At 59.8% G+C, this 112,311-nt stretch carries 109 protein-coding genes and 1 tRNA gene (2 of these 110 only partly in view); 47 read left to right on the top strand and 63 right to left on the bottom strand.

Going from position 1 to position 112,311, the window contains the following annotated elements; translation table 11 throughout:
* Window positions 1-2,813, top strand: the 3' portion of a protein-coding gene (locus tag ACQZ5F_RS08335; protein WP_448730557.1) for a bifunctional [glutamine synthetase] adenylyltransferase/[glutamine synthetase]-adenylyl-L-tyrosine phosphorylase. The gene continues 157 nt to the left of window position 1, outside the view; only the last 2,813 of its 2,970 coding nucleotides appear in the window; its start codon lies beyond the left edge, outside the window; its stop codon occupies window positions 2,811-2,813.
* 192 nt (window positions 2,814-3,005) lie between these two features.
* Here ACQZ5F_RS08335 and ACQZ5F_RS08330 read toward each other — a convergent pair whose 3' ends face one another.
* The 3 genes from ACQZ5F_RS08330 to pepN all read right to left on the bottom strand — a co-directional run bounded on the left by ACQZ5F_RS08330 (window position 3,006) and on the right by pepN (window position 8,685).
* Window positions 3,006-5,342, bottom strand: coding sequence for a PAS domain-containing sensor histidine kinase (locus ACQZ5F_RS08330; protein ID WP_052817646.1), 2,337 nt, complete (start codon window positions 5,340-5,342; stop codon window positions 3,006-3,008).
* Window positions 5,343-5,580: 238 nt separating this feature from the next.
* Entirely contained in the window at window positions 5,581-5,901 is a 321-nt protein-coding gene (locus tag ACQZ5F_RS08325; protein ID WP_225340063.1) for a carboxymuconolactone decarboxylase family protein, read from the bottom strand.
* Between the two features lie 135 nt (window positions 5,902-6,036).
* Entirely contained in the window at window positions 6,037-8,685 is a 2,649-nt protein-coding gene (gene pepN, locus ACQZ5F_RS08320; RefSeq protein ID WP_448730558.1) for an aminopeptidase N, read from the bottom strand.
* 549 nt (window positions 8,686-9,234) lie between these two features.
* Between pepN and ACQZ5F_RS08315 the strand changes: the two genes are divergently transcribed.
* A complete protein-coding gene (locus tag ACQZ5F_RS08315; RefSeq protein ID WP_046798686.1) occupies window positions 9,235-10,173 on the top strand; it encodes a DMT family transporter in 939 nt (312 codons plus the stop codon).
* 415 nt (window positions 10,174-10,588) lie between these two features.
* Here ACQZ5F_RS08315 and ACQZ5F_RS08310 read toward each other — a convergent pair whose 3' ends face one another.
* From ACQZ5F_RS08310 to ACQZ5F_RS08300, 3 genes are all read right to left on the bottom strand, one after another.
* Window positions 10,589-10,780: a hypothetical protein gene (locus ACQZ5F_RS08310; RefSeq protein ID WP_003509784.1), complete on the bottom strand. Its 192-nt coding sequence runs from the start codon at window positions 10,778-10,780 to the stop codon at window positions 10,589-10,591.
* A 151-nt stretch (window positions 10,781-10,931) separates the two neighbouring features.
* A complete protein-coding gene (locus tag ACQZ5F_RS08305; RefSeq protein WP_448730559.1) occupies window positions 10,932-11,846 on the bottom strand; it encodes a uracil-DNA glycosylase in 915 nt (304 codons plus the stop codon).
* Window positions 11,847-11,889: 43 nt separating this feature from the next.
* The gene (locus ACQZ5F_RS08300) at window positions 11,890-13,188 is read right to left on the bottom strand and encodes an Hsp70 family protein (protein WP_046798952.1); all 1,299 of its coding nucleotides are present in this window, start codon (window positions 13,186-13,188) and stop codon (window positions 11,890-11,892) included.
* A 301-nt stretch (window positions 13,189-13,489) separates the two neighbouring features.
* Here ACQZ5F_RS08300 and ACQZ5F_RS08295 point away from each other — a divergent pair, with 301 nt between their 5' ends.
* Complete coding sequence (locus ACQZ5F_RS08295; RefSeq protein ID WP_225340066.1) at window positions 13,490-14,467, top strand: GGDEF domain-containing protein; 978 nt, start codon at window positions 13,490-13,492, stop codon at window positions 14,465-14,467.
* 20 nt (window positions 14,468-14,487) lie between these two features.
* Here the strand turns inward: ACQZ5F_RS08295 and ACQZ5F_RS08290 are convergent, their stop codons facing one another.
* Window positions 14,488-15,276, bottom strand: a complete 789-nt coding sequence (locus ACQZ5F_RS08290; RefSeq protein WP_052817655.1) for an SDR family oxidoreductase — start codon at window positions 15,274-15,276, stop codon at window positions 14,488-14,490.
* An 80-nt stretch (window positions 15,277-15,356) separates the two neighbouring features.
* Here ACQZ5F_RS08290 and ACQZ5F_RS08285 point away from each other — a divergent pair, with 80 nt between their 5' ends.
* From ACQZ5F_RS08285 to ACQZ5F_RS08275, 3 genes are all read left to right on the top strand, one after another.
* On the top strand, window positions 15,357-16,277 hold the full coding sequence (locus ACQZ5F_RS08285; RefSeq protein ID WP_225245184.1) for a cation diffusion facilitator family transporter: 921 nt from the start codon (window positions 15,357-15,359) through the stop codon (window positions 16,275-16,277).
* Between the two features lie 180 nt (window positions 16,278-16,457).
* Window positions 16,458-17,222, top strand: coding sequence for an isocitrate lyase/PEP mutase family protein (locus ACQZ5F_RS08280; protein ID WP_225245185.1), 765 nt, complete (start codon window positions 16,458-16,460; stop codon window positions 17,220-17,222).
* A 269-nt stretch (window positions 17,223-17,491) separates the two neighbouring features.
* Window positions 17,492-18,067, top strand: coding sequence for a GNAT family N-acetyltransferase (locus ACQZ5F_RS08275; RefSeq protein WP_225245186.1), 576 nt, complete (start codon window positions 17,492-17,494; stop codon window positions 18,065-18,067).
* 36 nt (window positions 18,068-18,103) lie between these two features.
* Here the strand turns inward: ACQZ5F_RS08275 and ACQZ5F_RS08270 are convergent, their stop codons facing one another.
* Window positions 18,104-18,715 carry a 3'-5' exonuclease gene (locus tag ACQZ5F_RS08270; protein ID WP_046798693.1) on the bottom strand — a complete coding sequence of 204 codons (612 nt, stop codon included), beginning with the start codon at window positions 18,713-18,715 and terminating at the stop codon, window positions 18,104-18,106.
* 388 nt (window positions 18,716-19,103) lie between these two features.
* On the opposite strand from ACQZ5F_RS08270, the gene ACQZ5F_RS08265 reads away from it, so the two are divergent.
* Both ACQZ5F_RS08265 and ACQZ5F_RS08260 read left to right on the top strand, forming a co-directional pair.
* Window positions 19,104-20,768 (top strand): electron transfer flavoprotein-ubiquinone oxidoreductase, encoded by a 1,665-nt coding sequence (locus ACQZ5F_RS08265; protein WP_225340067.1) that lies wholly within the window; start codon window positions 19,104-19,106, stop codon window positions 20,766-20,768.
* Window positions 20,769-21,116: 348 nt separating this feature from the next.
* Window positions 21,117-21,857 (top strand): pentapeptide repeat-containing protein, encoded by a 741-nt coding sequence (locus ACQZ5F_RS08260; protein ID WP_046798695.1) that lies wholly within the window; start codon window positions 21,117-21,119, stop codon window positions 21,855-21,857.
* Between the two features lie 90 nt (window positions 21,858-21,947).
* On the opposite strand, the gene ACQZ5F_RS08255 is transcribed toward ACQZ5F_RS08260, so the two are convergent.
* A complete protein-coding gene (locus ACQZ5F_RS08255; RefSeq protein WP_225340068.1) occupies window positions 21,948-22,964 on the bottom strand; it encodes a zinc-binding alcohol dehydrogenase family protein in 1,017 nt (338 codons plus the stop codon).
* Window positions 22,965-23,067: 103 nt separating this feature from the next.
* Between ACQZ5F_RS08255 and ACQZ5F_RS08250 the strand changes: the two genes are divergently transcribed.
* Window positions 23,068-23,457 carry a winged helix-turn-helix transcriptional regulator gene (locus ACQZ5F_RS08250; protein WP_046798697.1) on the top strand — a complete coding sequence of 130 codons (390 nt, stop codon included), beginning with the start codon at window positions 23,068-23,070 and terminating at the stop codon, window positions 23,455-23,457.
* Window positions 23,458-23,577: 120 nt separating this feature from the next.
* Window positions 23,578-24,417: an undecaprenyl-diphosphate phosphatase gene (locus ACQZ5F_RS08245; protein ID WP_046798698.1), complete on the top strand. Its 840-nt coding sequence runs from the start codon at window positions 23,578-23,580 to the stop codon at window positions 24,415-24,417.
* Window positions 24,418-24,486: 69 nt separating this feature from the next.
* Here the strand turns inward: ACQZ5F_RS08245 and mgtE are convergent, their stop codons facing one another.
* Window positions 24,487-25,860: a magnesium transporter gene (mgtE, locus tag ACQZ5F_RS08240; protein ID WP_137083880.1), complete on the bottom strand. Its 1,374-nt coding sequence runs from the start codon at window positions 25,858-25,860 to the stop codon at window positions 24,487-24,489.
* Between the two features lie 248 nt (window positions 25,861-26,108).
* Window positions 26,109-27,353, bottom strand: coding sequence for an MFS transporter (locus ACQZ5F_RS08235; RefSeq protein WP_225340069.1), 1,245 nt, complete (start codon window positions 27,351-27,353; stop codon window positions 26,109-26,111).
* A 234-nt stretch (window positions 27,354-27,587) separates the two neighbouring features.
* Here ACQZ5F_RS08235 and ACQZ5F_RS08230 point away from each other — a divergent pair, with 234 nt between their 5' ends.
* From ACQZ5F_RS08230 to ACQZ5F_RS08220, 3 genes are all read left to right on the top strand, one after another.
* Complete coding sequence (locus ACQZ5F_RS08230; RefSeq protein WP_225340070.1) at window positions 27,588-28,496, top strand: diacylglycerol/lipid kinase family protein; 909 nt, start codon at window positions 27,588-27,590, stop codon at window positions 28,494-28,496.
* A gap of 300 nt (window positions 28,497-28,796) precedes the next feature.
* Window positions 28,797-30,170, top strand: a complete 1,374-nt coding sequence (locus ACQZ5F_RS08225) for an aspartate aminotransferase family protein (RefSeq protein ID WP_225340071.1) — start codon at window positions 28,797-28,799, stop codon at window positions 30,168-30,170.
* A gap of 62 nt (window positions 30,171-30,232) precedes the next feature.
* On the top strand, window positions 30,233-30,703 hold the full coding sequence (locus tag ACQZ5F_RS08220) for an OsmC family protein (protein WP_225340072.1): 471 nt from the start codon (window positions 30,233-30,235) through the stop codon (window positions 30,701-30,703).
* 569 nt (window positions 30,704-31,272) lie between these two features.
* Here the strand turns inward: ACQZ5F_RS08220 and ACQZ5F_RS08215 are convergent.
* The 6 genes from ACQZ5F_RS08215 to ACQZ5F_RS08190 form a co-directional block, all read right to left on the bottom strand.
* On the bottom strand, window positions 31,273-31,482 hold the full coding sequence (locus ACQZ5F_RS08215) for a type II toxin-antitoxin system VapB family antitoxin (RefSeq protein ID WP_225340073.1): 210 nt from the start codon (window positions 31,480-31,482) through the stop codon (window positions 31,273-31,275).
* A 59-nt stretch (window positions 31,483-31,541) separates the two neighbouring features.
* A complete protein-coding gene (amn, locus tag ACQZ5F_RS08210) occupies window positions 31,542-33,047 on the bottom strand; it encodes an AMP nucleosidase (RefSeq protein ID WP_225340074.1) in 1,506 nt (501 codons plus the stop codon).
* A gap of 103 nt (window positions 33,048-33,150) precedes the next feature.
* The gene (locus tag ACQZ5F_RS08205) at window positions 33,151-33,324 is read right to left on the bottom strand and encodes a hypothetical protein (RefSeq protein ID WP_197283293.1); all 174 of its coding nucleotides are present in this window, start codon (window positions 33,322-33,324) and stop codon (window positions 33,151-33,153) included.
* Between the two features lie 10 nt (window positions 33,325-33,334).
* On the bottom strand, window positions 33,335-33,517 hold the full coding sequence (locus ACQZ5F_RS08200; RefSeq protein WP_046798704.1) for a hypothetical protein: 183 nt from the start codon (window positions 33,515-33,517) through the stop codon (window positions 33,335-33,337).
* 159 nt (window positions 33,518-33,676) lie between these two features.
* Window positions 33,677-34,273 carry an AAA family ATPase gene (locus ACQZ5F_RS08195; protein ID WP_225340075.1) on the bottom strand — a complete coding sequence of 199 codons (597 nt, stop codon included), beginning with the start codon at window positions 34,271-34,273 and terminating at the stop codon, window positions 33,677-33,679.
* 153 nt (window positions 34,274-34,426) lie between these two features.
* Complete coding sequence (locus ACQZ5F_RS08190) at window positions 34,427-34,765, bottom strand: DUF2147 domain-containing protein (protein WP_052817917.1); 339 nt, start codon at window positions 34,763-34,765, stop codon at window positions 34,427-34,429.
* A 587-nt stretch (window positions 34,766-35,352) separates the two neighbouring features.
* Here ACQZ5F_RS08190 and ACQZ5F_RS08185 point away from each other — a divergent pair.
* Complete coding sequence (locus ACQZ5F_RS08185) at window positions 35,353-35,619, top strand: SEL1-like repeat protein (protein WP_046798706.1); 267 nt, start codon at window positions 35,353-35,355, stop codon at window positions 35,617-35,619.
* 392 nt (window positions 35,620-36,011) lie between these two features.
* On the opposite strand, the gene ACQZ5F_RS08180 is transcribed toward ACQZ5F_RS08185, so the two are convergent.
* Both ACQZ5F_RS08180 and ACQZ5F_RS08175 read right to left on the bottom strand, forming a co-directional pair.
* Window positions 36,012-37,124 carry a pyridoxal phosphate-dependent aminotransferase gene (locus ACQZ5F_RS08180; RefSeq protein WP_225340076.1) on the bottom strand — a complete coding sequence of 371 codons (1,113 nt, stop codon included), beginning with the start codon at window positions 37,122-37,124 and terminating at the stop codon, window positions 36,012-36,014.
* Window positions 37,125-37,250: 126 nt separating this feature from the next.
* Window positions 37,251-37,598, bottom strand: coding sequence for a hypothetical protein (locus ACQZ5F_RS08175; RefSeq protein ID WP_046798708.1), 348 nt, complete (start codon window positions 37,596-37,598; stop codon window positions 37,251-37,253).
* Between the two features lie 328 nt (window positions 37,599-37,926).
* Here ACQZ5F_RS08175 and ACQZ5F_RS08170 point away from each other — a divergent pair, with 328 nt between their 5' ends.
* Together ACQZ5F_RS08170 and ACQZ5F_RS08165 are read left to right on the top strand one after the other, a co-directional pair.
* A complete protein-coding gene (locus ACQZ5F_RS08170) occupies window positions 37,927-39,144 on the top strand; it encodes an NAD(P)/FAD-dependent oxidoreductase (RefSeq protein WP_225245315.1) in 1,218 nt (405 codons plus the stop codon).
* A 7-nt stretch (window positions 39,145-39,151) separates the two neighbouring features.
* Window positions 39,152-39,952, top strand: coding sequence for an aldolase/citrate lyase family protein (locus ACQZ5F_RS08165; protein ID WP_225340078.1), 801 nt, complete (start codon window positions 39,152-39,154; stop codon window positions 39,950-39,952).
* A gap of 3 nt (window positions 39,953-39,955) precedes the next feature.
* Here the strand turns inward: ACQZ5F_RS08165 and ACQZ5F_RS08160 are convergent, their stop codons facing one another.
* Window positions 39,956-40,132: a hypothetical protein gene (locus ACQZ5F_RS08160; protein WP_167666306.1), complete on the bottom strand. Its 177-nt coding sequence runs from the start codon at window positions 40,130-40,132 to the stop codon at window positions 39,956-39,958.
* A gap of 95 nt (window positions 40,133-40,227) precedes the next feature.
* Window positions 40,228-40,569: a hypothetical protein gene (locus ACQZ5F_RS08155; protein WP_046798710.1), complete on the bottom strand. Its 342-nt coding sequence runs from the start codon at window positions 40,567-40,569 to the stop codon at window positions 40,228-40,230.
* A gap of 163 nt (window positions 40,570-40,732) precedes the next feature.
* Here ACQZ5F_RS08155 and ACQZ5F_RS08150 point away from each other — a divergent pair.
* The 4 genes from ACQZ5F_RS08150 (at window position 40,733) to ACQZ5F_RS08135 (ending at window position 44,726) form a co-directional block, all read left to right on the top strand.
* Window positions 40,733-40,823 (top strand) — tRNA-Ser (locus tag ACQZ5F_RS08150).
* Between the two features lie 290 nt (window positions 40,824-41,113).
* Complete coding sequence (locus ACQZ5F_RS08145) at window positions 41,114-41,422, top strand: hypothetical protein (protein WP_225340079.1); 309 nt, start codon at window positions 41,114-41,116, stop codon at window positions 41,420-41,422.
* 692 nt (window positions 41,423-42,114) lie between these two features.
* The gene (locus ACQZ5F_RS08140; RefSeq protein WP_046798746.1) at window positions 42,115-43,131 is read left to right on the top strand and encodes a porin; all 1,017 of its coding nucleotides are present in this window, start codon (window positions 42,115-42,117) and stop codon (window positions 43,129-43,131) included.
* Between the two features lie 572 nt (window positions 43,132-43,703).
* The gene (locus tag ACQZ5F_RS08135) at window positions 43,704-44,726 is read left to right on the top strand and encodes a porin (protein ID WP_448739316.1); all 1,023 of its coding nucleotides are present in this window, start codon (window positions 43,704-43,706) and stop codon (window positions 44,724-44,726) included.
* A 164-nt stretch (window positions 44,727-44,890) separates the two neighbouring features.
* On the opposite strand, the gene ACQZ5F_RS08130 is transcribed toward ACQZ5F_RS08135, so the two are convergent.
* Window positions 44,891-46,963, bottom strand: coding sequence for a lytic transglycosylase domain-containing protein (locus ACQZ5F_RS08130; protein WP_448730560.1), 2,073 nt, complete (start codon window positions 46,961-46,963; stop codon window positions 44,891-44,893).
* Window positions 46,964-47,364: 401 nt separating this feature from the next.
* Between ACQZ5F_RS08130 and dapA the strand changes: the two genes are divergently transcribed.
* The gene (dapA, locus tag ACQZ5F_RS08125; protein WP_046798749.1) at window positions 47,365-48,249 is read left to right on the top strand and encodes a 4-hydroxy-tetrahydrodipicolinate synthase; all 885 of its coding nucleotides are present in this window, start codon (window positions 47,365-47,367) and stop codon (window positions 48,247-48,249) included.
* Between the two features lie 219 nt (window positions 48,250-48,468).
* Complete coding sequence (gene smpB / locus ACQZ5F_RS08120; RefSeq protein ID WP_046798750.1) at window positions 48,469-48,951, top strand: SsrA-binding protein SmpB; 483 nt, start codon at window positions 48,469-48,471, stop codon at window positions 48,949-48,951.
* A 194-nt stretch (window positions 48,952-49,145) separates the two neighbouring features.
* Here smpB and ACQZ5F_RS08115 read toward each other — a convergent pair whose 3' ends face one another.
* Together ACQZ5F_RS08115 and ACQZ5F_RS08110 are read right to left on the bottom strand one after the other, a co-directional pair.
* Window positions 49,146-50,645 (bottom strand): methyl-accepting chemotaxis protein, encoded by a 1,500-nt coding sequence (locus ACQZ5F_RS08115; protein ID WP_046798751.1) that lies wholly within the window; start codon window positions 50,643-50,645, stop codon window positions 49,146-49,148.
* Window positions 50,646-50,865: 220 nt separating this feature from the next.
* Window positions 50,866-51,435, bottom strand: a complete 570-nt coding sequence (locus ACQZ5F_RS08110) for a LabA-like NYN domain-containing protein (RefSeq protein ID WP_035218078.1) — start codon at window positions 51,433-51,435, stop codon at window positions 50,866-50,868.
* Between the two features lie 393 nt (window positions 51,436-51,828).
* Here ACQZ5F_RS08110 and rpoZ point away from each other — a divergent pair, with 393 nt between their 5' ends.
* Together rpoZ and ACQZ5F_RS08100 are read left to right on the top strand one after the other, a co-directional pair.
* The gene (rpoZ, locus tag ACQZ5F_RS08105) at window positions 51,829-52,221 is read left to right on the top strand and encodes a DNA-directed RNA polymerase subunit omega (protein WP_046798752.1); all 393 of its coding nucleotides are present in this window, start codon (window positions 51,829-51,831) and stop codon (window positions 52,219-52,221) included.
* A gap of 132 nt (window positions 52,222-52,353) precedes the next feature.
* Window positions 52,354-54,588, top strand: a complete 2,235-nt coding sequence (locus ACQZ5F_RS08100) for a RelA/SpoT family protein (RefSeq protein WP_046798960.1) — start codon at window positions 52,354-52,356, stop codon at window positions 54,586-54,588.
* Between the two features lie 7 nt (window positions 54,589-54,595).
* On the opposite strand, the gene ACQZ5F_RS08095 is transcribed toward ACQZ5F_RS08100, so the two are convergent.
* Entirely contained in the window at window positions 54,596-54,787 is a 192-nt protein-coding gene (locus ACQZ5F_RS08095) for a hypothetical protein (RefSeq protein ID WP_225339993.1), read from the bottom strand.
* Here ACQZ5F_RS08095 and ACQZ5F_RS08090 point away from each other — a divergent pair.
* The 9 genes from ACQZ5F_RS08090 to recO all read left to right on the top strand — a co-directional run bounded on the left by ACQZ5F_RS08090 (window position 54,786) and on the right by recO (window position 61,312).
* The gene (locus ACQZ5F_RS08090; RefSeq protein ID WP_003496944.1) at window positions 54,786-54,932 is read left to right on the top strand and encodes a hypothetical protein; all 147 of its coding nucleotides are present in this window, start codon (window positions 54,786-54,788) and stop codon (window positions 54,930-54,932) included. The genes ACQZ5F_RS08095 and ACQZ5F_RS08090 overlap by 2 nt on opposite strands.
* Before the next feature lie 445 nt (window positions 54,933-55,377).
* A complete protein-coding gene (locus ACQZ5F_RS08085) occupies window positions 55,378-55,956 on the top strand; it encodes a DUF2062 domain-containing protein (protein ID WP_052820316.1) in 579 nt (192 codons plus the stop codon).
* On the top strand, window positions 55,953-56,357 hold the full coding sequence (gene acpS, locus ACQZ5F_RS08080; RefSeq protein WP_225339992.1) for a holo-ACP synthase: 405 nt from the start codon (window positions 55,953-55,955) through the stop codon (window positions 56,355-56,357). The genes ACQZ5F_RS08085 and acpS overlap by 4 nt, the downstream gene beginning before the upstream one ends.
* 210 nt (window positions 56,358-56,567) lie before the next feature.
* On the top strand, window positions 56,568-57,314 hold the full coding sequence (gene lepB / locus ACQZ5F_RS08075; protein ID WP_046798756.1) for a signal peptidase I: 747 nt from the start codon (window positions 56,568-56,570) through the stop codon (window positions 57,312-57,314).
* Window positions 57,311-58,030, top strand: coding sequence for a ribonuclease III (gene rnc, locus ACQZ5F_RS08070; RefSeq protein WP_046798757.1), 720 nt, complete (start codon window positions 57,311-57,313; stop codon window positions 58,028-58,030). The genes lepB and rnc overlap by 4 nt, the downstream gene beginning before the upstream one ends.
* A 74-nt stretch (window positions 58,031-58,104) precedes the next feature.
* A complete protein-coding gene (era, locus tag ACQZ5F_RS08065) occupies window positions 58,105-59,055 on the top strand; it encodes a GTPase Era (protein ID WP_046798758.1) in 951 nt (316 codons plus the stop codon).
* Window positions 59,056-59,225: 170 nt separating this feature from the next.
* Window positions 59,226-59,978, top strand: coding sequence for a Crp/Fnr family transcriptional regulator (locus ACQZ5F_RS08060; protein WP_046798760.1), 753 nt, complete (start codon window positions 59,226-59,228; stop codon window positions 59,976-59,978).
* 135 nt (window positions 59,979-60,113) lie between these two features.
* Window positions 60,114-60,491, top strand: a complete 378-nt coding sequence (locus ACQZ5F_RS08055) for a response regulator (protein WP_046798761.1) — start codon at window positions 60,114-60,116, stop codon at window positions 60,489-60,491.
* 56 nt (window positions 60,492-60,547) lie between these two features.
* Window positions 60,548-61,312 (top strand): DNA repair protein RecO, encoded by a 765-nt coding sequence (gene recO / locus ACQZ5F_RS08050; protein ID WP_149897990.1) that lies wholly within the window; start codon window positions 60,548-60,550, stop codon window positions 61,310-61,312.
* Between the two features lie 2 nt (window positions 61,313-61,314).
* On the opposite strand, the gene ACQZ5F_RS08045 is transcribed toward recO, so the two are convergent.
* Complete coding sequence (locus ACQZ5F_RS08045) at window positions 61,315-62,529, bottom strand: MFS transporter (protein WP_448730561.1); 1,215 nt, start codon at window positions 62,527-62,529, stop codon at window positions 61,315-61,317.
* Window positions 62,530-62,709: 180 nt separating this feature from the next.
* On the opposite strand from ACQZ5F_RS08045, the gene ACQZ5F_RS08040 reads away from it, so the two are divergent.
* On the top strand, window positions 62,710-63,444 hold the full coding sequence (locus ACQZ5F_RS08040) for a class I SAM-dependent methyltransferase (RefSeq protein ID WP_225339989.1): 735 nt from the start codon (window positions 62,710-62,712) through the stop codon (window positions 63,442-63,444).
* Between the two features lie 30 nt (window positions 63,445-63,474).
* Here ACQZ5F_RS08040 and ACQZ5F_RS08035 read toward each other — a convergent pair whose 3' ends face one another.
* From ACQZ5F_RS08035 to ACQZ5F_RS08020, 4 genes are all read right to left on the bottom strand, one after another.
* Window positions 63,475-64,317, bottom strand: a complete 843-nt coding sequence (locus ACQZ5F_RS08035; RefSeq protein ID WP_052820319.1) for an MOSC domain-containing protein — start codon at window positions 64,315-64,317, stop codon at window positions 63,475-63,477.
* 11 nt (window positions 64,318-64,328) lie between these two features.
* Window positions 64,329-64,973 (bottom strand): HD domain-containing protein, encoded by a 645-nt coding sequence (locus ACQZ5F_RS08030; protein WP_046798764.1) that lies wholly within the window; start codon window positions 64,971-64,973, stop codon window positions 64,329-64,331.
* On the bottom strand, window positions 64,970-67,741 hold the full coding sequence (locus tag ACQZ5F_RS08025) for a DUF2339 domain-containing protein (RefSeq protein ID WP_225339988.1): 2,772 nt from the start codon (window positions 67,739-67,741) through the stop codon (window positions 64,970-64,972). The genes ACQZ5F_RS08030 and ACQZ5F_RS08025 overlap by 4 nt, the downstream gene beginning before the upstream one ends.
* A 270-nt stretch (window positions 67,742-68,011) precedes the next feature.
* Window positions 68,012-69,571: a VOC family protein gene (locus tag ACQZ5F_RS08020; protein WP_225339987.1), complete on the bottom strand. Its 1,560-nt coding sequence runs from the start codon at window positions 69,569-69,571 to the stop codon at window positions 68,012-68,014.
* 290 nt (window positions 69,572-69,861) lie between these two features.
* Here ACQZ5F_RS08020 and ACQZ5F_RS08015 point away from each other — a divergent pair, with 290 nt between their 5' ends.
* From ACQZ5F_RS08015 to ACQZ5F_RS08005, 3 genes are all read left to right on the top strand, one after another.
* A complete protein-coding gene (locus tag ACQZ5F_RS08015) occupies window positions 69,862-70,905 on the top strand; it encodes an ABC transporter substrate-binding protein (RefSeq protein ID WP_052820322.1) in 1,044 nt (347 codons plus the stop codon).
* Window positions 70,906-71,114: 209 nt separating this feature from the next.
* Window positions 71,115-71,903 carry an ABC transporter ATP-binding protein gene (locus tag ACQZ5F_RS08010; protein ID WP_175414448.1) on the top strand — a complete coding sequence of 263 codons (789 nt, stop codon included), beginning with the start codon at window positions 71,115-71,117 and terminating at the stop codon, window positions 71,901-71,903.
* Window positions 71,900-72,718, top strand: coding sequence for an ABC transporter permease (locus tag ACQZ5F_RS08005; protein WP_046798769.1), 819 nt, complete (start codon window positions 71,900-71,902; stop codon window positions 72,716-72,718). The genes ACQZ5F_RS08010 and ACQZ5F_RS08005 overlap by 4 nt, the downstream gene beginning before the upstream one ends.
* A 184-nt stretch (window positions 72,719-72,902) precedes the next feature.
* On the opposite strand, the gene ACQZ5F_RS08000 is transcribed toward ACQZ5F_RS08005, so the two are convergent.
* The 9 genes from ACQZ5F_RS08000 to ACQZ5F_RS07960 all read right to left on the bottom strand — a co-directional run bounded on the left by ACQZ5F_RS08000 (window position 72,903) and on the right by ACQZ5F_RS07960 (window position 78,897).
* Window positions 72,903-73,589, bottom strand: a complete 687-nt coding sequence (locus ACQZ5F_RS08000) for a metal-binding protein ZinT (protein ID WP_225339986.1) — start codon at window positions 73,587-73,589, stop codon at window positions 72,903-72,905.
* A 183-nt stretch (window positions 73,590-73,772) separates the two neighbouring features.
* Entirely contained in the window at window positions 73,773-74,594 is an 822-nt protein-coding gene (locus ACQZ5F_RS07995; protein WP_137083918.1) for a mechanosensitive ion channel family protein, read from the bottom strand.
* A gap of 78 nt (window positions 74,595-74,672) precedes the next feature.
* Window positions 74,673-75,191: a tyrosine phosphatase family protein gene (locus ACQZ5F_RS07990; RefSeq protein ID WP_046798772.1), complete on the bottom strand. Its 519-nt coding sequence runs from the start codon at window positions 75,189-75,191 to the stop codon at window positions 74,673-74,675.
* A complete protein-coding gene (locus ACQZ5F_RS07985; protein ID WP_046798773.1) occupies window positions 75,188-75,811 on the bottom strand; it encodes an HD domain-containing protein in 624 nt (207 codons plus the stop codon). The genes ACQZ5F_RS07990 and ACQZ5F_RS07985 overlap by 4 nt, the downstream gene beginning before the upstream one ends.
* A gap of 2 nt (window positions 75,812-75,813) precedes the next feature.
* Window positions 75,814-76,662, bottom strand: a complete 849-nt coding sequence (ygfZ, locus tag ACQZ5F_RS07980; RefSeq protein WP_225339985.1) for a CAF17-like 4Fe-4S cluster assembly/insertion protein YgfZ — start codon at window positions 76,660-76,662, stop codon at window positions 75,814-75,816.
* 122 nt (window positions 76,663-76,784) lie between these two features.
* On the bottom strand, window positions 76,785-77,552 hold the full coding sequence (locus tag ACQZ5F_RS07975) for a hypothetical protein (RefSeq protein ID WP_052820326.1): 768 nt from the start codon (window positions 77,550-77,552) through the stop codon (window positions 76,785-76,787).
* A gap of 14 nt (window positions 77,553-77,566) precedes the next feature.
* Window positions 77,567-77,824, bottom strand: a complete 258-nt coding sequence (locus ACQZ5F_RS07970; RefSeq protein WP_003496894.1) for a hypothetical protein — start codon at window positions 77,822-77,824, stop codon at window positions 77,567-77,569.
* A 105-nt stretch (window positions 77,825-77,929) separates the two neighbouring features.
* Complete coding sequence (locus tag ACQZ5F_RS07965; protein ID WP_225339984.1) at window positions 77,930-78,367, bottom strand: TIGR02301 family protein; 438 nt, start codon at window positions 78,365-78,367, stop codon at window positions 77,930-77,932.
* A gap of 113 nt (window positions 78,368-78,480) precedes the next feature.
* Window positions 78,481-78,897: an NUDIX hydrolase gene (locus ACQZ5F_RS07960; RefSeq protein WP_052820328.1), complete on the bottom strand. Its 417-nt coding sequence runs from the start codon at window positions 78,895-78,897 to the stop codon at window positions 78,481-78,483.
* 142 nt (window positions 78,898-79,039) lie between these two features.
* On the opposite strand from ACQZ5F_RS07960, the gene ACQZ5F_RS07955 reads away from it, so the two are divergent.
* Window positions 79,040-79,363: a YnfA family protein gene (locus ACQZ5F_RS07955; protein ID WP_448730562.1), complete on the top strand. Its 324-nt coding sequence runs from the start codon at window positions 79,040-79,042 to the stop codon at window positions 79,361-79,363.
* A 10-nt stretch (window positions 79,364-79,373) separates the two neighbouring features.
* Window positions 79,374-80,135 (top strand): SOS response-associated peptidase, encoded by a 762-nt coding sequence (locus tag ACQZ5F_RS07950; RefSeq protein WP_225339983.1) that lies wholly within the window; start codon window positions 79,374-79,376, stop codon window positions 80,133-80,135.
* A 221-nt stretch (window positions 80,136-80,356) separates the two neighbouring features.
* On the opposite strand, the gene ACQZ5F_RS07945 is transcribed toward ACQZ5F_RS07950, so the two are convergent.
* The 6 genes from ACQZ5F_RS07945 to ACQZ5F_RS07920 all read right to left on the bottom strand — a co-directional run bounded on the left by ACQZ5F_RS07945 (window position 80,357) and on the right by ACQZ5F_RS07920 (window position 88,125).
* Window positions 80,357-81,649: a GGDEF domain-containing response regulator gene (locus ACQZ5F_RS07945; RefSeq protein ID WP_225339982.1), complete on the bottom strand. Its 1,293-nt coding sequence runs from the start codon at window positions 81,647-81,649 to the stop codon at window positions 80,357-80,359.
* A 389-nt stretch (window positions 81,650-82,038) separates the two neighbouring features.
* Window positions 82,039-82,170, bottom strand: a complete 132-nt coding sequence (locus tag ACQZ5F_RS07940) for a hypothetical protein (protein ID WP_263135246.1) — start codon at window positions 82,168-82,170, stop codon at window positions 82,039-82,041.
* Window positions 82,171-82,341: 171 nt separating this feature from the next.
* Window positions 82,342-83,211, bottom strand: coding sequence for a CDP-diacylglycerol--serine O-phosphatidyltransferase (pssA, locus tag ACQZ5F_RS07935; RefSeq protein ID WP_137083930.1), 870 nt, complete (start codon window positions 83,209-83,211; stop codon window positions 82,342-82,344).
* A gap of 24 nt (window positions 83,212-83,235) precedes the next feature.
* A complete protein-coding gene (locus ACQZ5F_RS07930) occupies window positions 83,236-83,970 on the bottom strand; it encodes a phosphatidylserine decarboxylase (protein WP_080842677.1) in 735 nt (244 codons plus the stop codon).
* Between the two features lie 128 nt (window positions 83,971-84,098).
* Window positions 84,099-85,985, bottom strand: a complete 1,887-nt coding sequence (locus ACQZ5F_RS07925; protein WP_046798783.1) for an ABCB family ABC transporter ATP-binding protein/permease — start codon at window positions 85,983-85,985, stop codon at window positions 84,099-84,101.
* A gap of 106 nt (window positions 85,986-86,091) precedes the next feature.
* Entirely contained in the window at window positions 86,092-88,125 is a 2,034-nt protein-coding gene (locus ACQZ5F_RS07920) for a LysM peptidoglycan-binding domain-containing protein (RefSeq protein WP_225339981.1), read from the bottom strand.
* Window positions 88,126-88,281: 156 nt separating this feature from the next.
* On the opposite strand from ACQZ5F_RS07920, the gene ACQZ5F_RS07915 reads away from it, so the two are divergent.
* Both ACQZ5F_RS07915 and ACQZ5F_RS07910 read left to right on the top strand, forming a co-directional pair.
* Window positions 88,282-88,902 (top strand): LOG family protein, encoded by a 621-nt coding sequence (locus tag ACQZ5F_RS07915; RefSeq protein WP_080842185.1) that lies wholly within the window; start codon window positions 88,282-88,284, stop codon window positions 88,900-88,902.
* A 242-nt stretch (window positions 88,903-89,144) separates the two neighbouring features.
* Window positions 89,145-90,905, top strand: a complete 1,761-nt coding sequence (locus ACQZ5F_RS07910; protein ID WP_225339980.1) for a peptidoglycan D,D-transpeptidase FtsI family protein — start codon at window positions 89,145-89,147, stop codon at window positions 90,903-90,905.
* A gap of 53 nt (window positions 90,906-90,958) precedes the next feature.
* Here the strand turns inward: ACQZ5F_RS07910 and rarD are convergent, their stop codons facing one another.
* The 14 genes from rarD to alr all read right to left on the bottom strand — a co-directional run bounded on the left by rarD (window position 90,959) and on the right by alr (window position 103,042).
* Complete coding sequence (gene rarD / locus ACQZ5F_RS07905) at window positions 90,959-91,867, bottom strand: EamA family transporter RarD (protein ID WP_052820336.1); 909 nt, start codon at window positions 91,865-91,867, stop codon at window positions 90,959-90,961.
* 217 nt (window positions 91,868-92,084) lie between these two features.
* Entirely contained in the window at window positions 92,085-93,041 is a 957-nt protein-coding gene (gene pip / locus ACQZ5F_RS07900; RefSeq protein ID WP_225339979.1) for a prolyl aminopeptidase, read from the bottom strand.
* On the bottom strand, window positions 93,038-93,523 hold the full coding sequence (locus tag ACQZ5F_RS07895; RefSeq protein WP_225339978.1) for a GFA family protein: 486 nt from the start codon (window positions 93,521-93,523) through the stop codon (window positions 93,038-93,040). The genes pip and ACQZ5F_RS07895 overlap by 4 nt, the downstream gene beginning before the upstream one ends.
* The gene (locus ACQZ5F_RS07890) at window positions 93,523-93,984 is read right to left on the bottom strand and encodes a GFA family protein (RefSeq protein ID WP_046798790.1); all 462 of its coding nucleotides are present in this window, start codon (window positions 93,982-93,984) and stop codon (window positions 93,523-93,525) included. Before ACQZ5F_RS07890 ends, ACQZ5F_RS07895 begins: the two co-directional genes overlap by 1 nt.
* Window positions 93,981-94,457, bottom strand: coding sequence for a GFA family protein (locus ACQZ5F_RS07885; RefSeq protein WP_225339977.1), 477 nt, complete (start codon window positions 94,455-94,457; stop codon window positions 93,981-93,983). Before ACQZ5F_RS07885 ends, ACQZ5F_RS07890 begins: the two co-directional genes overlap by 4 nt.
* Complete coding sequence (locus ACQZ5F_RS07880; RefSeq protein ID WP_263647298.1) at window positions 94,454-94,762, bottom strand: endonuclease domain-containing protein; 309 nt, start codon at window positions 94,760-94,762, stop codon at window positions 94,454-94,456. Before ACQZ5F_RS07880 ends, ACQZ5F_RS07885 begins: the two co-directional genes overlap by 4 nt.
* Before the next feature lie 238 nt (window positions 94,763-95,000).
* Window positions 95,001-96,386, bottom strand: coding sequence for a cysteine--tRNA ligase (cysS, locus tag ACQZ5F_RS07875; RefSeq protein ID WP_052820339.1), 1,386 nt, complete (start codon window positions 96,384-96,386; stop codon window positions 95,001-95,003).
* 216 nt (window positions 96,387-96,602) lie between these two features.
* The gene (locus ACQZ5F_RS07870; protein ID WP_046798793.1) at window positions 96,603-97,343 is read right to left on the bottom strand and encodes an SDR family NAD(P)-dependent oxidoreductase; all 741 of its coding nucleotides are present in this window, start codon (window positions 97,341-97,343) and stop codon (window positions 96,603-96,605) included.
* A 145-nt stretch (window positions 97,344-97,488) separates the two neighbouring features.
* Window positions 97,489-98,997, bottom strand: a complete 1,509-nt coding sequence (purF, locus tag ACQZ5F_RS07865) for an amidophosphoribosyltransferase (RefSeq protein ID WP_046798794.1) — start codon at window positions 98,995-98,997, stop codon at window positions 97,489-97,491.
* Between the two features lie 138 nt (window positions 98,998-99,135).
* Entirely contained in the window at window positions 99,136-99,723 is a 588-nt protein-coding gene (locus ACQZ5F_RS07860) for a CvpA family protein (protein WP_046798795.1), read from the bottom strand.
* A gap of 89 nt (window positions 99,724-99,812) precedes the next feature.
* Complete coding sequence (gene radA / locus ACQZ5F_RS07855; RefSeq protein WP_046798796.1) at window positions 99,813-101,219, bottom strand: DNA repair protein RadA; 1,407 nt, start codon at window positions 101,217-101,219, stop codon at window positions 99,813-99,815.
* Between the two features lie 6 nt (window positions 101,220-101,225).
* Window positions 101,226-101,471 (bottom strand): type II toxin-antitoxin system RelE/ParE family toxin, encoded by a 246-nt coding sequence (locus ACQZ5F_RS07850; protein WP_448730578.1) that lies wholly within the window; start codon window positions 101,469-101,471, stop codon window positions 101,226-101,228.
* A 60-nt stretch (window positions 101,472-101,531) separates the two neighbouring features.
* Window positions 101,532-101,801, bottom strand: coding sequence for a type II toxin-antitoxin system ParD family antitoxin (locus ACQZ5F_RS07845; RefSeq protein ID WP_046798798.1), 270 nt, complete (start codon window positions 101,799-101,801; stop codon window positions 101,532-101,534).
* Between the two features lie 65 nt (window positions 101,802-101,866).
* Window positions 101,867-103,042, bottom strand: a complete 1,176-nt coding sequence (gene alr / locus ACQZ5F_RS07840) for an alanine racemase (RefSeq protein ID WP_448730563.1) — start codon at window positions 103,040-103,042, stop codon at window positions 101,867-101,869.
* Between the two features lie 86 nt (window positions 103,043-103,128).
* Between alr and ACQZ5F_RS07835 the strand changes: the two genes are divergently transcribed.
* From ACQZ5F_RS07835 to ACQZ5F_RS07825, 3 genes are all read left to right on the top strand, one after another.
* Window positions 103,129-103,986: an AraC family transcriptional regulator gene (locus ACQZ5F_RS07835; RefSeq protein WP_448730564.1), complete on the top strand. Its 858-nt coding sequence runs from the start codon at window positions 103,129-103,131 to the stop codon at window positions 103,984-103,986.
* 94 nt (window positions 103,987-104,080) lie between these two features.
* On the top strand, window positions 104,081-104,785 hold the full coding sequence (locus ACQZ5F_RS07830) for an AzlC family ABC transporter permease (protein WP_052820344.1): 705 nt from the start codon (window positions 104,081-104,083) through the stop codon (window positions 104,783-104,785).
* Entirely contained in the window at window positions 104,782-105,084 is a 303-nt protein-coding gene (locus ACQZ5F_RS07825; RefSeq protein WP_046798802.1) for an AzlD family protein, read from the top strand. The genes ACQZ5F_RS07830 and ACQZ5F_RS07825 overlap by 4 nt, the downstream gene beginning before the upstream one ends.
* A 98-nt stretch (window positions 105,085-105,182) precedes the next feature.
* On the opposite strand, the gene ACQZ5F_RS07820 is transcribed toward ACQZ5F_RS07825, so the two are convergent.
* Window positions 105,183-106,670: a replicative DNA helicase gene (locus ACQZ5F_RS07820; RefSeq protein WP_046798803.1), complete on the bottom strand. Its 1,488-nt coding sequence runs from the start codon at window positions 106,668-106,670 to the stop codon at window positions 105,183-105,185.
* A gap of 310 nt (window positions 106,671-106,980) precedes the next feature.
* On the opposite strand from ACQZ5F_RS07820, the gene ACQZ5F_RS07815 reads away from it, so the two are divergent.
* From ACQZ5F_RS07815 to ACQZ5F_RS07805, 3 genes are read left to right on the top strand one after another with little or no spacing between them, the layout of a single operon-like run.
* Complete coding sequence (locus ACQZ5F_RS07815) at window positions 106,981-107,436, top strand: MarR family winged helix-turn-helix transcriptional regulator (RefSeq protein WP_046798804.1); 456 nt, start codon at window positions 106,981-106,983, stop codon at window positions 107,434-107,436.
* Window positions 107,433-109,178 carry an MFS transporter gene (locus ACQZ5F_RS07810; RefSeq protein WP_448730565.1) on the top strand — a complete coding sequence of 582 codons (1,746 nt, stop codon included), beginning with the start codon at window positions 107,433-107,435 and terminating at the stop codon, window positions 109,176-109,178. The genes ACQZ5F_RS07815 and ACQZ5F_RS07810 overlap by 4 nt, the downstream gene beginning before the upstream one ends.
* 19 nt (window positions 109,179-109,197) lie before the next feature.
* Window positions 109,198-110,265 carry an HlyD family secretion protein gene (locus ACQZ5F_RS07805; RefSeq protein WP_080842674.1) on the top strand — a complete coding sequence of 356 codons (1,068 nt, stop codon included), beginning with the start codon at window positions 109,198-109,200 and terminating at the stop codon, window positions 110,263-110,265.
* 261 nt (window positions 110,266-110,526) lie between these two features.
* Here ACQZ5F_RS07805 and rplI read toward each other — a convergent pair whose 3' ends face one another.
* The 3 genes from rplI to rpsR all read right to left on the bottom strand — a co-directional run.
* Window positions 110,527-111,102 (bottom strand): 50S ribosomal protein L9, encoded by a 576-nt coding sequence (gene rplI, locus ACQZ5F_RS07800; RefSeq protein WP_046798806.1) that lies wholly within the window; start codon window positions 111,100-111,102, stop codon window positions 110,527-110,529.
* 14 nt (window positions 111,103-111,116) lie between these two features.
* Complete coding sequence (locus tag ACQZ5F_RS07795) at window positions 111,117-112,091, bottom strand: hypothetical protein (RefSeq protein WP_052820347.1); 975 nt, start codon at window positions 112,089-112,091, stop codon at window positions 111,117-111,119.
* A 183-nt stretch (window positions 112,092-112,274) separates the two neighbouring features.
* On the bottom strand, window positions 112,275-112,311 hold the 3' portion of the coding sequence (rpsR, locus tag ACQZ5F_RS07790) for a 30S ribosomal protein S18 (protein WP_003496832.1). Its footprint extends 212 nt past the window's final position; 37 of the gene's 249 nt are visible here — the last part of the coding sequence; the start codon falls outside the window, past its right edge — the gene reads right to left on this strand; the stop codon is at window positions 112,275-112,277.

Here is a 112,311-nt window from a genome sequence, read left to right as displayed (position 1 = left end):
CGCTGAAGGATTTTATCGCTGCGGCTTTCACCCTGTCGCCTTATTTGCGCGACATGGCGGCGGCGGATGAGGGACTGCTGACACTGGCGATTTCGAAGCCGCTGGCGCCGTTGCTCACCGATCTCGTCCGTGACGCGCGCGATTGCTGGAAGCCCGGGCAAGAGGGCGGCGTACCCGTCGAAAATGAGGTGATGTCGCGGCTGAGGGTTGCCAAGCGGCGGCTTTCCTTCGTTGCGGCGCTTGCCGATCTTGCGCGCATCTTCACCGCCCGCGATACGACGCGCTGGCTGAGCGAGATGGCGGATGCATCGCTTTCCGCCGCCATCGATCACCTGCTGCTTTCCGCCCATGAGAGCGGCAAGCTGAAGCTGAAGACCATTGCCGCACCGAGCGAAGGTTCCGGCCTCATCGTGCTCGGCATGGGCAAGCTCGGTGCGCGCGAACTCAACTATTCCTCGGATATCGACGCCGTGGTGTTCTTCGAACCCTCGGCGGGCATCATGGACGACCCTTACGATGCAACGGAGAATTTCGGCCGCATGATGCGCCGTCTCGTGCGCATCATGCAGGAGCGCACGGCCGATGGATATGTTTTCCGCACCGATCTCAGGCTGCGTCCCGACCCTGGCTCGACGCCGCTCGCCATCCCGGTGGAAGCCGCGCTGCTTTATTACGAGGGCAGGGGCCAGAACTGGGAGCGCGCGGCCTACATCAAGGCGCGACCGGTGGCCGGAGACATCAAGGCGGGTGAGAACTTCCTGCGTGAACTGACCCCTTTCATTTTCCGCAAGTACCTCGATTATGCGGCGATTGCCGATATCCATTCCATCAAGCGGCAGATCCACGCGCATAAGGGCCATGGCGCCATTGCGGTGAAGGGCCATAACGTCAAGCTCGGGCGCGGCGGCATCCGCGAGATCGAGTTCTTCGCGCAGACGCAGCAGCTCATCGCCGGCGGCCGTATGCCACCGCTGCGGGTGCGGGCGACGGAGGAGGCGCTTGCAGCGCTGACGGAGGCGAAATGGATCGATGCCGAAACACGTGACAGCCTGACGGAGGCCTACTGGTTCCTGCGTGAGGTCGAGCATCGCATCCAGATGGTGCGCGACGAGCAGACCCATGTGCTGCCGGATACTGAAACGGAATTGAAGCGCATCGCCTTCATGCTGGGTTTTGCCGATACCAAGGCTTTTTCGGAAAAGCTGGAAGAGGTGCTGCGGCTGGTGGAGCGCCGTTATTCGGCGCTGTTCGAGCAGGAGGTGAAACTGTCGGGCGAGGCCGGCAATCTGGTCTTTACCGGCCAGAAGGATGATCCCGATACGTTAAAGACGCTCTCTACGCTGGGCTTCATGCGGCCGGAGGATATTTCCCGCGTCATCCGCACCTGGCACAATGGCCGCTACCGGGCGACGCAATCGGTGGAGGCGCGCGAACGGCTGACGGAGCTGACGCCGGACCTGCTGCGCGCCTTCGGTGAAAGCAAGCGAGCGGACGAGGCGCTGCTGCGCTTCGACAATTTCCTCTCCGGCCTGCCGGCCGGCATCCAGCTGTTTTCACTGCTCGGCAACAACCCGGCGCTTCTGTCGCTCCTGGTAACGATCATGTCTTCGGCCCCGCGTCTGGCTGAAATCATCGCCGCCCGCCCGCATGTCTTTGACGGCATGCTGGACCCGGCGCTGATGAGCGACGTGCCGACGCGCGAATATCTTGCCCACCGCATGGGCAATTTCCTATCCAATGCCCGCCATTACGAGGATATTCTCGACCGGCTGCGCATCTTCGCCGCCGAACAGCGGTTCCTGATCGGCGTTCGGCTTCTGACCGGCGCGATCCTTGGTGAGGTCGCCGCCCGCGCTTTCACCCATCTCGCCGATCTGGTGATAGAGGCAGCGCTGAATGCCGTGCTGGCGGAAATGGAAGCGGCGCATGGGCCTTATCCCGGCGGGCGTGTCGCCGTCATGGGCATGGGCAAACTCGGCTCCTTCGAACTCACCGCCGGTTCGGATGTCGATCTCATCCTGCTTTATGATTATGACGATACCGCCCTTGAATCCACCGGCGCAAAACCGCTCGATGTGGTGCGGTATTTCACCCGCGTCACCCAGAGGCTGATCGCGGCGCTTTCCGCGCCAACGGCGGAAGGCGTGCTTTACGAGGTGGATATGCGGCTGCGTCCCTCCGGCAACAAGGGGCCGGTGGCGACGCGCATTTCCGCTTTCGAGAAATATCAGCGCGAGGAAGCCTGGACCTGGGAGCATATGGCGCTTTCCCGCGCCCGGCTGATCTGCGGCGAAGCCTCGCTGATGGAAGATGCGCGCCGTATAATCGCCTCCATCCTTTCGCAGAAGCGCGACGTGGCCAAGGTTTCCGCCGATGTGCTGGAGATGCGAAACCTCATCGAGCAGGAGAAGCCACCGGAGAACATCTGGGACTTCAAGCTTATCAATGGCGGTTTGGTCGATCTGGAATTCATCACCCAATATCTGGCGCTGGTCGGCCCCGTAAAGGGCCTTGCCCCGCATGAACCGGGCCGCAACACGGCCGAGGCGCTGCAGGTGCTGGCCGCGCCCGTCATGGAGCCTCAGGCATTCGATGACTGCATGGCGGCGATCGGGCTCTATACCGAAATCTCGCAGATTGTGCGGCTATGCATCGACGGCGCCTTCAATCCGAAGGAAGCGCCGGCCGGATTGATCGATCTTGTGTGCCGGGCGGGGGATTGCCCGGATATTGCAACGCTTGAGGGCGAGGTGAAGCGGCTGGCGAAAGCGGTGAGGAAGGTTTTTGTGGGGACGGTGAAGAATGGGGGTTAGGGTTGGCGGGTGTGGCTTTACCCCCCTCTGCCCTGCCGGGCGTCTCCCCCTCAAGGAGGGAGATCGGCTGGGAGACAGCGCTCGCTCATTCGCAACGTTAGAGTTGGGTTGAAGAGTGCCGCATATCGATCTCCCCCCTTGAGGGGGAGATGCCCGGCAGGGCAGAGGGGGGTAAGCCCGGACTGCCAATACTCAATGCACCGTCCCGCAATGCCCCGCCGTATGCGGAATAATGATCGTCACCACCGTGCCGCGGCCCTCACAGGACCGTATCTTCATCGTCCCGCCATGCAGCTTCACGAGCGAGCGGGAGATGGCGAGCCCGAGGCCTGAGCCGCCCTGGCTCTTGGCATATTGGCTCTGCACCTGTTCAAAGGGCTGACCGATCTTTTCCAAGGCCTGGGTGGGAATGCCAATGCCGGTATCGGCGATGGTGAGGATCATGGCGGCCTCATGCACATGGGTGCGCAGCGCGATGCGGCCGCCATCGCCGGTGAATTTCACGGCGTTTGACAGCAGGTTGAGCATGATCTGCTTCATGGCGCGGCGGTCGCCCTGCATGGTGAGGCCCGCACAGACCTTCTGTTGCACGGTGATGTTCTTCTGTTCGGCCTGAATGGCGGTCAGACGCAGCGTTTCCTCGATCAGCGGTGCGAGATCGATGGTCTCGCGGTTGATGCGCATATGGCCTGCCTCGATCTTCGACATGTCGAGAATATCGTTGATGACGTTGAGCAGGTGCTTGCCGCTATCATGGATATCGCGGGCGTATTCGGAATATTTCGGCGAACCGACCGGCCCGAACATCTCGTTTTGCAGGATTTCGGAAAAGCCGAGAATGGCGTTGAGCGGCGTGCGCAGCTCATGGCTCATATTGGCGAGGAATTCGGATTTCGCCCGGTTAGCAGCCTGGGCACGCTCTTTTTCGGCGAGGTAATTGGCATTGGCGTCGGAAAGTTCCGTCTTCTGCCGCTCCAGCTTGTGCTGTGAAGCGGAGAGGTCGCCGATGGTCGCCATCAGCCGGCGCTCGGAATCGCGCAGCCGTTCCTGATGGCGCTTGAGCAGCGTGATATCGGTGCCGACGGAGACGAGGCCGCCATCATGGGTGCGGCGCTCGTTGATCTGCAGCCAGCGCTCGTCGGCCAGTTGCACTTCCGTGGTGCGCGACAGACCGGACTGGTCGGCATCGGCAACGCGACGCTCCACCACGGGGCGGGCCGCGGCCGCATGCACGGTGCTTTTTTCGGTGCCGGCCACCAGCACGCTGTCAGGCAGGCCATAGGCTTTCTGATAGTGGGTGTTGCACATCACCAGACGGTCATTTTTGTCCCACAGGACGAAGGCCTCGGAGGTCGATTCGATGGCGTCGGCAAGGCGCTGGTCGGCCTCGGCGTAACGTTGGGCGAGACGGTGCTGTTCGGTGACGTCCATGGCGATGCCGATGACGCGCGGGCCGTTATTGGTGCGGATGACCTGGGCGCGGGCGCGCAGCCAGACATAATGGCCCTTGGCGTGGCGCATGCGGAAAATCTGGTCGATCTGGCGCAGATTGCCGCAACCGACGGCGCGGGCCAATTCATAGAGGTTGCCGTCTTCGGAATGCATCATCCGGGCCGCGTCGGAGAAGGAAAGCGGTGCGGCCTTTGGCGGAAGCCCAAGAATTTCATAAAGCGAACCGGACCAGAACATGCGGCGCGAGGAAAGATCGAAATCCCACAATCCGCAGCGGCCGCGCGACAGCGCCGTTTCCACCCGCAGATTGGATTCAGCGAAGATGTCGTCAGCATCGCGGGCGCGCTTCACCTGCATGTAATAGGCGTAGAGCACGACGAGCAGGATCGAGGAAATGCCGGCAAACAGCGTGACGTTCATGGCGATTTCGCTGCGCCAGAAGGAGCGTATCGGTTGCAGCGAACGCGCCGCGATGACCATCGCGCCGTCGTCGCCGAAGGGGATCATCGTCGCATAATGCTGCTGGCCGTCTATATTGGTCTCGATGGTGCCGGGTGCGCCGGGAAAACGCTGCACAATGGCGATTTCGGGAAGCAAAGCGGGAAGCGACGTACCGATATAGAGCATCGCCTCCTTGCCGGCGCCGGCAAAAATCCGGCCATTGCTGCCTGACAGAAGCACCATGGTGCCATCGGCAAGGCTGCCCGATGGCAGCGCCGAAACGAGGCTTGCTTCCGCGCGGGCCCGGTCCTGTGCGGGAAAGACGGTGCCGTTGTTGATAAGTGCTGCCTTGGCGGTCAGCGCCGTCAGCGCCGTGGAATGGCGGGCGGCCTCTTCCATGCGGCTATATTCCGCGACGATGCCGAGCATGCGCGAGGCTGCAACGACGACCAGAAAGGCAAGGATGAGAATGGGGATGAGCCGCTTCAGCAGGGTTTCGACCTGCGGCGCCGGGCGGTCGGAGCCATTCATCAAACCCATCAGGTCGCTGGAGAGCTTCTCGCCCCAGGCCGCAAGATCAGAAAATTTGGCATACGGCCGCTCATCGCCCGCAGTCGCCCGCCGCACGTTCGTCATTGTCCCGCCTTTGTGATGTCCCCATGATTCGAAGCGTCGCCGCTCGAATATGGCTAGTGAATCAAATGCGATTCGCCCTGTCCAGAGGCAAAAGTTAAAAGAATTTTAACCCCTTGAACCGACTCCGTATTTTTTCGGGACGGTTTGTTTCCGCTCTGCCAAACCCGGGAATAATGAGCGAAATCAGTGAGCCGGCAGTGTAGTGCCGGCTGTCGGTGAGCGCGGGTGGAAGCGTGTTTCAGACGCCGTCGAAGGCGTCGAGAGCAGGGTGGAGCGCGCTGACGACGCCGTTTCCTGCAGCAGGCAGACCAGCCAGCACCGCGCTGATGATATCCTCACGGCTTGCGCCACGCGCCTTCGCTTCCATGACATGAAAGGCGATGCCGCTTTCAAGGCGCAGGGCGGCCAGAATGCCGATATAGATCAGGCTCTGGGTCTTCACATCAAGCGTGGATGCCACACCAAGTTTCTGCACGGCCTGAAGCCATGCCGCACTGTGGGCGGGAGCATCAGTCATGAAGCGCTGAAACGAAGCGCTGGCCTTGGACATGTCGGTCATCTGCAATTCCTTTCTGCTGCCGGGCCGGTTTGGCCCCTTGTGACCATCATGTTGCGCAATGCGATACGCCGCCTTGATGGATATCAAGACGGCGTATCGGCATGTTCGAAATGGTGGCAAAGCGGAAGCTTGAGGTTAGCCCTTTAGGATACGCCCGACAATGTCGCTCACATCCGTGGACAGGCCCTTGGCGTCGGCAATCGTCGACAGTGCCGCCCGGGCATGTTCGGCGCGGCTTGCCTCCAGAGACCGCCAAGAACGCATGGAGGTGAGAATGCGCGCGGCAAGCTGCGGGTTGCGCTTGTCGATGGCGATGATCTGTTCCGCCAGGAACCGATAGGCTGCGCCGTCTGCGCGGTGGAAGCCGGTGGGGTTGGCAAAGGCGAGCGTGCCGACCAGCGAACGCACCCGGTTCGGATTGGTGGCGATGAAATGTTTCGATTTCATCAGTGCCTTGATGCGCTCGAGCGCCCCATCACCGGGAATGGCGGCCTGCAGCGAAAACCACTTGTCGAGAACAAGCGCATTGTCGGCGAAACGCGTTTCGAAGGCGGCCAGCGCTTCTTTCGTCTCGGCGCTGTCAGGGAAACGTTGCGTCAGCACGCTGAGTGCATGGGCAAGATCGGTCATATTGGTGGCGTCGGCATAGGCTTTCGCGGCGCGTTCCGGGGTTCCCTCGGCAAAAGCGAGAAAGGTCAACGCGCCATTGCGCAGCGAGCGGCGTCCGGCGCTGTCGGCATCCGGGCTGTAGGCTTCGCTGCCGCCCGCACCGTCGGCAAGCTGCCGCAGCGTTTCAAGTCCGGCCGTTGCTATCGCCTTTATGGTGGCGTTGCGCGCCTTGTGAATGGCGTCCGGATCGGTATTGCCACCCAGTTCGCGGGCGATATCCGTTTCGCTGGGCAGCGCCAGTGCCTGTGCGCGGAAAGCGGGCTCGAGCGAGGAATCGCCGACGATTTCAATGAGCGTTGCGATGAGTTCGGCGTCCGTGCGCACCTCGCCGCCATTCTGCACGGCTTTGGTGGCGGCAATCAGCGCCGGCAGGGCAAGATCGGTCAGCGCCTGAAAACGGGCAAACATATCCGTCTCGTGCCGGGCGATCTGCACCAGATCGGCGGCATTCTGCTCGAAATGCAGATTGACCGGCGCCGAGAAGCTGCGATTGATCGACAGCACCGGCCGCGACGAAATGCCGGAGAAGGAGAAGGTCTGGTTGCGCTCGGTCAGGTGCAGCACGCCATCCCGATATTCGCCGCCGGCGACTGCCTGTGGCTCGGCGATCTGACCGTTGTCGAGGATCAGCGCCAGCGACAGCGGAATGTGCCTTGGCTGTTTTACCGGCTGGCCGGGTGTCGGCGCCACGGTCTGTTCCAGCGTCAAACTGAAAGTGGCCTTGCCGGCATCATAAGCGGAGGAGACGGAGACCAGCGGCGTGCCCGCCTCGGTATACCACAGCGAAAACTGCGAAAGATCGCGGCCGCTGGCATCGGCAAAGCTCTTGACGAAATCCTCAACCGTCGCCGCTTCGCCGTCATGGCGTTCGAAATAAAGGTCCATGCCCTTCTTGAAATCATCAGCACCAAGGATCGTGGCGATCATGCGGGTGACTTCGGCGCCCTTTTCATAAACGGTCGTCGTGTAGAAATTGTTGATTTCACGATAGGTATCGGGGCGCGGCGGATGTGCCAGCGGACCGGAATCCTCCGGAAACTGCTCCGATTTCAGATGACGCACATCGGCAATGCGCTTGACCGGGCGCGAGCGCATGTCGGCGGAAAATTCCTGATCGCGATAGACCGTCAGGCCTTCCTTCAGGCACAGCTGGAACCAGTCGCGGCAGGTGATGCGGTTGCCGGTCCAGTTGTGGAAATATTCATGCGCTATGATGCGCTCGATATTGGCGTAATCAGCGTCGGAAGCGGTTTCCGGGTCGGCCAGCACGAATTTGTCGTTGAAGACGTTGAGACCCTTGTTCTCCATCGCCCCCATGTTGAAATCGGATACGGCGACGATCATGAAGATATCGAGGTCGTATTCGCGGCCGAAACGCTCTTCGTCCCATTTCATTGAACGCTTCAGCGCGTCCATGGCGTAGGCCGCACGCGGCTCCTTGCCGTGCTCGACATAGATTTTCAGCGCCACTTCACGACCGGAGACGGTGGTAAACGTGTCTTCCACCACGCCGAGATCGCCGGCGACAAGCGCGAAGAGATAGCTGGGTTTCGGGTGCGGATCGAACCAGGCGGCAAAGTGCCGGCCTTCATCGTAATTGCCGCCGCCGAGGAAATTGCCGTTCGACAGCAGCAGCGGATTGCCTTCCTTCGCCGCGATGATCGTCACCGTATAGGGCGCCAGAACATCCGGGCGGTCGGGGAAATAGGTGATGCGGCGGAAACCTTCCGCCTCGCATTGGGTGCAATAAACGCCATTGGTGCGATAAAGCCCCATCAGCTGCGTATTGACCTGCGGATTGATGTAATTGGTGACGCAAATCTCGAAGGGCGTCTCGGCCGGCAGATCACGGATGGTCAGGCTGTCGGGCGTAGCGTCATATTGACTGGCGGGGATCTCGACCTGATCGAGCAGCAGGCCCGAAAGCGTCAGCTCGTCACCATCGAGAACCAGCGGTGCCTGTGGATCGACGCCTTCGCGTCGGTGAAAGATCAGACGGGCTTCGACCTTGGTATTCTTGGGGTCGAGTTCGAAGGTGAGATCCACCCGCTCCAGAACGAAATCGGTGGGGCGGTAATCTGCCAGGTGAACGATCTGGCCCGTGTCTGTTCGCATGACTGTTCCTGAATAACTTAGCGTGGTCTTCCCGCCATCATGTCGTCATAAGGCCGGGATGTAAAATAGGTGGAGTATTCGTCACGTTCATGTGCGCATCGGAGGACATTCTGTCCCGCCATAAAGGCTTTACCGGCCATGCAGACGATCCTCCCCCGCTGCCGGACCCATCGACCATCGCAGCAAATGTTGAACGATTGCTGAAATTATATTTTATTTTCTTCAAATTTTAGCGCATGTCGCTTTTGGTCTGATTCCCGCCACTGTCATTCCGGCTCAAGGCCGGAATGACGGAAGAGGTGCATTTTTCGCTCCGGATTGCTGTCTCGGTTTAAACCGGACAGCCGTGGCTCAGGGCCGGCATGCGGAAGCGAAAGCCCTTAGCAATCCAGAACGAGATCAACCGAATTCATGGGTGAATAACATTTTTTGATGTAAAGGCCGGAAGGAATGTTCTAGCCTTGCGCAAATCCAATTCCCCTGCGTCGTCCTCCCCGCATGAAAAATCCCCAGATGGCGTGTTTGCGCAGCCGATATGAGTAACTGCCAATGAACGCCGAACCGACCAATCCCTTCCGCGGGATCAGCATGAAGCTGGTTTCGGTTGGCTTTTTTCTTGTCATGCAGACCTGTATCAAGGCCGCCGGTCCGGATGTGCCGGCCGGTCAGATCACCTTCTTCCGCTCCGCTTTCGCCATCATCCCGATTGTCGTTTATCTCGCCTGGCTGCATGCGCTGACAAGCGCGCTGCACACCAATAATCTTCTTGGTCATTTCAAGCGCGGTTTTCTCGGCATTCTGTCCATGGCATGCGGTTTTTACGGGCTGACCATGCTGCCGCTGCCGGAATTCATCGCCATCGGTTATGCGTCGCCGCTTCTGGCCGTCGTCTTTGCCGCCTTCATCCTGCATGAGAAGGTGCGCGTTTATCGCTGGAGCGCGGTTTTTGTCGGCATGATGGGCGTGCTGGTGATTTTATGGCCCAAGATGACGCTTCTGCGGGAAGGCGGCTTTGCCGCCGGTGAAGGGCTGGGGGCGATTGCCGTGCTGTTCGGCGCGGCGCTGGGCGGCCTTGCGATGATCCAGGTGCGGCAATTGGTCGATACCGAAAAAACGCCGACCATCGTGCTCTATTTTTCACTCACCGCCACCCTGCTGTCGCTGGTCAGCGTGCCCTTTGGCTGGAGCGCGCTGAGCATGACGCAGGCCATGCTGTTGATCACCAGCGGCATCTGCGGCGGCGTTGCGCAGATCTTCCTGACGGAGAGCTACCGCCATGCCGAAGTCTCGGTCATCGCACCCTTCGAATATAGCTCCATCGTCTTCGGGATCGCGGTTTCCTACGTCCTGTTCGGAGATATCCCCACGCTCACCATGCTGATCGGCACGGCGATCGTTATCCTCGCCGGCATCTTCATCATTTTCCGCGAACATCAATTGGGGCTGGCGAGACGGGCGGCGCGCAAGGCTTCGACGCCGCAGGGGTGAGGGAACATCACCTTCACAAATGGTCTCTTTTTCATAGTGTATCGAGCGGCAGTTTCGTCCGCCGGACTCAAAAAAATGCTTCCACTTCCGTCATTCCGGCCTTGAGCCGGAATCCAGTCAGCCCAAGTCCTTGGGCTGGAAGGGCTCTTTTCGCCGCGCAGACGCACGTCGGCTGGATTCCGGCTCAAGGCCGGAATGACGAGGTGGAAGCTCGGAGTGCCTGCGGGGGGTGAGAGGGCAGCTGAATGTGGAAGCGGCTGAAGGGACGGGTAATGCCTGTCACCATGCCGCGAAAACCCTCTGGAACTTGTCCGACTCTTTTGAAAAACGCGCAAAAGCAAAAGGCGCCTTCCCGAAGAAAGACGCCAGCGCGCAATCATATATGTGGACCAGCTTTATACTGGCCTGAATGCTCTCAGCGCTCGCGGAAATCCGCAAAGACAGCCGAAGGACGCGTCACGCGGACCTGCTGCATGGCAGCGCGTGCGGTCATCTGTTCGTTAGCGGCAGCGCCGAAACGATGGTAGCCCTGACTGGAGCGTGGGCCGAGGCCCGCCAGACGGAGCGTTTCAAAGCCGGAATGTACCGGACGGAAGCGAGTGGTCATTGCCTTGGTTCCTTAAACCGAATTCCTCCCAAGACACTGTGGTATATCGCAGCGCAGCATGGATTCGGCAAGCTGGCCAAATGCGTCGCTGTTATGCGAATTGCGCATGGCTTTTTTCATAATTCGTTTACACTGAGCAATAATAAGGCAATCAGCCCTGAGTAACCTTGGCCTGAAACGCCAATAAATCCTGCCATGCCAATGACTTGGAGGCCGGAGCGTTCAAAAGTTCCTGCGGATGCAGGCTGGCCAGCGCCGGCAAAACAAGATGTCCGGCTGCGACATCACGCCACTGCCCGCGCAGCGTATGGATCGTTCCGGTGCCGCCGAAGAAGAAACGTGCGGTGAAGTTGCCAAGAAGCAACAGGTGTTTCGGCTCCGCCAGCGCTATCTGACGCTCGATGAAGGGGCGGCATATATCCATTTCCGCCTGGGTCGGCGGGCGGTTGCCGGGTGGCCGCCAGGGCACGACATTGCCGAGCATGATGGTGCCGCGTTCAAGGCCGATTGCCGAAAGCATACGGTCAAGCAAAAGCCCGGTCTTGCCGGCGAAGGGCAGGCCTTCGCGGTCGTCATCGGCATCCGGCATGGGGCCGATGACCATGATGGCGGATGAGGGGTCGCCTTCGGTGAAGATTGTGCTGCGCGCGCTGTTCTTGAGATTACAGCCGCTGAACCCTTCAAGCGCGGTTTTCAGCTCGGTGAGCGACCTTGCGCTTTCAGCCGCAAAACGCGCTGCCGCCACGGCCTGTTCGTCCGGCATGGCAACATTCTGCTGAACCGCGGGGGCTGCTGGCGTGGCACGCGCCGGCGTCTGGCGTTTCGGCTGTTGCTGCGGGGGCTGTTGATGGGGGGCGTCGCCGGCGCGTTCCATCGGCTGCTGGCCGGACTGGCGCGCGGCTGCGCCGGTCTCCTGTCCCTGCATCGGCCGGGCAGGACGGGCGGCGGCAAATTCGGCGAAACGGTCGAGCGGCTGGTCTTCCAGCAGCCAGTCGACACCCGCATCCGCATGGAAATGCAGGAGGGCGGCAAGTTCGGCCGGGGAAAGGTCGTGGGCGGCGATCATGGTTGGAAATTATCCCATGTTCCCCGCCCGGGGAACCCGTAAATCACGCTGTCCAGCGCTGAATGTCACCGCTTTCGCCGATCATGGCCAGACCATGGGCAATCGATAGCAGTTCGCCGCCGCTTTCGATCCGGTCGGCATCGAAACGGCGGGTGAAAAGCTCCCGCACCGCCGGCACGAAGGAGGTGCCGCCGGTCAGGAACACCTTGTCGATGGCATCAGGCGCCACTTGCGTTTTTTCCAGCACCTCGTCCAGTGCGCCTTCGATCTTGGCGAGGTCGTCGGCGATCCAGCCGTTGAAGTCGCTGCGTTTCACCATCTTGCGCCCGGCCTTGCCGAGCGGCGTGAAGTTGAATTCCGCTTCTTCCGCCGAAGAAAGCGCCATCTTGGTGGCGGAGATCGCCTGATAGAGCGGGTAACCCTCATCATGGTCGACGAGATCGATGAAGAGTTCGAGCTTTTCCGGTTCCAGCGCCGAACGCACCAGCGATTTGAGCGCGGTGAATTCCTTCGAGGTCTTGAAGATCGACAGCTGGTTCCAGCGGCCGAAATTCACGTAATAACCCGAGGGCACATCCAGCACCTTGTCGAAGCTCTTGAACTTGCTGCCTTTGCCGATCTCAGGCGAGACCAGATTGTCGATCATCCGGAAGTCGAAATGGTCACCCGCCACGCCGACGCCCGAATGGCCGATTGGGGTGGCGGAAAGCTTGCCGGCATGGGTCTCGAAACGGATCAGTGAATAGTCGGTGGTGCCGCCGCCGAAATCCGCCACCAGCACGTTGGCGTCCTTTTTCAGGCTCTGGGCGAAATAATAAGCCGCAGCCACCGGCTCATAGACATAGTGGATTTCCGGAAAACCGGCGCGCGTCAGCGCCTCGTTGTAACGGGCAAGCGCCAGTGCCTCGTCCGGATTGCTGCCGGCGAAACGCACCGGCCGGCCGGCGATGACGGTTGAGACGTCGCCCGGCCATTCATCACCCGCATAGGTTTTCAGCTTGCGCAGGAACACCTCCATCAGATCCTCGAAGCTCTGGCGCTTGGCGAAGATCAGCGTGCCCTGAAACAGCGGCGACGCCGCAAAGGTCTTGATCGACTGCAGGAATCGGCAATCGCCCGCATTGTCGATGAATTGCCGGATGGCGGCATGGCCCGCTTCCACATGCAGCGCCGCAGCACCGAGGCCGGCATCCTTCATGAAGGAGAGCGCCGTGCGCATGCTGTCATCCGTGCCGGCGTTGCTGGTGAAACGCATGGAACGGCTGTCGCCATCGCCGTTGGAAAGAGCCATGACCGTGTTGGTCGTGCCGAAATCGAGGCCAAGTGCCCGCTTTTGCGTCATCGCCATATCCTTGTCGCCGAAAGAAATATTCGCCCGGCCCTTGGGTGGCCCGGCGTGAAAATAAGGGATGCCTTTGGCGTCCCGATGTCAGAGGAGGGCGGTTGATTGCATAAGCTCGACGGAATGGCAAGCGTCGCTCCCACGTTTATTGTGACATTTGTATGAAGCAACCGTCGCATTCAGGGCTGGACTTTCCTGCCCTTATTAAATATTTTTTTGCGTACAGAGAGTATAAGATAGAAATATAGTGCTGAAGTGTAGATTTATTTTTTATCTGTTGCGTTTTTAAACGGAAGCCTCGATGTCCCGAAAGCTGGCCCTTTCCGCCCGTCAAGAAGCACCGTCAGAGCGGCCGCCCCTTGTTCGCGGTGATGCGGAAAGCTTCAATCGCCATCTCATGGAACTTATGGAAGCGTCGCAGCAGGGCTATGCCCTTTTCGACGGTGGTGACGAGCTGCGTTTTGCCAACACCGTGTTCCGCGAGGCGCTGGGCATGGGGCCGGATGACTTCCCGAGTTGGGTGGAGTTGATGCGCAGCGGTTACAGCAGTTCCACCGGCACCGCCATCGAAACCTCCGATTTTGAACTGTGGCTGCGCTCCACCAGGACGAGGCGCGGCAAGCTGCCCTTTCGCACCATCGAGACCAGCCTGAATGACGGGCGCTGGATGCTGACGACTGAAACGACGTTGCCGGGCGGCTGGATGTTGTGTGTCGTCACCGATGTTTCCGAACTCGGCATCGAGTTGCGCGATCTGCGGCAGCAGCGCGACAGGGCGCTGAAGTCGGCGCTGAGCGACGAACTAACCGGTCTCGGCAACCGCCGTTACGCCATGGATAGCCTCAATCACATGCTCGGTCCCAGCAAGGCGCAGGCGCTTGCCGTCATCATCATGGATATCGATCACTTCAAGTCGGTGAATGATCGTTTCGGACATGCCTGTGGCGATCTGGTTCTTAAGGATTTCGCCGCGCGGCTTTCCGCGAGCGTCGGGCGCGACGATCTCGTCGGCCGGATCGGCGGAGAAGAGTTCCTTCTCGTCCTCAGCGGTTCGCGGATGCATATCGCCGAGGCCGTCATGCAGCGGCTGCTGTCGACGCTGGCTGATGCGTCACCGCTCGGGGATATGCCGGATTTCCGTTATAGCTGTTCGGCTGGCATCGCCTTTGCCAATCCCGGCGAGAGCGCCAGCGACGTACTGCGCCGCGCCGACACGGCTCTTTATGAAGCCAAGAATACCGGCCGAAACCGCTTCGTGATCTACGAAGCGGTCTCCTGACGGTTTGTGCGTGGCAGCTGTCAGTTCGACTTCGCCGCGCCGCCATCCACCCGCAACATCGTGCCGGTGATATAGCTTGCCGGCACCGAGCAGAGGAAAGCGCCGGCGGCGGCAAATTCTTCCACCGTGCCGAGGCGACCGGCCGGAATGCTCTTGACCGAAGCTTCGCGGATTTCCTCGACGCTTTTGCCCAGGCGCTTGGCGTTGGCGCCATCCAGCTCGTCGATGCGGTCGGTGTGGATGCGGCCGGGCAGAAGCAGGTTGGAGGTGATGCCGAAACCGGCCACTTCACTGGACAGCGTCTTGCTCCAGCCCACCAGTGCGCCGCGCAGGGTGTTGGAGAGCGCCAGATTGGCAATGGGTTCGAACACGCCTGATGAGGCGACGGTCAGGATGCGGCCAAAACCCTGTTCCTTCATCTGCGGCAACAGCGCATTGGTAAGCGTGATGACGCGCAGCACCATCGACTGGAAGAAGGTGTCGAGCTTCTCGGTCGTCATTTCCTGTGCGAGACCAGGCGTCGGTCCCCCGGTATTGTTGACGAGAATATCGATGCCGCCGAGCTTGTCCTTGACGGCTTCAACCATGGCGTCGACGAAATTGTCATCGGCAAGATCACCCCACACCCAGTCGGCCTTGCCTTTGCCGAGCGCGTTGATGGTCTTGCAATTCGCGTCCAGTTTTTCGCCGCTTCTGCCGACGAGAAGAACGTTTGCGCCTTCCTTGGCGAGCGCCGTGGCAATGCCCAGCCCAAGGCCGCGAGAAGAGGCGAGAACGAGGGCGCGTTTGCCGGAAATGCCGAAATCCATGGGGTTTGTCCTGTCTTGTGAGTAGTGTCTGTGCTGTTTATAGGAAGGTGGCGTCCGCTTTTGAAGGTCAAATACACGTCATGACAGAACAATCTCTGCTTAAATTCTCCATCGCCGTCACGGTCCTTTTGGCACTGTTCGGCGTCAGCGCGGGTTTGTTCTCCGGCTCCTTCGCCGTGGTTTTTGATGGCGTTTATGCGCTTACCGATGCTTTCATGACGGTGCTGGCGTTGCTCGTGGCGCGACTTATCGCGGCCTCCGCAGCACCAAGGCCGGGTGGCCGGCTGGTGGAGCGTTTCACCATGGGTTTCTGGCATCTGGAACCGATGGTGCTCGGCCTTAACGGCACGCTTCTGATGGGCGCGGCGATCTATGCGCTGATCAATGCCATCGACAGCCTGATGGATGGCGGGCGCTCGATCGAGTTCGATTATGCCATCATCGTCACCTTCTTCAGCTTCGCCGTCTCTCTCGCCATGGCATGGTTCGTCAAAAGGCAGAACCGCAGGCTGAAATCCGCCTTCGTGGCGCTGGATGCCAAAAGCTGGCTGATGAGCGCGCTTTTGAGCATGGCGCTGTTCGTCGCCTTTGCCATCGGTTACGGGCTGACCGGAACATCGCAGGCATGGCTCTCTCCCTATATCGATCCGGCCGTGCTGGCGCTGGTCTGCCTCGTCATCATTCCCATGCCGCTCGGCAATGTGAAACAGGCGCTCGCCGATATCCTTCTGGTCACGCCGCTGGAATTCAAGCAACATGTGGATCGGGTGGCGACGGAGACCGTCGAAAAATTCGGCTTCGCCTCGCATTATTCCTATGTCGCCCGCGTCGGCCGTGGCCGACAGATCGAGCTTTTCTTCATCGTGCCGAAGAACTGGCCGGCCCGACGGCTTGAGCAATGGGATGCGATCCGCGACGAGATCGGCGATGCGCTTGGCGGTGAGGGGGCGGATCGTTGGTTGACGATTGTTTTCACGACGGATGAGGAATGGGCGATCTGAGCGAGACGCCTGAGACTGTCACGCGATGTTTGCAAATAAGGAAATCGACGCCCGAAAATCGGCGGTCGCAACGCGCGGCCGGTGTTAGCAGTTTCCGAATTGTTGCGGCGGCTTCGGGCGCCCGTAACGACTGATTGGATGAGCGAAAGCTCAGCAATATCGATCAAAGGAGAGACCGCGATGAACAGTCAAATCGAACGTGCGGAAATATTTCGGAGCTTGCACATTCCGGGCGATCCCATCGTCCTCTACAACATCTGGGATGCGGGAAGTGCGGTGGCCGTTGCGCGTGGCGGGGCGAAGGCGATAGCGACCGGAAGCTGGTCTGTCGCCGCGGCACAGGGTTATTCGGATGGCGAGGAAATGCCGCTGGATGACGCGTTGTCGGTCGTCGCGCGCATAACGAAATGTGTGGATCTGCCTCTCACCGTGGATTTTGAAGGCGGTTACGCAGATGATCCCGCCACTGTCAGGCAAAATGTAGGCCGCCTGTTTGCCCTCGGCGTCATCGGATTGAACTTCGAGGATCAGGTGGTGCACGGCAAGGGTCTGCATGACATCGGCCACCAGTCGGATCGGCTTCGGGCGGTCCGCAGCGCGGCAATCGATGCCGGTATTCCGGTTTTCATCAATGCGCGAACGGATGTTTTTCTCAAGGCAGCGGAAGGGGTGGATCATGCGTCCCTGCTGGACGAAGTATTCGCCCGCGAGGCCGCCTATGCCGCAGCAGGCGCGGATGGCTTCTTCGTGCCGGGGCTGAAGGATAAAAAGCTCATCGAAAAAATATGCCGGCAGACGACGCTGCCGATCAACGTCATGACATCGGGGGACATGGAAGAGGTTCGTGCGCTGGCAGAGATCGGCGTCGCCCGGATCAGTTTCGGACCCGCACCCTACGCAAGGGTCAGTGGCGACCTGGAAAGCAGCGCGCGTATTTTTGCCTGAAAAGAGGCGCGCGCTTCACTCAAAAATCCGGTTGTCAATCGGTATCGAACATCCGGGCGACCTTGTCGCCGACCTTGCCCTTTCGCTGGACAAGTGCTGACGGCTTCGGAGAGGAACAGTCCGGCAAGGTGAAAATGGCCACGGGAACAACCATCCTGTGGCCGGCCGGACCACATTTGCGCGATCCCGGCAGGGCGTAACTCGCCTGAGCCGGCTTGCATCTGTCCACTCGAAACCTACATAGGCGGGGTTATCGGCAATAGGTATTCATGGACAAGTCAAGTTTTTCGTCGCTACAGACGGCACGTCTGATCCTCCGCACGTTCCGGGATGAGGATTTCCCGTCTTATGCCGACTATCACAGTCGCAGCGACGTCTACAGATTTCTATACGCCTCACCGCCCGGGAAGACGGCGCTCGCGGCCCAGTTCGCCGAGATAGTGGCGGGTTCGTTCACAGAGGATGGCGATACGCTGCGGCTTGCGGTGATCCGGCGCGATGATGACGCGCTGATTGGCGAGGTACTTCTGAAAATCGCCAGCCGGGAAGCGCTGCAGGCTGAAGTCGGTTATATCTTTAATCCGTCCTTCTCTGGAAAGGGTTACGCCACCGAGGCCGTGCGGGCGATGATTGGGCTGGGTTTCGACGTATTTGGATTTCACCGGATTTTTGCCCGGCTGGACACCCTGAACCGCGGCTCGATCGGGATCGTCGAACGTCTCAAAATGCGCCGGGAAGCACATCTCATTCAGAATGACCGCTTCAATGGCACGTGGGGTGACGAGTTCATCTATGCCGTTTTGAATGACGAGTGGAAAACCCTGTCGCAGGCCTCGCCAGAATAACGCCCCGGAGTGAGGGGTGGTATCAGCTATCGGGCCCTAACGGTCAAACGCCGAGGGCAGAAGTTTCCCGGACCGCAGAAGATACTGAAGCGTGTAGGTAACCGACAGGGCATCATCCAGCGCATCATGTCCTTTGAGAACGGGGTGATCGACACCATAATAGTCCGCAAGTCTGTTGCTCGGTGTTCGGGCAAGGTCCTCCACGGGCATTCCGGCGGCAAGCAGCAGCTTGACGGCGTTATCGAACCGGGATGCGGGAATTGGCGGGCTTATACCGGCAATATAGCAACTGATCGCCATCATATTCAGCTCGTCTTTCCCCCAGGACCACAATTTCGCTCCTTGTGAGAACGTCTCCACATCCGCCAGTGCCTTGTGAAGGCTTGTGCCCTTCTCGTCGATCTGTTCTTCGGTAATTCCGGTGAGGTTTGTAAAATATGGATCGAGCGCATATCTGTCGCCATGCCGGTCAACAGGCGTGACATAGGATTTGAAGGTCTCCAGAACAGGGAAATCGGCTTCAAGGCCGATCCTCACCGCGCCGATCTGGGCGATAACGGGATCAGGATCGATTGCCGCACACCAGAACCGGCTTTGCGACCCCTGAATGCAGAGAAATTCACAGTCGAAGACGATAGCTGTTTTCATGTGCCGTGCCCCCCCACTCGGATCGCTCGTCTTGCTACGGTAGTCCCGATCACCAGAATGGCAATGGCGGCCGCCAGCGCCTTGCCCGGGAGTAATCGGCGCTGGCCAAACGGTAACGGCTCTTGACGCCTAAACATGTCACCCCTATTCTTCATATTACGTGAACGTAAAAGTAATAAAATAGTCGTCAGGTTGTCTGACAATTGAGTGGCGTGCGACATGTTTTGCCGCTATAGAAGCTCGACAAAGGCGTCTTGCTTTGCGAAGACAGGGGGAGGCGAACTCCTTGTTGCGCACGGGCTTTTTGCCTTACACCGGCAATGCCCTGCCGATGGTGGAAAGCGGATATAATAACAGCCGGATGGGACCGGCGATCTGAGAGGATGAGATGACGGAAGCGATGGAACTGCCTGAACGCGAAGCGATGGAATTCGACGTTGTGATCGTTGGCGCGGGTCCTGCGGGTCTCAGCGCGGCGATCCGGCTGAAGCAGGTGGAGCCGGAGCTTTCGGTTGTCGTTCTGGAAAAGGGTGCCGAAGTCGGCGCGCATATTCTTTCCGGCGCGGTGGTCGATCCGATCGGTATCGACCGTCTTCTGCCCGGCTGGCGCGAGGAGGAGGGGCATCCCTTCAAGACCGAGGTCAAGGACGACCAGTTCATGTTCTTAGGGCCGGCCGGCTCCATCCGCCTGCCGAATTTCATGATGCCGCCGCTGATGAACAATCACGGCAATTACATCGTCTCGCTCGGGCTGGTCTGTCGCTGGCTGGCGGAAAAGGCGGAAGCGCTCGGCGTCGAGATCTATCCGGGCTTTGCCGCCACCGAAGTGCTTTATAATGACGAAGGCGCGGTCATCGGTGTCGCCACCGGCGACATGGGCGTTGAAAAGAACGGCGAACCCGGCCCCGCTTTTACCCGCGGCATGGAATTGCACGGCAAATATGTGCTTGTTGGAGAGGGTGTGCGTGGTTCGCTCGCCAAGCAGTTGATCGCGAAATATGACCTGTCGAAGGATCGCGAGCCGCAGAAATTCGGCATCGGCATCAAGGAACTGTGGCAGGTCAAGCCGGAACACCATAAACAGGGCCTCGTACAGCATTCCTTCGGCTGGCCGCTTGGCTTCAAGACCGGCGGCGGTTCGTTCCTTTATCACCTCGAGGATAATCTCGTCGCCGTCGGCTTCGTGGTGCATCTCAATTACAAGAACCCCTATCTTTATCCTTTTGAGGAATTCCAGCGCTTCAAGACGCATCCGGCCATCCGCGATACATTCGAAGGTGGCAAGCGCATCTCCTATGGCGCGCGCGCCATCACCGAAGGCGGTTACCAGTCGGTGCCGAAGCTCACTTTCCCGGGCGGCGCGCTGATCGGCTGTTCCGCCGGTTTCGTCAACGTGCCGCGCATCAAGGGCAGCCATAATGCGGTGCTGTCGGGCATGCTGGCAGCGGACAAGATCGCCGCGGCGATTGCGGCCGGCCGCGCCCATGACGAGGTGGCGGAGATCGAGGCCGAATGGCGCGACGGCGATATCGGCAAGGACCTGAAGCGGGTCAGGAACGTCAAGCCGCTCTGGTCGAAATTCGGCACGCTTGTTGGCGTCGGCCTTGGCGGTCTCGACATGTGGACGAACCAGCTGTTCGGCTTCTCGGTCTTCGGCACGCTGAAGCATGGCAAGACGGATGCGCAAAGCCTCGAACCGGCTTCGAAGCACAAGCCGATCGCCTATCCGAAACCCGATGGCGTGCTGACCTTCGACCGCCTGTCCTCGGTGTTCCTGTCCTCCACCAACCATGAAGAAGACCAGCCGGTGCATCTTCAGGTGAAGGACATGGAGTTGCAGAAGCGCTCCGAGCACGACGTCTATGCGGGGCCTTCGACACGTTATTGTCCGGCCGGTGTCTACGAATGGGTGGAGAAGGACGGCGAAGAGGTCTACGTCATCAACGCCCAGAACTGCGTGCACTGCAAGACCTGCGACATCAAGGATCCTAACCAGAACATCAACTGGGTGCCGCCGCAGGGCGGCGAGGGGCCGGTTTACGCCAATATGTGATGGTGGCTAAAAGGGGTGAATTCCCCTCCGTCGTTGTATTCGGGCCTATCCCGTTTCCGTCATTCCGGCCTTGAGCCGGAATCCAGCCGACGCGCGTCTGCGCGGCGAGAAGGCCTTTTCACTGCGCAGACGCGCCGTGGCTGGATGCCGGCTCAAGGCCGGCATGACGAAGGCGAAAGCGTTCTTTGCCCCCTGCCTATTTGTGGATTGCTCTTGGATTTCTTACATATAGGATGTTGGGGTGTTGCATGGTCGCGTGGCCCGTGGATTGTGGTTCAGCGATGCGGTAACGCCTTGAACGTGCATATGGTCCTAGGTGTCGTCGCCCGACGACAGGGAGTTAAGAGAATGTCCGGCTTTCAAAGGCTGAATATCGTGCGGAAGACAAGGTTTGGCGCCGCTTTGGCGGCGGGCGTGGTTGTGGCCGTTTCGCTCAGTGGCGGCCCGCTGGTGGCTGCCAGCTGCCGCACGGATGCCATGGCCGGCATAGACTGGCGCGAATGCAACAAGCGACTTCTGATGCTGGGCGGCAGCAATCTCGATTCGGCGATGCTTTACGGCACGGACTTCACCTATACCGACCTGCGCGGCTCTTCGATGAAGGGCGCCAATCTCGAGAAGGCGAAGCTCATCCGCACGGCGCTGGGGGAGGCGAACCTGCAGGGCGCCAATCTGACCAAGGTGGAAGCCTATCGCAGCGACTTTAGCGCTGCCGACGCCACCAACGCGAAATTCATCAACGCAGAAATGCAGCGCACCAAGTTCGAAAAAACCAAGCTCGACGGCACGGATTTCACCAAGGCCGAACTCGGCCGCGCCGATTTCGAGGGTGCGACGCTGAACGGCTCGAAATTCTCCCTGACCAACCTGTCGCGCGCCCGCTTTGGCGGTGCAAAGCTCGCCGGGCCGGTGGATTTCACCAGCGCCTTCCTGCTCCTGACGCGCATCGAGGGGCTCGATCTTTCCACGGCGACGGGGCTGGAGCAAAGGCAGGTCGATATTGCCTGCGGCGATGCCAAAACAAAATTGCCGAGCGGCCTGACCACGCCTGCATCATGGCCGTGCCCGGAAGATCCGGACGAGGATTGACAAGAAAAAGCCACGCGAGATTTTTCGCGCGTGGCAGAGGCATGGGGCGGAATTGGCGCGCCCGCACATGCGGACGCGCCGTCGCGTCGGTCAGAAGCCTGAAAGCACGATCTTGCCCTTGGCCTTGTTGCTTTCGATCAGCGCATGCGCCTTGATGAGATTGGCGGCATTGATGGTGCCGAAGACTTCCGTCAGCGTCGTCTTGATCTTGCCGGCATCGACCAGTTTCGCAACATGGTTCAGCAACTTGTGCTGCTCGATCATGTCAGGCGTCTCAAAGACGGCGCGGGCGAACATCATTTCCCAATGGATCGAGATGCATTTGCGCTTGAAGGCCATGACGTCGAAACCGCCGGCCGGATCGTCGATCAGCGCGAAACGGCCCTGCGGGGCGATGGTTGCGACACTGTCGGCGGCGTGAATGTCGCTATGGGTGGTCGAGAAGACGAAGCCCGGCGCGCCAAGACCAAGCGCCTCCACCTGCGGCGCGATCGGCTTGCTGTGATCGACAACGTGATGCGCACCCAGTTCCGTCGCCCAGGCCATCGTTTCCGGCCGCGAGGCGGTGGCGATGACGGTAAGGTCCGTCAGCGCCCTCAGAAGCTGGATGGCGATGGAGCCGACGCCACCGGCGCCACCGATGACCAGAACGGCGTTGGCCGCGCCCGGAACCGGGTCCTTCACCCGCAGCCGGTCGAACAGTGTCTCGTAAGCGGTGATCGCCGTCAGCGGCAGGGCTGCGGCTTCCTCGAAATTCAGCGATTTCGGCTTTGCACCAACAATGCGTTCATCGACCAGGTGGAATTCGCTGTTGGAACCCGGACGGTTGATAACGCCGGCGTAAAACACCTCGTCGCCGGGCTTGAACAGCGAAACCTTGTCACCAACGGCCTTCACCACGCCCGAAGCGTCGAAGCCGAGGACGCGGGTAGCACCATTTTCCGGCGACTGGTTGCGGCGCACCTTGGTGTCAACGGGGTTGACCGAAACGGCCTTCACCTCCACCAGAATGTCGTGCCCCTTCGCCTCCGGCTGCGGCAGGTCAATATCGACAAGCGCATCCTTGGCGGTGATGGGCTGGCTTGTCCTGTAACCGATGGCGCGCATGAACAGTCTCCTTTGCTTGTTTGCGTGCCTCTTACTTGATACATATGAACACCAATCGCAAGAATGCACATTTTGTGATGATACATACAAAAAGGATACTGTGATGTCGCGACCGCGCGCCAAGCTCACCGGCAATTTTCCCGGCTGCCCGGTGGAATCGGCCTTAAGTTTCCTCGATGGAAAATGGAAGGGTGTGATCCTTTATCACCTCATCAACGAGGGCACGTTGCGCTTCAACGAGCTGCGTCGCCACATCCCAAGCGTCACCCAGCGCATGCTGACCAAGCAGCTGCGCGAACTGGAAGAGGCGGGCCTGATTTCGCGCACCGTCTTCCCGGTGGTGCCACCACGCGTGGACTACGCGCTGACACCGCTTGGCGACACCATGAAGCCGGTGATTTCGGCGCTGAAAGTCTGGGGCGATGCCCATGTCGTCTGCAAGAACGGCGCGAAATACACCCAGCTGCCGCAGGCCGCGGAGAAGGCGGCCTGAAAAATCACGGGTAAAACCACGCGACGCTCTCAATGCTCGGGATGGTGCAATGCAACATGCATTTGCCCCGATTAATGCATAATGCTGCCATCGTGATTCGCAGCAGGGACATCAAAGCACATGAGCATGGGTTGGATGGAGGCCGGATTTCTCGGTCTTTTGCAAGGACTTACGGAATTTCTTCCGATTTCTTCAAGCGCACATCTGAGGATAGCCGGGGAGTTCCTGCCATCAGGCGCGGATCCCGGGGCTGCCTTCACCGCGATTACGCAGATCGGCACGGAAATGGCGGTGCTGGTCTATTTCTGGTCCGACATCATGCGGATCGCCACGGCGTGGCTGCGGCAGAACCTTCGCCTCGGCGGCCCCTATGACAAGGCCGACGCCCGGCTCGGCTGGCTGATCATCGTCGGTTCGGTGCCGATCGTGTTTCTCGGCCTGTTCTTCAAGGACGCCATCGAGCATTCGCTGCGCAACCTCTATATCACCGCCGTCATGCTCATCGTCTTCGGCATCGTTCTCGGCATCGCCGACAGGATCGGTGAGAAGCGTTACAAGCTGAACCAGCTGATCTGGCGCGACGGTATCCTCTTCGGTTTCGCGCAGGCCATGGCGCTCATCCCCGGCGTCTCGCGCTCCGGCGGCACCATCAGCGCCGGCCTGCTGCTCGGCTATACCCGCGAGGCGGCGGCGCGTTATTCCTTCCTGCTCGCCGTTCCCGCCGTTTTCGGCTCCGGCTTCTACCAGCTTTTCAAGAGCATCGGTGAGGATAACCCGGTCGGCTGGGGGCAGACGGGACTTGCCACCCTGATCGCCTTCATCGTCGGTTATGCGGTGATTGTCGTCTTCCTCAAGCTGGTCTCCACCAAGAGCTACATGCCCTTCGTCTGGTATCGCGTGGTCATCGGCTTCATCCTGCTTGGGCTGCTCGGAACGGGCGTCATCAGCGCCGGCGGCTGATGGGCTGTTGCGCGCAGGCACATTCCGCAAATGAAAAGGCCCGCTCCGGAAGAGCGGGCCTTTCGTCTTTCAAAGCAATGTGCCGCTCAAGATCACCAGCGCCACCGAGAAGTAGATGACGAGGCCGCTGACATCCACCAGCGTGGCGACGAAGGGGGCCGATGCGCTTGCGGGGTCGAGCCGCAGGCGCTGCAGCACGAAGGGCAGCATGGAGCCGGCGAGCGAGCCGAAGGTGACGATGCCGACAAGCGCTGCAAAGACCGTTGCGCCGACCAGCAGCCAGTGCTCGCCATAGTCATAAAACCCGGCCTGCTGCCAGACCGTCAGACGCAGGAAGCCGATGGCGCCTAGAATGCAGCCGAGCGTCAGGCCCGTCGGGATTTCCCGCAGCAGCACCCGCCACCAGTCGGAAAGCTTGAGTTCGCCGAGAGCCAGCGCCCGGATGATGAGCGAGGTTGCCTGCGAACCGGAATTGCCGCCCGACGACATGATGAGCGGAATGAACAGCGTCAGCACCACGGCCTTTTCCAGCTCACCCTCGAAATGCTGCATGGCGCTGGCCGTCAGCATTTCACCGAGGAACAGCGCTGCAAGCCAGCCTGCGCGCTTGCGGATCATGTCCGGAAAGCCGATCGTCATGTAGGGCTTGCCCAACGCCTCCATACCACCGAACTTGTGGGCGTCTTCCGTTGTGTCGGCGATCATGGTGTCGATCACGTCGTCGACGGTGACGATGCCGAGAATATGTGAACGGTCATCGACGACGGGCAGCGCCAGAAGGTCGTGCTTGCGGATCAGCCGGGCGACATCCTCCTGCGACATCAATGGGCTGGCGCAGACGATGCCTTCCTTCGATGCGACTGACAGAATGGAGGCGCCGGCTTCGCCGGTCAGCAGGCGGCGCAGCGTCACAACGGTGGAAAGCGTTCCGTCCTGAGCCAGCACATAGATGGCATAGACCGTTTCACGCGACCGCTCGACGACGCGGATGTGCGAAAGGGTCTGTTCCACCGTCCAGTCATCAGGCACGCTGACGAATTCCGTGGTCATGATCGAGCCGGCGGTGCGCGGCGGATAACCCATCAGATGTTTGATGGAGAGCGCCGTCGTCCGGTCCAGCCGGGAAAACAGCTTTGCCCGCGGCTCTTCTTCCATTTCCGCCATAACGTCGGCCACGCGGTCGTCAGACATCAGGTTGACGAAGCGGGCGGCCTGTTCGACAGGAATATGGGCGATGATGGCGGCTGCGCCATGCAGTTCCGGCCGGTCGAGAATGGCGACGGCCTTTGCCTGCGGCATGGCGAGCAGGGCGGTTGCAGCATCGCCGACATCGAGCGTGTTGAGGTGCTCGACGCGTTCGGCAATGGTGGTGAAGCCGGTATTGCCGCTACGAAGAAGACGTGCGGCCTTGCTGGCCCTCTGGGAGAGGTTGTGGAAGTTCATGATTGCTCACCTTTCCGTCGATTCGCCGATAACGGCGAACGCGGTGGTGAGCCGACAGCGGTCGGATCAGTTCACGTTCGCCGGTCTCGGCAAAGGCAATCGACTGCTACTGTCGCTAGACATCTAATGATGCTCCGTTGAAATCCGCGCCGTGCCGCAAGGCATGCGCGTAAGGCCGTGTTGCGCCTGAAACCGAAAAGAGTCAAGCGGCCGATTGTGAAATTTCCGTAAGCTGCGATATGGCCGGCTCAGGCCGCCTTTTCGCGCCGCTCGACGGTGACGGAAACAAGGAAAACGCCAAGTCCGAGAAGGGACAGAACCGCGCCGACATAACCTGTCGAGGCATAGCCGTAGCCCATGGCGATAACCAGTCCGCCGAGCCAGGCGCCGAGCGCATTGGCGATGTTGAAGGCGGAGTGGTTGGAGGCGGCGGCAAGCGTTTGCGCATCCTGCGCCACATCCATCAGCCGCGTCTGTACCGCCGGACAGGCGGCAAAACCGCAGCCGATCAGGAAGACGCAGAGGCAGAGCATGAAGGGGTCATGCGCCGTCATGCCGAACACCGCCATGACCAGCACGTTGAAGGCCAGCATGCCGCCGATCGTGCCGTTGAGCGAGATATCGGCCAGCCGTGAACCGACCACATTGCCGACATTCATGCCGATGCCGAACAGCGCCAGCACCATGGAGACGGTGGAAACCGGCATCATCGCCACATCGGTAGTGGTCTTGGCGATATAGCTGAACACCGAGAACATGCCGCCGAAACCGACGGACGCGATGGCAAGCGTCAGCCACACCTGCACGCGGCGGAAAGCGCCGAGTTCGCGCCAGACGCTCGCGCCTTCCTCCACCCGGTCACGCGGCTGGAACAGCCACAGCAGGGCAACGGTCAGGAGCGCTATGCCGCCAACCAGCATGAAGGCGGCGCGCCAGGACAGCAGCTGGCCGAAGAAGGTGGCAAGCGGCGTGCCGAGCAGCGTGGCGATGGTGAGGCCGAGCATCACGCGGCCGACGGCGCGGGCCCGTTTATGGATCGGCGCCATGGAGGCCGCCACCAGCGCCGCAACGCCGAAATAGGCCCCATGCGGCAGGCCGGTGATGAAGCGCAGCACGGTAAAGCTCAGGAAGTCAGGTGCGATGGCGCTTAAGATATTGCCGGCTGCAAAAAGCCCCATCAGGCCGAGGAGCAAAGCGCGCCGCGTCATGCGCGCGGCAAGGATGGCGATGATCGGCGCACCGATGACGACGCCGAGCGCATAGGCCGTGATCACATAACCCGCCTGTGGCACCGTCACGCCATAGGTCGTGGCGACGTCAGGCAACAGGCCCATGATGGCGAATTCGCCGGTGCCGATGCCGAAGCCGCCGGCGGCCAGCGCCAGTTCGATAAGCGCGATGGCAAGCGGCGAGAGCGCCACGGCCGGAGCCCCCGTGTAAACGGTTTCATTCTCCGCTGCGGGATGGGCTTCGGAAATTTTCGACTGGCTCATGATGACCTGAGAAGGGGGAGGACCCCACAGAAAAAAGGGCAAGACCGTATGGGAGCGGTCTGCCCTGACTGGAGATGCGCGGTCATGAAAATGACCTTAAGTGATCCCTAACATGAAATGATGCGTTGCGGTAGAGCGATTCTCGGTAAAAGAGCATCTTCACGCGATGGTGTTTGGAACCCTATATAAGCCCAGGCATTTACGCGCGGCTGCCTCACGGGATCAGGTTGGAACATGAAGCTCATTGCAATTTTCAATCGTGACGGCGGCACCTTTCGCACCACGGATATGGATGCCTATTGCGACCACGCCCGCGAGGTCTTTTCCCGCGCAGGGCACGTGATCGATTGCCGTCTCGTATCAGGCAGGGACATTGTCGAAGAAATGGAGCGTGCCGCCGAGGAGCCGGGCATCGAAGGCATCATTGCCGGCGGCGGCGACGGCACCATTTCGGCGGCCGCCGGTATAGCCTGGAAACAGGGCATTGTGCTCGGCATTGTGCCCGCCGGCACCATGAACCTGTTTGCCCGCTCGCTGAAGCTGCCGCTTGATATCCGTCAGTCTCTGGAGACGCTGGCGAATGGCGAGGTCGCCAGTGTCGACATTGCCAGCGCCAATGGCAGGCTTTTCGTCCACCAGTTCTCGGCGGGCCTGCATTCGCGCATGGTGCGCTACCGCAACAATCTCGCCTTCGCCTCGCGTCTCGGCAAGATCAAGGCAAGCATCCGCGCCGCCATCAGCGTCATTCTCAATCCGCCGGTCTTCGAGGTGGAATATACCGTCAACGGCGAAACCCAGCATCGCAAGGTCTCCGCCATTTCCGTCTCCAACAATGAGTTCGGCCCGAATTCGCTGCTGGTGGCGGATAGCGTGTCGGGCGGCCATCTCGGTTTTTACCTCACCGATCCGCTGCCTCCCTCGGGTGTCGCAAAGCTCGTTTTCGACATTCTGCGTGGCAGGCTGAAGGAAAACGCCGCCGTAACGGCCATGACCGTGACGGATGTTGAACTGCATTTCCCGAAGAAGCGCCATGATGTGCGCTGCGTCATCGACGGCGAATTGCTGCCGATGGAACGGGACGTGGCCCTGGAGGTTCACGCCGGCGAATTGAAGGTACTGGTGGGGCCGGCGTTTTTCGCATGAAGTGTGGCTGAGATGCGAGACTACCGCGAGGGATCGGGTGGTCGCCGCTTGTTTCTTCTCCCCGCCGGGGAGAAGTCCGCGGCAGCGGGATGAGGGGGAAAGCTCTCGATCTATCACTGCCGTCGCCCCCTCATCCGACCCTTCGGGCCACCTTCTCCCCCTCGGGGAGAAGAAACAGCCAGCCTCCGCTCGCCCAATACCCCCTAAAAAACGCCAGTCTTGCCAAATCGAAGCCGCCCGGCCATGTTCGGCGGGCGCGGCAGCGTGAGCGCCGTCGCCTTTATGGGAGTGCGATCTGTCATGAATGAAGTCTCCAAGCCGATGTCCAATCTCGCCGCCATCGATGCCGCCCATCACCTTCACCCCTTTTCCGACATGGGCAAGCTGAATGCCGCCGGCACCCGCATCATCGAGCGCGCGGAAGGGGTGTTCATCTATGACAGCACCGGCAGGAAATATCTCGACGCCTTTGCCGGCCTCTGGTGCGTGAATATCGGTTACGGACGCCGCGAGATCGCCGATGTCGTGCAGCGCCAGATGAACGAGCTGCCCTATTACAACGCGTTTTTCGGAACCACCACGCCGCCCGCGACACTTCTGGCGCAGAAGATCGCCTCGCGCGCCGGGCCGAAGATGAACCATGTCTTCTTCACCAATTCCGGTTCGGAGGCGACCGACACCTGGTTCCGCATGGCGCGCGTTTACTGGAAGGCGCTCGGCCATCCGACGAAGACCAAGGTGATTGCCCGCCGCAACGGCTATCACGGCTCGACGGTGGCCGGTGCTTCACTCGGCGGCATGAAATGGATGCATGAGCAGGGCAACCTGCCGATCGAGGGCGTGGCCCATATCGGCCAGCCCTATTGGTATGCCGAGGGCGGCGATCTCTCACCCGCGGAATTCGGCCTGAAAGTCGCCCGCGAACTGGAAGCGAAGATCGACGAGCTTGGCGAAGAGAATGTCGCCGCTTTCGTGGCTGAACCCATCCAGGGTGCGGGCGGCGTCATCGTGCCGCCGGAAACCTACTGGCCGGAAATCGCCCGCATCTGCAAGGCGCGCAATATCCTTCTGGTGTCGGATGAGGTGATCTGCGGTTTCGGCCGGCTTGGCTCCTGGTTCGGCTACCAGCATTTCGGCGTGGAGCCGGATTTAGCACCCGTCGCCAAGGGCCTGTCTTCCGGTTACCTGCCGATTGGCGGCGTCATCGTCTCAGATCGTGTGGCGGAGGTGATGTTGTCTGAGGTCGGTGACTTCAACCACGGCTTCACCTATTCCGGCCATCCCGTCTGCGCTGCCGCAGCGCTTGAAAACCTTCGCATCATCGAAAATGAGGGTTTGGTGGAGCGGGTGCGTGACGATATCGGCCCTTATTTTTCGCAAGGCTGGAAAAGCCTCGATGACCACGAACTGGTGGGTGAGGCGGTGAATGTCGGCCTGATGGGCGGCCTGCAGATAACCGCCGACAAGGCGACCCGCAGACGTTTCGCCAAACCGGACGACATCGGAACCGAAGTGCGCAACCATTGCCTGGCAAACGGGCTTGTGATGCGCGCGACTGGCGACCGAATGCTGGCCTCGCCGGCGCTGACGATCAGCCGGTCGGAAGTCGACCAAATCATCGAGACGTTGCGTAAGGGGCTCGATCACCTGCGCGATACGCGCGAGCATTTCTAGGAAAAATGAACACCGGTTTTCCGTCAGGAAATGCGAAAAAAGATTCCAAGGGAGAAATGACAATGGCAGGACAGGAACATCATTACGCCGTGCAGGTGAAATGGACCGGCAATCGCGGCAAGGGCACGTCGGGTTATCGCGATTATGAACGCGACTACACGATTTCCACGGCGGGAAAAGCGAACATTGCCGGTTCGTCCGACCCGGCCTTCCGTGGCGATCCCTCCCGCTGGAACCCGGAAGACCTGCTGGTCGCCTCGCTCTCGGCCTGCCACAAGCTCTGGTACCTGCATTTCTGCTCGGTCAACGGCATCATCGTTGAAGACTATGTCGACAATGCCGAAGGCACGCTGGTGATGGAAAAGGACGGTGCCGGGCAATTCAGCGAAGTGGTGCTGAAACCGGTCATCACCATCTCGAAGGGCGATGCCGCCCGGGCGGATGAGCTGCACCATGATGCGCATGATAAGTGCTTTATCGCCCGGTCGGTAAATTTTCCCATCCGCGTGGAGGGGACGGTGAAGACTGTTTAGGAGATGCGGGTAGCCGTTCCTGGCGAGCTGTTAAGAGGCTTCCTTCACGCTCGCCATCATTCTCGCGCTTGCTCGCCGCCGTGCGGTAGCTTGCCGGAAGACACGTGTAATTGTGATTCTAGTTGCGTTTCGGACGTGACGCCACGCGCCGGATATGGACGAAACGCGGCGTCACCATATGGAATGATGAAGCGCGCTAAAAGCTAAGGCGTCATCCTTGGGCTTGTCCCAAGGATCTAAACACGCCAACAAAATCGGGACGTCGCAGATCCTCGGGACAGGCCCGAGGATGACGTCAGAGTGCTTGGCGGGATATGCCATTCATCGGATGGCCCCAATATTTCATTCGTGCCCCAACGATGGAATACGTCTGAACAGCATTAAAAATCAATGTCATAGATGGTGCTCGAAAATTCAAACCGAACAGCATTGGGCTCGTTCCAGGGGTAACGCCAAGAAGACGCACACACTTCGCGATCAACTTCATTACAACGCAGCCTGTCTCAAGATTTAAACCGGGCAGCGGTGTGTCACATTGCAGGATGACGGCTCTCGTATGCCTTCATCCGCTAGGCTTCATCGGTGCTCGAGCGATCGCGGATTTCATCTAGATCGCCTTGCCAGCCAATGCCCCGCAGTTCATCGAGCGCGGGTCTCTGCTGGTGTATCCGGACAAATTCTCTCAGGGCCTTTTCAACCGCCTCTTGAGCATCGGACAGCCCGGTAATTTCCATAATCTCTGCGATCAGTGCGTCATCCAGATCGATCGCTACTCGCATTGCGATGCCTCAAGGTGAAGAAACCAACATCAGCACCTTGAGGGCGAAGATGCGCAATCTTACTGGAACGCCGTCTCGTAAAAGCTTCTAAGCTTGCGCGAATGCAGCGTTTCCGTCGGCATGGCGGCGAGCTTCTGCACGGCGCGGATGCCGATTTGCAGATGCTGGGCGACCTGGGTGCGATAGAATTCCGTCGCCATGCCTGGCAGCTTCAATTCGCCATGCAGCGGCTTGTCGGAGACACAGAGCAACGTGCCGTAGGGCACGCGGAAACGGAAGCCGTTGGCGGCGATGGTGGCCGATTCCATGTCGAGTGCTATGGCGCGGGATTGCGACAGGCGCTTGACCGGACCGGCCTGGTCGCGAAGCTCCCAGTTGCGGTTGTCTATGGTGGCGACTGTGCCGGTGCGCATGATGCGCTTCAGCTCGAAGCCCTCGTAACCGGTGACTTCCGCCACAGCGCCTTCCAGCGCCAGCTGCACTTCGGCGAGAGCCGGGATTGGCACCCAGACCGGCAGGTCGTCATCGAGAACGTGGTCCTCACGCACATAGGCATGCGCCAGAACATAATCGCCCAGCCGCTGGCTGTTACGCAGGCCGGCGCAATGACCGACCATCAGCCAGGCGTGCGGGCGCAGCACGGCGATATGGTCGGTGATCGTCTTGGCGTTGGAAGGGCCGACGCCAATATTGACCAGCGTAATGCCCGCATGGCCCTTTTTCTTCAGGTGATAGGCGGGCATCTGTGGCAGGCGGCCAAGCACGGCGTCGGTTTCCGGCCTGTCGGAGCCGGCGGGGGTGATGATGTTGCCCGGCTCCACGAAGGCGGTGTAACCCTCGCCGCCATTCTTCATCATCTGGCGCGCCCATGCGGCGAATTCGTCGATATAGAACTGGTAGTTGGTGAACAGCACGAAGTTCTGGAAATGGCTGGCGCTGGTCGCCGTATAGTGGCTGAGACGCGCAAGCGAATAATCGATGCGCTGCGCGGTAAAGGGCGCAAGCGGCGCGGGTTCGCCCGGCACCTGGTCATATTCGCCATTGGCGATGAGGTCGTCGGTATTGTTGAGATCGGGCGTATCGAACAGATCGCGCAGCGGCACGTCGGACAGCGAGGAAGCGGCAGCCGCCTCGACATAAGCGCCTTCACCAAAAGCGAAATGCAGCGGAATGGGCGTGGCCGATTCCGACACCGTGACCGGAACGCCGTGGTTCTTCATCAGAAGCCCCAGCTGTTCCTTGAGATAATGGCGGAAAAGCTCTGGCCGGGTGATCGTCGTCGTGTAGACGCCGGGCGCGGTGACGTGACCATAGGAGAGGCGCGAGTCGACATGGCCGAAGGTTGCGGTCTCAAGGCTGACCTGCGGATAGCAGGCGCGGTAACGGCCGGCAATCGGCGCGCCCTTGGCAAGGTCGGTGAAGGAGTTGATCAGGAACGCCGTATTGCGTTCGTAAAGCGCGGTCAAAGCCTCGACTGCTTCTTTCGGGTCCGTAAAGGACTGCGGTGCGAAAGGCTCGGGGCTGATGAAGGTGAAGGGCGGAATCGATCGTTTTGCTATTGTCATGGCCCATTATAAGGGGGCAATTTCGACAGGCAAGCGACAGAAATACGAAGAAACTGAAAAGAAACGGAAAATGCGGCCGGATCGATAAAGGGTGTGCGAGATATCAGCCGAGCGCGCCGCGCTGCAGGCTCATCAAGAGTACGAAACCGGCGCCCTTGGAGGCCGGGCGAGGATCGGCCTTGTAAACCGCAAGTCCCGCCACCGGGCCGAGAAAGATCGAGGCCATCAGCACCAGCCGCAGAGCGGAGAAGAGGCCGTTGGAGAAACTGTTTGTCATCGGCCGGTCCTCAAAGTACGACGGGGCAATTGGCGCCGGGCGCCGGGCTGTGCTGGCAGGCAATTGCCGCGCCGGCATTCACCCGCTGAAAACTGCGGTTGGGATTAACGACGAGCGAAGCGAAGGACATCGCGAAGATCGCCATGAGAAACGCGAAGATTGCCAACCGGCTGATCAACTTTGCCATGTCCATTCCCCTTTATTGGAGTTGATGGACAGAGTTTTGCCATACTCGGACTGAACGGACCCTGAGACCCCGGTTCATATGGTGTTCAGGGATGTTAACGGGTGGTGACAGGACAGATTAATGCCGCAATGGTCTCGCTGGAGACCTCGATCTCCCGTCTTTTGATCACGAAGAAGAGGTGGCCGCGCGCGCGGCAAGATCGGCCACGAGGGTTTCGAGTGCCTGCGGTTTCGTGACGTCGACAACCGGCAGGTGATGTTGCTGCGCCGACGCCAGCATCTCGGTATTCTCCCGCAGCGAGCGCTCGATGAAGGCGTCCATGATCCGCCGCTGACTGGCCGTTGCATCGTCGTATTGGGCGTGAGAACGCATCCGCTCGAGAAGGAAGTCATTCCCGGCATGCAGAAACACCCCGGCGACAGTGCCGCCGAGCAGGGGCGAGATAAATTCCGGGCGCAGGGCCGCGCCCTCGAAAATTGCAGGATTGCCGGTGCCGGATGTGTTGTCGATCAGCGAGCGGATGAGCGGCCAGATGTTCTGGTGATGCACTTTCAGAAACCAGTGGATCGTTTCCGCTGAAAGCTGCGTGTAATAGTCCTCCACCGGTGCCGGTATGCCCGGCCAAGGTCGACCGGGGTGGCGGGCGAGGCTATCGGTCGATATCGCTTCGCAGCCGAGCTTTTCACTCAACAGACCGGCAAGGGTGCTTTTGCCCACATGCGAGGTGCCGGCAATCAAGATCGTCAAAAGGGGGAGGGGCATGCGTGGCTCTCGTTGGGGTGCGCGTGGTGGCCACGATACATCAACGGGCACAGGTGTTCCACGCGACATCCATTCGCGGTTCCACAGGCAGGTTTCCTGATGCCGCGCCGGGTTGGCTGGCGGGGAGCCGAAGGCCCGCCCGCCGTCCTGCTGTTACAACCGTGTCCAGGTCTGCGATTTGCACAAGATCTTCAGCACGCAGCCCTTCATGTTCAGCGAATTGCCGGAAACGGTGCCGGAGCCGCTATAGGTCTTGTCGTTGGCTGGGTCGGTGATGTCGCCGGAGTAGTTGTTTCCCTTGCCGGAAAGCTTGCCGATCTGTTTTCCGGCATGTTTGCCGGTCTTCAGCGTCACACAAAACGCTGCGCCGCAGGGGCCGATCACGGCGGTTTCGCCGCTTGCCGTCTTCCAGTTGCCCTCAATGGCTTCTGCGGCAAAAGCAAGGTTGCTGCCCATCATGAGGGCAGCGGCAATCATCATTACGCGCTTCATAAAAACTCCTCCCGAAATTTGCGCAGACCCTTCTGAGCCGGATCGGTCACGAAGAAATGGATGCGCATTAAACCCTGTTCCGCATTGCCGATGGTGTGACGTCCTGCGACGCGATCACCCTTTTGGCCATGCTATCCTCTACCTGTTTCATCCTCATAACAGGCAGGCGAATACTATTTTACGTTAACGTAAAAGGAAACAGAAATTTGCCGCCATGGAGAGGCATTTGCGACGGTCGAGGGAGTTGAAACGGGCGAATTTGAAAATCGATGTTTTTATCGTGGTGAACGAAGGGTTTAAATCCAGATGTAAACTTTTCGTAAAAATCGCCTGAAAGTCCTTAATTTCCGCACCTCATGATATTTAACAAAAACCCAATTTTACCAATCGTTTGCAGTTTGTTTGCGGCCCATTAATCATGCCTTTTAAGCGCCCGTTGAAAGGCTTGAGGCATAGTGAACTCATCAAAAGCGCAGGGAAAACCTGCCGGCCCAAAGAACAAAAAAGCCGCATAAGACGGCGGTTCTGAAGGTTAGCCTCGGCAAGAAGGCAATTGATGAAACAGGCAGAAGACAGGGATTAAAACGATGGCACGCTTTGAAATTCGCGATATCGAAATGGCAGTTGCCGGTGGCGAAACCCGCGCCGACACCCTTTGCAATCTCGGCCTGGTCTATGCGACCGGCCGGGGCTGCACGGTGGATCTGGTCGCGGCCCACAAATGGCTCAACATCGCCGCCATCCGCGGATCGGAAAGAGCCGCTTCGTTGCGCGCAGATCTTGCCCGGAACATGACCAAGGCGGAACTGGCCGAAGCGCTGCGTGCTGCCCGTGACTGGATGACGATGCACTGATCCATCCAGACTATCAGTGAGATTTCCGGTCCGGTTCCCTCCAGTCCCGATGACCGGTGCAAACGAAAGTAAACCCGAAGGGGAACGCGGCGAGGGCTTTAAAAAAAGCTTTTGCGCTGACACATCAAACCGCGACCGGCAGGAACAAGGCCGGCGCGGTTTTCTTATGTTTGGCGATGTCTCTTCGCCGGAAAACGATTCGCGGGCAGGGGCTTGCGGGAGGATGTTGAATCGATGCGTGCAACGCGCGGCACTTTCCAACCCTCATTCCTGTGCTTGTCACAGGAATCCAGCCGACGCGCGTCTGCGCGGCGAAAAGAGTCCCTCCAGCCCAAGGACTTGGGCTGATTGGATTCCTGTGACGAGCACAGGAATGAGGGTGGGTTGGGAGCTTACCCGATCGCCTTGAGGACCTTCGGCAATGCCTGCTCGAAAAGATCTAGCTTGTCATCCGGCCCGACGCTCACACGAATGCAGCGGTTGAGCGGCGCGACGCCGGGCATGCGGATGAAGACGCCATGTTCCATCAGCCCATCGACGATGGCGCGGGCGTAAGCCCCGTCGCGGTGGCAATCGATGGTGACGAAATTGGTGGCCGAGGGCAGGGGCGAAAGGCCGTTATTTCGGGCGATCGCGGAAACACGCTCACGGGCGTCGGAAATTTTACCAACGACTTCATGCAGATAGGCCTGATCCTTCAGCGCCGCCAAAGCGCCGGCGACCGAAATGCGCGCCATGCCGAAATGGTTGCGGATCTTGTCGAAGGCTTCGACATTGCCGAGCGTGCCAATGGCATAACCGACACGTGCGCCGGCGAGCCCATAGGCCTTTGAGAAGGTGCGCATGCGCAAAATGTTCGGTTGGCCGATCAGCGCATCGATGGCCGGCACGGCACTGGCGGGCGCGGTTTCGCAATAGGCCTCGTCCAGAATGAGCAGGCAGGTTTCCGGCAGCGCGCGCGCAAAGGCAACGACCTCGCTCGCCTCCCACCAGCTTCCCATCGGATTGTCAGGATTGGCGAAATAGACGAGCGGCGCATTTTCCCGAATGACGAGATCGAGAAGGCCATCAAGGTCTTCGTGATCGTCCACATAGGGTGTGGTCACGAGTTTCCCGCCAAAACCGTTCACATGGTAATTGAAGGTGGGATAACCGCCAAACGAGGTGACAACAGGCGTGCCGGGCTCGATAATCAGCCGGGCGATTTCACCCAGCAATCCGTCCACGCCGCTGCCGATGGCGATATTGCCGCGTGCAACGCCGTGATGGATGGCAAGCGCTTCCTTCAATTCGAAATTTTCCGGGTCGCTATACATCCAGGTGTCTGCCGCAGCGTCACGCAGGGCCAGAAGCACTGAAGGGGCGGGGCCGAAGCCGCTTTCATTGGCGCCGATCCGCGCTTCCACCTTCAGGCCGCGGTTCCGTTCGATGGCTTCCGGGCCAACGAAAGGAACGGTTGAAGGGAGCGAGACGGCAAGCGGCGTAAGGCGTGAGAAAGCGGACATTGGCTGAAAGTTCCGGTAGCTGTGTTTGAAAACCCGGCTCACAATAGGTGCAAAAAAACCGGACGCAAGCCGCGCCCGGTTATCCAGTGACTGTTTTGGAACAGTTTTTTCCGCCGCCGTGCCGGCTCAGGCGCTGGTCTCGAAACTCAGCCGGCGCACATGGTGCAGGAATTCGGCATCGATCAGCATGTTGAAACCGATGGTGACCTTTTCCTCTTCGCGGCGGATCAGCGTGCAGCCAATCTCATCGCGGATGCCGAGGATTTCCAGATAGAAATTGGCGGGCATTTCCAGATGCGGACCGACTTCGATTTCCGCGCCATAAAGGGAAATGGTGCGCACCAGGCAGCGCATGGTGTCCTTGGCGCTGAGATGATGCCCGATGAAGGTGATCTTGCCGGGCCGGTCGATCTGAAATTTCTCGTACTTCTCGTCCTGGGGGACGTTCTGACGGGGATCCATATGCAAAGCCATGACAACCTCCCGGATTGCCTCTCCTGATGCTGATTTTAACGCGGCTTCCTTGCCAGGTCATGAAGGAAATCCGCGCAATTGTCTGTTGTCCGTCTCGACATGGGCCAATCTTCGTTTCACAAGCCGATGTTTCCCTTGATAGAATGCGCTTGGCTCGGTCCGGTTGCAGGCGTGTCGCAGCCTGTGCTGATAATGTGTCATGCTTGCACCGGGCTGGCGTGGCTGCGCTGTTGACGCGGGCCGTACTTGGCGTTACGCCTGATCCGGCAATATGGCTTCGCGAGCATGGCAGGGTTGGCCGATCGCGATTCGTGTCTGGGAGTGGAACGTGACGGGAAGGCTGGTAATCGTCGGGGCGGGGCAGGCCGCTTTCGCGCTGGCGGCAAAGCTCCGGGCGCTGAAGGATGAGCGTCCCATCACCATCATCGGCTCTGAAGATGCCTATCCCTACCAGCGGCCGCCGCTCTCCAAAAAATACCTTCTCGGCGAGATGAGTTTTGACCGGCTGATGTTCCGCCCGGAGGAGTGGTACGCGGACAATAATGTCGATATCCGGCTGTCCACCTGGGCGGAAGATATCGACCGTAAGGCCAAAACGGTGCGTATGCAGGATGGCAGCACGCTTGCCTATGACAAGCTGGTGCTGGCGACCGGGGCCGCACCCCGTCTGCTGCCCGCCAGCATCGGTGGCGATCTGGAAGGGGTCTTGACCGTTCGCGACAAGCGCGACGCTGACCGGTTGATGGAAGAGATGAAGCCGGGCCGCAGGCTGCTGGTGATCGGCGGCGGTTATATCGGCCTTGAAGCGGCGGCGGTTGCCCGCAAGCTCGGCCTCGATGTGACGCTGATCGAAATGGCCGACCGTATTCTCCAGCGCGTGGCGGCGAAAGAAACCGCCGATATCATGCGCGACATTCATCAGGCGAACGGCGTTTCCATTCGCGAAAAGACGGGCCTCGTGCGCCTTGTCGGCATGGATGGCCGGGTGGCCGCCGCCGAACTGTCCGATGGTGCGATGCTCGATGTGGATTTCGTCATCGTCGGCATCGGCGTAACGCCGAATGACCGGCTTGCCCGCGAATCGGGCCTCGAGGTCGGCAACGGCATTGTGGTGGATAATTATACCCGCACATCCGATCGGGACATTCATGCGGTGGGCGATTGCGCCCTGCTGCCATGGCGCGGCCAGTCTGTGCGTCTCGAATCGGTACAGAATGCCGTCGACCAGGCCGAGGCGACCGCTGCCGTACTTGCCGGCACTGAAACCGCCTATGAGGCGAAACCCTGGTTCTGGTCGGATCAATATGAGGTGAAGCTGCAGATCGCCGGCTTCAATCTCGGTTATGACGAGACGGTACTGCGGCCCGGCGCGCGTGAAGGCAGCTGGTCGGTCTGGTATTTCCGCGATGGGCGTTTCGTGGCGGTGGATGCCGTCAATGATGCCAAGGCCTATGTCGCGGGCAAAAAACTGCTCGATACCGGTGCAGAACCGGATCGCGCCATCCTGGCGGATGCCTCCGCCGATCTGAAATTATTGCTTTCCTGAGGACATCATGCCTGCTCCCGAAAATCGCTTCAAATCCGCCATCCATGCCGGCAAGCCGCAGATCGGTCTCTGGCTTGACATGGGTGAGGCCATTACGGCGGAAATCGCCGGAACGTCGGGTTTCGACTGGCTGGTAATCGATGGTGAGCACGGGCCGAACGATCTGCGCAGCATCATCGATCAGCTGCGCGCACTTGCCACGTCGCCCGCCGAGCCGGTCGTGCGCGTGCCGGTCGGCGAAAGCTGGATGATCAAGCAGCTTCTGGATGCAGGCGCACGCACGCTTCTCGTGCCGATGGTCGATTCGGCAGCGCAGGCGGAAGGTTTGGTCAGCGCCATGCATTATCCGCCGCGGGGCATTCGCGGCATGGGAGCAGCTGTGGCCCGTGCCTCGGCTTTCAACACCATAACCGATTACGCCGACAGCGCCTCCGATAGCGTCTGCCTGCTGGTGCAGGCCGAAACGCGCGCCGCGATCAACGATCTCGACAATATCCTTGCGGTGGAGGGTGTGGACGGCGTCTTCATAGGCCCGGCGGATCTCGCTGCCGACATGGGTTATCTCGGAAGGATCGATGAGCCTGAAGTGCAGGCGGTGATCGAAGCGGCGATCGTCAAGATTGTCGCGGCCGGCAAGGCCGCGGGCATTCTCACCTTTAACGAGACCTATAATCGCCGTTATCTCGAACTCGGCGCGTCCTTCGTGGCTGTCGGCGCCGATGTCACGGAATTCGCCAACGCCCTGCGCGCCTTGTCCGGTCGCTACAAGGGCGGGGCAGCACCCGCGCCGTCGAGATCGGGCTACTAAGTCTCAATCGTCGTTGCTGGCATTCAGCTTTTCCGGCGGAATACCTTCTTCGCCGGATGCAAGGTAGCCGCTGTTGATAAGGGCGGCGCGGACGATGCGGTGGATGGCTTCGTCCCTGTCGATACCGTGATCTCTGGCAAAGTCCGCCAATGCCTCTTCAAGATCGTTGCTGAACAGCATTTCCGGTCCCCCCATATCGGTTGTCTTGAAATCAATGCAAAAAAGGCAAGGCGGGACTTTGCCGCCTTGCCCTGATTCTAACTCTCATGCCGTCATCAGCGCCAGCGATAAAGGCTGCTGTTCGACGAGTTCTGCTGCGTACCCGCACCAACCGCATAACCGATTGCGAAACCGAGTGCGCCGACGATCGTCAGCAGCGAGGTTGCCGTACCGGGATTTTCCTTGACCGCTTCCACCACATTCTGGCCCTGCGCACGGACATTGCTCGCAGCCTTGCGAACGCGACCGCGTGCCTCATCCAGAAATTCGGATGCATCCTCACTCACGCCTTCCGCACGGGCGGAAACGGACTTGGAGAGCGACGCGATTTGCGAGCGCAGCTCGGCAATCTGGTTTTCGATCGTGTCTTCGACAACATTCAGTTTGGTCTGAGCCATTAGAAACACCTCTTTTGTTACCGAAGCGAGAACGTGCCGGCATTAAAGAAGTTCCCGAATTGGCCGCAAAGTTTCGCGCGCGGCTGTTCAGCCAACAGGTTTTTCGGCTTCTTGGCGAAAAAGCCTTGCATTCATTTTTTTTAAGCAATAATCAGGCCGCACCGGAGAGGTGGCCGAGTGGTCGAAGGCGCTCCCCTGCTAAGGGAGTATACGTCAAAAGCGTATCGTGGGTTCGAATCCCATCCTCTCCGCCATCAAATTTTCCCAGGACTTATATTGTTGGACAAATCAGGCTGACTGGTTTGTTGTTCATTTGTCTGCGCGCTGCAGGCCGCATCCAAATTACGGCGCACGCTTCGACTTTTTTATCGTAAAGCCGAACGCACGTTGATGGGCCCTCCCGTAGTCTGGAGTGGGGCCAGCTGGTCGATCACGCATATTTTAGAAATTTGATCCCAGTGTTTTGCGCGGATCGCCCCGGATACATCTCGTTCTTTGACAAAGAGCACCTATCTAGGTTTTTCAGGCATGCGAAGGAGATTTGATGATCGACGAATACGGCCCCTACGTGCAGATGGGCACGCTTGCAGAGCAGATGGCCACTCGGTACCAGATGGACGCGAATCTTGAACTGGGATCGCATCTGTCCCACTACATGGATGAGGTCGAAGTGAATATCGCTGCCGACCGCTTTGACCACGTGGGTTTCATGAACAAGATCCGCGGGCGACTGACAATGACGCTGGCGACAGCCGCCGAGCCTCGCCGCCGGGAGTTCCTGCACGCCATTGTGGTCGCGCTTGAAGAGCGCATCGATCGACATTCGCTCGATGCGGCGGTGGACGGCATCTGACTAAGTGTTCCGACCGGCTCGTTCTGAGCGCAAAGGGCCGGTCAATCTCCACGTTGATTTCCGAGGCTAGGCCAGTCCGTCAATCCGGCTGGCATCGCGGCCCCCTTCGGGCCGCCGCAACAGCGAGATCGCGAGGACGGAGGCGCAAAGGGAAAGCGCCCGAGTCAACAAGGTGCAGACCGCGCCGAGAGCAAATCAGTTTGCCAATTAAGCGACATCTTCCGCTTCTCGAATCGTTGTCAGGTGAATCAGTCGTCGGACGAAGGGCTTTTTCCGTCATTTCCTGACAGGCGCATCTGCGTGGTGTCATGTGTCACGATAGATCAAAGCAAAAATTTCCCCAACATGCCGCCGGCAGAGCAACACATCACCGAAAAGGCCGGTGATTTAGAAAGACCTTGTTAACCGCGCTAACTAACGGATTTTCAAGGAAATTCTTAACGCATTGTAAAAGCCCCCACCGGTCGGTGTGGCGCTGTGTGTTGTTTCCGCAACAAACCGAAATGAAGCATATACGTAAATGCTATTTATCGGATGTTCGCGATTGCAAGCGGCGAAACCTTTTGTATTTTCACGACCAGAAGCGAGGCGGTGGATCGTTTGGCTTCTAAGAACACGGGAATGGGGCAGGGAATGCTGTCCTTCAGCGAAAGAACCCAGACCCTTTTAAAAACTTTGACTGGAGGTCAACCATGAACATCAAGAGCCTTCTGATCGGCTCCGCTGCGGCTCTCGCAGCAGTATCCGGCGCCCAGGCTGCTGACGCTATCGTCGCTGCTGAGCCTGAGCCCCTCGAATACGTTCGCGTTTGCGACGCTTTCGGCACCGGCTTCTTCTACATCCCCGGCACCGAAACCTGCCTGAAGTTCCAGGGCTACGTCCGTTTCCAGACCGACTTCGGTCGTGACAAGAAGGGTACGTCTGACTGGAACTCGTTCACGCGCGCCCAGTTCGAAGTTGACACCCGCACCGACACCGAACTCGGTGCTCTGCGTGGCTTCATCGGCTTCCGCGGCAATGCTGACAACGGCACTGCTTCTGGTTCCAGCGTATTCGTTGACCAGGCTTTCATCGAACTCGGCGGCCTGAAGGTCGGTAAGTTCTACAGCTGGTGGGACGATGGCCTTTCTGGCGAAACGGACGAGCTGTCTTCCAACGCTCTGTTCAACTCCATTCGTTACACCTACGACGCTGGTTCCTTCTGGGCAGGCGCTTCGGTTGACGAACTCGAAGGCATCAACGTTCAGGGCTTCAACGAAGCTGACAACAACGTTGGTATTGCTCTCGGCGTTGGCGCAAAGCTCGGCGCTGCTTCCTTCCAGCTCATCGGCGGCTACGACACCGACCGCGAAAACGGCTCTGTACGCCTGATCGCAACGGCTGACGTTGGTCCGGGCACGCTTGGCCTGGCTGGTGTTTGGGCTTCCGGCGCAAACGCTTACTACAACGTCTCCGAGTGGGCAGTTGCTGCGGAATACGCCATCAAGGCAACCGACAAGCTGACGATCACCCCCGGCGTTCAGTACTACGGCAACTACGGCCTGGTTTCCTGGGATGACTTCTCGAACGACGACGGCTGGAAGGCTGGTCTGACGCTCGATTACAAAATCACGCAGGGCCTCTCCACGAAGATCGCTGTTAACTACACCGACATCGACAACCGTGACGACCAGGTTTCCGGTTTCGTTCGCCTTCAGCGTTCGTTCTAATCTGATCTGACATTGTCAGTGATGGAAAGCCCGGCTCTCGAGCCGGGCTTTTTTGTTTTTTCGATTCCACCCAGGACGGGCATGTTGACTGGGCGGTTTCGACCGCACCTGGCCCTGACTGGATTTGGACGACGTCGATGACAGCTGATTCGTTTAGTGCCGTTTCTCGGGTGCGGTGCATGCAAGCGGGATGATAAGCAATTTCCGAGTGTTGAACGTGCCCGATTCTATCACGTCACAAATGGCTTTTTGGGTAACCTCCCATGGCCTGACTGCGCCGAAATTTTGTTGATTGGGCGGATATGGCTCACGAAAGAGTTTCGCCGTTCATAGTAAGTACATGAAATGAATGATAAATTAACACTTCATTAAGAAGTGGCGCTGGGACAGTTAGAGTTGTAGCTATTTCGCAACAATGAAAAACTAAGGACACCTTACTGTCTTCCTTTCGTCATGATTGCGATTGCCTGTCCGCCCGGTTTTGGCTCTAATCATCCTCATAAGCGGCACGCATTCATTAGTGCTTTCCCACCCGCTGCTTAGAAGATTAAGCGTTTGACTGGAGGTCAACCATGAACATCAAGAGCCTTCTCATCGGCTCCGCTGCAGCTCTCGCAGCAGTATCCGGCGCACAGGCCGCTGACGCAATCGTCGCTGCTGAGCCTGAGCCCCTCGAATACGTTCGCGTTTGCGACGCTTTCGGCACCGGCTTCTTCTACATCCCCGGCACCGAAACCTGCCTGAAGTTCGGCGGTTACATCCGTTTCCAGACCAACTTTGGCCGTGACGCCAAGGGTACGTCTGACTGGAACTCGTTCACGCGCGCCCAGTTCGAAGTTGACACCCGCACCGACACCGAACTCGGTGCTCTGCGTGGCTTCATCGGCTTCCGCGGCAATGCTGACAACGGCACTGCTTCTGGTTCCAGCGTATTCGTTGACCAGGCTTTCATCGAACTCGGCGGCCTGAAGGTCGGTAAGTTCTACAGCTGGTGGGACGACGATCTGAACGGCGAAACCGACATCCTGTCGACCAATACCCTGTTCAACTCGATCAAGTACACCTACGACGCAGGCTCTTTCCAGGCTGCTCTCTCGGTTGACGAGCTTGAAGGTTCGTACGGCCAGTTCCAGTACGGTGCAGACAACAACGTCGGCATCGGCGGCATGATCGGCGGCAAGTTCGGCGCGGTTACCGCCAACCTGATCGCCAGCTACGACTTCGACGCAGAAAACGTTGCTGTCCGCGGCATGCTGTTTGCAGATATCGGTCCGGGCACCTTCGGCCTCGCCGGTGTATGGGCTTCGGGCGACAGCGCTTACTACGCAAAGTCTGAATGGGCTGTTGCCGTTGAGTACGCGATCAAGGCTACGGATCGCCTGACGCTTACCCCCGGCTTCGAATACCTCAGCAAGCTGGACGTCAATCCTGCTGACGGCGACTTCGTTGGCGACCGTGATGCCTGGACTGCTGGTCTGACGGTTGACTACAAGATCACCGAAGGTCTGGCTACGAAGATCACCGCGAACTACTACGATGAAGATGGCCGTGACGACGAAGTCACCGGTTTCGTTCGCCTTCAGCGCACGTTCTAATCTGATCTGACATTGTCAGTGATGGAAACCCCGGCAGAAATGCCGGGGTTTTTCGTTTGAATGCTTCACATTGCAGCGCCGGTCATTCGTATCCGGGAAATAAAAAAGCACCGGGCCAGCCGGTGCTCGAATGCTCTGTAATGATATCTGCCGATGAGCCTGGCTTACCCAGCACGGCCATGGCGCAGGTCATCGACAATATCGGCCTGTTGCCCAAGCCGGGTCTTGTAGACCTGATAATTCTCCATCACCCGCTGCACATAATTGCGCGTTTCGGGGAAGGGGATGCGCTCGATCCAGTCCACTACTTCATCGATAGGCTTGCCGCGCGGATCTCCGTAGCGGGCAATCCATTCCGGCACGCGTTTTGGACCGGCATTATAAGCGATGAAGGTGAGGATGTAGGAACCGCCGAAGCTGTCGATCTGCTCGCCGAGATAGTGAGCGCCGAGCGTGGCGTTGTAACCCGCATCGCTGGTCAGCATCGCCTGCGTATAGGGCAGGCCGTGACGTCCGGCCACGCCCCTTGCGGTTCCCGGCAACAATTGCAGCAACCCACGGGCATTGGCGGCGGAGACGGCGGCGGGGTTGAAAGCGCTTTCCTGCCGGGCGATGGCATAGGCGAGCGCCTTGCCGGAGCCGGCAATATTGGCGCTGGCGGGAATGACGCCGAGCGGATAGGCGAGCGCTGCCGCATCGATGCCGCGGCTGAAGGCCGTCTTGCCGATCTGCAGCGAAACCTGATGATTGCCGTTGCCTTCCGCCCTTGCCGCCAGAATGGCAAGTTCGCCGGGGCTGTCCAGCTGGTCGGCCAGCGACCGGTAAAGACTGTCGGCGCGCCAAGCATAACCGGCGGCCTCCAGCCGGTCGATGGCGCGCACGGCCTCGCGACCGGCAAAGCGTTCACGGTCACCGTTGCTTGGGCTGGGATATGTAACATTCAGCGTCGTGGTGCCGATTCGTGCGGCGGCCAGCTGGCCATAAAACGTGCCGGGGTGGGCGGCAGCCTTGGTGAAGAAGTCACGGGCATTGCCCGGTCCGCCCACTTCCGCCGCCCGCCCGAGCCAATAATAGGCGCGCGAGGCGGAAAGCGGCCGGTTTGAGGTCTGCAACAACGTGTCGAAGTGACGTGAAGCCGCCGCCGGATCGCGCAGCGCTCGCAGCGCATACCAGCCGGCATGGAACTCCGCATCGGCGATATCGACGGCCGAGGTGGCGGAATGATTGGCGACGATGCGATAGGCTTCGGCAAAATCGCCGAGATCGGCAAGGCCACGCGCGATGATACGCCGCTCGTTCCACCACTCGCCGGGATTGACGAGTTTGGATGCCTCTTTCGGGGCCTGGCGCAGAAGGGCGGCCGCTTCAGGATATTTTTGCTGGTTGCGCAGGTTTTCTATGCGCGCGAAGAGGAAAGCGGGATCGCCGCGCCAATTGGCGTCAACCTTGCCCAGCAGGGCACCCGCAGTGGCGGATCGCTGCAGAACGGCGGCCCAGGCATTATAAAGCGACTGCGCCTTGCCCAGATCGCCGAAACGCTTCGCCTGGCCGATGCGGCTGCGATACATCAGGTAATCCATGCGCGCCTTGTGATCGGCGGGCGTCAGATAGGCGGGGAACTCGGCAAGCACCCGATCTTCCATGTCCTTATCCATGCCTTCGCTGACCCAGAGCTGGCGAATGAGGCGCTGGGAGTCCACGACCTTGCCGGAGGAGGCGAGTGCCTTGGCGAGCACTACGGTGCCCTCGGCGGTTTCCGGTCGGCTGCTGCCGAAGGCGGCGAGCACCTGCGGTACTGGCGGATCTTCGCGATAAAGCGCTTTTTCAGAATTGGCACGCAGGGTGGCGGCACCCGGCCAGCCGGTAAGCTCGCGCTGGGCGGCGGCAATTTCGGACGAAGGCACATCCTTCTGGCCGGAAACGGCAATTGCCCAGCTGAGAATATGCCGGTCGAGGCCGCCGGTCGGCATGGCGTTGCGCAATGCAATCGCCCGCGTCGCATCGCGGCTGGAAAGCGCGTCGAGGCCGGCCTTCAGCTGGCTTGCATCATCGGGGCGGTTGAGGCGCGGTATGGCGCCGGTGATCTCGGGCGAGGCGGGCATGAAGGCGGGAACGGTCGGCGCATTCGGCTTCACATAGGGAAGCGGCACCGCACCTTCCGGCAGCGGCCCGGCCAGCGCGTTCCAAACGGTTGCGGCGAGGCCCGCCGCCATCAATCCCCAAACTGTTTTTTTCATACCGTTCTTCATCGCCAGACGGAAACAATCGACCTTCTTGTACTGTCGTTCTTGTATTGTCGTTTTATTGCAGCAGGATTGCGTAAATCGCTCAAGGCTTGGCCTCGTATTCCGCTCCCGTGTCCTGCATTGAATCTACGGAGATTGAGATTAATGAAACCTTAACCGCCCCCCGCGCAATCCCATCAACTTTTATTCACCGGCCCGCGAGCGGCACGCAATTTCGCCGCCGCGATTTTTTAACTGTGGTGTGACGTTTCCGGACTGTCACACTTCCGACAATTTCGGACAAAATAGGCTGCCTTTGCGCTTGTCGGCGCCAAGGGCTGGCACTAATGTGTGCCGGTTTTAACCATCGAATGCGGCCGAAGCATGAACCGGCTCGGCGCCAGGAGCTTTGCATGTTCAAGGGATCAATTCCCGCCCTCATTACTCCGTTCACGGACAATGGTGCCGTGGACGAACAGGCCTTTGCCGCCCATGTGGAATGGCAGATCGCCGAAGGCAGCAAGGGCCTTGTGCCCGTGGGTACGACGGGGGAATCCCCGACGCTTTCCCACGATGAGCACAAACGGGTCGTTGAACTGTGCATCGAGGTTGCGGCGAAACGGGTTCCGGTCATTGCGGGTGCAGGCTCCAACAATACCGATGAAGCGATAGAGCTTGCGCTGCATGCGCAGGAAGCCGGCGCGGATGCACTGCTGGTGGTCACCCCCTATTACAACAAGCCGACGCAGAAGGGCCTGTTCGCCCATTTCTCGGCTGTTGCCGAAGCGGTGAAATTGCCGATCGTCATCTACAATATCCCGCCGCGCTCGGTGGTGGATATGTCGCCGGAAACCATGGGTGCGCTCGTCAAGGCGCACAAGAACATCGTCGGTGTGAAGGATGCGACGGGCAAGCTCGACCGCGTTTCCGAGCAGCGCATTTCCTGCGGCAAGGATTTCATCCAGCTCTCGGGCGAAGATGGTACGGCGCTCGGCTTCAACGCCCATGGCGGTGTCGGCTGCATCTCGGTCACTGCCAATGTTGCGCCGCGCCTCTGTTCGGAATTCCAGGCGGCAATGCTTGCGGGTGATTACGCCAAGGCTCTCGAGTATCAGGACCGCCTGATGCCGCTGCATAAGGCGATCTTCATGGAGCCCGGCGTCTGCGGCACGAAATATGCGCTGTCGAAGACACGGGGCGGCAACCGCCGGGTCCGCTCGCCTTTGATGAGCACGCTGGAGCCGGCGACCGAAGCGGCGATTGACGCGGCGTTGAAACATGCCGGCCTGATGAACTGAGAGACGCCTGAAAGCCTTAAAGGCGCGCAATGGGCCCGCTTCGCGACAGAAGCGGTTCCGCGCGCCTTTTCTTTTTGCGACGACGATACTAAATAGAGCATGTCTCCCAAATGCGGGCACCGGTTTTGGGAGACATGCGGAAAAGCGAGAACTGCATCTCTAAAACCGCTCCGGCCGGCAGGCTGCGGCGCAATAAGAAAAACAAGGGATTGAAATATCATGGCCCCCAAAGGCAGCCAGCGCGTGGTGAACAAGATCGTTGCGGAAAACCGCAAGGCTCGCTTCAACTACGAAATCATCGACACCTATGAGGCAGGCCTCGTGCTGACCGGCACTGAGGTCAAGTCGCTGCGCGAAGGCAAGGCGAATATCGCCGAATCCTATGCTTCGGATGAGGGCGATGAAATCTGGCTGATCAATTCCCACCTGCCGGAATATCTGCAGGCCAACCGGTTCAACCACGAGCCGCGCCGCCGCCGCAAGCTGCTTTTGAGCAAACGCGAGATCAGCCGCCTGCGGGCCGGCATCAACCGCGATGGCATGACGCTGGTGCCGCTGAAGGTCTATTTCAACGAAAAGGGCCGCGCGAAGCTGGAACTGGCGCTCGCCAAGGGCAAGAAGCTGCACGACAAGCGCGAGACGGAAAAGGAACGCGACTGGAACCGGCAGAAGTCGCGGCTGCTGAAGGGTAACAACGCCTGAGCGGCAGGAAATTTCGCGGCCTAGAGGGTAGCGGCCTTTCGCCACTTGTTCTTCCGTCATGCGGGACTTGATCCGGCATCCAGCCACGGCGCGTCTGCGCCGTGGAAACGGTCCTTTCAGCCCAAGGACTTGGGCTGGCTGGATCCCGGCTCAAGGCCGGGATGACGGGAGCGTGCTGCTGCCCGTGGCGCCTCTCAAGCAGCCCGATAAGTCCGCTCTACATAGGCCTTCGAAGCCGAGACACTGAACCTGCTGACAAGCGCTGCGAGATTGGCGCTGACATCGCTCAGATTATGCGTGGCCGCATTGGTTTCTTCCACCATGGCCGCATTCTTCTGGGTCAGATTGTCCATGCTGTTGATCGCGGCGCTGATTTCCTGAATGCCGACGGACTGTTCCTGCGCCGCCTTGGTCAGCGAGGCGATATGTTCCTGAATGTGATCCACCTTGTTGCCGATCGTATTCAGGGATTCGCCCGTCTTGTTGACCAGCGAGACACCCTGCATCACATCCTCGGAAGATTTGGAGATCAGCGTCTTGATTTCCTTGGCGGCGGTGGCCGAGCGTTGCGCCAGTTCCCGCACTTCCTGGGCGACGACGGCAAAACCCTTGCCGGCCTCACCGGCGCGTGCTGCTTCTACGCCGGCATTCAGCGCCAGAAGATTGGTCTGGAACGAAATCTCGTCGATGACCGAAATGATCTGGGTGATCTTCTGCGACGATTCCTCGATGGCGCCCATCGCCTTGACGGCTTCCGTCACTACATCGCGGGAGCGCGCCGCCTCAACGGCCGAGCTTTCGACAATGGCCTTGGCCTCTTCGGAGCGCTGCGCCGAGAGTTTGGAAATGGTGGTGATTTCCTCGACGGCGGCGGCGGTTTCCTCGAGGGCGGCGGCCTGCTGTTCGGTCCTGCGGGCCATGTCGTCAGTCGCAGAGGTCAACTCGCGGGTGTTGCCGGAAATCTTGTTGGCCTCTTCGACGATCTGCCCAAAGGCGCCGGAGAGATTGCCGACCGCAGCGTTGAAATTGGCGATCAGCCCTTCAAATTGCGGCGCGGTCTTTTCGGTGATGCTGGAGGTGAGGTCGCCATTGGCCAGCTTGTTCAGCGCATTGTTGAGCAGTTCGAGAACGTGCTCCTGTTCCTTCTTCATCTGCGCCTGCTCAGCCTCCACCTTCAGCCGCTCGGCGGCCAGTACGTCGAGATAGACGGAGATCGAATAATCCATGTCCAGAAGGGCGGCCTTGATGGTTGCGGACAGCCCATCCTTCAGCTTCCTGGCCTTCTTCTCCATGAAGAGGCCCTTCAATTCGGAACCGATCACCGCCTTGACGATGCCATCAAGCATCAGCGCATAACCGCCAATATACCAGCGCGGCTCCAGGCCAAGCCTCGCATGGGTGCGGCCAATGGCAGTGACGGCGTCGGTATAGTCCACGTTGAACGTGCCGGAGGCGATCCTCGCCCAATGTTTCAGCTGCATGCTCTTGGCATGGTGAATATGCGCGTCACTGGAGAAGAACTTCGCGGTTTCCGGCACCGAGCGAACCTTCGCATAAAACCGGTCGAGAGAGGCGTCGAGAGAACCGGTGATGACACCCTTCATGTCCGAAAGATTTTGCCGCTGCTCGTGCCCAAGCCCCAGAAAATTCAGTCGTTCATCGAGTTGTTGATTGGTTTTCGCTTGGCCATGCATGTCTAGTCATCCTGCTTTGACACCCAAATTACGTCGGTGGTGCCGTTGCGTGATTTAGACACGTCTAAAATTAACCAAGATATAATTTCGCATGGCCGGATTTGACGTTTGTTAATTTAAACGGCAATTTTCCGCGGTCGAGCGGGGTGTGGCCTAAACAAAAACGCGCCCGCCTTTCGGACGGACGCGCTTCTGTGATGTTAGTGCCGCGAAAGCCGGATCAGATCGTCTCAGGGCTTTCGACATGCCGGGCAGGGCGCTCATTCGGGTCGCGCCCGATCTCTGCCTTCAGCGTCATCAGATCGATGAAGTGATCGGCCTGCCGGCGCAGATCGTCTGCAATCATTGCGGGCTGCGTCGCCATGGTGGAAACCACGGACACCTTGCGGCCCTTGCGCTGCAGCGCGTCCACCAGCGTGGTGAAATCGCCGTCGCCGGAGAACAGGACGAGGTGATCGACCGTCTCGGACTGTTCCATGGCATCGACAGCAAGCTCGATATCCATGTTGCCCTTGATCTTGCGGCGGCCGAGCGCGTCGGTGAATTCCTTCGCCGGCTTGGTCACGACCTTGTAGCCGTTATAATCCAGCCAGTCGATCAGAGGACGGATCGAGGAATATTCCTGATCCTCGATCAATGCGGTGTAATAATAGGCGCGCAGCAGGTATCCACGCTTTTGAAACGCCTTAAGGAGCTTGCGGTAGTCGATATCGAATCCCAGGCTTTTCGATGCTGCATAAAGATTGGCTCCGTCTATGAAGAGCGCAATTTTCTCCCGTGGATCGAACATTCCATCCCATTCCTTTTTTTGGAAAGGCCATTATCTGGCTTTTATATCCGGTCGATAACGCAAAAAAACATGTCGTATCAACGAGCTTCGCGCATCGCCGTTAGCGTTTTAAGTAAGGTAACTTCACCCGTATTCCAAGACAATTCTTCTAGACATTTTGTTCATCAGACGCCAAACATGGGCAATAAGGTGCCAAAAGACGCCAAAGACAGGAAAAACTTGAATTCCGCGGCCAATGGCTGTATCGGAAGCTGGAAAGCTTCGTCGCGAGAAATCTTGAATGTTTTTCGCAAGGCACGAAGCGCAGATTCAATAGGTTAGAGCATCCCTTGTGCACCCCGAACACCGCACGGCGCTCTGATCCACGACATTACGACACGCAAAGGACAGGCAATGGCCCGCGTCACAGTTGAAGATTGCATTGATAAAGTAGACAACCGTTTCGAACTGGTGCTTCTCGCCAGCCACCGTGCGCGCCAGATTTCTCAAGGGTCTTCCATCACGGTTGACCGCGACAACGACAAGAACCCGGTTGTGGCGCTGCGCGAAATCGCCGATGAAACCCTGTCGCCTGACGACCTGAAGGAAGACCTCATCCATTCGCTGCAGAAGCATGTTGAAGTGGACGAGCCTGAGCCCGATCCGGTCACGCTTGCCGCCTCCACTGGCGCCGATGGCGAAGACGACGACCAGCCGGAAACGGTTACTTTCGACCAGATGTCGGAAGAAGAACTGCTGGCCGGTATCGAAGGCCTTGTGCCGCCGGAAAAAAATGACGACTATTGATCTGACTTTATGACGCCATTGGCAGGCGGTGGTTACCGTCTGTCAATATTTCCCGTCATAATCTGATCCCTATTGATGCAGCATTGTGCGCCGACCCCAAGGTTGGCGCGCTTTCTTTTTGTGGAATATCGCATGATGCGGCAATACGAACTCGTCGAGCGGGTTCAAAAATATAAACCGGATGCGAATGAGGCCCTGCTGAACAAGGCCTATGTTTATGCCATGCAGAAACATGGCCAGCAAAAGCGGGCCAATGGCGACCCCTATATCTCGCATCCGCTGGAAGTTGCCGCCATCCTCACCGAAATGCATCTCGACGAATCGACCATCGCGGTGGCGTTGCTGCACGATACGATCGAGGATACCACCGCCACCCGCGCCGAAATCGATGAGCTCTTCGGGGAAGACATCGGCCGGCTGGTGGAAGGGCTGACCAAGCTCAAGAAACTCGATCTCGTTACCCGCAAGGCCAAGCAGGCTGAAAACCTGCGCAAGCTGCTGCTTGCCATTTCCGACGACGTGCGTGTTCTCCTGGTCAAGCTCGCCGACCGCCTGCACAATATGCGGACCATGGAATATATGCCGGCCGACAAGCGCAGCCGCATTTCCGAGGAAACCATGGAAATCTATGCGCCGCTCGCCGGCCGCATGGGCATGCAGGATATGCGCGATGAGCTGGAGGACCTGTCCTTCCGGTATCTCAACCCGGAAGCCTATGAGACGGTGACCAATCGTCTGCAGGAACTGGAAACCCGCAATGAAGGCCTCATCAAGAAGATCGAGGACGAATTGCGCGAGCTTCTGGTGGCCAATGGCCTCATCGGGGCGGGCGTCAAGGGACGTCAGAAAAAGCCCTATTCGGTGTTCCGCAAAATGCAGTCGAAGTCGCTCTCCTTCGAGCAGCTTTCCGATGTTTATGGCTTCCGCCTTCTGGTGGATGATATTCCCTCCTGCTACCGGGCGCTTGGCATCGTGCATACCCGCTGGCGCGTGGTGCCCGGCCGCTTCAAGGACTACATCTCCACCCCGAAGCAGAACGATTATCGCTCCATCCACACCACCATCGTTGGCCCCTCGCGCCAGCGTATCGAACTACAGATCCGCACCAAGCGCATGCATGAGATCGCCGAATTCGGCATCGCCGCCCATGCGCTTTATAAGGATGGTGAAAACGGGGAGGGCGATCTGCTCTCGCCGGAATCGAATGCCTACTCCTGGCTGCGCCACACCATCGAATCGCTGGCCGAAGGCGACAGCCCGGAAGAGTTCCTCGAACATACCAAGCTCGAACTCTTCCAGGACCAGGTGTTCTGCTTCACCCCGAAGGGCAAGCTGATTGCACTGCCGCGCGGCGCGACGCCCATCGATTTCGCCTATGCCGTTCACACCAATATCGGTGACACCACCGTTGGCGCGAAGATCAACGGCCGGATCATGCCGCTCGTCACCCGCCTGAACAACGGCGACGAGGTGGAGATCATCCGTTCCGGCGTGCAGGTGCCGCCGGCCGCATGGGAAGAGGTGGTGGTGACGGGCAAAGCCCGCTCGGCCATTCGCCGCGCCACCCGCATGGCCATTCGCAAGCAATATTCCGGCCTCGGTTATCGTATTCTCGAGCGCACCTTCGAGCGCGCCGGCAAGGCCTTCTCGCGGGAAGCTCTGAAGCCCGTGCTGCATCGCCTGGCGCAGAAGGATGTGGAAGACGCCATCGCCGCCGTCGGGCGCGGTGAGGTTTCCTCGCTCGATGTGCTGCGCGCGGTCTATCCGGATTATCAGGATGAGCGCGTCACGGTGAAGATGACCGGCGATGATGGCTGGTTCAACATGCGCAGCGCCTCCGGCATGGTCTTCAAGATCCCCGGCAAGTCGCGCTCGGTTCTCGAGGATGACGGTGCGGCCGAGATGCTGGATGGGCCGGACCCGCTGCCCATCCGTGGCCTTTCCGGCAATGTCGACGTGCATTTTGGTGCGGCCGGCGCCGTTCCGGGAGACCGCATCGTCGGCATCATGGAAAAAGGCAAGGGCATCACCATCTATCCGATCCAGGCACCGGCGCTGCAACGCTTCGACGATGAGCCGGAGCGCTGGATCGATGTGCGCTGGGACCTCGATGAGGCGAACAAGTCGCGTTTCATGGCGCGGGTGATGATCAATGCGCTGAACGAGCCGGGCACGCTCGCCTCGGTGGCGCAATCGATCGCGACGCTGGATGTCAATATTCGCGGGCTGAACATGGTCCGCATCGGTACTGACTTCTCCGAACTGGCGTTGGATGTCGAAGTCTGGGATTTGCGGCAGCTGAACCAGCTTCTGTCGCAGCTGAAAGATCTCGACTGCGTATCAACAGTGGCGCGTGCCTTCGATTGAGGCATTTTTAGTCGCTGCCGTAACTCAAAAGGCCGCCGTTATGCATTTGTTGCATAGCAGCGGCCTTTTCCTGTCTCTGGTCGCAGGCGGGGTTTAAGACTATCTTCCTTTCAGAAATTGAAGACGGGAAACGCGGCGTGCCGGTGGGATTTACACCGATGAGAAACGCCAATCCCAAACCGAAAGGACCGAAAATCATGTTTACTCCGCTTCGCAAGATCGCCCGTGCCGTTCGTGGCAAGACCACGCAGGAACGCGAATTCGAATATCTCAGCGGCTCGGTATCGAATGTCGACCTCGAGTTCCGCCAGCGCGAAATCGACCGCGGCCTGTTCCGTCGGTAATGCGCTCAGCGCATGGCAGCCCTTCGCCATGCGTATGCGGCCAGCAGGTGCAGCCGTATCGGCCTGAGCATTGCTGTGTCTCGCAAAACTATGTGAATGCGCGCTTCAAGCGGGCGTCCACCGCAGTCCTGTCTGAATGACAGGACACGTTGCTTTTGAAGCGAAGTTGACGGCGAGAGGGTGGGTATTTCCCCTGCGTCATCTTTGGGCTTGTCCCAAGGGTCTAATCACGTCGAATTAAATCAATCGGTTGTAGATCCTCGGGACGAGCCCGAGGATGACGTCAGAGTGTCCGGCAAGGTTCGTATTCATCTGGTGGCGCCGCGCAGTATCGGCGGAACGCCGGCTCAAGGCCGGAATGACGGAAGAAAATACGCCTGCAAAAGATCTCCGCGCCGTCTATGATGCTCTTGGCTCAACCGGGGCGATGAAATAGACTGCCCCCATGCCGTTTCGCCGCCGTGAACCCGTTGGTTTTTCAGAGAAGATTCGCGACCTCTTCTGGCCGCGTACGGGTTTTTCCCGTTCGCTGCGCTATATGAAGCTGCGTCTGCTAAGGCTTTCCGCCTCTCCACATTCGGTTGCTGCCGGCGTCGCCCTCGGTATCGGCGTGGCTTGGACGCCGTTTCTCGGCATTCATATCATCATCGCTATGGCGCTCGGTTTCCTCATGCGCGTCAATCTTGTTGCCGCAGCCCTCGGCACGACCTTCGCCAATCCACTGACATTTCCGTTTATATGGGCATCCACCTGGGAACTGGGGCATTTCATCCTCGGCCGCCAGAGCGCGGAAAGCGCTGCGCATGTGGATTTCGTTGCGCTGTTCAGCCATCTCGAATTCCGGCAGATATGGACACCCGTGCTGGAACCCATGACGGTCGGCGCGCTGTTTCCGGCTGTCATCAGCGCAGTCATCGCTTATATCGTCGTTTACGGCCTCATCAGCGGCTTCCAGCGGCGCAAGATGGAAAATCTTGCACACCGCGCCGCCAATAAGAACGCTTCTCTGGAGATGTTGAAATGATCATTGGATTGGGCAGCGACCTGATCGACATTCGCCGCGTTGAAAAGTCGATCGAGCGTTTCGGCGAACGTTTCACGCATCGCTGCTTCACCGATATAGAGCGCACCAAGTCCGATGGCCGCAAGAACCGCGCCGCCTCCTATGCCAAGCGTTTCGCCGCCAAGGAGGCCTGTTCGAAGGCGCTTGGAACAGGCCTTGCGAATGGTGTTTTCTGGAAGGACATGGGCGTCGTCAATCTGCCGGGCGGCAAGCCGACCATGCTTCTGACCAATGGGGCAGGGGAAAGACTGGCGGCCATGCTGCCGGCCGGCCACCGCGCCAATATCCACCTGACGATCACGGATGATTTCCCTTATGCTCAGGCATTTGTGATTATCGAGGCGCTTCCCGTGAATGGCTGAGACCCGGTGCGGCCGCATTGGCGGCCTATTTGCACCCTTGTCATAGAAGCGCTTCCCTTCGGGCTGGAAAGGTTCTAGAGAAGTCGCAGAAATATGAAAGCGTTGCCGGCTGTATGAAGAGTGCTTCATGCGGCGCAAGCACGACAAAACAACGGCCCCGATGCCTTCGTGAAACCGAAGAAGCCGGGAAACAATCAGGCAGGTCTCTAAGTGTCCGAAAAAGCTGAGAAGAAGCAGAACGCCCTCTGGGAGAACGTCAAGGTCATCATTCAGGCGCTGCTGCTGGCCATGGTCATCCGCACCGTGCTGTTTCAGCCCTTCACGATCCCATCAGGCTCGATGATGCCGACGCTTCTGGTGGGCGACTATCTTTTCGTCAACAAGTTCTCCTACGGCTATTCGAAATATTCGCTGCCCTTCTCGCCGAACCTGTTTTCGGGCCGTATTCTGGAATTCAGCAAGCCCAAGCGTGGCGATGTCGTGGTGTTCCGCCTGCCGCCCAATCCTGAAGTGGATTACATCAAGCGTCTCGTCGGTCTGCCGGGTGATCGCGTTCAGGTGACGAACGGCGTGCTGTTCATCAACGGTCAGCCGGTGCCGAAGCAGCCCGACGGCACCTTCACCTCGGATTACCGCGCTGATCCTGGCGCCAATGTGCCGGTCTTCCGCGAAACGCTGGATAATGGCGTCACCTATGACACGCTTGACCAGTCGCCCGACTCGCGCGGCGACAACACCCGGGAATTCCTGGTGCCGGAAGGCCATTATTTCATGATGGGCGACAACAGAGACAATTCGCTCGACAGCCGCTTCGATGTCGGTTTCGTGCCGGAAGAAAACCTGATCGGCCGCGCCAGCGTCATCTTCTTCTCGCTGGGCAACGACACGCCGTTCAGCCGCATTTGGGAATGGCCGGCCAACATGCGTTGGGACCGCCTCTTCAAGGTTGTGGAATGAGCAAGACCAAGCCGCTTTCGGCGGACGAGATTTCGCGTCTGGAAGCGTTGATCGGATATGAATTCAAGGAGAAGGCCCGGCTGGACCGGGCCTTGACCCATGCCAGCGCGCGCTCCGCCGCCGCCGGCAATTACGAGCGGCTGGAATTTTTAGGCGACCGTGTCCTCGGTCTCTGCGTCGCCGAATTGCTGTTCTCCACCTTCCGCAACGCCACCGAAGGTGAACTCTCCGTCCGTCTGAACCAGCTCGTCAGCGCCGAATCCTGCGCCGCGATCGGCGACGAGATGGGCCTGCACAATTTCATCCGCACCGGATCGGACGTGAAGAAACTGACCGGCAAGGCGATGCTGAACGTGCGCGCCGATGTGGTCGAAAGCCTGATCGCCACCATCTATCTGGATGGCGGGCTGGAGGCATCCCGCAGGTTCGTTCTGAAATATTGGCAAAGCCGGGCGACAAGGGTGGATGCCGGGCGGCGCGACGCCAAGACCGAGTTGCAGGAATGGGCGCATGCCAGATTTGCGACGACACCCGCTTACCGGGTTGACGATCGTTCCGGACCGGATCACGATCCAAGCTTCACCGTGACGGTGGAAATTCCCGGCGTGAAGCCGGAAACCGGCGTCGAGCGCTCCAAGCGCGCAGCCGAACAGGTGGCGGCCACCAGATTGCTGGAACGCGAAGGCGTCTGGCAGAAAAGCCCCACCAAAAACTGAGCACCCCACCTTAGGGTGCCAAAATCGAGCGCATGGCGGACCCTATGGCCGCATGTTGAATACCTCTGACCTTGATGGATATCATGACCGATCACGAAAACCCCGCCATTGAAGGCGAAGACAACAACCTTCCGACCCGTTCCGGCTTTGTGGCCCTCATCGGCCCGACCAATGCTGGCAAGTCGACGCTGGTCAACAGGCTGGTAGGCGCCAAGGTTTCGATCGTCAGCCACAAGGTGCAGACGACGCGCGCCGTGATGCGCGGCATCGCCATTCACAAGAATGCGCAGATCGTTTTCATGGACACGCCCGGCATCTTCAAGCCGCGCCGCCGGCTTGACCGCGCCATGGTCACCTCCGCCTGGGGTGGGGCAAAGGATGCCGATCTCATCCTGCTTCTGATCGACAGCGAGCGCGGCCTGAAGGGCGATGCCGAGGCGATCCTTGAAGGTCTGAAGGACGTTCCGCAGAAGAAGATACTCTGCCTCAACAAGATCGACCAGGTGAAGCGCGAAGACCTGCTGACGCTGGCCGCCGCCGCCAATGAGAAGGTCGCCTTCGATCGCACCTTCATGATTTCGGCCACCAATGGTTCGGGCTGCGAAGACCTGATGGATTATCTGGTGGATACCCTGCCGGAAGGTCCGTGGTATTATCCGGAAGACCAGATTTCCGATCTGCCGATGCGCCAGCTCGCCGCCGAAATCACCCGCGAGAAGCTTTTCCTGCGCCTGCATCAGGAACTTCCCTATGCCTCGCATGTCGAGACGGAAAAGTGGGAAGAGCGCAAGGATGGCTCCGTGCGCATCGAGCAGGTGATTTATGTGGAGCGCGACAGCCAGAAGAAGATTGCACTCGGCAAGAACGGCGATGCGATCAAGGCGATCTCCACCGCCTCGCGCAAGGAGCTGTCGGAAATCCTCGAGCAGCCGGTCCATCTCTTCCTGTTCGTCAAGGTGCGCGAGAACTGGGGCGATGACCCCGAGCGTTTCCGTGAAATGGGACTGGAGTTCCCGCGGGGTTAATACGCATCTCAATTTCATTCCTGTGACAAGCACAGGAATGAAGGCGCTGGGGAATGGAACGACGCATAAAGAACGAACTGAATATCTTCACCCACCATCGGGAACCGAATGCGTTCGGGCGGGTTGTTCCAAAACAATTGGGCGCAACCTTTTTTCGATGACGGATATTCATGTCGCCAAAAAAACCGAACGGAATTTCCACCACGCCGTGTCAACAATGTCCCCTGCGTGACCTGCCGCATTTCAGGGATTTCGCCCCTTCCGAACTCGATTTTGTCTCTCGTTTCAAAACGGGGGAACTGGCGGTGGAAAGCGGCTCTGTCATTTTGATGGAAGGGTCGCACAGCGCCCACCTCTATACCGTGCTGCATGGCTGGGCCTTCCGCTACAAGACGCTGGAAGACGGCCGGCGGCAAATCCTCAACTATGTCATGCCGGGCGATCTTGTTGGCCTGCAGGGCACGGTCATGGGGGAAATGCAGCATTCGGTCGAAGCGCTGTCACCGGTGACGTTGTGCGTTTTCGAACGATCACGCCTCAACAACCTCTTCACCGATCATCCGACCCTTGCCTATGACCTGACCTGGATCGCGGCAAGCGAGGAACGCATGCTTGACAGTCATCTGCTCAGCATCGGCCGGCGCACTGCGCTGGAGCGCGCCGCCTATCTCATTGCGTTTCTTTACAGCAAGGCAAAGGCGGTCGATCTTATGCGCGGCGAAACACCAATTCCCGTCACCCAGCAGCATGTGGCCGATACGCTCGGCCTTTCCATCGTCCACACCAACAAGACCTTGAGAAAGCTTGTTGATCGCGGTCTCATTCGCTGGACGGACAAGGGCTGTCTGGTGCTCGACAATGCCGGATTGAGCCATGTGGCCGGCTGGGAAAGCGACGAGAAGCGGCAAAGACCCTTCATCTGATCTTCTTTCGACATGTCTTTTTTAAATGACGGTTGGGTCGCAATTTGCGACTGCTAAGCCATGGTGCTGGAACATCACTTTGAAGGCCGTGGCGCGCAGCCAGTTGGCGCCCCTCCTGTTGAAAGAAGAAAACATATGGTGCCACAACGGGTTATCATCGTTGAGGATGAATATCTGGTGGCGCTTGATGTCGAGGCGGTTCTCCAGTCCATGGGTGTCGAAATCATCGTCATCGCAACGACGCTTGCGCAGGCGCGGCAGACCGTCGAGCAGGACGGCGCCGATTGCGTGCTTCTCGATGTCAGCCTTTCCGACGGCATGAGTTATGATTTTGCGCGCCAGCTGCGTGAGGCCGGCATTCCCTTCGGTTTCGTCAGCGGTTATGGCGATACGACAGGGTTTCCCGACGATCTTTCGCAGGCGCCTCTGCTCGGCAAGCCTTTCGGAGAAAATGAAATCATGGATTTCGTTCTCGGCCTTGTCGGCGTTTCGAGTGACACCGTAAAAGAATAACGTTTCGCCGAAGGATCGGTTATGATCCGGCTTGAATCGAAATTCGGACAGGTTTCATGCAGTGGCAGGATGAGGCAATCATTCTCGGCGTAAAACGCCATGGCGAGACGAGTGTCATCGCCGAGGTGATGACCCGTACGCGCGGCCGGCATCTCGGCATGGTGCGCTCCGGTCGCTCCCGCAGCATGCAGCCGGTGCTGCAGGCGGGAAACCGGGTGGATGTCATCTGGCGGGCACGACTTGACGACCATCTTGGCGAATACCGAATCGAGCCGCTGCAATTGCGCGCCGCGCAACTGATGGAAACGGCGACCGCTGTTTACGGCGTCCAGGCCATGGGCGCGCTTCTCAGGCTTTTACCGGAGCGCGACCCGCACCCGCATCTTTATCAGGCGCTCGATATCATCCTCGACAATCTTCATGAGCCGGCCGATGCCGGGGAATTGTTCGTGCGGTTCGAACTCGCGGTGCTGAACGATCTGGGTTTCGGGCTTGATCTCACCGAATGCGCGGCGACGGGGCTGCGCACCGATCTCATTTATGTGTCGCCGAAAACGGGCAGGGCGGTTTGCCGCACGGCGGGGGCGCCCTATGCGGAGCGGATGCTTTCGCTGCCCGCTTTTCTCGGTGAGGGCCAGTCTAAAGCTGCCGATCCCGAAAGCCTCGCGGCGGCCTTCCGCCTGACGGCGCATTTCCTCAACCGGCATGTCTATGATCCGCGCGGCCTGAATGAAAACGCCGCCCGCGACGGTTTCGTGCAGGCGGCGCTGAAGGCGCTGCAGCGCAGGGCATCACCGCCCGCGCTTGATAAGGCCGTGTAGTCTCAGGCCATTGCAGGCCGCGGTGCGGGCCTTTCCTGAATGGGCCAATGCACGATGGCCGCAAAAATCCCCATGCCGACGCCAAGCCACCAGACGAGATCATAGGACCCCAGCCGGTCATAAAGGAAGCCGCCGAGCCAGACGCCGAGGAACGAGCCGATCTGGTGCGACAGGAACACGACACCGCCGAGCATGCCGAGGTGGCGCGTGCCGAACATGATTGCCACCAGCGCGTTTGTGGGCGGCACGGTGGAAAGCCATAGAATACCCATGACAGCCGCGAACAGGATGACCGAAAGTGGCGATTGCGGCAGGAGCAGGAAGGCCGTCACGACAACCGAGCGGGCAATATAGATATAGGCCAGCATATAGGGCTTCGAATAACGCTGGGCGATGACGCCGGCGGCCAGCGACCCGATGATATTGAAGAAGCCGATCATCGCCATGGCAATGACAGCGTAACGCGGTTCGATGCCGATATCACCGAGATAGGCCGGGAAATGCGCGGTGATGAAGGCCACCTGAAAACCGCAGACGAAAAAGCCTGTCGTCAGCAATAGATAGCTTTTATGGCCAAGCGCTTCCCTTAGTGCTTCGCCCGCCGTCTGCTGGAATTGTGTCTGCGACTGGCTGCCGGAAGAGGAATTGCCGCGCATGGGAATGGCGAGCAGCGGCACCAGCATCATCATCACGGCAAGCCAGACGAGGCTGTTCGACCAGCCATAGGCGGAAATCAGGCCCTGGCTGATCGGTGCGAACAGGAACATGCCGGCAGAGCCCGCCGCCGTGCCGATGCCGAAGGCGAGCGAGCGCTGCTGCGGCGTCACATGGCGCGCAAACGCCGACAGGATGACGCTGAACGAACCGGCGGCGATGCCAAGCCCGACAAGCACGCCACCGCCGAAATGCAGCCAGAAGGGCGAGGTGTCGAAGGACATGCAGATGAGGCCGGCGGCATACAGAAAGCCTGACAACACGAGCACGCGGCCCGTGCCGTATTTATCGGCGATTGCGCCGAAGAAGGGCTGGCCGAGACCCCAGAAGAGATTCTGCAAAGCCATGGCGAGGCCGAAGGTGGAACGGTCCCAACCGGTATCGGCCAGCATCGGCAGCTGAAAAAAGCCCATGGCCGAACGCGGCCCGAAGGTCATGACGGCAATCAGCGACCCGGCGGCGATAATCAGCCAGGGCATGGTCTGGCGTGTGGCTTGCAACATGAAATTCTCCTGCTGCAGCATGCGCCTTGGAGATGGCGCAAATCTTCTGCAGATTCCCTCTGATCGGCATGAATATTAGCTTTTGTCAGCCGTCCCCACTAGCGACTTTTCTTGACCCCCATTATTCATGGGATTGATGGGATGCCCGCACATTATTGCCGGAATTCCGGAGAGATGACGATGAAGCAGAATATTTACGACGACCCCGGGTTCTTCGAGCGCTACAGCGCCATGCCGCGCTCCGTGGAGGGGTTGCAGCAGGCCGGCGAGTGGCACGAACTGCGCGCCGTGCTTCCGCCGTTGCAGGGCCGGAGCCTTCTCGATCTCGGTTGCGGTTTCGGCTGGCATTGCCGTTATGCGGCAGAGCAGGGGGCGGCCCGTGTCGTCGGCGTCGATCTTTCGGAGAACATGTTGCGCCGTGCCGCCGAAATAAATGGCGGGTCCGGTATCGAATATCGTCGGGCGGCGATCGAGGACATCGATTTTGCGTCCGAAAGCTTCGACGTGGTGCTGAGCTCGCTCGCTTTGCATTACGTCCGCGATCTCGATGCGGCATTCGCGAGGGTGTTCGCCGTCCTGAAACGCGGTGGCGATTTCGTCTTTTCCATCGAGCATCCGGTGTTCACGGCTCTCGAAAAACAGGACTGGTGCTACGGCGAAGATGGTGAAATCCTGCACTGGCCGCTCGATAATTATCAGGACGAGGGCGTGCGCCATTCCAACTGGATGGCGGATGATGTCGTCAAATATCACCGCACGGTGTCAGGCGTTCTCAACAGCCTGCTTTCCGCCGGCTTTGCCCTGACGCGTCTGGCCGAGCCGAGGCCCGATCCCGCTTTGCTTGCGGAGCGACCGGAGTTGAAGCACGAGGACCGCCGCCCGATCTTTCTGATCGTCAGCGCCCGCAAGCCGTGATGGCATGACGGGCGCTGCAACGCCCGTGGCCTAGCGTCTCTTGATCGCCCAGCCTTCCGTCCGTTCCTCGACCACCTTGGCCACGTCGCCGACCGACAGTCTGCCCTGACCGCGCGGCGTCACGTTCCAGCCGAACAGCGGGCCGGGCACGCGCCGATCACCCGACATGCGGATGCGGCCCATGGCTTTCATGGGCGAGGGCACATCGCGGGAGCCGGTTATCTGGTCCTGCGTGGTCATGATGCAGCGGGCGCAGGGTTTTACGAGATCGAAACGAATGCCGCCGATCTCGATAGCCGCCCAGCGGTCCTCGGCCCATGGCTCGTCCGTATCAAGCACGATATTGGGCCGAAAGCGCTCCATGCCAACAGTGTCTTCGCCATTGGCGCGCATATTGTCGTTCAGCGCGGCGAGCGAGGCGGTGGTGGTGACGAGAATCTGATAGCCGTCCGCAAAGGTGACGGGCGTTTCGTTACCCGTCCATTCGAGGCTCGCAATGCGTTTTGAGGCATCATCGAAGAATGCCAGCTTCACCTCGCGCCCCAGCCATGCCGAGAGCGTAGTGTTGGTCTCGTCATCGGCGATGTTGGCGCTGACGATCGATTTCCACACTGCCACATCCATGCGCTGGCCGGACGGTCTTGCGACGATCTCGCCACCCTTGTCCCGCGCAAGCGCCATGCCGCCATCCTCATGCCGCGCCAGAACCGTGGCGATGGAAGGCAATTCGCGCTGGGTGATGAAATGGCCGGAAGGGTCGATCAACATGGCGCGACGGTCGCCGGGCAGGCCCTCGTCCGAAACTGCGCTCTCGGAGAGGGGAATGCCGCGCGCGCTTTTCAGCGGATAGATGTTGAGTTCGGTCACACGCATCCTGGATCTCCTCAAATCTCGTCGAGAAACAGGTCGAGCACCTGTTTCAGCCGCTCATGGCGGGCCTTGGCCATCTGCCGCCCCGTCTCGGTGCGAAAGCCGTCTGCCAGTTTGAAAAGCTTGGTTTCAAAATGGTCGATGGCAAAGGCGCGGTCGTCGAGCGGTCGGTCCTTGGCCAGCGGATCGGCCGGATCATAAAGCGCCGAGCCCATGCGCCCGGCAATATAAAAGCAGCGCGCCGCCCCAACCATGCCGATGGCATCCAGCCGGTCGGCATCCTGAAGGATTTTTGCCTCCAGCGTCTGCGGCGCGATATTGGCCGAAAAGCTGTGGGTGGTGATGGCGTGTGCGGCGGCGTCGATATCCTGCTTCTGCCAGCCGAGCCCGGCCAGAATGCCGGCCGCCTTTTCCGCCGCAAGCCGTGAGGCCTGCGCGCGTAGCGGCGAGTTCTTTTCCACCGCCACGCAATCATGCAAAAGCACGCTGGCTGCCAGCACCGTGCCATCGCCGCCTTCGTCCGCATGGATGCGCATGGCGTTGCGGAAGACGCGGTGAATATGGGCAAGATCATGCGAGCCGTCGCCGGTATCGGCGGCGTGCGGTATCAGGTCCTGCGCAAGCGCCGCATAGGGCGCGAAAGCCTCGGCCGCGATCATGCCTGCGGCTTCCGGGTCAGGATTTTCTGGTAGAACAGGCCGATGCCGATCAGCACCGCGCCCAGCCCGATGAAGGACAGCGCCCTGAGCACGCCTTCAAGGTTGCTCATGTCGATGAGGAAGGCCTTGGCAACGGAAATCAGCACGAAGGCGGCGGATGCCAGACGCAGGCTGCGGGCATTGAAGCGCGAACCGAGCACCAGCAGCAGCACGCCGATCAGCAGCCAGACCACCGAATAGCTGTAGGTCTCACCCTGCAGGAAACCCTTCCAGTCGGCGATGTTTTCGCCCTGCCAGAAGCGGCGGACCGAAAGCGTTGCCCAGGCAAAACCGAGTGCGGCGCCTGCCACCGCCAGCATGCTGACATAGGGCGGGGGACGTTTTCCCCGCGCATAATAGGCAAGGCCGCCATAGGCGAGTGCCGGCAGGAGATAACCGATCAGCAGCAGGTTGAGGACCGGAATGCGCCCGGTATTTTCGCCGGTGAAATAGGGGTTGAGCGTGAAGAAATGCATCGTCAGCACATTGATGACGGCGATCACGCCGGCAATCATCGAGCCGTAACGGAAGACGGGGCTTGGGCTTTTCAGGTCGAGCGTCATCAGCACGCCGGAAAAACCGATGGTCAACAGCGTGTAGATCGACTGTTCGCCAAGCGTCGGAACGCTGTTATCAAGCGTGCCGCCATTCATCGCGTGGCGGATGAGGATGGCGACGGCCAGAAGCCCCATGACGCTGGCAATCGCCTGCAGGAAGTTCTTCGCCCTGACCCCCGGCCAGTCGCGCAGCAACCAGGCGGAAGCGACGGCCAGCAGCGCGGGAATGCCATAACCCGGCAGAAGCGCGTTGAAGACAGGCGTGAGCCCAAGATTTTGTGGCCCGACGATGGTGGGTTCCCAGGCGATGCGGCCGAGAACGGCAACGCTTGCCACGGCCATCACCCAGGGCAGCACATCCCAGTTGCGGTAACGGCTGGCCAGCACATAAACGAAGCCGATGACCGAAAGCAGAACGGTTGTCGCAAGCCCTTCCGTCAGCGTGTGCAGGCTGAGCGCGAAGGCGGCGAACGAGCCAAGCACGAGAATGTTGAGCGGCTTGCGATAGGCCTCGTTGTTCTGTCGGTGCAGCCATTCTGCACCGGCAATCAGCACGAAGCCGAGACCGAGACCATAGGCGGCGTGCAGCCAGTCGCGGCCGAGATTGCCGTATTCGACGAAGCTTGCCGTTGCCAGCCAGACGGGGAACAGCGCGGCAATACCTGCCCAGAGCTGGGCGAAATCCGCATCGTCGGCGCCCTTGCGTTTCAGGAAGGAGAAGGCGCACAGCACGAAGACGGCGCCAAGACCAAGCGCCATGGCGATTTCAGCCGTATAGCCTGTTCCGACGGGCGGAAGCGTTACGCCGGTATCGTTGATAAGGCCGATGAAATCGATGCCCTGCCGTGACATCAGCGCCACCGCCGTCTGCGCACCGAGTGCTGCAATGATGGCCGGCCACACCGCATAATGGCGGGCGGCGCCAAGGGCCGCGAGTGCTGCGATCAGCGCCGAGACGATCAGCGCCGGGTGAGTGTCGATGCCGCCACTGGCGAACAGGAAGCCGATGGCGGGCAGGATGACGGCCATCGATACGGTGAGGTTGATGGCAAGCGACGGCCGCAGCAGAAGCCGAATGGCACGGATGGCGCGCCGCTCCGGGGCGGCGGTTTCACCGGCGTCTGCCGGCGGTGTGTCGAATTGTTTCCCGGGCCACAGGAAGATCGTGCCGGCCAGCAAGACGAGCAATGCAAGTGTTGGTGGTTCGGCATTGATCGTCTCGGAAAAGCCGATATAGCCAAGCGCCCAGAGGCCAAGGCCGGCATTGGCAAGCGACGGGACCACGGTCCAGCCCTGCCTGCGCGCTGCAGCCGCCGTCGCCAGCCACGAGATCGTCAGGAAAACGAAAAGCGCCCAGATATTTGGTGTTTCGCTGGAAATCAGCGCTGGCGTCAGCATCGAGCCGAGAAGACCAAGCCCGGCCAGCGCCTGCCCATGCAGAAGCGACAGGCCAATGGTGGCAAAGGCGACAAGCCCGAGCAGGATGAAGGCCGTTCCTGAGCCGATATAACCGTAAATGCCATAGGCGGCATAAACCACGCCGAACAGCGTCAATGCGCCGGCCGCCGTCAGCACGCCCGGTATCATGGCGTTGGAATAGGCGGCGGCGATGCCCGGCACGGCCTTGCGGCGGATCGCCTCGCCGGCAAGCCCGAGAACGAGGCCGAAAATGGCGGCGAGCGAAAGCCTGACCGCCGGGCTGAGCAGCCCCGATTCGATCGAATATTTGACGAGGAAAATACCGCCGAGCGCAAGCGCCAGCCCGCCGGCCCAGACAGCCCAGCGCGCGCCGAGCAGGCTTTCGAAGCTTTCTTTCGTGGCCGGCGCGGACGCGGTCTCGTTGGCGAGCGCAGGCGGCGCTTCTTCACTGGCCACGTCCTCAGCTTCCACTATCGCGGCGGCTTCTTCAGGCTCGGAGGCGTATTCAGCTTGGGAAGCCGCTGCTCCGGGCAAATCCCGGTTTTTCTCTTCCGCCTCGAAATCCGTGTTTTCCACAGACTCCACGCTTTCAGCCTGTGCCGTCGCGGGAGACGTCACCCCGGCAGCCATCAATCGCTTGAGATTGAGAACCTCGCGTTCCAGCGATTTGATTCGGCTTGAATTACGGATGCTCGCGACCAGCGTGTATATAAAGGCCGCGATGAGGGCGAGGATGAGAAACGGGATTTCCAAACGGGCTCTCCAATTACGAAGCTGTTTTTAAAGCCCTTTTGGCGAATTTATGCAAGGCCCGGTTGATGAATGGCAGGGGGAAACAGGGAGCGAGCGGGTCCCACTTGTTTCTTCTCCCCGCCGGGGAGAAGCCCGCGGCAGCGGGATGAGGCGGCGAGGGTAGTGGTTTGCGGAGAGCTTGCCCCCTCATCCGACCCTTCGGGCCACCTTCTCCCCGGCGGGGAGAAGAAATGGGCGGCACCCGCTCGGCGCATGCCCATCTATCGAAAATCAGGAAGCATCCGCCAGCCAGCTCCGTGCCGCTTCTATATCGGCAAGCCCCAGATCATGCCCGTCATCCAGCATTTCCACCCGTGCCTCTGCGCCGCTCGCCGCAAGCCGGCCTTGCAGCTCGGCTGCTCCGTCGCGGTATTTGTCGCGTTCGCCGGCGACGAGCAGGAAATTCCGGCCGGAAAGATCTGTTTGCGGCCATGTATCGAGAACCGGCATGGGGCGGTAGAGCAGGGCGTCTCCGGCAAGGCCGGGATAAAGTGCGGCAAAGGCCGCATAGAAATTCGCGCCATTCGAATGGCCGATAAACCGCAACTTCGAACGATCAAGACCATAGGAGCGGACCGCACCCTCGACAAAGGCGGCAAAGGCCTCCGCTTCTGCCGCAATGTCATTCTGGTCGAAGCTGAAATCGGGGAAACGCCGGAACCAGCGGGCAATCTCTTCTTCCGTGCTTCTGCCGCGCACGCCTAAAAGTGTCGCGCCGCGCGCGGCCCTGTGTGCCAGCGGCATCAGGCTCGTTTCGCTGCCGCCCGAGCCGTGCAGCAGGATGATGGTGCTGCCATCCGGCTCCTCCGGCGTATAGAACCGATGCACGAAGGGCAGGTCGCGATAGATGATGCGCTCCTCGCCCGGCATGGAGAATTGCGGCAGGGCGACGCGCACATCCGCCTCGTCCTTCATGAACAGCGGCGGAATGAACAATTGTTCGCCAAGTGCTTCCAGCGGTTCGTCGATCGTCATGCCGGGGCCGTCGGTTGCCATTTCGATCAGCACGCCGCCCGGTTCGCGAACGTACAGCGAATGGAAATACTTGCGGTCATGGGCATTGGTGGTGCTGGAATTGAGCGATTTCAGCCCGGTGAGAACCGCATTCAGCTCATCCATATTCTCTGCGCGGAAGGCGATATGGTCGACCGTGCCGGTGCCCGGTGCGCTGGACCAGAAGCCGGTGGCATCGCGCACGTCGATGATGTCGCCGCTGTCGGACACGAGCCGGCGGATCGCACCGGTCTGGCTTTCCTGCCGGTAGCCGAAGTGCTTTTCCAGAAACGCCACGGTCTCTTCCGGTACTTCGCTCAGCATCGTCGCACCATAGATGCGTCGAATCGCGTCCTGCGCAGAAATGTCGTCTGTCACATGCGGCGTGGCATCGGCAAAGGCATGGGTGCCGACCAGCTTGACGATCAGGCCGTCAGGGTCTTTCAGCCGGATGACCGGCTCGCCGAATTCATCGGATGGGCCCTCGGCGCGGATGCCGAATTTCAGCGCCCGCGTCAGCCAGAAACCGATGGCGGCAGGATCGATCGCTACCGAGACTTCCAGTGTCTGGCCATAACCGACACGGCCCTGGCCGCCATCTTCCCAGACGAGAAATGTCAAAAGCGAGCCGGGCGAGGCGATGTCGTCGCCATAAAGCAGGTGAAGCTGCATGGCGTCTTCGAAGCCGGCGGTGCGCTTGACCAGCTTCAAACCGAGAAAACCGGCGTAGAAATCGACATTCGCCTGCACCTTCCGGGTGATCATGGTGATGTGGTGTATGCCCAGTGCAGAATTCATCTTGCGGTCCCGTCGTTTCGCCTGCTGTTCGTGGCCCTATTTGTCCTACGCTGCGCCTGATCCGCAACCCCGGCAAATGAGAACGCTGTGTTCTCTGCGTGAACGATATTGCTTGCGCTTCGTTGCACACACGCTGCGCAGAAACTGAGCTTTTTGCCTCCATATCGATCTGAATTGCATATTAAATAAGCATACAAAATAATGGCTATTTTGTATGCAATTTTATCTTGCCTTGAGGGTGGGAATTGGCTCTTATGCAACCAATCCAACAAAACCATCAGGGGGAATAGATGTTCTTAACGCGCAGGTTGTTGTCCAAAGGGCTAGGCATCGCTGCCATCGGCGCCGCCGCCGCAATGGTGCTGCCGGTGACGGGCGCTTATGCCGAAACGCCGGTCAAATTCACGCTCGACTGGAAATTCGAAGGTCCCGCCGCCGGCTTCCTGCTGGCGCTCGACAAGGGTTACTTCAAGGCGGAAGGGCTCGATGTCACCATCGACAGCGGCAATGGTTCGGTGGAAGCCATTCCGCGTGTGGCGACGGGCGCCTACCAGATGGGGTTCGGCGATATCAACTCGGTGATGAAGTTCCTCGACGAGGATCCTAGCCAGAAGATCAAGGCCGTTTATATGGTTTATGAGCGCCCGACTTTTGCCGTCGTCGGTCGCAAGTCGCTCGGCGTCACGGGTGATCCGAAGTCGCTGGAAGGCAAGAAGCTCGGCGCGCCGCCGCCGGATGGCGCCTTTGCGCAATGGCCGGCCTTCAAGCAGGTCGCGGGTCTCGATGAGAGCAAGATCAAGATCGAATCGATCGGTTTTCCCGTGCGTGAACCGATGCTTGCCAAGGGAGATGTCGATGCCGTCTTCGGTTTCGCTTTTTCGGTCATCCTCAACTTGAAGAAGCAGGGCATTGCCGATGACGACATCTCGACCATCCTGATGGCCGAGCACGGCTTGAATCTTTATGGCAATGCGGTGTTGGTAAACACTGATTTCGCTGAGAAAAACCCTGATGCCGTGAAGGGGTTCCTCAAAGCGCTTGCCAAGGGTTTCGCCGATTCCGTCAAGACCCCGGAAGAGGGCGTGGCGGCGGTGCTGAAGCGCAATGAGACGCTCGACAGCGCCATCGAGCTGGAACGCCTCAACATGGCCAACAGCATGAACATCAAGACGCCCTATGTGGTGGAAAACGGCATGGGCGGCGTTGATCCGGCCCGGCTTGCGGCTTCCATCGAGACTTTGAAGGTTTCCATGGGCCTGAAGGGCAATGTGAAGGCGGAGCAGGTGTTCGACGCGACCTACCTGCCTGCCAAGGAAGAGCGCATGCTTCCCTGAGGGAGTAGAGCGAGCGGGCGCCGCGAGTTTCTTCTCCCCGTCGGGGAGAAGTCCGCGACAGCGGGATGAGGGGGCAAGCTCTCGGTCTATCGCTGACGTCGCCCCCTCATCCGACCCTTCGGGCCACCTTCTCCCCCTCGGGGAGAAGAAACAAGCGGCAACGCTGCGGGATTAAACGGCCTGATCAGCAACTTAAAACGGGAACAGCAATGTCACATCTCGTGGAAATAGACAGCGTCGACATGCGCTACGGCGGGTCAGCCGGAACGCTGGCCGTATCCGGTTTGAACCTGACGGTCGACAAGGGCGAATTCGCCGCCGTGGTCGGCCCCTCCGGCTGCGGCAAGTCCACGCTGATGAAATTGGTGACGGGACTGCATATTCCGCAGAAGGGCAATGTCATCGTTGCCGGGCGGCAGGTCACGGAGCCGGTCTCCATCGTCGGCATGGCGTTTCAGAACCCGACGATGTTGCCCTGGCGCACGACGCTTGAGAACATCCTGCTGCCGCTCGAAATTGTCGAGAAACACCGCCGCCGTCTGCGCGCCCACAAGGCGGAATATGTCGCAAAAGCCGAGCGCCTTCTGGAAATCGTCGGCCTGAAGGGCTTTGGCTCAAAATATCCATGGCAGCTTTCCGGCGGCATGCAGCAGCGCGCCAATCTCTGCCGCGCGCTGATCCACGAGCCGGATCTGCTGATGCTCGATGAGCCATTCGGTGCGCTCGATGCCTTCACCCGCGAGGAATTGTGGTGTGTCATCCGTGACCTGCACGCCGCGCAGCGCGTGACCATCATTCTGGTAACCCACGATCTGCGCGAAGCGACCTTCCTCGCCGACAAGATTTTCGTGATGAGCGCAAGGCCGGGCCGCGTGCTGGCGGAACATCGCGTTCCCTTCGCCCGCCCGCGGCAACTCGATCTCATGTATGACAAGGGTTTTAACGACATGGTGCAGGCACTGCATGGCGAAATCGCGCAGGCGAGGGTGGCGGCATGAGTGCGATCATGGAAAGCACCGTTACGGCTGAGCCGCGCAAGCCGCTGATTGCCCGCGTCAACTGGGTGAAGGCGGCCCCCTGGCTCTATACGCTGGCGCTCTTCGTGCTGTGGGAATTGCTGGTATATGCGCTGAAAATGCCGCCCACCATCCTGCCGTCGCCCGTGAGAGTAGGTCAGGCCATCCTGCAATATTGGTCGCCGATCTGGAAGAATTCGCTGCAGACGCTTTATACGACGACTTTGGGCTTTGCCATCGCCGTTGTCGCCGGCCTTGCCATCGGCCTGTTCATCGGCTGGTCGAAAACCATTTATGCCGGGCTTTATCCGTTGATGATCGGCTTCAACGCCATCCCGAAAGTGGCGCTGGTGCCGATCCTTGTCATCTGGTTCGGCATCGGCACTGTCCCCGCCGTGTTGACCGCCTTCCTGATTTCCTTCTTCCCCATCGTCGTTAATGTCGCCACTGGTCTTGCCACGATCGAGCCGGAAACCGAGGATGTGCTGCGGGCGCTGGGCGCAAAGAAGATGGACATCATGCTGAAGGTCGGCATTCCGCGCTCCATGCCTTATTTCTTCGGCTCGCTGAAAATCGCCATCACGCTCGCCTTCGTCGGCTCGGTCGTCTCGGAGACTGTCGCCTCAAATTATGGCCTCGGCAACATGATGAGTTCGGCGCAGAGCCAGTTCAACGTGCCGCTGGTCTTTGCGGGCCTCCTGATGCTCGCGGTGGAGGGCATCGTCATGTACGCCATCATGGCCTGGCTGGAGAAGCGCATGACCGGCTGGGCGCATCGCTCGACCATGGGGCAGTGAGTCTTTCTTCTCCCCGCCGGGGAGAAGATGCCCCGAAGGGGTAGATGAGGGGGCAAGGCCAGCGATAAACCGAGAGCTTGCCCCCTCAACCCGCTACCGCGACCTTCTCCCCCTCGGGGAGAAGGCGAAAGACGCGCTCGCTCGGCATTCTCCAAACCGTGGAAACCCGTAAGCCTGCAATGGTTCAATGCGCCGCCATTTCCTTGACGATATCAGCGCCGTCCATCAGGAAGGGATAATAGGTCGGCCAGTTGGTGACTTCGTCCAGCAGGGCCTTTCGGTCATTCCCCCAGTAGAGATGGTAGTGGCCTGCCTTGACCGGGGCGATGGAATGGTCGCTGAACTGGATGAACTGCGGAGCGGCCTCGTCGCCGGAGGTCTTCTTGAAGATGTATCTTACGCCGCGATTGCCCTTCTTGTAGGTCAGGATTTCCTGACCGTCGCTGGCATATGTGCCTTCGACCGGCTTGCCTTCCTTGTAAAAGGCCACGCTGTCGCCCTTGATGACGATGCGGTTCACATCCGTCTTGTAACCGATGTCGTAATAGGCGCGATATTCTGCAGCCGTCTTGTCGCCATGGGCGGCTTTTTCGGCCATGACGGAATCAAGCGAGCCGTTCAGCAGGTAGGGATAGACAGACTGCCAGTCGCCGTCCCAGTCGGAAAGCGTGCGCGGCTTCACCTGGGCGTCTTCGAAATAGCCGCTGTAAATCTTCTTTTCCGCCTCGGTCATCTGGTGGCCGTGATCGTGCCCATGGTCATGGCTGTGGGCGGCGGATTTGTCACCCCCGGCGGCCGTGGCAGCGGCTGCCACCAGCAGCATGGAACCAAGTGCCACCGCGCCGGTGACGAGGATGTGTGTCTTCTGCATTGTTTCGGCCTCTCATATCTGTCATCGAAAAGTCGGTTACGTAATAACATTACAAGTCGACCTATAGAGGTGTCTTTTGCAGGACGCAAGGCGGGAGCGGGCGGGCCATAATGAAAAAGCGCGATGGCCGGTAAGGCCACCGCGCTTGAGAAATGGAGGAGGGCAAAAAGAGAGCTTGAGGCCTCAGGCGGGCTGCGCGCTCACTTCCGCCTTGCGTTCATCAAAGGCGAGTTTCATCGCCTTCGTCACATCGCGGGTCGTGGCGAAATAACTGTCGCTGCGCACCCAATAACGCAATTTGACCGTCGCGCTGTCGGCGCTGACGGAATCGACGAAGGTGATGGGGGAGGGGTCCAGCAGCACCCGGCTTTCCGAGCGCACCACGCGCATCAGCATATCCTGTGCAGCAGCCAGATCGTCGTCATTCTTGACCGTCAGGCTCAGCTCGTGGCGGCGTGAGGGAAAGCGGCTGTAATTGGTGATCGGTACATTCCAAAGGGTGGAATTGGGTGCGAGGCGGTAAAGCCCATCGCTGGTCTTGAGCTCGGTGGCAAACAAACCGATTTCCACCACGGTGCCGCTGACCGTATTGGTCTCGATATATTCACCGACCCGGAAGGGGCGCAGCACCAGAAGCATGATGCCGGCGGCAATGTTTTGCAGCGTGCCCTGCAGCGCAAGGCCGATGGCGAGACCGGCAGCACCAAGGGCCGCGAGAATGGAAGCCGTCTGCACGCCGAACTGGCCAAGTACCATCACCAGCACCAGAATAAGCACGACATAACGGATGGCGCCTGCGAAGAAACCGGCCAAGGTCTCATCGAAACCGCGAATGCGCGACAGGCCCTGAAAAGCCCAGCGCTGCAGGAAGGTGGCGGCCAGCCAGCCGACGATCAGCAGCAGAAGCGCGCCGACGATCGAAAAGGAATATTGCACCGCCAGCGCGCTCGCCTGCCGCACGGCCGCCTGCGATGCGACGATGATATCCGTTGCCTGTTGTTCCATGAATTATCCCGTGATTTTCATTGCTGTTCAGGGTTGGTAACGAACGGGTGCCGCAGGGGTTCCGCCAAAAATCGGGGGTCAGCCGCCAAGCGGCAACACGAAAGGCACATTGCCGTCGGTATCGGCACCCCTGCCGATCGCCTTGATTGCCTTGACCAGCCGGCCTTCACGCGCCAGCAGCCGATCGCCGATGGCAATGATGCGGGCATTGGGCGTGACATAGGGCGAGACGGCGCGCAGGCGAAGCGCAAGCTCGTTATCGTCCTGATCCGGATAAAGGCTGAGTGCTGCAATGACGGCGGCGGCCGGTGAGCGCGAAATCCCCATCCAGCAATGGATGAGCAGCGGTGCGGACTGATCCCATTCCCGCGCAAAATCGATGAGCTTCAGCACATGCGCATCATCAGGGGCGATAAGATCACCGGTGCCCTTGAAGGCGATGTCGTTCATGGCAAGCGTCAGATGCCGGTCGGCGGCAATCACCGCCGGGCGGTGAAAGCTCTGCTCCTTGGCGATCAGTGTCACCATTTCGCGGGCCTTGTGCTTCACGGCCATTTCCGCGATCCGCGACAGCGGCGATACCACGATGGCCGTCATTTGGCGCTCCCGGTCTTGGTTACGCGCAGCGCCTCGATTGCTTCGAAACGTTCGATGAACAGTCTTTGCGCTTCCGTCGACGGCAGCGGCGTGATGGTGAACATGTCGCGGGTGATGCCGCGCGGCAGCCCGAAGAATTTCTGCGCCTCGGCGGTGGAAAAACCGGCAAGCTCCGTCGCCTCGAAAAAGGCGGCAACCGTATCGGCCTTCTTGATGCGGTCCTTCAATTCGCGTGATGCATGCGGCGGCAGGCCGAACCGCAGATGCACGGCGGCCTCCAGCCGTTTTTCCACGGTCTTGTAACCGCCGCCAACCACGGATTTGAACGGTGAGATCATGTCGCCGATGACATATTCGGGCGCATCATGCAGAAGCGCCATCTGCATGTCGCCGGGCGTCGCATCCGCGCACATGCGGCAGAAAATCGTCTCGACGATGAGGCTGTGCTGGGCGACGGAAAAGGCGTGATCGCCGCGCGTCTGGCCGTTCCAGCGGGCAACGCGGGCAAGACCATGGGCGATATCGGCGATTTCCACGTCGAGCGGCGAAGGATCGAGCAGATCGAGCCGCCGCCCGGAGAGCATGCGCTGCCAGGCGCGCGGACCTTTTGCGGCAGCCACGCCTAGTCCTCCGTCCGCGCTGCCGGATCGGCGGCCGGGAAGGAAAGGCCACTCCAGGCCGGCAGGGCCACGGTTACGGTGGCATTTTCCGCAATAAGCGGCGTGCCGGCGGCAAGCGCATCGGCAATGCGATCGATCCGCACAATGGCAAGAGCGTTGTTGCCGCAAACGGTCCCAAGAGTGCCCACCGGTTTTCCGTTGGCGGTAATCTCCGTCCCGGTGGCGGGAAGCGGACCTTCCGCCGAAACGGTAACGACGCGCCGCCTTGCCGTGCCTCGATGTTTCATGCGTGAGACGACCTCCTGGCCGACGAAGCAGCCCTTCTTGAAGGAAACGCCGTCATTCACATCCATCAGCACATCATGGGGAAAGGCATCCTGCAGCGCATAATCCCGGCCGGATTCGGCAATGCCGTGTTCGACGCGCAGCGCATCATAGGCTGCAGCGTCGCCGGAGGCCGATGCGCCCGGCACGCGGAATAGGTCGACCCCTGTCTTGGCGAAACGCCCATCCTTGATGCCTGCTTCCGGCGCATTCTCGTTCCAGAAAACGCTGACGCCTTCGGTGGCTTCGGATTTCAGATCGACCGGCGCGCGCAGCTTGTACATGGTCAAGCGGCGCAGCAACGCATCCTGCTCGGCAGCACCCGTCTCGATCAGGTAATCCGTTCCGTCGCGCGCAATCAGGAAATCGAACAGGATCTTGCCCTGCGGCGTCAGCAGCGCCGAAGCGCGGGCTTCGCCCTCGCCCAAATTTTCAACATCGGCGGTGATGAGATTGTTCAGAAATTCCTCGGCGCCTGTGCCGGAAACTCTGATCAGGCGGCGGTCGGCAAGAAAGGCGGAAGGCATGGCGTCACCGTTCGGTTCATCGAGACTGCGCGATCTCCGGCAAAATGCAGATGCACTTTGCCGGACGGCTCATTCCGCACAGTTAGGATTTTTACCGGAGAACGGCAAGCACCGTGAGGCGATCAATCGCCAGCGGTGAAGAACTTCCACTTGCCATCAGGCGAAATGCCGATGCGGTAAAAGCTGTAATTGCCGTATTCCTGCATATCCGCCAGATCGCCCGCCGTAATGATGCGCAAGAGCTCCACCTTTTCCGGCGGCGTCAGCGTATTCAGCGGCTTTCCGGCGAAATAGGGGAAGACATAGGCTTCGTCCGGCGTGCCGGCATCGATATGGGCATAACCGGTCGACAATAGGTCGATGATGATCGCCAGCACTTCCAGCCCGTCGGGATCGCCGGAATAGCTTTTCAGTGCCGCGATCGGGTCTTCACTGTCGCTGCCGTCGATACGGAATGCGTTCTGGCCGGCGGCGATGAAGGGCCGCAATTTTTCGATATCACCCGAAGCGGCTGCGTCGATGATCTGCTGGCGCAGCTTGCGAACGGCTTCCGGGGCCTTGGAAATGTCGTGCTCGATGACGACGGACATTTCCGGAGCATTGTCGGGCTTGGAGGATTGCTGCTTGGTCTGGGCAGCGGAACGGTCGACCAGAGGGTCGGGCAGGGGAATACCTTCCGAATCACCTTCGATCTCGTCCGGCTCCGCGGGCTGAGCCTGCTGCGGCTGATCGCCATTCTGGGCCTGCGGCTCGCTTTCGGTGTTTTGCGCCGGTTTCAGCTCGGAAAGGGCGAAAGCGCGGTTCGGCAAGCCAACCGACCCGGCGGTCAAAGCAAGCACGATGGACAGCATGGCGGAAGAGCGCAAAAGCCCCTTGCTCAGGCAAGACATGATAGACCCCGGCTTTACTGTATCACCCGCTGCGGAGAAAATTCGCCTTCAAGCATGCGCTGGCGCAGCGATTCCAGCATTGCTTCAGCGCCGGCTTCGCCATGCATGCGAATGGTTTCGCGCATGGCCAGAGCAATGGCGGCATCGGCGATGATCTCAGGCTCGATGCCGTCGGCCATGCCGTCGGCCCATGCCTCGTTCTGGTGTTCCAGAGCGACCTGCATCTTTTCATGCACGATCATATCGTCGATTTCGTTACGGCTCGTCTGCATTTTTCATCCTCGACAGGGCGGGCAAGTCCTTACCACCCTGTTAACAACACTATCAGTCTTTTATCAAAACGGCACGGCCTGCGGCGAAAAGAGGTTAACAATCCGCTAATTTCCGAACCGCGACGCGATTTCCTGAGCGAGTGTTGCCCCTTCGTTACGGTAGTTCTCTTCTGCCATGACGGCGGCGCGTGTGCAACTGGTGTGGATGGCCGCAAAGGAGCGGTATCCACGGTTGAATGCAGCCGTCATGCGCTGGCGTCTTTCGGGTTCGTTGGCCGTGTCCGCAGCCAGAAGATCGCTCATCGATCTGCGCCAGTCCTCCGGACCGGAAGAAGGGCACAGGGTTCTTAAATATTGCACCGCGCCCAGTATTTCGGAAAGCCGTGCCAGCTTGTCGTCATAAGGTGCGGGTTTGGGCGGCGTTACTTCCGCAGGTCGTACTTCCTTGGAAGCCGCTTTTGAAGGCTGCGCATAAGCGACGCCTTCTTGCCCGGCCGGTAACATGGTCAGGAAAAGAGACAGGAAAATGGTTGATCGTATCAAAATTCTATTCTGCCCCACACATACTCGTGAACTACTGGCTCGTGAACTACTGGCTCGTGAACATCCGGCGAGCGGACATGCCCTAAATAATCGCGATTCTGGCTGGCTGGCAATCATGCAAACAGGCGCTCGGCGCATTCGACGACGCTTTCAGGTGCCGGCAGCCGGCGGATTTCCGCCAATGTGTACCAGCCCGCATCCGCCGCATCGTCGGCCGCCGTCACGGCCGGATCGGCATCCGTTTCCACCGTGAAGACGGACAGGAAATAATGGCTGGTCAGCACGCCGTCTGCATTGCGTGACGGCAGGTCATAGGTCGCGAAGAGTTGCGGTTTGCGCGCCACGATGCCGGTTTCCTCGTGAAGTTCGCGAAGTGCGGTCTCGGCCGGTGTTTCTCCCTCTTCGCCACGGCCGCCCGGAAAGGCGAACATGTCCTTTGACGGTGGATTGGCCCGGCGCACGAGAAGCAGCCGGTCGCCATTCCTGACGATGGCGGAGGAGGCGGGGCGGGGCTTGATGCGAAGGGTCATGAAGGGTTTCACTCGTTTCGGCCGTCTCCGGCCTGTCTGCATATTGTGGTGCGAGAGCGCCAATGCGCCCTTTCGGATAAGGCGCGGAGGCTCTAACCTGTTGAGAACAACACGCTCTATTGTGCACGCAGAAGACGGTGGAATGAAGGTCTATCTTATCTATGTATTGGCGGCACTTGCGGAAATCGCCGGTTGCTTCGCCTTCTGGGCCTGGCTGAAACTCGGCAAGCCGGTCTGGATATTATTGCCGGGCATGCTGTCGCTTGCCGCATTTGCCTGGCTGCTGGCACTGGTGCCGACCGAGACGGCGGGCAGAGCCTATGCCGCCTATGGCGGGATTTACATCGCCGCATCGCTTCTCTGGCTCTGGGGCGTTGAAGGGCAGGTGCCGGATAAATGGGATGTCGCCGGCGGCGCCGTCTGCCTTGCCGGCACGGCCGTCATTCTGTTCGGCCCACGCGCCTGAGGAGAAGATCATGTGTGGACGTTTTGTCCTGAAGGCGACGCCGGAAGAAATCGCCGATTATCTCGACCTGATCGGGCTTGAGGATTTTCCCGCCCGTTTCAACATCGCGCCCACGCAACCGGTTCTGGTGGTGCTGGAAGGCGAGCGGCAGGAGCGCGGCAGCAACCTGCCCAACCGCCGGGCCGTGCTGGTCCGCTGGGGTTTTCTGCCGGGCTGGGTGAAGGATCCCAAGGATTTTCCCTTGCTCATCAACGCGCGTTCGGAAACCGCCATCGGCAAGGCATCCTTCCGTGCCGCCATGCGCCATCGCCGTGTGCTCATTCCCGCCACTGGCTTTTATGAGTGGCGACGACCGCCGAAGGAGGAGGGCGGCAAGCCGCAGCCCTATTTCATCCGCCCGAAAAACGGCGGCATCGTCGCCTTTGCCGGCCTTATGGAAACATGGTCCTCAGCCGATGGCTCGGAAGTCGATACCGGTGCAATTCTCACCACCGCTGCCAATGCCGCGATCGGGCGTATTCACGACCGCATGCCTGTTGTCATCGCGCCCGAGGATTTCAGCCGCTGGCTGGACTGCAAGACGCAGGAATCGCGCGAGGTGGCCGATCTGATGCGCCCGGCGCAGGACGATTTCTTCGAGATGATCCCGGTGTCGGACAAGGTCAACAAGGTCGCCAATGTCGGCGCTGACCTCATCGAGCCGGTGCCGGAAACCGCGCCGCTGGCAAAGATCAAACCGCCGAAGGATGAAGGGCAGATGTCGCTGTTTTAACGTCTTTGCGTGGCGCGCGAGGCTAGTTATTTACGGCTGGACGTTGCCGCACATTTCTTCTCCCCGCCGGGGAGAAGGTGGCCCGAAGGGTCAGATGAGGGGGCGACGTTGCCGAAATTCGGAGGGCTTGCCCCCTCATCCCGCTGCCGCGGACTTCTCCCCGGCGGGGAGAAGAAACAAGCGGCACCCGCTCGGCCCATGACCCTATCTACGGGAAAATCTCAGCTGTTCTGCCCCATCTTCTTTAAGCCTTCCTGGATCATCACGTCGGAATACACCCGGTTGCGGCCATTCGCCTTGGCGAGATAGAGCAGCTGATCGGCGGCATTCAGCTGGTTGTCGAAAGGTTCGCCCTTTTCGATTTCCACCACGCCGAGCGAAATCGTCAGCGCCAGGCTGCTGCCGCTGAGCTGGCGGCCATTGCTTTCAACAGCGCCGCGCAGCTCCTCGCAGAACTGATAGGCGGCACGGGCATCAAGCCCGCGCAGGAACACGGCGAACTCCTCGCCGCCGAGGCGGGCGGGAATATGGCGCTTCTCATGGCACATGTCGTGCAGCAGTTCGGCAAGCTTTTTCAGCGCCCGGTCGCCGGCATCGTGCCCGAGTGTGTCGTTGATCTTCTTGAAATGGTCGATGTCGAGAATGGCGACCGCGCCGTTTTCGTCGTTGTCGTTGATGATATCCATCAAGGCCCGGGTACGCTCGAAGAAGGAGCGGCGGTTCGGCAAGCCGGTCAGATGGTCGCGTTCAGCCAGTTCACGCAGGCGCTTCAGCTGCTTCAGCGTTTCGATATTATTGTCGATACGGCACTGCAATTCTTCCGGCACGAAGGGGCGATAGACGAAATCGGATGCGCCTGCCTTCAGGAAGCTTGCCGAAAGCAGCCGGTCGGTGGAGGACGAGATGCCGATCACCCTGAGATCTTCCGAGGAACGACTGTCGCAGATACGGCGCGTCAGCTCATAACCGTCCATGTCAGGCATATGGTAATCGGTGATGACGAGCTGGATCGATGGGTCCTGCGACAGGATTTCCAGCGCCCGGTTGCCCGAATGGGCCTCGCTGACCTTGAAATTCTGCCGCTCCAATATTTCCACCAGGCCGGAACGCGCCGTGCGCGCGTCATCGACCACCAGAACGGAAAAGCGCCGGTTGGTCAAAATCCGGTCAACGGTCTTGACCACCGCATCGACGGTGCGGTGCCCGTCCTTGACGATATAATCGATGATCTTCTTTTCGGCGTAACGTTTGCGTGCCTCTTCATCCACCGTTGCGGTGAAGACGATCGCCGGCACCTTGTGCTCGGAAAGAAGAGCTAAAATCTCGCCCTTTGGTGCGTCAGGCAGGTTGAGCCCCGTCAGCGCCAGCGTGAAATCATGGGCGCGCAACAGCGTATCGGCGGCGGCCATGCTGTCACAATGAATGACCTCAGCTTCGGTCTCTTCCGAGAGCCGCGACTTCAGCAGCATGGAAAGAGCAACGGAATCTTCAATCAGAAGGATTTTATCCTGCATGGCCGTCCCAAGCCCCCCTGGCCTGTCTTCGCACGCTTTCCCGAACACCGGATATTCGTCATCCGCATGTCTGCGGATTGGGAAGTCGGCTTATGCATTGTTTTGGAAAAAACTGCGAAAAATAGAAAATTCTTTGTTATTCACTAGTCTATACGTTTGCGCTCGTACAGACGTTTCGTAGAGGCCGCGCTTTTTACTTCACTTTCGTTGCTGCTTCGTTACAAAAAGTTCCTGAATTTATGAATACCGGCCGTTCATGCTGCATACCGGATAAAAAAACGGCGCCGTTAAAGGCGCCGCGCGATTGCTGAAATTGTGCCGGGGAATGTTGATTCTAGACCCGATCCACCAGATGATCCGAAAACCGCTGGCCAAAAAACTGAATGTTTTCAGGCGGGTTTGACGACTGGCTTGCGCTTCAACATCAGGGCTGCGGCCGCCACGGCCTTCAGTCCGAGCGGGCGGTAGTGGCTTTTGAGGTCCGGCTTCGCCTGCGGCTGTGCCTTCGTCTCGTTCGTCATTTCTCTTCTCCATAATTCACGCCTTTCGCCTGTGCGAAGCGTGTGAAGCCCCTTTTTCGGGGGTAATCTTGACGGATTCGAGGCGAATAAAAACGAAGCCGGCTTTTGGGGATGCGACATTTTGCGCCACATCCGCCGGCAAGGTCCTGCGGGAAAAATAAACCTATGGTTTCAAATACCGCGATCGAGGCCGTTTCCGCCATTCGCATCATCATGCGCGTCTTCTTCGATGGTCAGCGTGCCGTAGCGGCGGTGCCACAGGCGGGCGCTGATGGGAATGAAGACGAGGTAGGCGGCAACCGTCAGAACCAGCACTTCCCAGGTGAAGCTCATCAACATCGCCACATAAAGCACGACGACGAGGATCATCGGTAGCACCAGATCGCGGCGAATGCGGCTGGTGCCTGATTTTCCCGACCAGACCGGCAAACGGCTGATGAGGAGGTAACCGATCAGTACGGTATAGGCGGCGGCGACGTAGGCGAAGGGCTTGTCCGGCTCCACGCCGAGGAAGCCGAGATAGACCGGCAGAAGCACCAGCATGGCGCCCATGGGAGCCGGAACACCCACGAAGAATTCGTTCTGCCAGGGCGCTTTCACCGGTCGTTCGATCATCACGTTGAAGCGTGCCAGGCGCAGGCCGGCGGCAATGACATAGATAAGCGCGGCGATCCAGCCGATGGAGCGTGCCTGATCGAGCAGATAGGCATAGACCACCAGGGCAGGGGCGACACCGAAATTGACGATGTCCGCCAGACTATCCATCTGTTCGCCGAATTTGGATGTCGCCTTCATCATGCGGGCGATGCGCCCGTCGATGCCGTCGAGGAAGGCGGCGAGCAGCACCATGCCGACGGCCAGCTCAAAGCGGCCTTCGATGGCGAGACGCACGCCGCTCAGGCCCGCACAGATGGCCAGAACGGTGATGAGATTGGGTATCACGAGGCGGAAGGGAATTTCCCGCAGGCGTGGTCCCCGGCCGCTATCCTTGCGGCTCTCCTGTTTTCCGTTCTGTTGCGGCTCGACGATCGGCGTTTCCATGGCGTATGCCCTTCCTGATTGTCATCAGCCGCGGCGGCTGATGACCGGGCCCTTGGCGGAGCCGAATTCGGCAAGTACGGTTTCACCGGCAATCGCCGTCTGGCCGACGGAAACGCGTGGCTGGAAACCTTCCGGCAGGAAGATGTCGAGACGCGAACCGAAACGGATAAGGCCGAAACGCTCACCGGCATCAACAGGTTCATTCGGCTTGACCCAGCAGACGATACGGCGGGCAACCATGCCGGCGATCTGCACCACGCCGACCTTGCCATGCGCCGTCTCGATGACGAGACCGTTGCGCTCATTGTCTTCGGAAGCCTTGTCCACTTCCGCATTGAGGAAGAGGCCGGGGCGATAGGCGACATTGACGATGCGGCCGCGTACCGGGGCGCGGTTCACATGGCAGTTGAACACGTTCATGAACACCGAGATGCGCACCATCGGCTCCTTGCCGAGTTCCAGCTCCAGCGGCGGAACGACGGTCTGCACGGCGGAAACCTTGCCGTCGGCGGGGCTGATGATCAGGTCGTCATCCTGTGGTGTAACGCGCTCGGGGTCGCGAAAGAAATAGGCGCACCAGGCCGTCAGCACGAGACCGACCCAGAATAGCGGTTCGGAAATCCAGCCGAGCACCAGCGACGCGACGAAGAAGGCGGCGACAAAGACGTAACCTTCCTTGTGGATCGGTACGATGGTGTTGCGAATGGTGTCGAACAGACTCATGAGATTCCTTGCTCCGGTTTCCGTTGTCGCGTCTATATGTGGTCGTGATACGACACGATCCACACGGCAATGCGACAAATTTTGCCTAGCTGGTTACAGCCAAACGACCCGCCCGGCAATGGCCCGGCGGATCTGCGATCCCGGTTCCCCGGGGTTTATGCCCGTCAATGCGCCGGTTCGCCGCGGTCCACAACGCCGAGATCGTCGGTTTCGCGAACATGGCGCAGCATCTCTTCCGCCCGGATGGCTTCGCGCTGGCGGCTCCACATCGAGGCGTAGAGGCCGTTCTGCGCCATCAGCGAAGCATGTGTTCCACGCTCGGCGATCTGGCCTTCCTTCAGCACGATGATTTCGTCCGCGTGGATGACCGTGGAAAGACGATGGGCGATGACCAGTGTGGTGCGGTTTTTCGAGACGATGTCGAGCGCGCTCTGGATTTCCTGCTCGGTATGCGTATCGAGCGCTGAAGTCGCCTCATCGAGAATGAGGATCGGCGGGGCCTTGAGGATGGTCCGGGCAATCGCCACGCGCTGCTTTTCACCACCCGACAGTTTCAGGCCCCGTTCACCGACCATGGTGGCGTAACCCTCCGGAAGCTTGCCGATGAAGGCGCTGATCTGCGCCGCATCCGCTGCGGCCATGACATCCTCCTGCGTTGCCGAGGGGCGGCCGTAGCGGATGTTGTAAGCGAGCGTGTCGTTGAACAGTACGGTATCCTGCGGTACCATGCCGATCACCGAACGCAGGCTCTTTTGCGTCACGTCGCGAATATCCTGCCCGTCGATTGTGACGGCGCCTTCCTGAATATCGTAGAAACGATAAAGCAGCCGCGAGATCGTCGATTTTCCTGCCCCCGAGGGCCCGACGATCGCCACCGTCTTGCCGGCGGGGACATCGAAGGAAACGCCCTTCAAAATCGGCCTTTCCGGATCATAGGCAAAATGCACGTCGCGGAACGAGATGGCGCCGGGGCCGGCGCCAAGCGGTTTCGCATCCGCCTTGTCGGTAACCTCGGCCTCGACCTCGAGAAGGTCGAACATCTGCTCTATGTCGGTCAGACCCTGGCGGATTTCGCGGTAAACGAAACCGATGAAGTTCAGCGGCACGGAAAGCTGCAGCAGCAGCGCATTGACGAAGACGAAATCGCCGATGGTCTGTTCGCCGCGCTGCACGGCCAGCGCCGACATCACCATCATGACGGTGGAACCGATGCCGAAGATCACACCCTGGCCGAAGTTCAGCCAGCCGAGCGATGTCCAGATCGAGATCGCCGATTTTTCGTAACGCTCCATCGCAACGTCGAAGCGCTTCGCCTCCATCTCCTCGTTACCGAAATATTTGACGGTCTCGAAGTTCAGAAGCGAGTCGATTGCCTTGGTATTGGCGTCGGTGTCGCTGTCATTCATGGCGCGGCGAATGGAGATGCGCCAGTTGCTGGCTCGCACGGTGAACCAGATATAGGCCCAGACGGTGATGACGGTGACCAGCACATAGGAAAAACCATATGACGCCCAGAAAATAACAGCCGTCAGCAGGAATTCGATGAAGGTCGGCGCGGTGTTGAGAATGGTGAAACGGACAATGGTTTCGATGCCCTTGGTGCCACGCTCGATAACCCGCGAAAGCCCGCCGGTCTTGCGTTCCAGATGGAAGCGCAGGGAAAGCCGGTGCATGTGCACGAAGGTTCTGTAAGCGAGCTGGCGCACGGCATGCTGGCCGACGCTGGCAAACAGCGAATCGCGCAGCTGGTTGAGCCCGACCTGTATCAGCCGCGTCAGATTATAGGCGATGACCAGAGCGACCGCGCCGAGCAGGAAGGCCGGAACCAGCCCTGCCATGTCCAGTCTGCCGTTCAGCGCATCCGTCGCCCATTTGAAAAAATAGGGGACGAGGATCAACACCAGTTTGGCGACAACTAGGAACACGGTGGCCCAGACCACGCGCATCTTCAGGTCCAGACGTCCTTCAGGCCACATATAGGGCCAGAGATTGATCAGGGTCTGGGTGGGATTGCTGGAATCCGCCGAAATGGTTTTTTTCTTCGTGGCCATCATTCTCTCCGGTCACTGCCGGAAGCCGACAGCAGGACGGCGGCTTTCGCCGCCGTGCTTGTCACAGGTGGGATTGTCGCGGGTTCACCGCAACCTCTTCAGCGCCTTAAGAGCCGCCCTTCAGCCGTTTGCGGTGAAGTTCCTCCGCATTCGGCAGGGCCTTTTCCGGTACACCGAAAATCTGACCGGGCTCGATGAGATCAGGGTTTTTGATCTGGTCCTCATTGGCGAGGTAGATCGTCGTGTAACGCACGCCCTGTCCATAAACGCGCCGGGAAATCTGCCACAGCGTATCGCCGCGGCGGATGATGACGCTGTTCTGGCTTTCGGCAAGCGGGGCCTGCTCGAAGGTCTGCGGACCGGCGGGCGCTTGCGGCGCGGGCGCGGCTGGCGCGGTAATATGGAGTTCGGTCAACCGGCTGGCAAGCGATGCGATGCCCTTGCCGATGGCCGCCACATCATTCGGCCATGCCTCGACCGATGCCAGCAGATCACGCGCCTTGGCGGTGATGCCACCTGCAAAGGCGGTGAAGGCCGGCTCCGTTGCCGCGGCGGTGCGGAACTCGGAGAGCGATTTCAGGCCAATCACCACCGCGGAGCGGCCGGCAATTGCCTGATCGAGCGCCGGCGTCGCCTGATCCTTGTAGAGAGTGGAAAGAATGCCGAAAGCCTTGGAAACGTCGTCACGCAGCTTTTCAAATGTGGCGCGGTCGCTTGCCGTGCTCTGGTTTTCAGCCGGCGCGACTGCGGTGGCGGCGGGCGAAGCGGTGGGCGCCTGCATGGCAACGGTTGCCTGATCGGTCTGCGGCCGCTCGAAGGGAACACGCACGCGCAGCTTCACCGTGCCGTCGGCATTCAGTTCCTCGACGGTGACGATATGGCTGCCAACGGCAAGATCGACATCACCCTCGACGACGAAATGCCCGGAGGCTTCCGTAACGCTCTTGCCGATCTCCCGGTCATCGACCAATGCGCGCACGGTCGAACCGGCGGGCGCGGAACCCGCAACGAAAATCTTCGATCCTTCAAATTCCACGGCTGTGACCTGAACGGTCGAGGCAGCTGCCTGAGCCGGAACGGAACCGGCAGCAGGGGGAGCCGTCACTCCGGCAACGGCTGCAGGCGTGGTGGCGGCATTGCCGGTTTCGGTGGATGCCGCTGCGGGCTGTCCCGATTGTTCGGTCTGCAGTGCCGGAGGTGCGGCCTCCGGCATCGCCAGCACGCGGCTTGCTTCACCGGGCCTGGAAACCATCGCCAGAAGTTCGCCGGCCTTGCCGTTGGGCACCGAAACGGTTGCCACTTCTTCGGATTGTGTTGCCTTGCCGCTGGTGTCGGTGGAGCGCAGCACCAGCTCATGGTCACCCGGTGGCAGGGGATTGTCGAAAACCGCGGCGAAATCGCCGGTGCCGTCGATGGTGGTCTGGGCGATCACCTTGCCATTGCTGAGAATTTCGAGCTTGGCACCCGGCTGCGCCTTGCCGGCGACCACAGCCGAACCATCCGGCTCGACGCGCAACACGTCAAAGGTCGGTACGCCGGGCGTTGCCTGGGCAGCACCGGCCGGTGCTGGGACGGCAGGTGCGGCGGCGGGCTGTGCCGGCTGCGCTGCGCCATCGTCGGTCCCGGCGAAAACGCCTGCCAGGCGGCGGATCTGGGCTGCGGCCGCTGCCGCATTGTCGGGCAGGCCGCGCAGGAAGGCCGTGGTGCGTTCGGCCGCCGTGCGCGCCGTGGTGATCAGCCGCGACGTCGTTTCGTCCAGAGACTCAGGGATTTCGATATTGGTCAGCTCTTTGAGCGAAGCTTCGACCTTTTTGCGCGCCGCTGCGAAATCGGCGTCGGAGGGAACCTTGCTGTCGGCGAAAAGCGTTGTCAGATCCTTGATCGATTGCGTTGCAGACGCCGCAAGACGTCCCACCTTGTCGGCGATATTGGCGGTTTCCTCGGCGGCGTCGGACAGGATGTCGCCCGCCTTGTCGCCGCCCATTTCCACGCTGTTCTTCACGGCGTTGCCCGCCTCGTTGATGGCGTCACCGATCGGTTTGCCGTCGTTGGAAATCCTCGGCAGGACGAAAAAGATCATGAGCAGGGACGCGATGCCCAGCACGATCAGCGCCAGCAAACCGGCTTTATTGTTTTTCATCCTGGAATCTCCGGGTATTTCAAGCTTTTCACACGAGTTGAGATTGCTAGCGTCTTACCTTGCGCCAGACAAGCGGCGTGTGGCCAAAAGGCCATATTTACAAGGGATTTCCCAAATTTTCTTGACGTGCAGCATCCCGCATAGTTCCTTCCTCTCATGACGGACAAAAATACAGCGATTCGATCCATCTGCGTTTATTGCGGCTCCCAGCCCGGACGTGATCCAGCTCATATGGAAGCAGGCCGCGCGCTTGGGAAATCCATTGCCGAAAACGGCATCCGCCTCGTTTATGGCGGCGGCACCAAGGGCATCATGGGCGCGGTTGCCAGCGGCGTTCTGTCCAATGGCGGCGAAGTAACCGGCATCATACCGGAATTTCTGGTCGATATGGAGGCAACGCGCCATTCTCTCGGACAATTGAACGAGCTTGTCGTTACCAAGGACATGCATGAGCGCAAACATATGATGTTCGAGCGCTCGGATGCCTTCGTAACCCTGCCGGGTGGTGTCGGCACGCTGGAGGAGATCGTCGAGATCATGACCTGGGCGCAGCTCGGCCGTCACGCCAAGCCGATGGTCTTTGCCAATATCAACGGCTTCTGGAACCCGATGCTGGAACTGGTGCAGCACATGCGCGACCAGGGTTTCATCCACCGCGCCCACCTGTTGAACCCGCTTGTCGTCGACGAGGTGAAGGACATCGTGCCCGCCATCATCGACCGGGCGCTGGCCCAGCAGAACCCGGAAGGCGACCCTTCGGTCATTTCCCGCCTCTGACACATGTCGTTCGAGAGCGTTCAGCGGTTTCGGGATAACGGCATGCATTGCGCACCGAAAAATCGTTAATGAACCGCCACGCGGTTCATTATAATTTTAAGTGTATATTAATACAGATTTAACAGCGGCATCGCTCCGCCCGCTCTTTTCATGGCCCCGCGACTGATCCTGTGCCAGCGTCACCAAGGCGTTGGCTGTCGCGGACTCTCGTTTCGCCGCCATGAGATTGGGTGCATCAGGAAATGATTGCTTTTGTGGTGCGGCTTAAAAGCCGGGCGCATTTCATTATTCAGAGAAGCCCGCTGCGGGGCAGGGAAGGCGTGCTTGGCGCCGGTGCCCGCCGCCGGGTGGATACGCGAATGCGGCTGGGTATTCTGATCGCCGTCTTCATCGCCATCTATGCCGTCGTGGCTGCGCGCCTCGTTCAATATGGGCTTGCGGACCCCGTCGCAACCGCCTGGATCAACACCGGCGCCACTGCCGTTGCGTCACGGCCTGATATCGTTGACCGCAACGGCAAGCTTCTGGCCACCGATCTCAACATGGTGTCGCTTTATGCCGATCCGCGCCGGGTGGTCGATCCGGATGAGGTGGTGGAGAAGCTGGCGACCGTCATCCCCAATCTCGACTGGCGCGACACGCACCGCAGATTGCGCTCGGATACCGGCTTCCAGTGGCTGCGACGCCAGCTGACGCCCCGGCAGCAGGCGGATATTCTCAACCTCGGCATACCGGGCATCGGCTTCCGGCCGGAAAAGCGGCGCTTTTATCCGGGTGGCCCCACCGCTTCGCACATTATCGGCCACGTGAATGTCGATAATCAGGGCCTTGCCGGCATGGAGCGTTACCTCGACCAGCAGGGCCTTGCCGATCTGCGCGCCGTGGGTCTTGCCAGCGGCGCGCCACTGGAGCCGGTGCGGCTCTCCATCGATCTCAGGGTGCAGAACATCGTCCGTGAAGTCGTCGTGAAGGCGAAAAGCGCCTATCAGGCCGAAGCGGCGGGCTCAGTGATCCTCGATGTGGAGACGGGCGAGGTGCTGGCCATGGCCTCCGTGCCGGATTACGATCCGAACGAACCTTCCCGCACCCTTGCCGATGGCAGCATCGACAAGGAGTATGAGAAGGGCTGGTTCAACCGGATGAGCAACGCCACCTTCGAGATGGGCTCCACCTTCAAGAGCTTCACGCTGGCCATGGGGCTGGATGCGGGGGCGATAACGCTGAATTCGGTGGTCGATGCGTCGCGGCCGATCCGCATGGGCGGCTTCACCATCAAGGATTTCAAGGGCCGGAACCGGCCGCTCTCCATTCCGGAAGTGTTTCAATATTCATCGAATATCGGCACGGCGGCGGTGGCCGACAAGGTCGGCGTGGAAGGCCACCAGCAGTTCCTGACGAAACTCGGGCTGCTTACCAGAATGGACACGGAAATGCCGGGTGTGGCGACACCCACCCAGCCGAAAAACTGGAAGAAGATCAATTCCGTCACCATCTCTTTCGGCCATGGCGTTGCCACCACGCCGTTGCAGACGGCGGTGGCCGCCGCCGCGCTGATCAATGGCGGAAACCTGATTTCGCCGACCTTCCTGCCACGTTCGAAAGAAGCTGCCGCATCGCTCGCGCGCACCGTCATCAACGACAGGACGAGTGCCGATATGCGTTACCTGTTCAACTGGAACGGTATCAAGGGCTCCGGCCGCGGCGCGCAGGTGGAAGGATTTCATGTGGGCGGCAAGACCGGAACCGCCGACAAGGTGATCAACGGCCGTTACGCCAAGGATATCAATTTCAACGCCTTCGTGGCCGGTTTTCCCATGCATAGGCCGAAATATGTCGTGCTGACGATGATCGACGCTCCGAGGACCGGCGTGAACGGCGGGCGCACGGCGGCCTCCACCGCAGCCCCCATGACCCGCGAAATCATCGCCCAGACGGCGGGCCTTCTCGGCGTCAAGCCGCGTTTCGGTTATGATGCGAACCCGCAATTGCTGGTGGATTATTGACCACCTCTCCTCATTCCCGTGATGAGTAAGGGAACGGGGGGAAGCAGTCTGGATTACCGCTTGAGCCGCATCAGGCTTGAGCCTGTATAGATCGCCAGCGCCACCCAGATCATCGCAAAGGCGGCCATGCGCACCATGTCGAACGGCTCCTTGAAGACGAAGATGGCGATGAGGAAGATCATCGTCGGCGCGATATATTGCATGATGCCGATGGTCGACAGCCGCAGCAGTTTTGCGCCATTGCCGTAGAGAATGAGCGGAACGGCGGTGATCACGCCGCTTGCTGCCAGAAGCCAGGTGTCGGCAGAATTGCCGCCCATGAAATGGGCCTGTCCGCTGAAGCCCAGCCAGGCCATGACCAGCACGGCCGGAATGGACAGGAGCATGACTTCCAGCAGGAAGCCCTGCGTCGCACCAATCGGTAATGTCTTGCGGAAAAAGGCGTAAAAACCCCAGGAGACAGTAAGCGCGATGGACACCCAGGGCAGGCTGCCGGCATGCCAGGTGAGGATCGCCACCGCCACCGCCACGAGGCTGATGGCGGCGATCTGCGCCGGGTAGAGCTTTTCCTTCAGCAGCACGGCACCCAGAAAGATGCTGAACAGCGGATTGATGAAATAGCCAAGTGCGGCATCAAGCGCACGCCCCGCGCCGATCGACCAGATATAGACGCCCCAGTTGATGCTGATGAGGGCGGCGGTGAGGCTCGCCATGGCCAGCATCTTCGGGTTTTTCAGTGCTGAGCGGATTTCCGCCGTGCGCCCGAGCGCAATCAGCACGACCGCCGCGATCGGTACAGACCAGATGACGCGATGCACGATGACTTCGATTGGTGAAATATGCGCAACCGCTTTCATGTAAAAGGGAAGAAAGCCCCACAGCAGATATGCGGAGAGCGCGAAAGCAAAACCGCGCGCGCTGTCGCCGCCCTCTTGGGCCGGGAGCGATTTGTCGAGTGCCATGGGGAGTACCGCCAAAATTGTTCGGATGGCGTTTTATAGCGGATCGCCACAGTGGCGGCCAATTCATTTCCGTGAAGGGTTCATGAGAAAAACTGCATGAATAACAGGCGCTTTGCTCTTGAAATAAGCTGCCATGGTAACCGTCCGGGGGATTCACGCGGGAAATCCCGCGTGATTCATTGTCTCACCCGGCCGTTTCAAGCCGCTGAAAAGACTCTTATTTCCCGGCAAAGTGATCGTTGGCGCGGATCAGCTGGTCAAGAATGCCGGGCTCACTCATCGCGTGTCCAGCCGCCTCGATAATGTGGAAATCCGCCTTCGGCCAGGCCTTGGCCAGCTGCCAGGCATATTTCAGCGGGCAGGGCATGTCGTAACGCCCGTGCACGATGACACCAGGAATATCCTTGAGCTTGCCGGCATCGCGCAGCAGTTGCCCTTCTTCCAGCCAGCCGGCATTAACGAAGAAGTGGTTCTCGATGCGCGCAAAGGCGATGGCATATTTGTCCTCGCCGAAATCCTCGACGCGGTCAGGATCGGTAACGAGCGCGATGGTCGCGCCTTCCCACTGGCTCCATGCCTTGGCGCATTCAAGCTTCTTTGCCTTGTCAGCGCCGGTGAGATAGCGATTATAGGCCTGCATCATCTCGCCGCGCTCAGCTTCCGGGATGGGCGCGATGAATTTTTCCCACTGGTCCGGATACATTTCCGAAACGCCAAACTGGTAGTACCAGTCGAGTTCCGGCCGGGTGACAGTGTAGATACCGCGCAGAACGAGCTCGCTGACGCGGTTCGGATGGGTCTCGGCATAGGCGAGCGCCAGCGTCGAGCCCCAGGACCCGCCGAAAACCAGCCATTTTTCAAAGCCGCAAAGCTCGCGCAGCCTTTCAATGTCGGCGACCAGATGCCAGGTGGTGTTGGCCTCCAATTCCGCATGGGGGATGGAGCGGCCGCAGCCGCGCTGATCGAACAGGATGACATCATACAGCGCCGGATCAAAAACGCGGCGATGCGTGGGGTTCACCCCGCCACCCGGGCCGCCATGCAGGAAAATCGCCGGTTTCGCACCGCGTGTGCCCACCCGTTCCCAATAGATCACATGTCCATCGCCGACATCGAGCATGCCGGTCTCGAAAGGTTCGATCTCGGGGTAAAAGCCGCGCAATTCTTCGGTCATGGGTCACTATCCTCTGGTGGCCATTTGGCCGTGTCTTGGTCCGGATGCTGCCGGCTGTTCACCGGCGCGGGCGCGTCATCCGTTGCAGGTTCCGGCTCGACCGGCAAGCCGTCGAGCTCGGAAAACCAGAGCATCTTGCTGGCAAGATTGGACTGCGCTTCGGGTCTTATCCGCTGCGGCTCATCCAGCGAACCGAGGGTGATATTGATGAAATCGGCCCCCGGCATGTCATAAAAGAGCGGCGTGCCGCAACGACCGCAGAAACCGCGGCGCACATGGTCGGAAGACTGGAACCATGATGCCTCGCCGCGGGTCATCTCAAACTGCGTGAGGGTACTTGCCGCAAGCGGCATGAAATAGTTGCCTGACGCCTTCTGGCACATGCGGCAATGGCACAGATGCGGATAACGCAACCCGCCCTCGATCCGGTAACGCACTGCGCCGCACTGGCATCCGCCGGAAAAGCCCGTCAGTTCGCCCATCAGCGACCTTCTTCCGGCGGCCAGACTTGAGTGTCGTGATCCGGATGCTGATAGGAGTTGATCTCCGCCTCGTCCACGCCCTGATCCACGGCCGGTTTGGAAAACAGCTGCTCGATCCACGGCATGCGCTTGTGAAAGTTGACCTGCACCTGCGGCTCGATCCGCTCCGGCTCATCGAAAGCGCCGATGGCGATCTCCACGCCTCCCGGATAATGGTAGGTCAGCGGCGTGCCGCATTTGTTGCAGAAACCGCGATGGATTTTGGTCGAGGAGCGGAAGAGGGCCGGTTGGCCGCGTGTCCAGACCAGATGCGCCTGATCGGCGCTGACCAGCGCACCGAAGAAATTGCCGAAATGTTTCTGGCACATGCGGCAATGGCAGATGGAGGCCCGGCCAAGCTTGCCCGCATGGAAACGCACGGCACCGCACTGGCAGCCGCCGGAAAAGCCCGCTTCATTCATTTTCCGCTCTCCGGTGGCCAGCTTTCAGTGTCATGGTCGGGATGTTGATAGGAAACGAGATCGGCAAGATAGTCCACCTGCGTCAGGTCGTCCTCGGTGGCGACGGCTGGCAGCGTATGAAGGCTGTCGACGAAATCGATCTTTCGCTCCACACCCCACTGAATGGTCGGCGGCAGCGCGGCGGGATCGTCAAAGGCCCCGGCCGCCACCGCCATGCCATCCGGCGCCTCATAGGTCAGCGGCGTGCCGCATTCCGGGCAGAAGCCGCGCTTGACCACGCTGGAGGACTGGAAGCGCTTCGGCTCACCACGCGTCCATTCGAATTCGACCTCACGCACGGAGACCAGCGGCGCATAATAAGCCCCGAAAGCCTTCTGGCACATGCGGCAATGACAGATCGAACTGTCTTTCAGATCGCCGATGGCGCGAAAACGGATCGCGCCGCACTGGCATCCGCCGGTATGGGTGGTCATGGTTGGTTCTCCTTTACCGTTCGGATAATGTGGAGACAGACATTGTCTATGTCTTTCAGGATATCATCGTTCCAGAAGCGGAGGACGGTCCAGCCAAGTTCCTCAAACGTCTGTGTTCTCTGGTGATCATAGCTTGCCGCAGCATCTTCCGCGTGCTGCAACCCATCGAGCTCGACGATGATCTTATGCGACGGGCAGGCGAAATCAACGATATATCCGGCGACAGGTAGCTGGCGTCTGAAGGCCATACCTTCGAGACGATGAGCGCGGACAGCGTTCCAAAGCTTCAGTTCTGCGTCGGTCATGGCTTTTCGCATCTGCCGGGCATATTCCCGGTGTTTCAGCTCGACCTTGGCGTGGGGCTTACCCCCTCTGCCCTGCCGGGCATCTCCCCCTCAAGGGGGGAGATCAGCAAGACGCTCTACCGCCACTCCACTCTCAAGCTTCGAGATGGGCGAGACCTTGCCGCAGGTCGATCTCCCCCCTTGAGGGGGAGATGCCCGGCAGGGCAGAGGGGGGTGAGCCTCTAGCCGAAGCAGCAAATTACCGCTTCAACTCCCACGTCGTCGTCCGCTCCCCGGTCTCCTTGTCCTTGCCATCCTTCAGCTGAATCCCCTTCTCGGAAAGCTCGTCGCGCAACCGGTCCGCCTCCGCAAAGTTCTTCGCCTTCAGCATCTCAAGCCGCAACTCCACCAGCGCATCGACAGCCGAAACGATGGCCTCATCCACTTCCGCCTTCTTCGGCAAAACGCCGAGCAACGCAGCGCTGGCCGCAAAGGCCGGCAGCCTGGACGGGTCCACATTGGCGGCGTGGGCCAGCGCGTGCAGCGCCTGCACGGCGGCAACCGTGTTGAGATCGTCGGCAAGCGCTTCGAGCACGGTTTCATCCGGTGCCGCCTCTGAGGCATCGGCCGCAGGCCACTTGGAAAGCAGGCGTTCGGCTTCTTCCAGGCGCTTCACCGAAAAGTCGATCGGTTCGCGGTAATGCGTCATCAGCATCGCAAGGCGTAGAACCTCGCCCGGCCATTTCCGGCCGCCGAATTTCTCCGTATGGAGCAATTCGTAGATGGTCACGAAGTTGCCTTCGGACTTCGACATCTTGCGGCCTTCCACCTGCACGAAGCCGTTATGCATCCACACATTGGCCATGACATGCGTGCCATGGGCGCAGCGCGATTGTGCGATTTCGTTCTCATGATGCGGGAAGATGAGGTCGAGCCCGCCGCCGTGAATGTCAAACACCTCGCCGAGGTAGCGACCGGCCATGGCCGAGCATTCGATGTGCCAGCCGGGCCGGCCACGGCCCCAGGGACTTTCCCAGCCCGGCTCATTATGCGACGACAGTTTCCACAGCACGAAATCGCCTGATGTCTTCTTGTGGGCTTCCACCGCAACGCGTGCACCCGGCTGCTGTTCGTCCAGAGGCCGCTTCGAAAGCTGGCCGTAATCGGCCATCGACCGGGTGTCGAACAGCACCTCGCCGCCCGCCGTATAGGCATGGCCGCGGGCGATCAGTTTTTCGATGAGGTCGATCATCTCGGCAATATAATCGGTGGCGCGCGGTTCGACGGTCGGCGGAAGGCAGCCGAGCATGGCCACATCCTCGTGGAACTGGTCGGCGGTCTTCTTCGTCACCGCATGGATGGCGTCGTTCAGCGGCAGATGCGGATAGTCGCGCAGCGCCCGCGCATTGATCTTGTCATCGAGGTCGGTGATGTTGCGGGCATAGGTCACATGGGTCTCGCCATAGACGTGACGCAGCAGCCGGTAGAGAACATCGAACACGATGACCGGGCGCGCATTGCCAATATGGGCAAAATCATAAACGGTCGGGCCGCAGACATACATGCGCACATTATCAGCATCGATCGGCGCAAATTCCGCCTTTTCGCGTGTCAGGGTATTGTGGAATTTGAGGCGCAAGGACATGCGGGTGTTCCCTAAAGGCAGTCAATTGTCCTGACCGGACCGTTTGTCTGTTGGACCTTGCGGGGAGACGAAAACGATCTGGCCGGCGGCGAACCAGCAAAATTTATTCAGCAGCAGGTGCAGATCGTTATTTTCATGTCTTGCCTTATGGCGCGGCGGTGCCGTCCGGTCAAGAGCATCCGTGGTGACTGCATCGGCTCCCAGAGTATGAAATATTCACTCCGGCTGGCGGTAGTCCACGAATTTCCCGTCGCGCACGACAAAGAGCTTGCCGGTCTCGGTAAGCTCCGGCGAGGCAAGCGGAAGAATGGCGGCGGCAACCTCTGACGGATGCGGCACGGTGGCCGGGTCTTCGCCGGGCATGGCCTGGGCGCGCATTGCGGTGCGTGTGGCGCCGGGATTGATGCTGTTGATGCGCAGTGCGCTTTTTTCGGTCTCTGCGGCCCAGGTGCGGGCGAGTGCTTCCACCGCAGCCTTGGAGGTGGAATAGACACCCCAGAAGGGACGACAGCTATGCGCGGCACCCGAAGACAGGATCAGCGCGCGGCCAGCATCCGATCTCAGCAGCAGCGGTTCAACCGAGCGGATCAGCCGCCATGTGGCGGTGACATTGATGGTCATGACCCGCTCGAAGACCTTGGCCTCGATGTGGCCGACCGGCGAGATGACACCGAGAACGCCGGCATTGGCGACCAGAATATCGAGCTTGCCCCAGCGCTCGAATATATTGGCCCCCAGCGCATCGATGGCGTTCATGTCGGAGAGATCGAAGGGAACCAGCGTCGCAGTGCCGCCAACGGCCTTGATGGCGTCGTCCAGCTCCTCAAGGCCGCCGACCGTGCGGGCGCAGGCGATAACATGCGCGCCGGCCTTGGCCAGTTCCAGCGCCGTGAAATAACCGATGCCGCGCGAAGCGCCGGTGACGAGCGCGATCCGGCCCTTGAGATTGATGGTCATGCTGCCCCTCCGAAATGATTGCGCCTCCTTTTACGAAGCCACAGCGGCCGGCTGCAAGCGATTAAATCGTCGCATGGGACGGCCTGAACAAAAGGCAAGAAAAAAGCGGCCCCGGAAGCCGGCGGCCGCTTGTTGTTTCGGGCTATCAGCCGTTGCTGGCCAGCATGGAAATCTTGCTGCCCATCGCCTCGCCATTCTGGTCGAGAAGGCGGGTCGGATAGTCGCCGGTGAAATAATGGTCCGTGAACTGCGGCCGCGCATGATTGCGATTCTCGCCGCCGACGGCGCGGTAAAGACCATCGATCGACAGGAAAGCCAGCGAATCGGCGCCGATGAATTTCGCCATCGCCTCGACATCGGCATATTGGTTGGCGAGCAGCTTGTCGGCGTCAGGCGTGTCGATGCCGTAGAAATCCGGATGGAAAATCATCGGGCTCGCAACGCGGATATGAACTTCCTTGGCGCCGGCTTCGCGGATCATCTGCACGATCTTGACCGATGTCGTGCCGCGCACGATGGAATCATCCACCAGCACCACACGCTTGCCTTCGATCATCGCCCGGTTGGCCGAGTGCTTCAGCTTGACGCCGAAAGCGCGGATCTGCTGCGTCGGCTCAATGAAGGTGCGGCCGACATAGTGGTTGCGGATGATGCCGTATTCGAAGGGAATACCGCTTTCCTGCGCAAAACCGAGTGCTGCCGGCGTGCCGCCATCGGGAACCGGGACAACGACATCGGCTTCCAGCGGTGCTTCCTTGGCAAGGTTCATGCCCATGTTCTTGCGCGTCGTATAGACGTTGCGGCCGCCGACGACGGAATCGGGACGGGCGAAATAGACATATTCGAACAGGCAGAGACGTTCGGGCTGGGGCTTCGACGGCTTGCGCGCATCGATGGTGATCGAACCATCAGGCTGGATTTCGCAGATGATGACTTCGCCATTTTCCACGTCTCGGACGAATTTCGCGCCGATGATATCGAGAGCGCAGGTTTCCGAGCAGAAGATCGGCTTGCCATCAAGCTCGCCCATGACCAGCGGGCGAATGCCGATCGGGTCGCGTGCGGCAATCAGCTTGGTGCGCGTCATGGCCAGCATCGAATAACCGCCTTCCATCTGGCGGATGGCGTCGATGAAACGATCGGCGGTGGAGGAGTGGCGCGAGCGTGCGATGAGGTGCAGCACGACTTCGGTATCCGATGTCGACTGGCAGATGGCGCCGGTGGCGATGATCTGGCGGCGAAGCGTCAGGCCGTTGGTGAAGTTGCCGTTATGGGCAATGGAAATACCGCCTTCTTCCAGTTCGGCAAACAGCGGCTGCACGTTGCGCATCGCCACTTCGCCCGTGGTGGAATAACGGGTGTGGCCAATGGCGATGGAGCCTGGCAGGCGGGCAAGCGTTGCGGGATCGGTATAATGATCGCCGACGAGGCCCATATGGCGTTCTTGATGGAAGCGCTTGCCGTCGAAAGAGACGATGCCGGCCGCTTCCTGGCCGCGATGCTGAAGCGCATGCAGGCCGAGAGCGGTCAGCGCCGAGGCATCGGCATGGCCGAGAATGCCGAAAACGCCGCACTCTTCATGCAGCGTGTCGCCGTCGATCTCTTCCTTGAAAGTGGCCCCAGGAAACTTGGAATGCGAAAGCGGCTCAATCATCCGGCTTGCCCTTGCTCTCTAACGAGAAAAAAGAAAGACCTCTCCGGTGAGCTTGTCTCCCGGTCGGCCTGTCTGTGTCGTGCTTGATATTTAGCACAAATAGCGCGCCTTGCATGCATTGCAAGGCGCGACACTGTGTCAATTATTCGTTGCCGGCGGATTTGTTGCCGGCACATCTTCTGCTGGCGCCTGCGCAGCTGTCGGTTCCTGCGGCTTTCCAAGGATACGGGCGCGGATCTGCGGCTCGATATCGTCAGGCAGCACTGCCTCCAGCTTGCCAACCAGCCCATCGAGGAAGGGCTTGGACTTGGCCTGCGTCACCCATTCCGGCTGCGTCTTCACATCCACCAGCCAGTTCCAGAAGGCAACCGCGACGACGAGCAGCAGAATGCCGCGCGCCGCGCCGAACAGGAAACCGAGCGTGCGATCCAGCGCGCCGATGCGGCTGTCGATGATGAAATCGGCAATACGCGAGGTGATAAAGGAGATGACGATGAGCGAGACGAGAAAAACCACGCCCGCCGAACCGGCAATGGCGATCTTGTCGTCATCGGTATAGTTGCGCGCATAGGGCAGCAGAACCGGATAGAGATAATAGGCGGCGGCGACCGAACCCGCCCAGCTCGCGATCGACAGAATCTCACGGGAAAAGCCGCGCACCATCGCGAGAACGGCGGAGAAAAGAACAACGGCGATGACGATGCCGTCGAAAATTGTAATGGGCATATACCAACTCCGGAGGTGCGACGCCTTGTCAGGCGCTGCCTTGCCAATTTTGCGATCCTCTTACACCACTGTTTCCCTTGGCGAAAGGATCAATATTCGTCGTCCTCAACCTGTTTGAACCGGTTGCCGGAGCCTGCGATGCGCGCCACGAGGTCTGGCAGGCTTTCGATTTCCGTCCAGCGACCCTTGCCCGCTTTCGGCAATTCAGCTGAACCAGACGGCAGAAGTGCGGCGGAAAAACCAAGTTTTTCAGCTTCTTTCAATCGCTGCACCGTGTGCGCCACCGGCCGTACCGCGCCCGAGAGGCTGATTTCGCCGAAATAGACGCAATCGGCGGGCAGGGCAAGACCGGCAAGCGAGGAAACAAGTGCGGAAGCAATCGCCATATCCGCCGCCGGTTCGGAAATACGGTATCCGCCGGCGACATTCAGGTAAACGTCATGCTGGCCAAGCTTCACGCCGCAATGGGCCTCCAGCACGGCAAGGATCATGGCAAGCCGCGAACTGTCCCAGCCGACCACGGCGCGGCGCGGCGTACCGAGCGAGGTGGCGGCGACCAGCGCCTGCACTTCGACGAGCACCGGACGGGTGCCTTCGATGCCGGCAAAAACCGCCGCACCCGGCGATTTCTCGTTGCGCTCGCCCAGAAACAGTTCTGAGGGGTTGGAGACCTCCCTGAGGCCGCGATCCGACATTTCGAACACGCCGATCTCATCCGTCGGTCCAAAGCGATTCTTGACGGTGCGCAGGATGCGGTAGTGGTGACCGCGATCGCCCTCGAAATAAAGCACAGCGTCGACCATGTGCTCCACCACGCGTGGACCGGCGATCTGGCCTTCCTTGGTCACATGCCCCACAAGCACCATGGTCGCACCCGTCTGCTTGGCAAAACGGATCATCGCCTGCACTCCGGTGCGCACCTGCGTTACCGTTCCGGGGGCGGAATCGGCTGTGTCGCTCCACAACGTCTGGATGGAATCGATGATGATGAGATCGGGCCGTTTGCCCTCGGAAACCGTCGCCAGAATATCCTCGACATTGGTTTCAGCAGCCAGCAGCACATCGGTTTCCGCCGCCTCCAGACGCTGAGCGCGCAGGCGTACCTGCGCCACCGCCTCTTCGCCCGAGACATAGATGACGCGATGCCCGCGCCGCGACAGGGCCGCCGCCGCCTGCATCAGCAGCGTCGATTTGCCGATACCAGGATCGCCGCCGATCAGGACCGCCGAACCGCGCACGAAACCGCCACCGGTCGCCCGGTCCAGTTCGCTGATGCCGGTCGGAATACGCGGCGCTTCCTCGATCTCGCCGGAAAGCGAGGTGAGCGTGACAGCGCGACCCTTTTTGGGCGTCTTCCCGGGCCCGGAGCCGATGCCGCCCATCGGATCCTCTTCGACGATGGTATTCCACTCGCCGCAGCCTTCGCATTTTCCCGCCCAGCGGGTGTGAACCGTGCCGCAGTTCTGGCACACGAATTGGGTCTTGGCTTTGGCCATCTTATGTCAGTTTTCTTCTTGTTTGAAATCTTTGGCGGAAATGTCCTGATGGCCATGCAGCACGCGCAGAACGGTAAGCTCATTCTCGTCGACACGAAAGAAAAGGACGCGCTCACGATAAGCGATGCTGCGAAGCCCGGCTCCATATCCGCTTCTTGAGACACCGGATAAGCCCAGTGCCGCTATCGATTCGATTTTATTGAAGATATCGAGGGCGAAGCGATCAGCAGCAAGGGGATTTTCAGTCTCGATATAGGCGTGGTCTTCGGAAAGGTCGCGCCTTGGCGTGTGGTCAAGGTTGGAGTCCGGATTTTAATGGCCGGTCCCCGTTTTTAGCTGCGCGGAAGCTCTTTTGATATCGGCCAGAAACTCGTCCTGTGAGGCATAACGGTGAACCCGGCCCGCCTCGGCGTCGTCGATGCCCTCCTGGATCAGCAACTGGAGCGCGGCTCGTTTACCTTCATCACTGCTCAGCAATTGCAGGCTCGCATGAATGACGGCGTCCGCGTCGCTGTAGACACCCGCCGCCACCTGCTCCTCAATGAACTTCTCGTCCTGCTCGCTCAAATGGATTTCGGGCATTTCGATCTCCTTTTGTTCTCTTCTAGCACAGGTCGCTGCCGCTTTCCAAGGGCTAAAGGCGTGGCTCAGTCGTCGGCCATCAGATATTGCCGCTCGTAACGTAGGCCAAGCCCCGTCAGCATTTCATAGCCGATGGTGCCGGCCGCCCGCGCGGTCTCGTCGACCGGCACATTGGGACCGAAAAGCTCGATATAGTCGCCGGCACGGATGGCGTTGGCCGGAATATCCGTCACGTCGAAAATGGTGAGGTCCATGGTCACACGGCCGGCGACCGGCACCCTGTAGCCGTTGACGACGCCATAGGCGCCGCCATGGCCCATTTCGCGCAGTGGAATGCCTGAGCCGGAAAGCGAACGCTGGTATCCATCGGCATAACCCACGGAAGCGATGGCAAGGCGGCTTGCCCGCTTCAGCAGGAAAGTGCCGCCATAACTCACGGTCTGGCCTTCGCCCGCTTCGCGAATCTGGATGACCCTCGCTTCGGCCTTGGCGACGGGCCGCATCGGATTGACCACCTCGTTGACCGCTTCGCCACCATAAAGCGCGATGCCGGGGCGGGTGAGATCGAAATGATAGTCATGTCCCAGAAAGATGCCGGCAGAAGCCGACAGGCTTGATTCGATTCCTTCGAAAGCGGCGCTAACCTTTCGGAATGATTCGAGTTGAACCCTGTTCATTGGCGAGGAGGGCGTGTCGGCGCAGGCGAGGTGCGACAGCACCAGAACCGGATCGAAACTCGCCGGCCGGGTAACGTCATCGGCCAGAAACAGGGCGTCGTCGAGCGGCAGCCCGAGGCGATTGAAACCGGTGTCCACATGCAGCGCGCAGGGGTGGTCGCCACGCTCGGCCACCGTCGCCATCCAGAAGGACAATTGCTCCTCGGAGGCCAGCACCGGCACAAGGTCATTGTCGAAGACCTGCCGTTCCTGGCCCTGCCAGATGCCAGAGAGCACGAAGATGCGCGCTTCCGGGGCATAGGAACGCAACGTAGCGCCCTCGGCCACCGTTGCCACGAAGAAATCCCGCGCGCCGGCATGGTAGAGCGTCGCGCCGCAATCCTCGATACCGAGACCATAGGCATCGGCCTTGACGACAGCCGCCGTCCGCGCCTTGCCGGAACGCTTCTTCATGTCCCGCCAATTGTCGGCGAGCGCGCCGAGATCGATGGTCAGCCTCAGTGGCGCGTGTTCGAAAGCGTCGGTTTCATTTTCAGCAAATGTATCTTCGAAGTCGTCTGTCATGCCATGCGTCCGGTTGATTTTGGAACCGGCCAGACCCTAGCACTTTTGTTCAAGACGGTAAGGATCGAATGCTTTAAACTCGGCTCATGCACAATGTTTCGCAGGAACAGGCCATAGATGCCATGCCGATTGCCGCGACGGAAACGACACGTTTCTGGCGTGACGGGCGTTTCGGCGGCATGGAATGTCTGAGCGCGACTTTTCTCACCCATGAATATTCGCCGCATGCGCACGACACCTTCTCGATCGGTGCGATCGAAAGCGGCTCGCAGATTTCCACCATTCAGGGCACCACCGAACAGACGGGGCCGGGGCATCTTTATCTCATCAATCCGGATGAGGTTCACGACGGCGCGCCGGGCGGCGGCGGTTATCGTTATCGGATGATCTATCCCGACAGCTTGCTGTTGCGTGATGTCATCGAGGATGTCACGGGCAGGGCCTTTCGCGGCACACCGTCTTTCCCGAGGTTTCTGCCGCGCGATCCCCAGATGGCCGCGGCCTTCCAGATGGCGCACCGGCGGCTGGAGGCGAAATCCGGAGCGCTGGAAGCGGATGAGGGCATGTTCTCGGTTCTCGCCACCCTCTTCGGCAGGCACGGCAGCGCCATCATACTGCCGGTCGAAACCCGCGAAAAAACGGCGGTCTATACCGCTCGCGACTATCTTGCCGACAACTACGAGACCGATATAGGCCTGGAGGAGCTGGCCTCTATCGCGGGTCTCAGCCGCGCCCATCTCATCCGGGCTTTCAGGAAGGAATTTCACATTACCCCGCATGCCTATCTGACGGATGTTCGCATCCGGCAGGCGCGCCGCCTTCTGCGCGCCGGCGAGATGCCGGCCGAGGTGGCGGCGCTGTGCGGGTTTGCCGATCAGGCGCATTTCACCCGGCATTTCAAGGCGCGCACCGGCGTCACGCCGGGGCAATTTCGGACGGCTTGATCTGCTGCCCTGTTTTCCTTCGACCGACGTCACTTTCATTCAAGACCGGGAGACTTTCCAGGCGTAATCGCACTCTTCTGAATGGGAGGATGGGATGTCCGTATCGGAAAAACGTGCCGAATTTACCGCGGGGCTCAGGGCCGCTGCCCCGCTATTGGTTGCCATGGTGCCGATCGGCGTCGTGTTCGGCGCAGTCGCCATCGGCAAGGGTCTGTCGCCGCTGGAAGCGTCGCTGATGTCGCTGCTGGTCTTTGCCGGCGGCTCGCAATTCGTTGCCATGGATCTCTGGACCCATCCGGCGAGCTGGAGCGCACTAGGTTTTGCCGCGTTGCTGGTCAATCTGCGCCATGTGCTGATGAGCGCTTCCATCGCCGGCAAGCTGGATGACTTTACCGGCTGGCGAAAATATGCGGCCATGCTGGTGCTGACGGATGAGTCCTGGGCGCTGTCGGAGTTTCGGGCAATGACTGCAAATTTGACCGCAGCCTTTTTTATCGGCGCGGCGCTGCCGATCTATCTGCTCTGGAATCTAAGCACACTTGCAGGCGCGCTGCTCGGCTCGGTCATGGGCGACATGTCGATCCTCGGTCTGGATTTCGCTTTCCCTGCCGTCTTCATCGTGTTGCTCATGGGTTTCTGGAAGGGCAGGGAGACGGGATTCGTACTGCTGGCAAGTGCATCCGCCGCCTGTCTCACCTATGCGCTGGTTCCCGGCGCTTGGTATATTGCCGCCGGTGCCCTGGCGGGACTTGCCGTCGCAGCCTTCGGTCACGAAGAACAGGCGGAGCAGCCGGCATGACGCTTGATGTCAATACCCTGCTGACGATCCTTGCCATGATGGCGGCAACAGTCGCCACACGGCTTGGCGGCCTGCTGCTGGTCAGCCATTTTACCCTGACGCCGCGCCTGAAGAAGGCGCTCGGCGTGGTGCCGCCCGCCGTTCTGATGGCCGTTGTCACGCCGACTGCACTTGCGAGCGGGCTGGCAGAAACCATCGCCTGCGCGGTAACCGCGATTGCGGCGCTGCGTCTCAGCCTGCTGCCGGCCGCCACGCTCGGCGTCGTCACGGTGGCGTTGCTGCGCGGAATCGGATTGTAAGAAAATCCTGCCAAGGCCCTGAAAAGACTCCATCCGGTCCCATATTGAAATGGGGGGGTGAGGGCGAAAACCGTTTCGCCCTCACCATCCGGTTCGGATCAATGCTCCTCGTACTGGCTGAAGGACGGGTCGGCCAGATCGGCGAAGCGGGTAAATTCGGACTGGAAGGCGAGTTTCACTGTGCCGGTCGGTCCGTGACGCTGCTTGGCGATGATGACATCCGCCGTGCCCTTCACCCGGTCGAAATGGTTTTCCCATTCGGCGTATTTCGGGTCGGCGGGATCGCGCGGCTCCATGTTCTTGACGTAATATTCCTCACGGAACACGAACAGCACCACGTCGGCGTCCTGCTCGATGGAGCCGGATTCACGCAGGTCGGAAAGCTGCGGGCGCTTGTCCTCGCGGCTTTCCACCGCACGGGAGAGCTGTGACAGCGCGATGATGGGAACGTTGAGTTCCTTGCCAAGTGCCTTGAGGCCCGTGGTGATCTGGGTGATTTCCTGCACGCGGTTTTCACCGCCCTTGCCGCCGCCGGTCATCAGCTGAATATAGTCGACGACCAGAACATCGAGGCCGCGCTGGCGCTTCAGACGGCGCGCACGGGCGGAAAGCTGGGCAATGGAGATACCACCGGTCTGGTCGATGTAAAGCGGCACCTTCTGCATCATCTGGGAGCAGGCGACGAGCTTTTCGAAATCCGCCTCGGTGATGTCACCACGACGGATTTTCGAGGAGGAGACTTCCGTCTGCTCGGAAATGATACGGGTGGCCAGCTGTTCGGACGACATTTCGAGTGAATAGAAGCCGACGACGCCGCCGTTTTTCGCCTTGAAGGAACCATCGGGCTGCACTTCCTGGTCGTAGGATGCCGCGATGTTATAGGCGATGTTGGTGGCCAGCGAGGTTTTACCCATACCCGGACGACCCGCAAGCACGATAAGGTCGGAGCGCTGCAGGCCGCCCATGCGGGCGTCGAGCGAATGAATGCCGGTGGAAATACCGGAAAGATTGCCGTCACGTTCGAAAGCGGCGCCCGCCATGTCGATCGCCAGCGCCACCGCATCGTTGAACGACTGGAAGCCGCCGTCGTAACGGCCTGTTTCCGCCAGTTCGAACAGACGGCGCTCGGTGTCTTCGATCTGCGCCTGCGGCGGCATGTCGAGCGGCGCGTCAAAGGCGATGTTGACGACATCCTCGCCGATCTGGATCAACGCGCGGCGCAAAGCAAGATCGTAGATCGCCCGGCCGTAATCCTCGGCGTTGATGATCGACACGGCTTCTGCGGCCAGACGCGCAAGATATTGCGCCACCGTCAGGTCGCCGATCTTGTCGTCTGCGGGCAGGAAGGTCTTGATCGTCACCGGATTGGCGGTCTTGCCCATGCGGATGATATCGCCCGCCACCTCGAAAATCTTGCGATGCAGGGCTTCGTAGAGATGCACGGGCTTAAGGAAATCCGACACACGGTAATAGGCGTCGTTATTGACGAGGATGGCGCCAAGCAGCGCCTGTTCGGCCTCGATATTGTTCGGCGCCTCGCGGTAATGCGGTTCTGCGGGGGTGATCTTTCTCACAGCGTCGTTCATGGTTTGCGCGATCTCCCTTGCCTTGTCCTTAAACCTTGGGTTTGGCTTCCTGGGGCATGGCAGTCAATGATATTGTTGCAACACTATACGGCAGGCTGACGTCCGCTCTGTTAAAGCTGGATCACATCTTCAGTTGTCCCCAGCAATCCACAGGCGGGTGAGGACAGGGTGCCGGAATTTTCCGGCAACGTGATTCGCTGCCATGAGTTTACCGCATGGCAGACCCGGCATGAAAGAAACTTGAAAATCGTCAGGCTTGCGAATAAATAGGCAGTAAATAAGTAGTGTGCTAATTATAAGGCTTGCTGACATGTCCCGCGAGACCGACAAGGAACAGCTTCTTGATGAGGTTTCCGCTTTTACCCGCAAACTGCGCGCGTTTTTTGATGCGCGGGTAGGGGAAAGCGGCCTGACGCTGGCGCGTGCGCGTGCGCTTTTTGCCCTGTCGAGGCGCGGCCCGCTGACGCAGACCGAGCTTGCCGAAGAAATGGAAATCGAAACCCCGACACTGGTGCGGGTTCTCGATGGCATGGAAAAACAGAACCTCATCGAACGCCGCTCCGATGAAAACGACCGCCGTGCCAAACGCATCCACATGACGGAAGAGGGTGAGAAGACCTCCGGAACGGTGCAGGCTGTGGCAAAGACGCTGCGCTCGGAAATCACCGCCGATATTTCGTCTGAGGATCTGGCCATGGCGCTTGATGTGATGCGCCGTCTTTCGGCCAATCTGCAAAACCTTGCGGCCGGGAGGGTGCAATCGTGAGCACCGTGTTGCCGCAGACCACGGACGAGGCTGCCTCTGAAAAGGATGTGACTGTTGTCAGGCCGGAGGAAACCGCGGCTGTCCCCCAAACGGCGAGCGATGCCGATGGTGGTGAGATCGCGACGGAGCCCGCTGTTCCCGCCGCACCGCAGCCGGTTGAGCGGCCGGTGTGGCTGCGGCTGTGTTTCATCTTTGCGGGCCTGTCGTTCTTCATAACCCAGGGCCTTGGCATGAACCTCGTCATGGCCAATATCTACCAGCTTCAGGGCGAATTTTCCGCCACGGTGGCTGAGGTGGCCTGGCTTTCCGCCGCCTATATGGCGCCCTATGCCACCTTCTCCATCGCGCTCTTCAAGATCAGGGCGCAATATGGCCTGCGGCCCTTTGCCGAACTCTCGATCATCGCCTTCGTGGTTGCCTCCTGTCTCAACCTCTTCGTGACGGACCTGCATTCGGCAACTGTCATCCGTTTCGTCAGCGGCATGGCCGCCGCTCCGATCTCGTCACTGGGCTTTCTCTATATTCTTGAAGCATTTCCTCCGGCGCGAAAATTCTCGCTCGGTTTCAGCATCGCGTTGACCGGCACGTTGCTGTCGGCACCCATCGCGCGCATCGTTTCGCCCTCCCTGCTGGAAATCGGCGGCTGGAACGCGCTCTATTCCATGGAGGTGGGTTTTGCGCTGATCTCCTTCGCCATGATCTATGTGTTGAAAGTCACGCCGCCGCCGCGAGCCAAAGTCATCGAGCGCGTGGATATTCTGAGCTATCTGCTGTTTGCTGGCGGTCTCGGCTGTCTTGCGGTGATGCTGACACTCGGCCGGTTTTACTGGTGGTTCGAAACATGGTGGCTGGGCGTGCTTCTGGCGACGTCGATCGCGCTCCTCACGCTCATGGCCTTCATAGAATTGCCGCGCAAGAACCCGCTGCTCGACCTGCGCTGGATTTTCTCGAAAACCAACCTGCATGTTATCGCAGTCCTGCTCGTCTATCGTGCGGTCTCCTCCGAGCAATCCTCAACGGCGGTCGGTTTTTACCAGCAGCTTGGTCTGCTGAACGAGCAGACGACAACGCTTTATGCGCTGGTGCTGCTGGCGACGGTGCTTGGCGGTGCGGCTTGTGCCTGGCTGATGCTGACGAAATATGTCGAAACGGCCCATGTGATCGCGTTGGCGCTGATTACCGCCGGCTCGTTCATGGACAGCCAGTCCACCAATCTGACGCGGCCGGGTGAAATGTATCTCAGCCAGATGATGATCGCCTTCGGCGCCGCCATGTTCCTGCCGCCCGTCATGTCCAAGGGTTTTGCCGCAGCACTTGCCAGAGGTGCGCCTTATCTGGTGAATTTCATCGCCATCTTTCTGTTTACACAGATCACGGGTTCGATGCTGATGACCGGGCTGCTCGGCAGTTTCGTGACGCTGCGCGAAAAATTCCATTCCAATGTTCTGGTGGAAAATATCCTGCTCACCAACCCCGTGGTCGCTCAGCGCGTATCCCAGCTTTCCGGTGCCTACAGCCATGTCATCACCGATCCGGCGTTGCTGAAGGCAGAGGGGCTGTCGCTTCTGGGACAGCAGGTCAGCAGGGAGGCCTATGTGCTCGCCTATAACGACACGTTCCTGCTGATATCAGTTGTTTCGGCGCTGGCACTGGCCGCGCTTTTGCTCCACCTTGCCTGGATGCGCATCCGTCCGTTCCTTCTCCGGGATAATGTCGATGCCGCACCGGCACCACAGTCTTGAACATTCCAAGAGTGACAAAATGCTGAAGAAGTTTTTTACCCCCGTTTCCATTCTCGTACTGCTCGGCGGCCTCGCCGGCATAGCACTCGTGCTTTACGCCTGGCGGCTGCCACCGTTTCTCTCCACCGTGGAAATGACTGACAACGCCTTCGTGCGCGGCTACGTCACCACCATGAGCCCGCAGGTCAGCGGTTATGTCGTGGACGTACCCGTCAAGGATTATCAGGAAGTCAAGCAGGGCACATTGCTGGCAAAGATCGATGACCGCATCTACCGCCAGAAACAGGCGCAGGCGGCTGCATCGCTCGATACGCAAAAGGCAGCGCTCGATAATTCCCGCCAGCAGGAAAACGCCGCCAATGCCAATATTCTTTCCAGCCAGGCGGCTGTCGATGCCGCTGAGGCCTCTCTGAAGCAGGCACAGCTCGCATCCGACCGGCAGGATAATCTCATCAAAAGCGGCGTCGGAACCTCCAGCCTGCAGGAAGAGGCGCATGCCGCGCTTGAAAAGGCGCGGGCATCCCTGTCGCAGGCGAAAGCCGCGCTCGAGGTTTCGCGCCAGGACTTGCAGACGATCATCGTCAACCGCAGCTCCCTGCAGGCGGCGGTCGCCAATGCCGAAGCCGCCGTCGAACTCACCAGGATCGATCTTGAGAATACCGAAATCCATGCACCGGTGGACGGCAGGCTCGGTGAAGTCGGCGTGCGCACCGGTCAATATGTCACGGCCGGCACACAATTGATGGCTGTCGTGCCGCATGATGTCTGGGTCATCGCCAACTTCAAGGAAACCCAGCTCGCCGGCATGCAGATCGGCCAGCCGGTGACGATCTCGGTGGATGCGCTGCACCGCCGTAAGCTCAACGGCCGTGTCGAGCGGTTCTCGCCGGCCACCGGATCGGAATTCGCCGTCATCAAGCCGGACAATGCGACCGGCAATTTCGTGAAGATCGCCCAGCGCCTTGGCGTTCGCATCGCGATCGATGCGGATCAGCCGCTGGCGACGGAACTGTCGCCGGGCATGTCGGTCGTGGTGCATGTGGATAAGAGCGTGGCGCCGGAAGGGGCGGAGACGGCGGCGAGGTAGATATGGGAGTTTGCGGCAAGGCACCCCCCTCTGTCCTGCCGGACATCTCCCCCTCAAGGGTGGAGATCGATCTGCGGTCAGGTCTCACCCATCTCAACCGTTGCGAATGGAGTGTTGGCAGCGCCTCTTGCCGATCTCCCCCCTTGAGGGAGAGATGCCCGGTAGGGCAGAGGGGGGTATCCAACGGCACACTCCAACCCCACAAACAAAAAACCCCGGATGTCGCCATCCGGGGTTTTCCTATGGCCGTTAAGCCAGATCTTATTCGTCGTCGCCGTTGCCGTCAGCTTCCGGATCGAAGAAGTCTTCCGGACGCAGTGCGTCTTCGTCAACGCCGTAGATGGCGTCGGCGGAGGTGAGGCTTTCGCCCTTGGACTGGCGTTCGGCTTCTTCGGCGGAACGGGCAACGTTCAGTTCGACCTGAAGCTCGACTTCGGCGTGCAGGTGCAGGGTAACGTTGTGCAGGCCGATGGTCTTGATCGGCGTGTTCAGTTCAACCTGGTTGCGGCCGATGTTGAAGCCTTCTGCGCCGAGGATTTCGACGACGTCGCGGGCAGCAACAGAACCGTACAGCTGACCGGTTTCGCCAGCCGAACGGACGACGATGAAGGACTTGCCTTCGAGTGCTTCGGCAACCTTCTGGGCTTCCGACTTGCGCTCGAGGTTACGGGCTTCAAGCGTTGCGCGCTCGGTTTCGAAGCGGGTCTTGTTGGCGGCGTTGGCGCGCAGCGCCTTGCCCTGCGGCAGCAGGAAGTTACGGGCATAACCGTCGCGAACCTTGACGGTTTCGCCCATCTGGCCGAGCTTGTTGATGCGTTCGAGAAGAATAACGTCCATCTTCTTGATCCTTTCTATGTGTTGGTTTCGTTCGAATTATCGGTTTTCCGTGCAGGCGTCAGCGAGATCGTGCTGCGCACGTCGCTCAAGCCGAGCACGAGAATGATGAACAGCGGAAAAACAAAGACCGCCGAGAGATAAGCGAGGATGAGAACCGGCAGTCGCCAGTCCTTTCCGCGCGCTTTTTTATGCAGCGAGGCATAACCTGCCATCAGGAAACCCGCGCCGAAGGTGCCGCAGATGACCGCGCCAACCATGGCGGCGACGCCCCCGAAGAACATGGCCACGATACCGGCCAGAAAGATGAAGATCGCGTTGCGGTGCATGCGCAGCGCGGAAGCAATGTCCTCGCGCGGGCGAAGGCCCTTGCCGAAGGAACCGACCAGCCGGGTTGCGAAATAATAGGCCGCAAACAAGAGGATGACCCACAGACCACCCTGAACGATCGGCAGCATGAGCACCAGCAGCGATTTCGTCTGGGCCAGCGCCTCGGCATTGGGCTCGAACAGGGGTTCGCGGTTCTGCACCGAGGTCATCATGATATCGACCATGCGGGCGACGAGATCAGGGCCGTAGCCAATCATCCAGCCGAGAATAATGACGGCGATGCAGACCAGAATACACAGATGCAGGACGATGCCGGACAGCGGATACCAGGCAAGCAGATCATCCGGGCCGCCGAGCTCGGAGGCCGGACGCGCCAGATTGGCAAGATGCGAAAGCCAGCCCGCCGGGATCAGTGTGAAAATGGCGATGGTCAGCGCGAAAAGCGGCGACATGACCAGCGCGCCGATAATGGCCGTGGTGATGATCGCGACGATGGCGGCGCGATTGCCCCAACCCATCCCGGCGATGAAGATCGGCATGGCCGACCCGGCATAAAGCAGGAAGGAAAAGGACGACTGTGCCGTTGCGCCAAGCGTCAAAAACGCGGCGCATATGCCGGCGAGAACGCCGGAGATCAGCACTGTCTGGTTCAACTTTTGCACTTCGCTGTCCTGCTGAAACTTAAGCAGTTAGAGGATCGCTCCTGAGAGCCTCATCCCCAACATGGGTTTTATGGTATCGATCCGCGCCCAACGCGGAAGGATTTCAACTCGCAACCTGCTGATTAAAAGTCAGTTGCTTCAGAAAAACGAGGCCGCGCCAAAACGCAGCCTCGCTTCAATTCATTACGCTACGACGTAAGGCAGCAGGCCGAGGAAACGG

This window comes from Agrobacterium sp. 22-210-1 (assembly GCF_053522525.1).
The sequence above is the reverse complement of the archived record's forward strand: the minus strand, read 5'-3'. Positions and strand labels throughout refer to the sequence as shown.

Coding starts and splice junctions, on each gene's coding strand:
- ACQZ5F_RS08330 (WP_052817646.1), bottom strand. CDS start 5,342: ATGACGAACGTGCGGCGGGCGACTGCGGGCGATGAGCGGCCGTATGCC.
- ACQZ5F_RS08325 (WP_225340063.1), bottom strand. CDS start 5,901: ATGACCGACATGTCCAAGGCCAGCGCTTCGTTTCAGCGCTTCATGACT.
- pepN (WP_448730558.1), bottom strand. CDS start 8,685: ATGCGAACAGACACGGGCCAGATCGTTCACCTGGCAGATTACCGCCCC.
- ACQZ5F_RS08315 (WP_046798686.1), top strand. CDS start 9,235: ATGAACGCCGAACCGACCAATCCCTTCCGCGGGATCAGCATGAAGCTG.
- ACQZ5F_RS08310 (WP_003509784.1), bottom strand. CDS start 10,780: ATGACCACTCGCTTCCGTCCGGTACATTCCGGCTTTGAAACGCTCCGT.
- ACQZ5F_RS08305 (WP_448730559.1), bottom strand. CDS start 11,846: ATGATCGCCGCCCACGACCTTTCCCCGGCCGAACTTGCCGCCCTCCTG.
- ACQZ5F_RS08300 (WP_046798952.1), bottom strand. CDS start 13,188: ATGACGCAAAAGCGGGCACTTGGCCTCGATTTCGGCACGACCAACACG.
- ACQZ5F_RS08295 (WP_225340066.1), top strand. CDS start 13,490: ATGTCCCGAAAGCTGGCCCTTTCCGCCCGTCAAGAAGCACCGTCAGAG.
- ACQZ5F_RS08290 (WP_052817655.1), bottom strand. CDS start 15,276: ATGGATTTCGGCATTTCCGGCAAACGCGCCCTCGTTCTCGCCTCTTCT.
- ACQZ5F_RS08285 (WP_225245184.1), top strand. CDS start 15,357: ATGACAGAACAATCTCTGCTTAAATTCTCCATCGCCGTCACGGTCCTT.
- ACQZ5F_RS08280 (WP_225245185.1), top strand. CDS start 16,458: ATGAACAGTCAAATCGAACGTGCGGAAATATTTCGGAGCTTGCACATT.
- ACQZ5F_RS08275 (WP_225245186.1), top strand. CDS start 17,492: ATGGACAAGTCAAGTTTTTCGTCGCTACAGACGGCACGTCTGATCCTC.
- ACQZ5F_RS08270 (WP_046798693.1), bottom strand. CDS start 18,715: ATGAAAACAGCTATCGTCTTCGACTGTGAATTTCTCTGCATTCAGGGG.
- ACQZ5F_RS08265 (WP_225340067.1), top strand. CDS start 19,104: ATGACGGAAGCGATGGAACTGCCTGAACGCGAAGCGATGGAATTCGAC.
- ACQZ5F_RS08260 (WP_046798695.1), top strand. CDS start 21,117: ATGTCCGGCTTTCAAAGGCTGAATATCGTGCGGAAGACAAGGTTTGGC.
- ACQZ5F_RS08255 (WP_225340068.1), bottom strand. CDS start 22,964: ATGCGCGCCATCGGTTACAGGACAAGCCAGCCCATCACCGCCAAGGAT.
- ACQZ5F_RS08250 (WP_046798697.1), top strand. CDS start 23,068: ATGTCGCGACCGCGCGCCAAGCTCACCGGCAATTTTCCCGGCTGCCCG.
- ACQZ5F_RS08245 (WP_046798698.1), top strand. CDS start 23,578: ATGAGCATGGGTTGGATGGAGGCCGGATTTCTCGGTCTTTTGCAAGGA.
- mgtE (WP_137083880.1), bottom strand. CDS start 25,860: ATGAACTTCCACAACCTCTCCCAGAGGGCCAGCAAGGCCGCACGTCTT.
- ACQZ5F_RS08235 (WP_225340069.1), bottom strand. CDS start 27,353: ATGAGCCAGTCGAAAATTTCCGAAGCCCATCCCGCAGCGGAGAATGAA.
- ACQZ5F_RS08230 (WP_225340070.1), top strand. CDS start 27,588: ATGAAGCTCATTGCAATTTTCAATCGTGACGGCGGCACCTTTCGCACC.
- ACQZ5F_RS08225 (WP_225340071.1), top strand. CDS start 28,797: ATGAATGAAGTCTCCAAGCCGATGTCCAATCTCGCCGCCATCGATGCC.
- ACQZ5F_RS08220 (WP_225340072.1), top strand. CDS start 30,233: ATGGCAGGACAGGAACATCATTACGCCGTGCAGGTGAAATGGACCGGC.
- ACQZ5F_RS08215 (WP_225340073.1), bottom strand. CDS start 31,482: ATGCGAGTAGCGATCGATCTGGATGACGCACTGATCGCAGAGATTATG.
- amn (WP_225340074.1), bottom strand. CDS start 33,047: ATGACAATAGCAAAACGATCGATTCCGCCCTTCACCTTCATCAGCCCC.
- ACQZ5F_RS08205 (WP_197283293.1), bottom strand. CDS start 33,324: ATGACAAACAGTTTCTCCAACGGCCTCTTCTCCGCTCTGCGGCTGGTG.
- ACQZ5F_RS08200 (WP_046798704.1), bottom strand. CDS start 33,517: ATGGACATGGCAAAGTTGATCAGCCGGTTGGCAATCTTCGCGTTTCTC.
- ACQZ5F_RS08195 (WP_225340075.1), bottom strand. CDS start 34,273: ATGCCCCTCCCCCTTTTGACGATCTTGATTGCCGGCACCTCGCATGTG.
- ACQZ5F_RS08190 (WP_052817917.1), bottom strand. CDS start 34,765: ATGAAGCGCGTAATGATGATTGCCGCTGCCCTCATGATGGGCAGCAAC.
- ACQZ5F_RS08185 (WP_046798706.1), top strand. CDS start 35,353: ATGGCACGCTTTGAAATTCGCGATATCGAAATGGCAGTTGCCGGTGGC.
- ACQZ5F_RS08180 (WP_225340076.1), bottom strand. CDS start 37,124: ATGTCCGCTTTCTCACGCCTTACGCCGCTTGCCGTCTCGCTCCCTTCA.
- ACQZ5F_RS08175 (WP_046798708.1), bottom strand. CDS start 37,598: ATGGCTTTGCATATGGATCCCCGTCAGAACGTCCCCCAGGACGAGAAG.
- ACQZ5F_RS08165 (WP_225340078.1), top strand. CDS start 39,152: ATGCCTGCTCCCGAAAATCGCTTCAAATCCGCCATCCATGCCGGCAAG.
- ACQZ5F_RS08160 (WP_167666306.1), bottom strand. CDS start 40,132: ATGCTGTTCAGCAACGATCTTGAAGAGGCATTGGCGGACTTTGCCAGA.
- ACQZ5F_RS08155 (WP_046798710.1), bottom strand. CDS start 40,569: ATGGCTCAGACCAAACTGAATGTTGTCGAAGACACGATCGAAAACCAG.
- ACQZ5F_RS08145 (WP_225340079.1), top strand. CDS start 41,114: ATGATCGACGAATACGGCCCCTACGTGCAGATGGGCACGCTTGCAGAG.
- ACQZ5F_RS08140 (WP_046798746.1), top strand. CDS start 42,115: ATGAACATCAAGAGCCTTCTGATCGGCTCCGCTGCGGCTCTCGCAGCA.
- ACQZ5F_RS08135 (WP_448739316.1), top strand. CDS start 43,704: ATGAACATCAAGAGCCTTCTCATCGGCTCCGCTGCAGCTCTCGCAGCA.
- ACQZ5F_RS08130 (WP_448730560.1), bottom strand. CDS start 46,963: ATGAAAAAAACAGTTTGGGGATTGATGGCGGCGGGCCTCGCCGCAACC.
- dapA (WP_046798749.1), top strand. CDS start 47,365: ATGTTCAAGGGATCAATTCCCGCCCTCATTACTCCGTTCACGGACAAT.
- smpB (WP_046798750.1), top strand. CDS start 48,469: ATGGCCCCCAAAGGCAGCCAGCGCGTGGTGAACAAGATCGTTGCGGAA.
- ACQZ5F_RS08115 (WP_046798751.1), bottom strand. CDS start 50,645: ATGCATGGCCAAGCGAAAACCAATCAACAACTCGATGAACGACTGAAT.
- ACQZ5F_RS08110 (WP_035218078.1), bottom strand. CDS start 51,435: ATGTTCGATCCACGGGAGAAAATTGCGCTCTTCATAGACGGAGCCAAT.
- rpoZ (WP_046798752.1), top strand. CDS start 51,829: ATGGCCCGCGTCACAGTTGAAGATTGCATTGATAAAGTAGACAACCGT.
- ACQZ5F_RS08100 (WP_046798960.1), top strand. CDS start 52,354: ATGATGCGGCAATACGAACTCGTCGAGCGGGTTCAAAAATATAAACCG.
- ACQZ5F_RS08090 (WP_003496944.1), top strand. CDS start 54,786: ATGTTTACTCCGCTTCGCAAGATCGCCCGTGCCGTTCGTGGCAAGACC.
- ACQZ5F_RS08095 (WP_225339993.1), bottom strand. CDS start 54,787: ATGATTTTCGGTCCTTTCGGTTTGGGATTGGCGTTTCTCATCGGTGTA.
- ACQZ5F_RS08085 (WP_052820316.1), top strand. CDS start 55,378: ATGCCGTTTCGCCGCCGTGAACCCGTTGGTTTTTCAGAGAAGATTCGC.
- acpS (WP_225339992.1), top strand. CDS start 55,953: ATGATCATTGGATTGGGCAGCGACCTGATCGACATTCGCCGCGTTGAA.
- rnc (WP_046798757.1), top strand. CDS start 57,311: ATGAGCAAGACCAAGCCGCTTTCGGCGGACGAGATTTCGCGTCTGGAA.
- era (WP_046798758.1), top strand. CDS start 58,105: ATGGATATCATGACCGATCACGAAAACCCCGCCATTGAAGGCGAAGAC.
- ACQZ5F_RS08060 (WP_046798760.1), top strand. CDS start 59,226: ATGTCGCCAAAAAAACCGAACGGAATTTCCACCACGCCGTGTCAACAA.
- ACQZ5F_RS08055 (WP_046798761.1), top strand. CDS start 60,114: ATGGTGCCACAACGGGTTATCATCGTTGAGGATGAATATCTGGTGGCG.
- recO (WP_149897990.1), top strand. CDS start 60,548: ATGCAGTGGCAGGATGAGGCAATCATTCTCGGCGTAAAACGCCATGGC.
- ACQZ5F_RS08045 (WP_448730561.1), bottom strand. CDS start 62,529: ATGTTGCAAGCCACACGCCAGACCATGCCCTGGCTGATTATCGCCGCC.
- ACQZ5F_RS08040 (WP_225339989.1), top strand. CDS start 62,710: ATGAAGCAGAATATTTACGACGACCCCGGGTTCTTCGAGCGCTACAGC.
- ACQZ5F_RS08035 (WP_052820319.1), bottom strand. CDS start 64,317: ATGCGTGTGACCGAACTCAACATCTATCCGCTGAAAAGCGCGCGCGGC.
- ACQZ5F_RS08030 (WP_046798764.1), bottom strand. CDS start 64,973: ATGATCGCGGCCGAGGCTTTCGCGCCCTATGCGGCGCTTGCGCAGGAC.
- ACQZ5F_RS08020 (WP_225339987.1), bottom strand. CDS start 69,571: ATGAATTCTGCACTGGGCATACACCACATCACCATGATCACCCGGAAG.
- ACQZ5F_RS08015 (WP_052820322.1), top strand. CDS start 69,862: ATGTTCTTAACGCGCAGGTTGTTGTCCAAAGGGCTAGGCATCGCTGCC.
- ACQZ5F_RS08010 (WP_175414448.1), top strand. CDS start 71,115: ATGTCACATCTCGTGGAAATAGACAGCGTCGACATGCGCTACGGCGGG.
- ACQZ5F_RS08005 (WP_046798769.1), top strand. CDS start 71,900: ATGAGTGCGATCATGGAAAGCACCGTTACGGCTGAGCCGCGCAAGCCG.
- ACQZ5F_RS08000 (WP_225339986.1), bottom strand. CDS start 73,589: ATGCAGAAGACACACATCCTCGTCACCGGCGCGGTGGCACTTGGTTCC.
- ACQZ5F_RS07995 (WP_137083918.1), bottom strand. CDS start 74,594: ATGGAACAACAGGCAACGGATATCATCGTCGCATCGCAGGCGGCCGTG.
- ACQZ5F_RS07990 (WP_046798772.1), bottom strand. CDS start 75,191: ATGACGGCCATCGTGGTATCGCCGCTGTCGCGGATCGCGGAAATGGCC.
- ygfZ (WP_225339985.1), bottom strand. CDS start 76,662: ATGCCTTCCGCCTTTCTTGCCGACCGCCGCCTGATCAGAGTTTCCGGC.
- ACQZ5F_RS07975 (WP_052820326.1), bottom strand. CDS start 77,552: ATGTCTTGCCTGAGCAAGGGGCTTTTGCGCTCTTCCGCCATGCTGTCC.
- ACQZ5F_RS07970 (WP_003496894.1), bottom strand. CDS start 77,824: ATGCAGACGAGCCGTAACGAAATCGACGATATGATCGTGCATGAAAAG.
- ACQZ5F_RS07960 (WP_052820328.1), bottom strand. CDS start 78,897: ATGACCCTTCGCATCAAGCCCCGCCCCGCCTCCTCCGCCATCGTCAGG.
- ACQZ5F_RS07955 (WP_448730562.1), top strand. CDS start 79,040: ATGAAGGTCTATCTTATCTATGTATTGGCGGCACTTGCGGAAATCGCC.
- ACQZ5F_RS07950 (WP_225339983.1), top strand. CDS start 79,374: ATGTGTGGACGTTTTGTCCTGAAGGCGACGCCGGAAGAAATCGCCGAT.
- ACQZ5F_RS07945 (WP_225339982.1), bottom strand. CDS start 81,649: ATGCAGGATAAAATCCTTCTGATTGAAGATTCCGTTGCTCTTTCCATG.
- ACQZ5F_RS07940 (WP_263135246.1), bottom strand. CDS start 82,170: ATGACGAACGAGACGAAGGCACAGCCGCAGGCGAAGCCGGACCTCAAA.
- pssA (WP_137083930.1), bottom strand. CDS start 83,211: ATGGAAACGCCGATCGTCGAGCCGCAACAGAACGGAAAACAGGAGAGC.
- ACQZ5F_RS07925 (WP_046798783.1), bottom strand. CDS start 85,985: ATGGCCACGAAGAAAAAAACCATTTCGGCGGATTCCAGCAATCCCACC.
- ACQZ5F_RS07920 (WP_225339981.1), bottom strand. CDS start 88,125: ATGAAAAACAATAAAGCCGGTTTGCTGGCGCTGATCGTGCTGGGCATC.
- ACQZ5F_RS07915 (WP_080842185.1), top strand. CDS start 88,282: ATGACGGACAAAAATACAGCGATTCGATCCATCTGCGTTTATTGCGGC.
- ACQZ5F_RS07910 (WP_225339980.1), top strand. CDS start 89,145: ATGATTGCTTTTGTGGTGCGGCTTAAAAGCCGGGCGCATTTCATTATT.
- rarD (WP_052820336.1), bottom strand. CDS start 91,867: ATGGCACTCGACAAATCGCTCCCGGCCCAAGAGGGCGGCGACAGCGCG.
- pip (WP_225339979.1), bottom strand. CDS start 93,041: ATGACCGAAGAATTGCGCGGCTTTTACCCCGAGATCGAACCTTTCGAG.
- ACQZ5F_RS07895 (WP_225339978.1), bottom strand. CDS start 93,523: ATGGGCGAACTGACGGGCTTTTCCGGCGGATGCCAGTGCGGCGCAGTG.
- ACQZ5F_RS07890 (WP_046798790.1), bottom strand. CDS start 93,984: ATGAATGAAGCGGGCTTTTCCGGCGGCTGCCAGTGCGGTGCCGTGCGT.
- ACQZ5F_RS07885 (WP_225339977.1), bottom strand. CDS start 94,457: ATGACCACCCATACCGGCGGATGCCAGTGCGGCGCGATCCGTTTTCGC.
- ACQZ5F_RS07880 (WP_263647298.1), bottom strand. CDS start 94,762: ATGACCGACGCAGAACTGAAGCTTTGGAACGCTGTCCGCGCTCATCGT.
- cysS (WP_052820339.1), bottom strand. CDS start 96,386: ATGTCCTTGCGCCTCAAATTCCACAATACCCTGACACGCGAAAAGGCG.
- ACQZ5F_RS07870 (WP_046798793.1), bottom strand. CDS start 97,343: ATGACCATCAATCTCAAGGGCCGGATCGCGCTCGTCACCGGCGCTTCG.
- purF (WP_046798794.1), bottom strand. CDS start 98,997: ATGATTGAGCCGCTTTCGCATTCCAAGTTTCCTGGGGCCACTTTCAAG.
- ACQZ5F_RS07860 (WP_046798795.1), bottom strand. CDS start 99,723: ATGCCCATTACAATTTTCGACGGCATCGTCATCGCCGTTGTTCTTTTC.
- radA (WP_046798796.1), bottom strand. CDS start 101,219: ATGGCCAAAGCCAAGACCCAATTCGTGTGCCAGAACTGCGGCACGGTT.
- ACQZ5F_RS07845 (WP_046798798.1), bottom strand. CDS start 101,801: ATGCCCGAAATCCATTTGAGCGAGCAGGACGAGAAGTTCATTGAGGAG.
- alr (WP_448730563.1), bottom strand. CDS start 103,042: ATGACAGACGACTTCGAAGATACATTTGCTGAAAATGAAACCGACGCT.
- ACQZ5F_RS07835 (WP_448730564.1), top strand. CDS start 103,129: ATGCACAATGTTTCGCAGGAACAGGCCATAGATGCCATGCCGATTGCC.
- ACQZ5F_RS07830 (WP_052820344.1), top strand. CDS start 104,081: ATGTCCGTATCGGAAAAACGTGCCGAATTTACCGCGGGGCTCAGGGCC.
- ACQZ5F_RS07825 (WP_046798802.1), top strand. CDS start 104,782: ATGACGCTTGATGTCAATACCCTGCTGACGATCCTTGCCATGATGGCG.
- ACQZ5F_RS07820 (WP_046798803.1), bottom strand. CDS start 106,670: ATGAACGACGCTGTGAGAAAGATCACCCCCGCAGAACCGCATTACCGC.
- ACQZ5F_RS07815 (WP_046798804.1), top strand. CDS start 106,981: ATGTCCCGCGAGACCGACAAGGAACAGCTTCTTGATGAGGTTTCCGCT.
- ACQZ5F_RS07805 (WP_080842674.1), top strand. CDS start 109,198: ATGCTGAAGAAGTTTTTTACCCCCGTTTCCATTCTCGTACTGCTCGGC.
- rplI (WP_046798806.1), bottom strand. CDS start 111,102: ATGGACGTTATTCTTCTCGAACGCATCAACAAGCTCGGCCAGATGGGC.